Source organism: Pseudomonas sp. NPDC087336, assembly GCF_044744285.1.
GTDB lineage: Bacteria > Pseudomonadota > Gammaproteobacteria > Pseudomonadales > Pseudomonadaceae > Aquipseudomonas.
In genome coordinates this window covers 1-115,343 of sequence record NZ_JBIUYA010000015.1, presented here as the reverse complement: position 1 = coordinate 115,343, position 115,343 = coordinate 1, and the positions used below count along the sequence as shown (strand labels likewise).

The 115,343-nt window shown below is 56.7% G+C and carries 95 protein-coding genes and 2 pseudogenes (1 of these 97 running past the window's edge); 43 read left to right on the top strand and 54 right to left on the bottom strand.

Features of this window, described 5'->3' with window-relative positions; translation table 11 throughout:
• Together smc and ACIO0C_RS16985 are read right to left on the bottom strand one after the other, a co-directional pair.
• Positions 1 to 944: the beginning of a chromosome segregation protein SMC gene (gene smc / locus ACIO0C_RS16990; protein ID WP_401313917.1), read on the bottom strand. Its footprint begins 2,545 nt before the window's first position; 944 of the gene's 3,489 nt are visible here — the first part of the coding sequence; the start codon lies at positions 942 to 944; the stop codon falls past the left edge of the window.
• Between the two features lie 2 nt (positions 945 to 946).
• On the bottom strand, positions 947 to 1,606 hold the full coding sequence (locus ACIO0C_RS16985) for a GntR family transcriptional regulator (RefSeq protein WP_401313915.1): 660 nt from the start codon (positions 1,604 to 1,606) through the stop codon (positions 947 to 949).
• Positions 1,607 to 1,872: 266 nt separating this feature from the next.
• On the opposite strand from ACIO0C_RS16985, the gene xdhA reads away from it, so the two are divergent.
• The 4 genes from xdhA to guaD all read left to right on the top strand — a co-directional run bounded on the left by xdhA (position 1,873) and on the right by guaD (position 8,032).
• Positions 1,873 to 3,327 carry a xanthine dehydrogenase small subunit gene (gene xdhA, locus ACIO0C_RS16980; protein ID WP_401313913.1) on the top strand — a complete coding sequence of 485 codons (1,455 nt, stop codon included), beginning with the start codon at positions 1,873 to 1,875 and terminating at the stop codon, positions 3,325 to 3,327.
• Positions 3,320 to 5,719 carry a xanthine dehydrogenase molybdopterin binding subunit gene (xdhB, locus tag ACIO0C_RS16975; protein ID WP_401313912.1) on the top strand — a complete coding sequence of 800 codons (2,400 nt, stop codon included), beginning with the start codon at positions 3,320 to 3,322 and terminating at the stop codon, positions 5,717 to 5,719. The genes xdhA and xdhB overlap by 8 nt, the downstream gene beginning before the upstream one ends.
• Positions 5,720 to 5,861: 142 nt before the next feature.
• The gene (xdhC, locus tag ACIO0C_RS16970) at positions 5,862 to 6,719 is read left to right on the top strand and encodes a xanthine dehydrogenase accessory protein XdhC (protein ID WP_401313910.1); all 858 of its coding nucleotides are present in this window, start codon (positions 5,862 to 5,864) and stop codon (positions 6,717 to 6,719) included.
• A gap of 8 nt (positions 6,720 to 6,727) precedes the next feature.
• Positions 6,728 to 8,032: a guanine deaminase gene (gene guaD / locus ACIO0C_RS16965; RefSeq protein WP_401313908.1), complete on the top strand. Its 1,305-nt coding sequence runs from the start codon at positions 6,728 to 6,730 to the stop codon at positions 8,030 to 8,032.
• A gap of 206 nt (positions 8,033 to 8,238) precedes the next feature.
• On the opposite strand, the gene ACIO0C_RS16960 is transcribed toward guaD, so the two are convergent.
• Entirely contained in the window at positions 8,239 to 9,003 is a 765-nt protein-coding gene (locus ACIO0C_RS16960) for a GntR family transcriptional regulator (protein WP_008056414.1), read from the bottom strand.
• Positions 9,004 to 9,226: 223 nt separating this feature from the next.
• Here ACIO0C_RS16960 and ACIO0C_RS16955 point away from each other — a divergent pair, with 223 nt between their 5' ends.
• Positions 9,227 to 10,420: a benzoate/H(+) symporter BenE family transporter gene (locus tag ACIO0C_RS16955; RefSeq protein WP_401313906.1), complete on the top strand. Its 1,194-nt coding sequence runs from the start codon at positions 9,227 to 9,229 to the stop codon at positions 10,418 to 10,420.
• Between the two features lie 134 nt (positions 10,421 to 10,554).
• On the opposite strand, the gene ACIO0C_RS16950 is transcribed toward ACIO0C_RS16955, so the two are convergent.
• Complete coding sequence (locus tag ACIO0C_RS16950; protein ID WP_008056407.1) at positions 10,555 to 10,899, bottom strand: YggL family protein; 345 nt, start codon at positions 10,897 to 10,899, stop codon at positions 10,555 to 10,557.
• A 232-nt stretch (positions 10,900 to 11,131) separates the two neighbouring features.
• On the opposite strand from ACIO0C_RS16950, the gene dacB reads away from it, so the two are divergent.
• The gene (dacB, locus tag ACIO0C_RS16945) at positions 11,132 to 12,592 is read left to right on the top strand and encodes a D-alanyl-D-alanine carboxypeptidase/D-alanyl-D-alanine-endopeptidase (protein WP_401313903.1); all 1,461 of its coding nucleotides are present in this window, start codon (positions 11,132 to 11,134) and stop codon (positions 12,590 to 12,592) included.
• 124 nt (positions 12,593 to 12,716) lie between these two features.
• Here the strand turns inward: dacB and ACIO0C_RS16940 are convergent, their stop codons facing one another.
• Entirely contained in the window at positions 12,717 to 15,095 is a 2,379-nt protein-coding gene (locus ACIO0C_RS16940; protein WP_401313901.1) for a diguanylate cyclase, read from the bottom strand.
• Between the two features lie 216 nt (positions 15,096 to 15,311).
• Positions 15,312 to 17,582, bottom strand: coding sequence for a bifunctional 23S rRNA (guanine(2069)-N(7))-methyltransferase RlmK/23S rRNA (guanine(2445)-N(2))-methyltransferase RlmL (gene rlmKL, locus ACIO0C_RS16935; RefSeq protein ID WP_401313899.1), 2,271 nt, complete (start codon positions 17,580 to 17,582; stop codon positions 15,312 to 15,314).
• 528 nt (positions 17,583 to 18,110) lie between these two features.
• Here rlmKL and rmf point away from each other — a divergent pair.
• Positions 18,111 to 18,326: a ribosome modulation factor gene (gene rmf, locus ACIO0C_RS16930; protein WP_003223300.1), complete on the top strand. Its 216-nt coding sequence runs from the start codon at positions 18,111 to 18,113 to the stop codon at positions 18,324 to 18,326.
• 239 nt (positions 18,327 to 18,565) lie between these two features.
• On the opposite strand, the gene ACIO0C_RS16925 is transcribed toward rmf, so the two are convergent.
• A complete protein-coding gene (locus ACIO0C_RS16925) occupies positions 18,566 to 19,585 on the bottom strand; it encodes a quinone-dependent dihydroorotate dehydrogenase (RefSeq protein WP_401313897.1) in 1,020 nt (339 codons plus the stop codon).
• Positions 19,586 to 19,814: 229 nt separating this feature from the next.
• Between ACIO0C_RS16925 and ACIO0C_RS16920 the strand changes: the two genes are divergently transcribed.
• The 5 genes from ACIO0C_RS16920 to cobA all read left to right on the top strand — a co-directional run bounded on the left by ACIO0C_RS16920 (position 19,815) and on the right by cobA (position 25,539).
• Positions 19,815 to 21,026 (top strand): CmpA/NrtA family ABC transporter substrate-binding protein, encoded by a 1,212-nt coding sequence (locus ACIO0C_RS16920; RefSeq protein ID WP_401313895.1) that lies wholly within the window; start codon positions 19,815 to 19,817, stop codon positions 21,024 to 21,026.
• Positions 21,027 to 21,041: 15 nt separating this feature from the next.
• Positions 21,042 to 21,617, top strand: coding sequence for an ANTAR domain-containing response regulator (locus tag ACIO0C_RS16915; protein WP_008056396.1), 576 nt, complete (start codon positions 21,042 to 21,044; stop codon positions 21,615 to 21,617).
• Between the two features lie 222 nt (positions 21,618 to 21,839).
• Positions 21,840 to 23,051: a nitrate/nitrite transporter gene (locus tag ACIO0C_RS16910; RefSeq protein ID WP_401313892.1), complete on the top strand. Its 1,212-nt coding sequence runs from the start codon at positions 21,840 to 21,842 to the stop codon at positions 23,049 to 23,051.
• Between the two features lie 7 nt (positions 23,052 to 23,058).
• The gene (locus tag ACIO0C_RS16905) at positions 23,059 to 24,729 is read left to right on the top strand and encodes a protein kinase (protein WP_401313890.1); all 1,671 of its coding nucleotides are present in this window, start codon (positions 23,059 to 23,061) and stop codon (positions 24,727 to 24,729) included.
• 51 nt (positions 24,730 to 24,780) lie between these two features.
• Positions 24,781 to 25,539, top strand: a complete 759-nt coding sequence (cobA, locus tag ACIO0C_RS16900) for a uroporphyrinogen-III C-methyltransferase (protein WP_401313888.1) — start codon at positions 24,781 to 24,783, stop codon at positions 25,537 to 25,539.
• 97 nt (positions 25,540 to 25,636) lie between these two features.
• On the opposite strand, the gene ACIO0C_RS16895 is transcribed toward cobA, so the two are convergent.
• The 8 genes from ACIO0C_RS16895 to ppsA all read right to left on the bottom strand — a co-directional run bounded on the left by ACIO0C_RS16895 (position 25,637) and on the right by ppsA (position 33,783).
• Positions 25,637 to 26,668 carry an OmpA family protein gene (locus tag ACIO0C_RS16895; protein WP_008061708.1) on the bottom strand — a complete coding sequence of 344 codons (1,032 nt, stop codon included), beginning with the start codon at positions 26,666 to 26,668 and terminating at the stop codon, positions 25,637 to 25,639.
• 107 nt (positions 26,669 to 26,775) lie between these two features.
• Positions 26,776 to 27,366: an RNA polymerase sigma factor SigX gene (sigX, locus tag ACIO0C_RS16890; protein WP_075949123.1), complete on the bottom strand. Its 591-nt coding sequence runs from the start codon at positions 27,364 to 27,366 to the stop codon at positions 26,776 to 26,778.
• A gap of 90 nt (positions 27,367 to 27,456) precedes the next feature.
• A complete protein-coding gene (locus ACIO0C_RS16885; protein ID WP_008048604.1) occupies positions 27,457 to 28,281 on the bottom strand; it encodes a mechanosensitive ion channel family protein in 825 nt (274 codons plus the stop codon).
• Positions 28,282 to 28,283: 2 nt separating this feature from the next.
• Positions 28,284 to 28,532: a hypothetical protein gene (locus ACIO0C_RS16880; RefSeq protein ID WP_020801096.1), complete on the bottom strand. Its 249-nt coding sequence runs from the start codon at positions 28,530 to 28,532 to the stop codon at positions 28,284 to 28,286.
• A gap of 63 nt (positions 28,533 to 28,595) precedes the next feature.
• Positions 28,596 to 29,591: a zinc transporter ZntB gene (locus ACIO0C_RS16875; protein ID WP_401313885.1), complete on the bottom strand. Its 996-nt coding sequence runs from the start codon at positions 29,589 to 29,591 to the stop codon at positions 28,596 to 28,598.
• A 34-nt stretch (positions 29,592 to 29,625) separates the two neighbouring features.
• The gene (rraA, locus tag ACIO0C_RS16870) at positions 29,626 to 30,117 is read right to left on the bottom strand and encodes a ribonuclease E activity regulator RraA (protein WP_008061717.1); all 492 of its coding nucleotides are present in this window, start codon (positions 30,115 to 30,117) and stop codon (positions 29,626 to 29,628) included.
• A 137-nt stretch (positions 30,118 to 30,254) separates the two neighbouring features.
• A complete protein-coding gene (locus ACIO0C_RS16865; protein ID WP_401313883.1) occupies positions 30,255 to 31,244 on the bottom strand; it encodes an alpha/beta fold hydrolase in 990 nt (329 codons plus the stop codon).
• A 163-nt stretch (positions 31,245 to 31,407) separates the two neighbouring features.
• Positions 31,408 to 33,783, bottom strand: a complete 2,376-nt coding sequence (ppsA, locus tag ACIO0C_RS16860) for a phosphoenolpyruvate synthase (protein ID WP_401313882.1) — start codon at positions 33,781 to 33,783, stop codon at positions 31,408 to 31,410.
• A 174-nt stretch (positions 33,784 to 33,957) separates the two neighbouring features.
• On the opposite strand from ppsA, the gene ACIO0C_RS16855 reads away from it, so the two are divergent.
• Positions 33,958 to 34,776, top strand: a complete 819-nt coding sequence (locus tag ACIO0C_RS16855) for a pyruvate, water dikinase regulatory protein (RefSeq protein ID WP_007996714.1) — start codon at positions 33,958 to 33,960, stop codon at positions 34,774 to 34,776.
• A 135-nt stretch (positions 34,777 to 34,911) separates the two neighbouring features.
• Here the strand turns inward: ACIO0C_RS16855 and prpD are convergent, their stop codons facing one another.
• The 6 genes from prpD to ACIO0C_RS16825 all read right to left on the bottom strand — a co-directional run bounded on the left by prpD (position 34,912) and on the right by ACIO0C_RS16825 (position 43,435).
• Positions 34,912 to 36,396, bottom strand: coding sequence for a 2-methylcitrate dehydratase (gene prpD, locus ACIO0C_RS16850; RefSeq protein ID WP_401313880.1), 1,485 nt, complete (start codon positions 36,394 to 36,396; stop codon positions 34,912 to 34,914).
• 115 nt (positions 36,397 to 36,511) lie between these two features.
• Positions 36,512 to 37,702, bottom strand: coding sequence for a 2-methylaconitate cis-trans isomerase PrpF (gene prpF, locus ACIO0C_RS16845; RefSeq protein WP_401313878.1), 1,191 nt, complete (start codon positions 37,700 to 37,702; stop codon positions 36,512 to 36,514).
• 67 nt (positions 37,703 to 37,769) lie between these two features.
• Positions 37,770 to 40,364 carry a Fe/S-dependent 2-methylisocitrate dehydratase AcnD gene (gene acnD / locus ACIO0C_RS16840; protein ID WP_401313876.1) on the bottom strand — a complete coding sequence of 865 codons (2,595 nt, stop codon included), beginning with the start codon at positions 40,362 to 40,364 and terminating at the stop codon, positions 37,770 to 37,772.
• Positions 40,365 to 40,568: 204 nt separating this feature from the next.
• The gene (prpC, locus tag ACIO0C_RS16835) at positions 40,569 to 41,696 is read right to left on the bottom strand and encodes a 2-methylcitrate synthase (protein WP_401313875.1); all 1,128 of its coding nucleotides are present in this window, start codon (positions 41,694 to 41,696) and stop codon (positions 40,569 to 40,571) included.
• A 135-nt stretch (positions 41,697 to 41,831) separates the two neighbouring features.
• A complete protein-coding gene (prpB, locus tag ACIO0C_RS16830; protein WP_007988902.1) occupies positions 41,832 to 42,722 on the bottom strand; it encodes a methylisocitrate lyase in 891 nt (296 codons plus the stop codon).
• Positions 42,719 to 43,435, bottom strand: a complete 717-nt coding sequence (locus ACIO0C_RS16825) for a GntR family transcriptional regulator (RefSeq protein ID WP_401313991.1) — start codon at positions 43,433 to 43,435, stop codon at positions 42,719 to 42,721. Before ACIO0C_RS16825 ends, prpB begins: the two co-directional genes overlap by 4 nt.
• 302 nt (positions 43,436 to 43,737) lie before the next feature.
• Here ACIO0C_RS16825 and ACIO0C_RS16820 point away from each other — a divergent pair, with 302 nt between their 5' ends.
• From ACIO0C_RS16820 to pabB, 4 genes are all read left to right on the top strand, one after another.
• The gene (locus tag ACIO0C_RS16820; protein WP_008061741.1) at positions 43,738 to 44,274 is read left to right on the top strand and encodes an ATP-dependent zinc protease; all 537 of its coding nucleotides are present in this window, start codon (positions 43,738 to 43,740) and stop codon (positions 44,272 to 44,274) included.
• Positions 44,275 to 44,279: 5 nt separating this feature from the next.
• Entirely contained in the window at positions 44,280 to 45,815 is a 1,536-nt protein-coding gene (locus ACIO0C_RS16815) for an inactive transglutaminase family protein (protein WP_401313873.1), read from the top strand.
• Positions 45,815 to 46,801 carry an alpha-L-glutamate ligase-like protein gene (locus tag ACIO0C_RS16810; protein WP_401313871.1) on the top strand — a complete coding sequence of 329 codons (987 nt, stop codon included), beginning with the start codon at positions 45,815 to 45,817 and terminating at the stop codon, positions 46,799 to 46,801. Before ACIO0C_RS16815 ends, ACIO0C_RS16810 begins: the two co-directional genes overlap by 1 nt.
• 208 nt (positions 46,802 to 47,009) lie before the next feature.
• Positions 47,010 to 48,353: an aminodeoxychorismate synthase component I gene (gene pabB / locus ACIO0C_RS16805; RefSeq protein WP_401313869.1), complete on the top strand. Its 1,344-nt coding sequence runs from the start codon at positions 47,010 to 47,012 to the stop codon at positions 48,351 to 48,353.
• A gap of 75 nt (positions 48,354 to 48,428) precedes the next feature.
• On the opposite strand, the gene thrH is transcribed toward pabB, so the two are convergent.
• On the bottom strand, positions 48,429 to 49,046 hold the full coding sequence (thrH, locus tag ACIO0C_RS16800; RefSeq protein ID WP_401313867.1) for a bifunctional phosphoserine phosphatase/homoserine phosphotransferase ThrH: 618 nt from the start codon (positions 49,044 to 49,046) through the stop codon (positions 48,429 to 48,431).
• A 163-nt stretch (positions 49,047 to 49,209) separates the two neighbouring features.
• On the opposite strand from thrH, the gene ACIO0C_RS16795 reads away from it, so the two are divergent.
• Both ACIO0C_RS16795 and ACIO0C_RS16790 read left to right on the top strand, forming a co-directional pair.
• Positions 49,210 to 49,950, top strand: a complete 741-nt coding sequence (locus tag ACIO0C_RS16795) for a phosphoadenylyl-sulfate reductase (protein WP_007971943.1) — start codon at positions 49,210 to 49,212, stop codon at positions 49,948 to 49,950.
• A 343-nt stretch (positions 49,951 to 50,293) separates the two neighbouring features.
• Positions 50,294 to 51,022: an aspartate/glutamate racemase family protein gene (locus ACIO0C_RS16790; RefSeq protein WP_401313865.1), complete on the top strand. Its 729-nt coding sequence runs from the start codon at positions 50,294 to 50,296 to the stop codon at positions 51,020 to 51,022.
• 132 nt (positions 51,023 to 51,154) lie between these two features.
• On the opposite strand, the gene ACIO0C_RS16785 is transcribed toward ACIO0C_RS16790, so the two are convergent.
• From ACIO0C_RS16785 to ACIO0C_RS16775, 3 genes and pseudogenes are all read right to left on the bottom strand, one after another.
• Positions 51,155 to 52,078, bottom strand: coding sequence for a LysR substrate-binding domain-containing protein (locus ACIO0C_RS16785; RefSeq protein ID WP_401313989.1), 924 nt, complete (start codon positions 52,076 to 52,078; stop codon positions 51,155 to 51,157).
• Positions 52,079 to 52,227: 149 nt separating this feature from the next.
• A pseudogene (locus ACIO0C_RS16780) lies at positions 52,228 to 52,925 on the bottom strand (transposase); the annotation flags it as partial.
• Between the two features lie 587 nt (positions 52,926 to 53,512).
• Positions 53,513 to 53,965, bottom strand: coding sequence for an Lrp/AsnC family transcriptional regulator (locus ACIO0C_RS16775; RefSeq protein ID WP_008004522.1), 453 nt, complete (start codon positions 53,963 to 53,965; stop codon positions 53,513 to 53,515).
• Positions 53,966 to 54,112: 147 nt separating this feature from the next.
• On the opposite strand from ACIO0C_RS16775, the gene ACIO0C_RS16770 reads away from it, so the two are divergent.
• Genes ACIO0C_RS16770 through ACIO0C_RS16760 form a run of 3 tightly spaced genes read left to right on the top strand, consistent with a single transcriptional unit; the run spans position 54,113 to position 56,104 of the window.
• Entirely contained in the window at positions 54,113 to 54,730 is a 618-nt protein-coding gene (locus ACIO0C_RS16770; RefSeq protein ID WP_056854685.1) for a LysE family translocator, read from the top strand.
• Positions 54,731 to 54,755: 25 nt separating this feature from the next.
• Complete coding sequence (gene panB / locus ACIO0C_RS16765; RefSeq protein WP_401313864.1) at positions 54,756 to 55,619, top strand: 3-methyl-2-oxobutanoate hydroxymethyltransferase; 864 nt, start codon at positions 54,756 to 54,758, stop codon at positions 55,617 to 55,619.
• Positions 55,619 to 56,104 (top strand): MaoC family dehydratase, encoded by a 486-nt coding sequence (locus tag ACIO0C_RS16760; RefSeq protein ID WP_401313862.1) that lies wholly within the window; start codon positions 55,619 to 55,621, stop codon positions 56,102 to 56,104. The genes panB and ACIO0C_RS16760 overlap by 1 nt, the downstream gene beginning before the upstream one ends.
• A gap of 104 nt (positions 56,105 to 56,208) precedes the next feature.
• Here ACIO0C_RS16760 and ACIO0C_RS16755 read toward each other — a convergent pair whose 3' ends face one another.
• Genes ACIO0C_RS16755 through galB form a run of 3 tightly spaced genes read right to left on the bottom strand, consistent with a single transcriptional unit; the run spans position 56,209 to position 58,753 of the window.
• Positions 56,209 to 57,303: a 4-oxalomesaconate tautomerase gene (locus tag ACIO0C_RS16755; RefSeq protein WP_401313860.1), complete on the bottom strand. Its 1,095-nt coding sequence runs from the start codon at positions 57,301 to 57,303 to the stop codon at positions 56,209 to 56,211.
• A gap of 2 nt (positions 57,304 to 57,305) precedes the next feature.
• On the bottom strand, positions 57,306 to 58,022 hold the full coding sequence (locus ACIO0C_RS16750) for a 4-carboxy-4-hydroxy-2-oxoadipate aldolase/oxaloacetate decarboxylase (protein WP_056854689.1): 717 nt from the start codon (positions 58,020 to 58,022) through the stop codon (positions 57,306 to 57,308).
• The gene (gene galB / locus ACIO0C_RS16745) at positions 58,019 to 58,753 is read right to left on the bottom strand and encodes a 4-oxalmesaconate hydratase (protein WP_253397357.1); all 735 of its coding nucleotides are present in this window, start codon (positions 58,751 to 58,753) and stop codon (positions 58,019 to 58,021) included. The genes ACIO0C_RS16750 and galB overlap by 4 nt, the downstream gene beginning before the upstream one ends.
• Positions 58,754 to 58,910: 157 nt before the next feature.
• On the opposite strand from galB, the gene ACIO0C_RS16740 reads away from it, so the two are divergent.
• Positions 58,911 to 60,137 (top strand): LysR family transcriptional regulator, encoded by a 1,227-nt coding sequence (locus ACIO0C_RS16740; RefSeq protein ID WP_401313858.1) that lies wholly within the window; start codon positions 58,911 to 58,913, stop codon positions 60,135 to 60,137.
• An 80-nt stretch (positions 60,138 to 60,217) separates the two neighbouring features.
• On the opposite strand, the gene ACIO0C_RS16735 is transcribed toward ACIO0C_RS16740, so the two are convergent.
• From ACIO0C_RS16735 to ACIO0C_RS16720, 4 genes are all read right to left on the bottom strand, one after another.
• Positions 60,218 to 61,843 carry a methyl-accepting chemotaxis protein gene (locus ACIO0C_RS16735; protein WP_401313856.1) on the bottom strand — a complete coding sequence of 542 codons (1,626 nt, stop codon included), beginning with the start codon at positions 61,841 to 61,843 and terminating at the stop codon, positions 60,218 to 60,220.
• 119 nt (positions 61,844 to 61,962) lie between these two features.
• Positions 61,963 to 63,210, bottom strand: a complete 1,248-nt coding sequence (locus tag ACIO0C_RS16730) for an OprD family porin (protein WP_401313854.1) — start codon at positions 63,208 to 63,210, stop codon at positions 61,963 to 61,965.
• A gap of 137 nt (positions 63,211 to 63,347) precedes the next feature.
• Entirely contained in the window at positions 63,348 to 64,610 is a 1,263-nt protein-coding gene (locus ACIO0C_RS16725) for a gallate dioxygenase (protein ID WP_056854694.1), read from the bottom strand.
• Between the two features lie 25 nt (positions 64,611 to 64,635).
• Positions 64,636 to 65,973, bottom strand: a complete 1,338-nt coding sequence (locus tag ACIO0C_RS16720) for an MFS transporter (protein ID WP_401313851.1) — start codon at positions 65,971 to 65,973, stop codon at positions 64,636 to 64,638.
• A 798-nt stretch (positions 65,974 to 66,771) separates the two neighbouring features.
• Between ACIO0C_RS16720 and ACIO0C_RS16715 the strand changes: the two genes are divergently transcribed.
• Positions 66,772 to 67,320, top strand: coding sequence for a hypothetical protein (locus ACIO0C_RS16715; RefSeq protein WP_401313849.1), 549 nt, complete (start codon positions 66,772 to 66,774; stop codon positions 67,318 to 67,320).
• 364 nt (positions 67,321 to 67,684) lie between these two features.
• Here ACIO0C_RS16715 and ACIO0C_RS16710 read toward each other — a convergent pair whose 3' ends face one another.
• From ACIO0C_RS16710 to ACIO0C_RS16640, 15 genes are all read right to left on the bottom strand, one after another.
• Positions 67,685 to 68,560, bottom strand: a complete 876-nt coding sequence (locus ACIO0C_RS16710; protein ID WP_156386272.1) for an ABC transporter ATP-binding protein — start codon at positions 68,558 to 68,560, stop codon at positions 67,685 to 67,687.
• Positions 68,557 to 69,510, bottom strand: a complete 954-nt coding sequence (locus tag ACIO0C_RS16705) for a FecCD family ABC transporter permease (RefSeq protein WP_401313847.1) — start codon at positions 69,508 to 69,510, stop codon at positions 68,557 to 68,559. Before ACIO0C_RS16705 ends, ACIO0C_RS16710 begins: the two co-directional genes overlap by 4 nt.
• A gap of 116 nt (positions 69,511 to 69,626) precedes the next feature.
• On the bottom strand, positions 69,627 to 70,598 hold the full coding sequence (locus ACIO0C_RS16700) for a FecCD family ABC transporter permease (RefSeq protein WP_401313845.1): 972 nt from the start codon (positions 70,596 to 70,598) through the stop codon (positions 69,627 to 69,629).
• Between the two features lie 29 nt (positions 70,599 to 70,627).
• Positions 70,628 to 71,560: an ABC transporter substrate-binding protein gene (locus ACIO0C_RS16695; protein ID WP_401313843.1), complete on the bottom strand. Its 933-nt coding sequence runs from the start codon at positions 71,558 to 71,560 to the stop codon at positions 70,628 to 70,630.
• Positions 71,561 to 71,775: 215 nt separating this feature from the next.
• A complete protein-coding gene (locus tag ACIO0C_RS16690) occupies positions 71,776 to 73,071 on the bottom strand; it encodes an MFS transporter (protein ID WP_401313841.1) in 1,296 nt (431 codons plus the stop codon).
• 151 nt (positions 73,072 to 73,222) lie between these two features.
• Positions 73,223 to 74,506, bottom strand: coding sequence for an ABC transporter substrate-binding protein (locus ACIO0C_RS16685; RefSeq protein ID WP_401313839.1), 1,284 nt, complete (start codon positions 74,504 to 74,506; stop codon positions 73,223 to 73,225).
• Positions 74,507 to 74,609: 103 nt separating this feature from the next.
• Entirely contained in the window at positions 74,610 to 75,878 is a 1,269-nt protein-coding gene (locus ACIO0C_RS16680; protein WP_401313837.1) for a DUF1479 domain-containing protein, read from the bottom strand.
• 322 nt (positions 75,879 to 76,200) lie between these two features.
• A complete protein-coding gene (locus ACIO0C_RS16675; protein ID WP_401313835.1) occupies positions 76,201 to 77,427 on the bottom strand; it encodes a sugar MFS transporter in 1,227 nt (408 codons plus the stop codon).
• A 40-nt stretch (positions 77,428 to 77,467) separates the two neighbouring features.
• The gene (locus ACIO0C_RS16670; RefSeq protein WP_056854701.1) at positions 77,468 to 78,790 is read right to left on the bottom strand and encodes an MFS transporter; all 1,323 of its coding nucleotides are present in this window, start codon (positions 78,788 to 78,790) and stop codon (positions 77,468 to 77,470) included.
• 78 nt (positions 78,791 to 78,868) lie between these two features.
• Entirely contained in the window at positions 78,869 to 80,041 is a 1,173-nt protein-coding gene (locus ACIO0C_RS16665; RefSeq protein ID WP_401313834.1) for a dihydrodipicolinate synthase family protein, read from the bottom strand.
• A complete protein-coding gene (locus tag ACIO0C_RS16660; RefSeq protein ID WP_401313832.1) occupies positions 80,016 to 81,653 on the bottom strand; it encodes a GMC family oxidoreductase in 1,638 nt (545 codons plus the stop codon). Before ACIO0C_RS16660 ends, ACIO0C_RS16665 begins: the two co-directional genes overlap by 26 nt.
• A gap of 8 nt (positions 81,654 to 81,661) precedes the next feature.
• Positions 81,662 to 82,447, bottom strand: a complete 786-nt coding sequence (locus tag ACIO0C_RS16655; RefSeq protein WP_401313830.1) for a 3-ketoacyl-ACP reductase — start codon at positions 82,445 to 82,447, stop codon at positions 81,662 to 81,664.
• Positions 82,448 to 82,502: 55 nt separating this feature from the next.
• Positions 82,503 to 84,005: an aldehyde dehydrogenase family protein gene (locus ACIO0C_RS16650; protein WP_401313828.1), complete on the bottom strand. Its 1,503-nt coding sequence runs from the start codon at positions 84,003 to 84,005 to the stop codon at positions 82,503 to 82,505.
• Positions 84,006 to 84,015: 10 nt separating this feature from the next.
• A complete protein-coding gene (locus tag ACIO0C_RS16645) occupies positions 84,016 to 84,801 on the bottom strand; it encodes an enoyl-CoA hydratase/isomerase family protein (protein WP_056854706.1) in 786 nt (261 codons plus the stop codon).
• Positions 84,798 to 86,384, bottom strand: coding sequence for an acyl CoA:acetate/3-ketoacid CoA transferase (locus tag ACIO0C_RS16640; RefSeq protein WP_401313827.1), 1,587 nt, complete (start codon positions 86,382 to 86,384; stop codon positions 84,798 to 84,800). The genes ACIO0C_RS16645 and ACIO0C_RS16640 overlap by 4 nt, the downstream gene beginning before the upstream one ends.
• Before the next feature lie 483 nt (positions 86,385 to 86,867).
• Between ACIO0C_RS16640 and ACIO0C_RS16635 the strand changes: the two genes are divergently transcribed.
• Together ACIO0C_RS16635 and ACIO0C_RS16630 are read left to right on the top strand one after the other, a co-directional pair.
• A complete protein-coding gene (locus tag ACIO0C_RS16635) occupies positions 86,868 to 87,908 on the top strand; it encodes a LacI family DNA-binding transcriptional regulator (protein WP_401313825.1) in 1,041 nt (346 codons plus the stop codon).
• Positions 87,909 to 87,941: 33 nt separating this feature from the next.
• Positions 87,942 to 88,580 (top strand): HAD family phosphatase, encoded by a 639-nt coding sequence (locus ACIO0C_RS16630; protein WP_082557601.1) that lies wholly within the window; start codon positions 87,942 to 87,944, stop codon positions 88,578 to 88,580.
• Here ACIO0C_RS16630 and ACIO0C_RS16625 read toward each other — a convergent pair.
• Positions 88,568 to 89,440, bottom strand: a complete 873-nt coding sequence (locus ACIO0C_RS16625; RefSeq protein WP_401313824.1) for a helix-turn-helix domain-containing protein — start codon at positions 89,438 to 89,440, stop codon at positions 88,568 to 88,570. The genes ACIO0C_RS16630 and ACIO0C_RS16625 overlap by 13 nt on opposite strands.
• Before the next feature lie 350 nt (positions 89,441 to 89,790).
• Here ACIO0C_RS16625 and ACIO0C_RS16620 point away from each other — a divergent pair, with 350 nt between their 5' ends.
• The 4 genes from ACIO0C_RS16620 to ACIO0C_RS16605 all read left to right on the top strand — a co-directional run bounded on the left by ACIO0C_RS16620 (position 89,791) and on the right by ACIO0C_RS16605 (position 94,457).
• The gene (locus ACIO0C_RS16620) at positions 89,791 to 91,068 is read left to right on the top strand and encodes a sugar MFS transporter (protein WP_401313822.1); all 1,278 of its coding nucleotides are present in this window, start codon (positions 89,791 to 89,793) and stop codon (positions 91,066 to 91,068) included.
• Between the two features lie 42 nt (positions 91,069 to 91,110).
• Positions 91,111 to 92,106: a Gfo/Idh/MocA family protein gene (locus tag ACIO0C_RS16615; protein WP_401313820.1), complete on the top strand. Its 996-nt coding sequence runs from the start codon at positions 91,111 to 91,113 to the stop codon at positions 92,104 to 92,106.
• A 15-nt stretch (positions 92,107 to 92,121) separates the two neighbouring features.
• Positions 92,122 to 93,663: a GMC oxidoreductase gene (locus ACIO0C_RS16610; RefSeq protein ID WP_056854711.1), complete on the top strand. Its 1,542-nt coding sequence runs from the start codon at positions 92,122 to 92,124 to the stop codon at positions 93,661 to 93,663.
• A 287-nt stretch (positions 93,664 to 93,950) separates the two neighbouring features.
• Positions 93,951 to 94,457 (top strand): heme-degrading domain-containing protein, encoded by a 507-nt coding sequence (locus tag ACIO0C_RS16605; protein WP_056854712.1) that lies wholly within the window; start codon positions 93,951 to 93,953, stop codon positions 94,455 to 94,457.
• A 128-nt stretch (positions 94,458 to 94,585) separates the two neighbouring features.
• Here the strand turns inward: ACIO0C_RS16605 and ACIO0C_RS16600 are convergent, their stop codons facing one another.
• The 4 genes from ACIO0C_RS16600 to ACIO0C_RS16585 form a co-directional block, all read right to left on the bottom strand.
• Positions 94,586 to 94,840, bottom strand: coding sequence for a twin-arginine translocase TatA/TatE family subunit (locus tag ACIO0C_RS16600; RefSeq protein WP_401313818.1), 255 nt, complete (start codon positions 94,838 to 94,840; stop codon positions 94,586 to 94,588).
• 351 nt (positions 94,841 to 95,191) lie between these two features.
• A complete protein-coding gene (locus tag ACIO0C_RS16595) occupies positions 95,192 to 95,950 on the bottom strand; it encodes a hypothetical protein (protein ID WP_401313817.1) in 759 nt (252 codons plus the stop codon).
• Positions 95,951 to 96,353: 403 nt separating this feature from the next.
• On the bottom strand, positions 96,354 to 97,811 hold the full coding sequence (locus ACIO0C_RS16590) for a flavin monoamine oxidase family protein (protein ID WP_401313816.1): 1,458 nt from the start codon (positions 97,809 to 97,811) through the stop codon (positions 96,354 to 96,356).
• A 382-nt stretch (positions 97,812 to 98,193) separates the two neighbouring features.
• Entirely contained in the window at positions 98,194 to 99,204 is a 1,011-nt protein-coding gene (locus ACIO0C_RS16585; protein ID WP_401313814.1) for an AraC family transcriptional regulator, read from the bottom strand.
• Positions 99,205 to 99,644: 440 nt separating this feature from the next.
• On the opposite strand from ACIO0C_RS16585, the gene antA reads away from it, so the two are divergent.
• From antA to ACIO0C_RS16520, 13 genes and pseudogenes are all read left to right on the top strand, one after another.
• A complete protein-coding gene (gene antA / locus ACIO0C_RS16580; RefSeq protein ID WP_401313812.1) occupies positions 99,645 to 101,048 on the top strand; it encodes an anthranilate 1,2-dioxygenase large subunit in 1,404 nt (467 codons plus the stop codon).
• Positions 101,049 to 101,052: 4 nt separating this feature from the next.
• The gene (gene antB / locus ACIO0C_RS16575; RefSeq protein ID WP_401313810.1) at positions 101,053 to 101,544 is read left to right on the top strand and encodes an anthranilate 1,2-dioxygenase small subunit; all 492 of its coding nucleotides are present in this window, start codon (positions 101,053 to 101,055) and stop codon (positions 101,542 to 101,544) included.
• Positions 101,545 to 101,563: 19 nt separating this feature from the next.
• Positions 101,564 to 102,583, top strand: a complete 1,020-nt coding sequence (gene antC, locus ACIO0C_RS16570) for an anthranilate 1,2-dioxygenase electron transfer component AntC (RefSeq protein ID WP_401313808.1) — start codon at positions 101,564 to 101,566, stop codon at positions 102,581 to 102,583.
• A 124-nt stretch (positions 102,584 to 102,707) separates the two neighbouring features.
• Positions 102,708 to 103,652, top strand: coding sequence for a PDR/VanB family oxidoreductase (locus ACIO0C_RS16565; protein WP_401313807.1), 945 nt, complete (start codon positions 102,708 to 102,710; stop codon positions 103,650 to 103,652).
• A gap of 18 nt (positions 103,653 to 103,670) precedes the next feature.
• On the top strand, positions 103,671 to 105,002 hold the full coding sequence (locus tag ACIO0C_RS16560; RefSeq protein WP_056854720.1) for an aromatic ring-hydroxylating dioxygenase subunit alpha: 1,332 nt from the start codon (positions 103,671 to 103,673) through the stop codon (positions 105,000 to 105,002).
• Positions 104,992 to 105,525, top strand: coding sequence for an aromatic-ring-hydroxylating dioxygenase subunit beta (locus ACIO0C_RS16555; RefSeq protein ID WP_056854721.1), 534 nt, complete (start codon positions 104,992 to 104,994; stop codon positions 105,523 to 105,525). Before ACIO0C_RS16560 ends, ACIO0C_RS16555 begins: the two co-directional genes overlap by 11 nt.
• Complete coding sequence (locus ACIO0C_RS16550) at positions 105,525 to 106,115, top strand: cysteine hydrolase family protein (RefSeq protein ID WP_401313805.1); 591 nt, start codon at positions 105,525 to 105,527, stop codon at positions 106,113 to 106,115. Before ACIO0C_RS16555 ends, ACIO0C_RS16550 begins: the two co-directional genes overlap by 1 nt.
• Positions 106,115 to 106,909, top strand: a complete 795-nt coding sequence (locus ACIO0C_RS16545) for an SDR family oxidoreductase (protein ID WP_056854723.1) — start codon at positions 106,115 to 106,117, stop codon at positions 106,907 to 106,909. The genes ACIO0C_RS16550 and ACIO0C_RS16545 overlap by 1 nt, the downstream gene beginning before the upstream one ends.
• Positions 106,910 to 106,932: 23 nt before the next feature.
• On the top strand, positions 106,933 to 108,168 hold the full coding sequence (locus ACIO0C_RS16540) for a dienelactone hydrolase family protein (protein ID WP_056854724.1): 1,236 nt from the start codon (positions 106,933 to 106,935) through the stop codon (positions 108,166 to 108,168).
• 110 nt (positions 108,169 to 108,278) lie between these two features.
• Positions 108,279 to 109,745: an aldehyde dehydrogenase family protein gene (locus ACIO0C_RS16535; protein WP_401313803.1), complete on the top strand. Its 1,467-nt coding sequence runs from the start codon at positions 108,279 to 108,281 to the stop codon at positions 109,743 to 109,745.
• Positions 109,746 to 109,987: 242 nt separating this feature from the next.
• Positions 109,988 to 111,298, top strand: a complete 1,311-nt coding sequence (locus tag ACIO0C_RS16530; RefSeq protein ID WP_056854725.1) for a hypothetical protein — start codon at positions 109,988 to 109,990, stop codon at positions 111,296 to 111,298.
• 125 nt (positions 111,299 to 111,423) lie between these two features.
• A pseudogene (locus ACIO0C_RS16525) lies at positions 111,424 to 112,704 on the top strand (HAMP domain-containing protein); the annotation flags it as partial.
• A gap of 102 nt (positions 112,705 to 112,806) precedes the next feature.
• Positions 112,807 to 113,562, top strand: a complete 756-nt coding sequence (locus tag ACIO0C_RS16520) for a methyl-accepting chemotaxis protein (RefSeq protein ID WP_401313987.1) — start codon at positions 112,807 to 112,809, stop codon at positions 113,560 to 113,562.
• A 422-nt stretch (positions 113,563 to 113,984) separates the two neighbouring features.
• On the opposite strand, the gene ACIO0C_RS16515 is transcribed toward ACIO0C_RS16520, so the two are convergent.
• Both ACIO0C_RS16515 and ACIO0C_RS16510 read right to left on the bottom strand, forming a co-directional pair.
• Positions 113,985 to 114,569, bottom strand: coding sequence for a diguanylate cyclase domain-containing protein (locus ACIO0C_RS16515; RefSeq protein WP_401313801.1), 585 nt, complete (start codon positions 114,567 to 114,569; stop codon positions 113,985 to 113,987).
• A 250-nt stretch (positions 114,570 to 114,819) separates the two neighbouring features.
• Entirely contained in the window at positions 114,820 to 115,038 is a 219-nt protein-coding gene (locus ACIO0C_RS16510) for a BPSL0761 family protein (RefSeq protein WP_401313800.1), read from the bottom strand.
• Positions 115,039 to 115,343 lie beyond the last annotated feature (305 nt).

Genomic DNA, 115,343 nt, shown 5'->3' with positions numbered 1-115,343 from the left:
CGCAAGCGCTGCTGGCCGTGCTGGATGCTCTGCTCGACCCGGGCGATGTCGCCGCCGACCGAATAGAAGCGCCCCTGCACCAGATTGAAGCGCTCGGAGAGGTCGTGATGGCCGTCGCGCAAGCGTTCGATGCTGGCGTCTGCATTGCGTTGTTCGGCCACCAGGGCTTCGAAACTGATTTCCTGGGTGCCGATGATCGCTTCGCGCTGGCCGACCTGATCGTTCAGGTCCTGCCAGCGCAGGGCCGACAGTTGCGCCTTGAGCTGGCGCTCCTCGCCTTTGAATTCCTGGTACTTCTTGGCCGCTTCGGCCTGGCGGTGCAAGCGTTCGAGCTGACGTTCGAGCTCTTCGCGCAGGTCGGTCAGGCGCTCCAGGTTTTCGTGGGTGCGGCGGATGCGGTTTTCGGTTTCGCGCCGACGCTCCTTGTACTTGGAGATCCCCGCCGCCTCTTCGATGAAGTTGCGCAAGTCTTCGGGCTTGGACTCGATCAGCTTGGAGATCATCCCCTGCTCGATAATCGAGTAGCTGCGCGGGCCCAGGCCGGTACCGAGGAAGATATCGGTGATGTCGCGGCGACGGCATTTGGTGCCGTTGAGGTAATAAGTAGTCTGGCTGTCGCGGGTCACTTTGCGGCGAATGGAAATTTCCGCATAGGCGGCGTATTCACCGAGCAGTGTGCCGTCGGAGTTATCGAACACCAGCTCGATGCTCGCCTGGCTCACAGGCTTGCGGCTGGTGGAGCCGTTGAAGATGACGTCGGTCATCGACTCGCCGCGCAGGTTCTTCGCCGAACTCTCGCCCATCACCCAGCGTACGGCGTCGATGATGTTCGACTTGCCACAACCATTGGGCCCCACCACCGCCGCCATGTTACTGGGGAAGTTCACTGTGGTCGGGTCGACGAAGGACTTGAACCCCGCCAGCTTGATGCACTTTAGCCGCACGCTTATGCGTCCGTCAGGGCAGAGATCACCAGATCGCAACTGCGCTGGCCATAAGCGGTCAGCACTTCGCGGATCAGTGGAAAATCACGGGCGATCACGGCGGCGAGCAAGCGTTCGAACAGCTCCAGGTATTCGCTCATCGAGGCCTTGCGTTGCTCCAGAGCGAGGAAATACGCACGGCTCATGGCCGGCTGCAGGTTCTCGACGGTTTCCTGCAGGTACGGATTGTTGGCGAACGGATACGTGGCGCGCATCACGTTGAAACTGTCGTCGACGAAGGCATGGATGTCCTGGCGCGCATAGCTAGCCGTCAGGCGCTGCTGGATCTGCACGAACGGCGCCAGGTCGGCCTGGACTTTCCAGCCAGTGGCCACGGCATTGGCGAGCAGGATGTACATCTCGCTCATCAGCGTGCACAGGCTCTTGACCTTGTGCGCGGTGAGTTCGGTGACGTGGGCGCCACGTCGCGGCAGGATGGCGATCAGGTGCCGGCGCTCGAGAATCAGCAATGCCTCGCGGACCGAGCCGCGGCTGACGTCAAGTGCCTGCGTGACCTTCTGTTCCTGGATGCGCTCCCCGGGCTTCATTTCGCCGCGAATGATGCGTTCGGCGAGGTGATGCGCGATTTGCTCGGCGAGGCTGTCCGGCGCCTTGAACGTCATGGTTGTCCTTCAAACTCTTCGATTTGCACAAGCGGCGCAGTGTAGCGCAATTGATACGTCATGGCGCAGGGCCCACCGGGTGGTTTTTGGCACGATTCAAGCAAAAAGCAGGCTGTTGATCGAGGGTCAATAATGAAGAAAAGCCAGGTTAGTCGACAAAATGCATTTTCCTGACCTTTAAGTCAGAAAATCATTGACCGAAAAGTCAGACCTGCTAAATTCGGTTCATATCGGTTAACAACAATAATGAGTCTGCGAGGCCTTCCGTGATCCAGTTTTTACTCAACCAGGAACTCCGTAGCGAGCACGCCCTGGACCCGAACCTGACCGTGCTCAATTATCTGCGCGACCATGTGGGCAAACCCGGTACCAAAGAAGGCTGCGCCAGCGGCGACTGTGGCGCGTGCACCGTGGTCGTCGGCGAATTGCAGACCGATGACGAAGGCCGCGAACACATTCGCTACCGCAGCCTCAACTCGTGCCTGACCTTCGTGTCGTCTTTGCACGGCAAGCAACTGATCAGCGTTGAAGACCTCAAGCACAAGGGCGAGTTGCACAGCGTGCAGAAGGCCATGGTCGAGTGCCACGGCTCGCAATGCGGGTTCTGCACCCCAGGTTTCGTGATGTCGTTGTTTGCCCTGCAAAAGAACAGCGATGCACCGGATCAACACAAAGCCCACGAAGCCCTGGCCGGCAACCTCTGCCGCTGCACCGGCTATCGGCCGATCCTGGAAGCTGCCGAGCAGTCCTGCTGCGCTAAACAGCCGGATCAGTTCGATGCCAACGAAGCCCAGACCATCGCCCGGCTCAAGGCCATCGCGCCGAGCGATATCGGCGAACTCAACAGCGGTGACAAGCGTTGCCTGGTGCCATTGACCGTGGCCGACCTGGCCGACCTCTACGACGCTTATCCACAGGCCCGCCTGCTGGCCGGCGGCACCGACCTGGCGCTGGAAGTGACCCAGTTCCACCGCACCCTGCCGGTAATGATCTACGTCGGCAACGTCGCCGAAATGAAGCGCATCGAACGCTTCGACGACCGCCTGGAAATCGGCGCCGCCACCGCCCTCTCCGACTGCTACGAGGCCCTGAAGACCGAGTACCCGGACTTCGGCGAACTGCTGCAGCGCTTCGCCTCATTGCAGATTCGCAACCAGGGCACCCTGGGCGGCAACATCGGCAACGCCTCGCCCATCGGTGACTCGCCTCCCCTGCTGATTGCCCTGGGTGCGCAGATTGTCCTGTGCAAGGGTGAAACCCGCCGTACCCTGGCCCTGGAAGATTACTTCATCGATTACCGCGTCACTGCGCGCCAGGAAAGCGAGTTCATCGAGAAGATCATCGTGCCGCGCGCCAGCGTCGAACAGTTGTTCCGCGCCTACAAGGTGTCCAAGCGCCTGGACGATGACATTTCTGCCGTGTGCGCGGCATTCAACCTGCGCCTGGAAAACGGTGTGATCGCCGATGCCCGCGTGGCCTTCGGTGGCATGGCGGCCATTCCAAAACGCGCCAACAGTTGCGAAACCGCGTTGATCGGTTCGCCCTTCAACAGCGCCACCGTTGAACGCGCCTGCGCGGCCCTGGCCGAAGATTTCACACCGCTGTCGGACTTCCGCGCCAGTAAGGAATATCGCCTGCTCAGCGCGCAGAACCTGCTGCGCAAATACTTCATCGAACTGCAAACGCCGCACATCGAGACTCGGGTGACCGCTTATGTCTAACCATCACGCCGTAGAGAAGACCCAGGCCGAACTGGCTGAACTGTTCGCCAAGGACCTGACCACCGGTGTCGGCCGCAGCGTCAAGCACGACAGCGCCGCCAAGCATGTGTCCGGTGAAGCGCAATACATCGACGATCGCCTGGAGTTTCCGAACCAGCTGCACGTGTACGCCCGCATGTCGGACCGTGCCCACGCCCGGATCATCAGCATCGACACCTCGCCCTGCTATGCCTTCGAAGGTGTACGCATCGCCATTACCCACGAGGACGTGCCGGGCCTGAAGGACATTGGCCCGTTGCTGCCGGGCGATCCGCTGCTGGCGATCGACACCGTGCAGTTCGTCGGTCAACCGGTGGTGGCCGTCGCCGCCAAGGACCTGGAAACCGCACGCAAGGCGGCGATGGCCGCGATCATCGAATACGAAGACCTGGAGCCAGTGCTGGACGTGGTCGAAGCCCTGCGCAAGCGCCACTTCGTGCTCGACAGTCACACGCACCAGCGTGGCGATTCAGCCACGGCGCTGGCCACCGCCGAGCATCGCATTCAAGGCACCCTGCACATCGGCGGCCAGGAACACTTCTACCTGGAAACCCAGATTTCCTCGGTGATGCCCACCGAAGACGGCGGCATGATCGTCTATTGCTCGACCCAGAACCCCACCGAAGTGCAGAAGCTGGTGGCCGAAGTGCTGGACGTGTCGATGAACAAGATCGTCGTCGACATGCGCCGCATGGGTGGCGGTTTTGGCGGCAAGGAAACCCAGGCGGCCAGCCCGGCGTGCCTGTGTGCGGTCATTGCGCACCTCACCGGCCAGCCAACCAAGATGCGCCTGCCGCGTGTCGAAGACATGCTGATGACCGGCAAGCGTCACCCGTTCTATGTCGAATACGACGTGGGCTTCGACAGCACCGGCCGCCTGCACGGCATCAACCTGGAACTGGCCGGCAACTGCGGCTGTTCGCCGGACCTGTCGGCGTCGATCGTCGACCGCGCGATGTTCCACTCGGACAACTCGTATTACCTGGGCGACGCGACCGTCAACGGTCATCGCTGCAAGACCAACACCGCGTCGAACACCGCCTACCGTGGTTTCGGCGGCCCGCAAGGCATGGTCGCCATCGAGGAAGTGATGGACGCTATCGCCCGTCACCTGGGCCTGGATCCACTGGCGGTTCGCAAGGCCAACTACTACGGCAAGACCGAGCGCAACGTCACCCATTACTACCAGACCGTCGAGCACAACATGCTCGAGGAAATGACCGCCGAACTGGAAGCAAGCAGCCAGTACGCCGAGCGCCGCGAAGCGATCCGTCGCTACAACGCCAACAGCCCGATCCTGAAAAAAGGCCTGGCGCTGACCCCGGTGAAATTCGGGATCTCCTTCACCGCCAGCTTCCTCAACCAGTCCGGTGCCTTGGTGCACGTGTACACCGACGGCAGCATCCACCTCAACCATGGTGGCACCGAGATGGGCCAGGGCCTGAACACCAAGGTCGCGCAAGTGGTGGCCGAGGTATTCCAGGTGGAAATGGACCGCGTGCAGATCACCGCGACCAACACCGACAAAGTACCGAACACCTCGCCGACGGCAGCGTCCAGCGGTGCGGACTTGAACGGTAAAGCGGCTCAGAACGCCGCTGAAACCATCAAGAAACGCCTGATCGAATTCGCTGCAAGGCACTACAAGGTCAGCGAAGAAGACGTGGAGTTCCACAACGGTCACGTGCGGGTTCGCGATCACATCCTGACCTTCGAGGCACTGATCCAGCAGGCCTACTTCGCCCAGGTATCGCTGTCGAGCACCGGGTTCTACAAGACCCCGAAAATCTACTACGACCGCAGCCAGGCCCGGGGACGTCCGTTCTACTACTTCGCCTTCGGTGCCGCCTGCTGCGAGGTGATCATCGACACCCTGACCGGCGAGTACAAAATGCTGCGCACCGACATCCTCCACGACGTCGGCGCCTCGCTGAATCCGGCCATCGACATCGGCCAGGTCGAGGGTGGGTTCATCCAGGGCATGGGTTGGCTGACCATGGAAGAGCTGGTGTGGAACAACAAGGGCAAGCTGATGACCAACGGCCCGGCCAGCTACAAGATCCCGGCCGTGGCGGACATGCCGCTGGACCTGCGGGTCAAGCTGGTGGAAAACCGCAAGAACCCGGAAGACACGGTGTTCCATTCCAAGGCCGTGGGCGAGCCGCCGTTCATGCTCGGCATCGCCGCCTGGTGCGCGATCAAGGACGCGGTGGCCAGCCTGGGCGACTACAAGCATCAACCGAAAATCGACGCACCGGCGACCCCGGAGCGGGTGTTGTGGGGCTGTGAGCAAATGCGCCAGTTGAAGGTGGCGAAGGCTGTTGAGACCGAAAGCGAGCTGGCTTCGCTCTAAGACCGAGGCGCGGCCATCGCTGGCAAGCCAGCTCCCACAGTGTTTTGTGGTGTCCATAGAATTTGGATTCACACAAATCCTGTGGGACCTGGCTTGCCAGCGATGAGGCCGGAACAGACCAACAGAGATGTTGAGGTGAAACATGTACAACTGGATCGACGCCCTCGCCGACCTGCAGAACCAGGGTGAACCCTGCGTGCTGGTGACTATCATCGAAGAGCTCGGCTCGACGCCGCGCAATGCTGGATCGAAGATGGTCATCAGCGCCAACCAGGCCTTCGACACCATCGGTGGAGGGCACCTGGAATACAAAGCCATGCAGATCGCCCGCGAGATGCTCGCCAGCGGCAAGCAGGACACCCATCTTGAACGCTTCAGCCTCGGTGCCAGCCTGGGCCAGTGCTGCGGTGGGGCGACCGTGCTGCTGTTCGAACCGATGGGCCAGGTCCAGGCGCAGATCGCCGTGTTTGGCGCCGGCCACGTCGGCCGCGCGCTGGTGCCGCTGCTGGCCAGCCTGCCCTGCCGAGTGCGCTGGATCGACTCACGGGAAGACGAATTCCCGGAACAGATTCCCCACGGTGTACGCAAGATCGTCAGCGAAGAGCCGGTGGATGAAATCGACGACCTGCCCGCCGGCAGCTACTGCATCGTCATGACCCACAACCATCAGCTCGACCTCGAACTCACCGCCGCGATTCTCAAGCGCAACGACTTCGCCTATTTCGGCCTGATCGGTTCGAAGACCAAACGGGTGAAGTTCGAACACCGCCTGCGCGACCGCGGCTTCGACAGCAGCGTCGTGCAACGCATGCGTTGCCCGATGGGCATCGGCGAAGTCAAAGGCAAGTTGCCTGTGGAAATCGCCATCTCCATCGCCGGCGAGATCATCGCCACTTATAACGCCAATTTCGGCCAGCAAACGTCCCGCGCCGAACCGATTGCCAAACTGCTGCCCACTTCACGCCGCAGTCAGGCCGCAAACCTGAAAGCCTCAAATTGAGAACTGACATGCCTCTGACTCGCAAAGCTTACCGCGCCGCCATCCTGCACAGCATCGCCGACCCTGCCGAAGTGGGTATCGAAGCCTCCTACGAGTACTTCGAAGACGGTCTGCTGGTGGTCGACAACGGCAAAATCAGCGCCCTCGGCCACGCCAGTGAGTTGCTGCCGACCCTGCCGGCCGATATCGAGATCACCCATTATCAGGATGCGCTGATCACCCCCGGTTTCATCGACACCCACATCCACTTGCCGCAAACGGGCATGGTCGGCGCCTATGGCGAGCAGCTGCTGGACTGGCTCAACACCTACACCTTCCCCTGTGAAAGCCAGTTCGCCGACAAGGCCCACGCTGACCAGGTGGCGGACATTTTCATCAAGGAACTGCTGCGCAACGGCACCACCACCGCGCTGGTGTTCGGCAGCGTGCATCCGCAATCAGTGAACTCGTTCTTCGAAGCCGCCGAGCAGCTGGATCTGCGCATGATCGCCGGCAAGGTGATGATGGACCGCAACGCCCCGGACTACCTGACCGACACCGCCGAATCCAGCTACCTCGAGAGCAAGGCGTTGATCGAGCGCTGGCACGGCAAGGGTCGCCTGCACTATGCCGTCACCCCGCGTTTTGCACCGACCAGCACCCCGGAGCAGCTGACCCTGGCCGGCCAGTTGCTGACCGAATACCCGGATCTGTACATGCAGACCCACATCAGCGAAAACCTCAAGGAAATCGAGTGGGTCAAAGAACTGTTCCCGGAGCGCAAGGGCTACCTGGACGTCTATGACCACTACCAGTTGCTCGGCGAGCGCTCGGTCTTCGCCCACGGTGTGCACCTGTGCGATGACGAATGCGCGCGACTGGCAGAAACCGGCTCGGCCATCTCGTTCTGCCCGACGTCGAACTTCTTCCTCGGCAGCGGCCTGTTCAACCTGCCGATGGCCGAGAAGCACAAACTCAATGTCGGCATCGGCACCGATGTGGGCGGCGGCACCAGTTTCTCGCTGCTGCAAACGTTGAACGAAGCGTACAAGGTCATGCAGCTGCAAGGCGCGCGCCTGAGCCCGTTCAAGTCGCTTTACCTGGCCACCCTCGGCGGTGCCCGTGCGCTGCGCCTGGAAGACAAGATCGGCAACCTGCAGCCGGGCACCGACGCCGACTTCCTGGTGCTGGACTACAACGCCACGCCATTGCTGGGCTATCGCCTGCAGCAGGCCAATAACATTGCCGAGACGTTGTTTGTGTTGATGACGCTGGGGGATGACCGGACGGTGTTGCAGACTTATGCGGCGGGGAATCTGGTGCATCAGCGCTAACCCACCCGACACTGATCGTTCCCATGCTCAGCGTGGGAACGATCCATCCCCCGGTGGTATTCCGCCCCGGGGGATTTTTTATTGCCTGTTCTGCCGCCATCGCTGGCAAGCCAGCTCCCACAGTGGTTTGCGCAGTTCACACAATTTGCGCTCCACCGCATAACCTGTGGGAGCTGGCTTGCCAGCGATAGGCGCGATGCGGTTTATCAGATTTTCGCTGGCGAACGCCCAGGCTTCTTGGTCTGCAGCAAATGCGAGAACACCGCGTGCAAATCATCCGACGCACTTTCTTCATCGAGATTGAGTTTGCTGTCGATGTGATCCATGTGGTGCATCATCAGGTTCACCGCCAGTTCAGCGTCGCGCTTTTCAATGGCGTCGATCAACTGGGTGTGCTCGTCGTAGGAGCAGTGGGAACGGTTACCGCTTTCGTACTGGGCGATGATCAGCGAAGTCTGGGACACCAGGCTGCGCTGGAAGCTGATCAGCGGGGCGTTTTTCGCCGCTTCGGCCAGTTTCAGGTGGAATTCGCCCGACAGGCGGATACCGGCACCCCGGTCGCCACGGGAAAAGCTGTCGCGCTCGTCGTTGACCATCTGCCGCAGCTCGGCAATCTGTTCGGCGGTGGCGTGCTGCACCGCCAATTCAGTGATCGCACGTTCCACCAGACGCCGGGCCATGAACACCTGGCGCGCCTCTTCGACGCTCGGGCTGGCAACGACGGCGCCGCGATTCGGACGCAGCAATACCACGCTTTCATGGGCCAGGCGCGACAGCGCGCGGCGAATGATGGTGCGGCTGACCCCGAAAATTTCCCCCAGCGCTTCTTCGCTCAACTTGGTGCCGGGCGCCAGGCGCTGTTCGAGGATGGCCTCGAAGATATGCGCGTAGACAATATCGTCCTGGGTTCCGCTGCGGCCGGCTTTGCCTGCTCGCGGCTGTTTCTTTAGGGGTTGCAACTGTTCGTTCATGGGCACTCGAGTCGGGAGAACTGCGGCGAATTGACGGTGACTGTAATACGGCACAGTGGGTCGCTGGCAAGTATCGCGTAAAAAACACTGCGATTGTACACAATGGTTAGTGCCAACACGACTGTACGGCTGTTTGTCACTTCCGCTGTATCGCAACGATCCATTACGTTTGAGTTTAGGCTTTAAAGCAGAATCCGCCGCCTGAACAAGGAACACCGCTGTCATGACAGACGCCACGCACACGCAACTGCGCCCCCTGGCAGACACTTCGCCGTCGGCCATCGTCGCCGGATTCATCGCCATGATGACCGGCTACACCAGTTCCCTGGTGCTGATGTTCCAGGCCGGGCAAGCGGCCGGGCTGACCAGCGGGCAGATTTCGTCGTGGATCTGGGCGATTTCCATCGGCATGGCGGTGTGTTCGATCGGCCTGTCGTTGCGCTATCGCACCCCCATCACCATCGCCTGGTCCACCCCGGGCGCAGCCTTGCTGATCACAAGCCTGGGTGGCGTGACCTACGGCGAAGCCATCGGTGCCTATATTACCTGCGCGGTGCTGGTGACCATCTGCGGATTGACCGGCAGTTTCGAACGCCTGGTGAAAAAGATTCCCGCGTCCCTGGCGGCAGCGTTGCTGGCGGGGATTCTGTTCAAGATCGGCAGCGAGATTTTCGTCGCGGCCCAGCATCGCACCGCGCTGGTGCTGGGCATGTTTTTTACCTACCTGGTGGTCAAGCGCCTGTCGCCGCGCTACGCCGTACTGGGCGCTTTGCTGATCGGCACGGCCTTGTCCGGCGTCATGGGGCTGCTGGACTTCAGCGCGTTCCACCTGGAAGTGGCCACGCCTGTGTGGACCACACCGCATTTCTCCCTCGCCGCGACCATCAGTATCGGCATCCCGTTGTTCGTGGTGGCGATGACTTCGCAAAACATGCCGGGCATTGCCGTGCTGCGCGCCGACGGCTACAACGTGCCGGCCTCGCCGCTGATCACCACCACGGGCATTGCCTCGTTGTTGCTGGCACCATTCGGTTCCCACGGGATCAACCTGGCCGCCATCAGCGCGGCGATCTGCACCGGGCCACATGCCCATGAGGATCGCAACAAACGCTACACGGCGGCGGTCTGGTGTGGGGTTTTCTATGGCATCGCCGGTGTGTTCGGCGCGACGCTGGCAGCGTTGTTTGCCGCACTGCCCAAGGAGCTGGTGCTGTCGATTGCCGCACTGGCGCTGTTCGGCTCGATCATCAACGGCTTGAGCATCGCCATGAGCGAAGCGAAGGAGCGTGAAGCGGCGCTGATCACCTTCATGGTCACGGCATCGGGGCTGACGCTGTTTTCCATCGGTTCGGCGTTCTGGGGGATTGTGGCGGGGGTGGTGACGCTAATGATTCTGAATTGGCGCAGGCCCCTGTAGGAGCGAGCTTGCTCGCGATGAACCTGAGAGCGCCACGGGGTGTCAGGTTTCACGCGTAATCGTTGACGACCATCGCGAGCAAGCTCGCTCCTACAAAAAAAACGGCGACTCAATGGTCGCCGTTTTTCAGAACATCATGCTACCGGATTGATTGGCTTTTCCGGGTACCAGACGTCCAGCAGCGGGCTGACTTCAACGCTGGTCAGCTCGGTGCGGCCTTTGAGCCAGGCTTCAACGGCAGCGCGTTGTTCAGCGCTGACCGAGCCACGCTTGATCAGGCAAACCAGACCGTAGTCATCACCGCCGACATAGCCCAGACCGTTGGCTTCCATGGCTTCTTTGAGGAACGCCTCGAGGAAGGCATCAATGGCTTCTTCGGACAGATCTTCCTTGAAATCCAGGTTCAGTTCGAAACCCAGCTCTTGAAATTCATCGACGCACAGTTTTTTGCGCAGACGCTGGGAACGGTTAGTCGCCATTGGAACAATCCTCTTAAGTAATAACGGGCCGCACTTTAGCAGTTTAAGCCGCCAATTGCCCGACTCTCTGGGCCGCCACGCCTACCGTCGGTAAAAAATAGCCCATTGGAAGGCCCACGCACGGCACACGCCGTAGCACCTTGGGGCATAATGCCGACACTTTCATGACCACTGAGGGAAATTATCTTCATGCCCTCGTCTTTTTCCCCCTCGGCTGTAGGGTTTTATCTACATGATCAAATCGTTGCGTCCATTGCTCCTGGCCGGCCTGCTATTGCCCCTGGCCCTCCCCGTTTCCGCTGACCCGATCAATACCCGCCTGTCGCCCAATGTCGAAAAAGCCCTCAAGGCCAGCAAACTGCAGGACAACGCCCTGTCGCTGGTGATGATTCCGCTGAACGGCCCCGGCACCCCGACCATTTTCAACGCCGACGTCTCGGTCAACCCGGCATCGACCATGAAGCTGGTCACCACTTACGCGGCCCTGGAAATGCTCGGCCCCAATCACCAGTGGAAAACCGAGTTCTATACCGATGGCACCCTCAGCGGCGGCATCCTCAACGGCAACCTCTACCTCAAGGGCGGCGGCGATCCGAAGCTGAACATGGAAAAACTCTGGCTGTTGATGCGCGACCTGCGCGCCAATGGCGTGACCCAGGTGACCGGCGACCTCGTCCTGGACAAGAACTTCTTCGTGCAACCGCAACTGCCCGAGTTCAACGACGACGGCAACGACGAGAACAAGCCCTTTCTGGTCAAGCCCGATGCATTGCTGGTCAACCTCAAGGCCCTGCGCTTTGTGGCGCGTAACGATGGCGGGCGTGTGCTGATCTCCGTGGAACCGCCTATTGCGAGTATCCGCATCGAAAACCAGGTCAAGGCGATCAACGCCAAGCAATGCACCGGTGGTGTGCGTTACAACCCGGTGCCCCAGGCCGATGGCAGCGTGACCGTGACGGTCGGCGGGCAGTTGGGTGAAGGTTGCAGCTCGCAGACTTACCTGTCGTTGCTCGACCACGCCACCTACACCGCCGGCGCCGTGCGCGCGATCTGGAAAGAACTGGGCGGCAGCATCCAGGGCCGGGATGTGCTGGCGCCAACGCCCAAGGACGCCAAGGTACTGGCGCGGGCGTTCTCGCCGGATCTGGCGGAAATCATCCGCGACATCAACAAATACAGTAACAACACCATGGCCCAGCAGCTGTTCCTGAGCCTGGGCCAGAAATTCCGCACCGATGCCGACGCCGACGACGCCAAGGCCGCCCAGCGCGTGGTCCGTCAGTGGCTGGCGAAGAAAGGCATCACCGCGCCGCACCTGGTGATGGAGAATGGCTCCGGCCTGTCCCGCTCCGAACGCGTCAGTGCCCGGGAAATGGCGTCGATGCTACAGGCCGCCTGGCGCAGCCCTTACTCCGCCGAGTACATCAGCTCGATGCCGATTGCCGGCACCGACGGCACCATGCGTAAACGCCTGAAGACCACCGCGATGCGCGGTGAAGCCCACGTCAAGACCGGCACCTTGAACACCGTGCGGGCGATCGCCGGCTTCAGCCGCGACGTCAACGGCAATACCTGGGCGGTGGTGGCGATCCTCAACGACAAGGCACCGTTTGGCGCGTCGTCGGTGCTCGACCAGGTGCTGCTGGACCTGTATCGCCAGCCGAAACTGGCGCAGACGGCTTCGGTGCTCTAAAAACCCACAGCCCCCTGTAGGAGCCGAGCTTGCTCGCGATGGCGCAGTGTCAGTCACATCCATGTTGGATGGGACGCCGTCATCGCGAGCAAGCTCAGCGCCTACAGGTTTGCGTACAGCGAAGCTAGTTCATCTCCCCCTGCACCCGATCCCTGCCCTCCTGCTTCGCCACATAAACCCCCGAATCAGCCCGCAACAACAGCGCATCCGCACCCTCGCCGACCCGCCAGCTGGCAATGCCGAAACTCGCCGTGACGACGCCTACTTCATCGATCGGCGCGCTGCGCAGGCTTTGCCACAACTCCAATGCCAGCAGATGGGCCTGCTCGCCTCCGATGTCCGGGCAAAGGACCATGAACTCCTCGCCGCCCAGGCGGCAGAACACATCCGTGCGCCGCAACCGCTGGCCAATGCGCTCGCACACGGCCTGCAACACCCGGTCGCCCACGGCATGGCCGTACTGGTCATTGATGCGCTTGAAGTGGTCGATGTCGAGCATGATCACCGACAGATCGCCTCCACCGCGCTCCACCCGGGCCATTTCGATGGTCAGGCGCTCCTGGAAATAGCGGCGGTTATGGATACCGGTGAGGGAATCGGTGACCGACAGCGCCCGCAATTCTTCTTCCACCCGCTTGGTGTCGGTAATGTCCGAGATGTAGCCATGCCAGAGCACGCCACCGCCGGGCAGTTCTTCCGGGGTCGCCTCGCCGCGCACCCAGCGCAGGCCGCGCTGGGGCAATTGCACGCGGTATTCCTCGCGCCAGTGGCTGAGGGTGTTGGCCGAGGCCCGGATCGAGGCGCGCACGCGGGTGGTGTCCTGCGGATGAATCCGCGTGAAAATCGCTTCGGCGTTGAGCAGCAGCACGTCCGGCTCCAGCTCATAGATCTCGCGAATACCGTCGCTGGCGTAGATCACGCTGAAGCGCCCGTCGAACTCCATCTTGAACTGGTAGATGCCGCCGGGCACATGGGCACTGAGTTTCTTCAGCAACAGGTCCCGTGCGGCCAGGGCCTCATGCACGCGCTTGCGTTCGGTGATGTCGATGCAGATCGCCAGGTGCCCGACCCACAGCCCCTGTTCGTCGAGGACCGGGGTCGCCAGCATGTTGACGATCAGGTGGCTGCCATCGCTGCGCACCAGCGTCCACTCCCGCGCCTCATCGCCACCCTCGACCAACATCGCATGACAGGCCGGTACCGGCTTGCCGTAACGCGCACTCAATTCTGCCGAGCGTGCCGCGAGCTCCCGGGGCAAGTGCAGATTTTCCAGGGTCATGTGCCCGACCACTTCGGCGACGGTATAACCGAGCATCTGCTCGGCGCCGGCATTGAAGGTGCTGATCACCCCGCGCAGGTCCGTGGCAATGATCGCCACCTGGGTCGCGGCATCCAGCACCCCGCGCAACTGGCCATGGGTGCCGCGCAGCTCCTGTTCACGGGCGCGCAGTTCCCCGGTCCTTTGCTCGACCATTTTCAGCGCCCGCTGCCGCTGACTGGCCAGTACATAGAGCAAGGCGCTGAGCAACACACTGAGCAAGCCACCAAGCACCACCATTGTGGTCACTGAAGAGTGATTGGCCTGGAGGAAAGCCGCGCTGGGCTGGATGTCGACCTGATACTCATGATCGGCCAGATGCAACAGGCGAGTCGCAGACAAGTCGCTGACCGCTGGCGCATTGGGCGATTGAAACAGCACCTCATGCTGGTCATCGACGGACAGGTCGAGAATGCGCACCGAGAGATAATCCCGGCCCGCCTCCGGTAACCCGTCCGCCAACAGCTGGCGCATGCTGATCACCGCCATGACATAACCGAACGGTTTGCCCGCTGCGTCGCTGCGCTGCATCACCGGCGCGACCAACAGTACGCCCCGCGCATAGGCCGGCTCGATATTGACCAGGTGCAACGGTTGCGACACGGCCATGCCCTGGCGCTGATCGGCCCGTTCCAGCGTGGCGCGGCGCAACGGCTGGGCCAGCAAGTCATAACCCAGTGGCGCGCCGAGCCTGCTTTGCGTCTGGCTATAGAGCACCGCCACGTATTCGTCCCGCTCGGCGGCCGATTGCAACTGGCCGTCGGCAGTGAGTTCGCGCAGAGTGAAGTCGCCCAAGCCCTCCTCCCGCGCCCGGCGCTCGAAGGCTGGCCGCTGGTCGCGGCTGACCCGTTTGGCGAACGAATACGCCTGGGTCCGGTGCAACAGGGGTTGGGTGTAGCCGTCGAATTCCGCGCGCGAGACCGTATCGGAGTTGGCAAAGAACCGGCGCAGGCCATCGAGGCGCTGCTCCTGATCCTGGAAACGTTCTTCGATTCGGCTGTAGCGTTCGCTGGCCAGCAACTGGAAGCGCTGGCGCAATTGATGTTGAAACAGGTCCAGCGTCGACCAGGCGAGCAATGCCGTGAGAATCCCGCCGACGAGCAAGACCATGAGCGCAACCAGCCCGGCCGGGACATCTTCGCTGATAAAACCCAGGATCTTGGGGCGCACGGCGTGCAACGACATAGACGCAACTCAAAACGCCATGTGCGGGAAAGCCCATTGGCCGTGGGTTGAGTTATAGCTATTAGCCACTAATTTGACCAGTGATGCGGGACCAACATCATCTGGTGCGCCTCCCCCCTGTAGGAGCGAGGCTTGCCGGCGAAGAACGATGACGCGGTATGGCAGGTACACCGCAGCGCCTGGTTCGCCGGCAAGCCTGGCTCCTACAGAGATCTATCAGCGAGCTGTTATTTTCCACGCGCGATGGATCTTCGCGTTACGGGAAAAATCCGCATCGATGGTCTGGGCGGTGATCTCCTCGATCGCGTAGCGTTCGCTGAGGTTGGGCTCGAGCTCGAACTTGCGGAAGTTGTTGGAGAAGTACAACACTCCGCCCGGTGCCAGCCGCGCCATGGCCAGGTCGATCAGTTGCACCTGGTCACGTTGCACGTCGAAGACGCCTTCCATGCGCTTGGAGTTGGAGAACGTCGGCGGGTCGATGAAGATCAGGTCGTACTCTTCACGGCAGGCGTCCAGCCAGACCATCACATCGCTCTGCTCCAGGCGGTTCTTGTCGGAGAAACCGTTCAGCGACAAGTTGCGGCGCGCCCAGTCCAGGTAGGTTTTCGACAGGTCGACACTGGTGGTACTGCGCGCGCCGCCCTTGGCCGCGTGGACACTGGCGGTGGCGGTGTAGCAATACAGGTTGAGGAAGCGCTTGCCGGCGGCCTCTTTCTGGATGCGCATGCGCATCGGCCGGTGGTCGAGGAACAACCCGGTGTCGAGGTAATCGGTGAGGTTGACCAGCAGTTTCACGCCGCCTTCGTTGACCTCGACGAACTTGCCCTGGGCCGCCTGGCGCTCGTACTGCTTGGTACCGCTCTGACGCTCGCGACGCTTGACCACCACCCGGTTCTTGTCGATGTTCAGGGCCTGCGGGATCGCCGCCAGGGCATCGAACATACGCGCCGAAGCCTTCTGCGGATCGATGGATTTCGGTGCGGCGTATTCCTGGACGTGGACCCAATCCTGGTACAGGTCGATGGCCATGGAGTATTCCGGCATGTCGGCATCGTAGACACGATAGCAATCGATGCCTTCGCGCTTGACCCACTTGCCCAGCGCCTTGAGGTTTTTCTGCAGGCGGTTGGCAAACATCTGCCCGCCTTCACTCAGACGCGGCTGCTCGATCACCGGTGCCGGTGCTGGCGTCGGTTTGATCGGGTTGCCGTTCTTGTTGTACTGGCGCTCTTGCGGCTCGTTCGGCGCCTGTTCGTAGGCCGCCTCTTCACGCTCGGCCTGACGCTGCTCCGGGGTACGACGCTCGCCGGTGACGAATTGATCCGGCAACACCTTGATCAGCAACAGCTTGCACGGCAAGGCGCCGTTCCAGAACGAATACTGCTTGTGGCTGCGGATACCCATGCGCTTGCCCAGGTCCGGGGCGCCGGTAAACACCGCGGCTTCCCAGTTGAGGCAAGCCTGACGCAGACGTTCGCCAAGGTTCTGGTAGAGGTAGAGCAGGCTCGCCTCGTCGCCCAGACGCTCGCCGTACGGTGGGTTGCAGATCACCAGGCCTTTCTGGTTCTGGTCCGGACGCGGCTCGAAGGTCGCGACTTCGCCCTGGTAGATCTTGATCCACTCGCTCAGGCCGGCACGTTCGACGTTGTTGCGGCCCGGTTGAATCAGCCGTGGATCAGCTTCGTAACCGCGAATCCACAAGGGTGGCTTGGCCAGGCCGGCCGCTGCACGCTCACTGGCCTCTTCATGCAATTTTTTCCACAGCACCGGTACGTGACCGAGCCAGGCGGTGAAACCCCATTGCTCGCGGCGCAGGTTCGGCGCGATATCGGCAGCGATCATCGCCGCTTCGACCAGGAAGGTGCCGACACCGCACATCGGGTCAGCCAGGGCGCCGCCTTCAGCCGCGATACGTGGCCAGCCAGAGCGGATCAGGATCGCCGCCGCCAGGTTTTCCTTCAGCGGCGCCGCGCCTTGCTGCAGGCGATAGCCGCGCTGGTGCAGGCTATGGCCGGACAGGTCGAGGGAGAGGATCGCTTCACCGCGATCCAGGCGCAGGTGGATGCGCAGGTCCGGGTTGAGCTTGTCGATGGACGGACGGTCGCCCTGCGGGGTGCGCAGTTTGTCGACGATGGCGTCCTTGACCTTCAAGGCGCCGAAGTGGGTGTTGTCGATGCCCGAGCCGTGACCGCTGAATTCAACGGCCAGGGTGCCGTCATTGAGCATGTGGTCTTGCCACTCGATGTCCAGCACACCGTGGTAGAGGTCTTCGGCGTCTTTCATCGGGAAACGCTTGAGTACCAGCAGCACCCGGTTGGCCAGGCGCGACCACAGGCACAGGCGATAAGCGGTTTCCATGGTGGCCATGCCACGCACGGCAGAAGTGTGCTCACGCGCTTCCTCAAGGCCAAGCCCGACGGCTTCCTCGATGAGCAGGCCTTCAAGGCCTTTAGGGCAAGTGAGGAAGAGTTCGAAACGATCGGACATGAGAATTCGGTGCCTTTGCTGAGTGGACCGGCAACGCATTGCCGACCCCGTTTTCAATCAGGCGCTTTTCTCGAAGAGCGCCCGCGTGGCACGAAGGTGTGCCGTTCCACCCTTGCTGCCCGGGTTAAATGAGCTTAGATGCAAGGACAGATAAAAAAGTTGATGCAACAAAATGACATAAGTCGACCCTTCGTCGAATAGTCCGTCCCGGCAACAGGAGGCATTCTCAGCAAAGGATTAACCTGATCATCCAACGCAGGGCCGATCATACCGGGGTTTGATCAATAAATACGCCACAAACATCATGTTACTTAGTGCCATAGCACATTAATAGTTACGTCCTTATGACAAAACGATCATTCCCTCGATGTGACGCATTGGTTAGAACTCAATACAGGTTGGCGCCGCAATGACGCCAACACCTTGGCTCGTCACGCCGGCAACGAGCCCCCAACGGCAGAGTTTTTCTGCCAGACCTCGATTGAGGTCGACGCGATACCTACAGTCAACAAGTGAGGGCAACACCCTATGAGAAGACTTAAGCGTGATCCGTTGGAAAGAGCATTTTTGCGCGGATATCAATATGGCGTTGGTGGCAAATCCCGTGAGCTTTGCCCATTTACTCTACCGTCGGTACGCCAAGCCTGGATTAACGGCTGGCGCGAAGGACGCGGCGACAACTGGGACGGTATGACCGGCACTGCGGGAATCCACAGACTCAACGAACTTCACGCCGTCGGCTAACAACACAGGGCACACACTCCGACACACAATCTGATTTTGTAGCGAATTAACCACGCACGTCCCATCCGGACGGCGGGCTGCGGCCCAAGGGCTCCTTTGAAAGGGGCCCTTTTTTATGCCTGCTCGCAATGCCCTTGTAGGAGCGAGCTTGCTCGCGATGGACGTGAACGATAACGCGTTAAACCAATGCCGAGTGGCGCCTATGGTTTTTTCGCGAGCAAGCTCGCTCCTGCAAGGGATCAGCGCAGGGCCGCGATGGCGTCTACCGACTCGCGAATCAGCGCCGGGCCCTTGTAGATGAAGCCCGAATAGATCTGCACCAGGCTCGCGCCCGCGCTGATTTTCTCCGCCGCGTGCCGGCCCTCGGTGATGCCGCCGGCTGCGATGATTGGCAAGCGACCGCCCAGCTCCGAGGCCAGCACCTTCACGGTGTGGGTGCTCTTGTCACGTACCGGTGCGCCGGACAGACCGCCCGCCTCGTCACCATGCTCCATGCCTTCCACACCCACGCGGCTCAGGGTGGTGTTGGTGGCGATGACCGCATCCATTCCGGTTTCGATCAGCGCTTGTGCAACCTGTGCGGTTTCTTCGTCGCTCATGTCCGGCGCGATCTTGATCGCCAGCGGCACGTGCCTGCCGTGACGCAGCGCCAGTTCGGCGCGACGCGTGGCGAGGTCAGCCAGCAGCTGCTTGAGCGAGTCACCGAATTGCAGGCTGCGCAGGCCCGGAGTATTGGGCGAGCTGACGTTGACCGTCACATAGCTGGCGTGGGCGTAGACCTTGTCCAGGCAGATCAGGTAGTCGTCGACCGCACGCTCGACCGGAGTATCGAAGTTCTTGCCGATATTGATGCCCAGCACGCCCTTGTACTTGGCGGCCGCCACGCGGGCCAGCAGGTGATCGACCCCGAGGTTGTTGAAGCCCATGCGGTTGATGATCGCCTCGGCCTCCGGCAAGCGGAACAACCGGGGTTTCGGATTGCCCGGTTGCGCACGCGGGGTGATGGTGCCGATTTCGACAAAACCAAAACCCAGTTGCGCAAAGCCGTCGATGGCCGCGCCATTCTTGTCCAGGCCGGCCGCCAGGCCCACCGGGTTCGGGAAGTCCAGGCCCATGACATTAACCGGCAGTTTTGCCGGGGCCTTGCACAGCAAACCGTTGAGCCCCAGACGCCCGCCCGCGCCGATCAGGTCCAGGGACAGATCGTGGGAGGTTTCCGGGGAAAGTTTGAACAACAGTTGACGGGCCAGGGTGTACATGGGCGGGTTTGACTCGATTGGCGGCGAAATGAGGCGGCGATTATACCCGCGCATCGGGGTCGCAAGCGAGGCGCGCGACAAAAACAGCGGGCGATGGCATATGCCTTGCACCGGCACAGGTATCAGCACGCAGGCCAACGACGGAATGCGTGCCAGGACAATGGCGTCGTCAGCCGCCCCTGCTCACACGGGGTCCGGGACGACGTTTTTTTTGGAAGGTGCGAAATCGATGAACGAACCCTCAACCAATCCCCTGGCCTGGGTCAATGGCAGCGATGCCCCGGAAAAGACCGAAATCAACCTCGGCTTCATGGCCCTGAGCGACTGTGCTTCGGTGGTGGTCGCCGCCACCCAGGGCTTCGCCCAGCCCTACGGACTGACCTTGAACCTCAAGCGCCAGTCGTCCTGGGCCAACCTGCGGGACAAACTGGTGAGCGGCGAACTCGACGCCGCCCATAGCCTCTACGGCTTGATCTACGCCGTGCACCTGGGCATCGGCGGCGTGGCCCCCACCGACATGGCGGTGCTCATGGGCCTGAACCAGAACGGCCAGAGCATCAACCTCTCCCACGGTTTGCAGGCCATCGGCGTGACCAGTCCTGAAGCACTGGACCGTCACGTGCACCAAACTCGCCCAAAACTGACCTTTGCCCAGACCTTTCCCACCGGCACCCATGCCATGTGGTTGTACTACTGGTTGGCGAGCCAGGGCATTCATCCGTTGCACGACGTCGACAGCGTCGTGGTGCCGCCGCCGCAAATGGTGGCGCACCTGCAAGCCGGGCGTATCGACGGCTTCTGCGTAGGCGAGCCCTGGGCCGACAGCGCGGTGAAGCAGGACCTCGGTTTTACCCTGGCCACCTCCCAGGCCATCTGGCCAGACCACCCGGAAAAAATCCTCGGCTGTACGCGCGCCTTCGTCGAGCAATACCCCAACACCGCCCGAGCTTTGGTGATGGCGATCCTCGAAGCCAGCCGTTTCATCGATGAAAGCGTCGAGAATCGCCGCAGTACCGCGCAATTGCTCAGTGCACCGCAGTACCTCGATGCGCCGTTGTCGTGTATCGAACCACGGCTGCTGGGCGACTATGCCGACGGCCTGGGCAACGAATGGCAAGATCCGCACGCGCTGCGCTTCCATGGGCAAGGGACGGTCAACTTGCCCTACCTGTCCGACGGCATGTGGTTCATGACTCAGTTTCGTCGCTGGGGCCTGTTACGCGACGACCCCGATTACCTCGCCGTAGCTCGTCAGGTGCAGCAACTAGACTTATACCGTGAGGCCGCCAGCGCCGTCGGTGTCGCCGCCCCGGGCAATGAAATGCGCAGCAGCCAGCTGATCGACGGCAAGGTCTGGGATGGTGCGGACCCGTCCGGTTATGCCCGCAGCTTCAAGCTGCACGCCATGAGCGACAGCTCGCCACTTCTCGCCAGCCGCTGACAGGAGACTGCAAACATGCTGCGTATCCTGCTGATCAACGACACTGCGAAAAAAGTCGGACGCCTGAAAGCCGCCCTGACCGAGGCCGGCTTCGAGGTCATCGACGAATCCGGGCTGACCATTGACTTGCCCGAACGCGTCGAAACGGTGCGCCCGGATGTGATCCTGATCGATACCGAGTCACCGAGCCGCGATGTCATGGAGCAAGTGGTGCTGGTCAGCCGCGACCAGCCACGGCCGATTGTGATGTTTACCGACGAACACGACCCCGATGTGATGCGCCAGGCGATCAAGTCCGGGGTCAGTGCCTACATCGTCGAGGGCATTCACGCACAGCGCCTGCAACCGATTCTCGACGTGGCCATGGCGCGCTTCGAAAGCGACCAGGCCCTGCGCGCCCAGCTGCACGCCCGTGACCAGCAACTGGCCGAGCGCAAGCGCATCGAGCTGGCCAAGGGGCTGCTGATGAAGATGAAGGACTGCAACGAAGAAGAGGCCTACACCCTGATGCGTCGCCAGGCGATGAGCCGCCAGCAGAAGCTGATCCAGGTGGCGGAACAGATCATTGCCATGAGTGAGTTGCTTGGCTGAAGGACGCCTTCGCGGGCAAGCCTCGCTCCTACAGGCGAATGGCGCAACTCGGGTCCCGACTGTTGGCACAGATCTGGCTATGTAATCCCTACAGGTAACCAACGGCGGTTGCCCCACCTACGACAAAGACGTCGCTAACCTCATTTGCCCCATGGCGAATCAGGTGGCGGCGTTTTTTTTGTTTTGGCTCCCGTTCGAGACTCCTATCAGCTGAGGTGCGCGATGAATTCAAGCTTCTGGAAATCCGGCCATACCCCGACACTGTTCGCAGCTTTCCTCTATTTCGACCTGAGTTTCATGGTGTGGTACCTGCTCGGCCCGCTGGCCGTACAGATCGCTGGCGACCTGCACCTGACCACGCAACAACGCGGACTGGTGGTGGCCACGCCGATTCTGGCCGGGGCGGTACTGCGCTTCGTGATGGGGATGCTGGCTGATCGCCTGTCACCCAAGACTGCCGGCCTGATTGGCCAGGTGATCGTGATCTGTGCATTGTTCGGCGCCTGGAAACTCGGCATCCATACCTACGAGCAAGCCTTGCTGCTGGGGCTGTTCCTCGGCATGGCCGGCGCCTCCTTCGCCGTTGCCCTGCCCCTGGCATCGCAGTGGTATCCGCCACAGCACCAAGGCAAGGCAATGGGCATCGCCGGGGCCGGAAACTCCGGCACCGTACTCGCGGCGCTGATTGCACCGGTTCTGGCGGCTGCCGTTGGCTGGAGCAATGTGTTCGGCTTCGCGCTGATCCCGCTAATCCTGACGCTGATCGTCTTCGCCTGGCTGGCCAAGAACGCGCCTGAGCGGCCGAAAGCCAAGTCGATGGCCGACTACTTCAAGGCCCTGGGCGACCGCGATAGCTGGTGGTTCATGTTTTTCTACAGCGTGACCTTCGGTGGCTTCATCGGCCTTGCCAGCGCCCTGCCTGGTTACTTCAACGACCAGTACGGCCTGAGCCCGGTGACCGCCGGTTACTACACGGCAGCCTGTGTGTTCGGCGGCAGCCTGATGCGTCCGCTGGGCGGCGCCCTGGCCGATCGTTTCGGCGGCATTCGCACCCTGCTCGCGATGTACACCGTGGCGGCCATCTGTATTGCTGCCGTCGGTTTCAACTTGCCCAGTTCCTATGCCGCGCTGGCCCTGTTCGTGTGCACCATGCTCGGTTTGGGTGCAGGCAACGGTGCGGTGTTCCAGTTGGTGCCCCAGCGTTTCCGTCGCGAGATCGGCGTCATGACCGGCCTGATCGGCATGGCCGGCGGCATCGGTGGCTTTGCCCTGGCGGCAGGCATGGGTGCGATCAAGCAGAGCACCGGCAGCTACCAGATGGCATTGTGGTTGTTCGCCAGCCTGGGGGTGCTCGCCTGGTTCGGCCTGCACGGCGTAAAACGCCGCTGGAGGACCACCTGGGGTTCGGCCGCCGTGACGGCTGCACGGGTCTGACGCCGCCATGAGCCTGCAATTGAGTTTTGCGCAAGCCAGCGCCATCGGCCCGCGCGATGAGAATCAGGACGCCTTGCGCCTCGTCACGCCGGCCCCGGCGCTGGCAGCCAGCAAAGGCTACCTGTTCGCCATCGCCGATGGCGTCAGCCAGTGCGCCGACGGTGGCCTGGCGGCTCGCTCGACCTTGCAGGCCCTGGCGCTCGATTACTACGCCACGCCGGAAACCTGGGGCGTTGCCCAGGCGCTGGATCGCCTGCTGCTGGCGCAAAATCGCTGGCTGCAGGCCAACGGCGCAGGCCAACCACTGCTGACCACCGTCAGCGCCCTGGTCCTGCGCGGCCGGCGTTTTACCTTGGCCCATGTCGGCGATTGCCGGGTGTATCGCTGGCACGCCGAGCAGTTGCAACGGGTCAGCGAAGATCATGTCTGGGACCAACCGGGCATGCAGCATGTACTCAAGCGTGCACTGGGTCTGGATCAGCACCTGGTGCTGGACTTTCTCGATGGCGAATTGCGCATCGACGAAAGCTTCGTACTGCTCAGCGACGGAGTCTGGGCGGTCCTGGGCGACACCGCGATTGCAGCGATCCTGCGGGACCAACCGGACCTGGACAGCGCCGCGCAAACCCTGGTCAACGCCGCGCACCTTGCGGGTAGCCAGGATAACGCCAGCGCACTGCTGGTACGGGTCGATGCCCTGGGCGAAGCGAACATCGGCGATGCATTGATCCATCTGCAGCAATGGCCGCTGCCACCGGCACTGAAACCGGGCCAGGTTTTCGAGGGCTGGCAGATTGAAGGGATTCTCGGCCAGAGCCAGCAGTCGTTGCTCTATCGGGTACGCGACAGCCAGCAGCAACCCTGGCTGCTGAAAACCCTGCCCCCGCGCCTGCATGACGATCATCAGGCCGGGCAAGCGTTGCTGTCCGAAGAATGGTTCCTCAAGCGCGTGGCCGGGCGGCACTTTCCTGAAGTGCATGCGGCCAGCCAGCGCCAGCATCTGTACTACGTGATGCGTGAGTATTCGGGCTCGACACTGGCGCAAGTGCACGAACAGACCGGCCCTATGCCCCTGGCCCAATGGCAGGACGTGGCTGAACGCCTGCTGCGAGCGGTCGGCATGCTGCATCGACGGCAGATCCTGCATCGCGATATCAAGCCGCAGAACCTGCTGGCAGGGGACGACAGCGAGTTGCGCCTGCTGGATTTCGGCCTCGCCTACTGCCCAGGCCTGTCTGAGGACCAACCCAGCACCCTGCCTGGAACTCCCAGCTATATCGCCCCGGAAGCCTTCCGCGGCGATGCACCGACGCCGCAACAGGACCTGTATGCGGTGGGGGTGACTTTGTATTTTCTGCTCACCGGGCAATTTCCCTACGGTGAAATCGAAGCCTTTCAACGCCCTCGGTTCGGCGTTCCGGTCAGCGCCAGTCGCTACCGCCCCGACCTGCCGGAATGGATTGCGCAAAGCCTGGAACGCGCGGTTGCCGCAGACCCGGCGCAACGCTTTGAAACTGCCGAAGAGTGGTTGCGGCTGCTGGAACAGGGGGAGCGACGCAGTTTAAGCGTACGCCCCAGGCCTTTGCTGGAGCGCGAACCGCTGAAGGTATGGCGCACATTGGCCCTGCTGTCGCTTGTGGCGAACCTGGCAATGCTGTTCCTGGTGTTCCATGGCTGAGCCTGCATTGCCTTTAAAACCGATCATCGTCATTTCGTGAGGAACAACACTATGAACGCAAAAGTCTGGCTGGTGGGTGCAGGTCCCGGCGATCCTGAATTGCTGACCCTCAAGGCGGTGCGCGCACTGAAGGAAGCGGACGTGGTGCTGATCGATGACCTGGTCAATGGCGCGATACTCGCACACTGCCCTGAGGCGCGGGTCATTGCGGTGGGCAAACGCGGTGGTTGCCGTTCCACGCCGCAAGCGTTCATCCATCGCCTGATGCTGCGTTACGCCCGGCAGGGCAAATGCGTGGTGCGGCTCAAAGGGGGCGACCCGTGCATTTTCGGGCGCGGTGGCGAAGAGGCCCAGTGGTTGCGCGAGCGCGGGGTGGAGGCCGAGCTGGTCAATGGCATCACTGCCGGGCTCGCGGGCGCCACCCAATGCGATATACCGCTGACCCTGCGCGGTGTGGCGCGCGGCGTGACACTGGTCACCGCCCACACCCAGGACGGCAGCAGCCTGAACTGGCAGGCACTGGCCCAGGGCGGTACGACCTTGGTGATCTACATGGGTGTAGCCAAGCTCAGCGAAATCCGCGAGCAGCTGTTGGCCGCAGGGATGGCGAAGGATACGCCGGTGGCGATGATTGAAAACGCTTCACTGCCCCATCAGCGCGAATGCAGGAGCGATCTGACGGCCATGGAGGAAGATGCCTACGCCTTTGAGCTTAAAAGCCCAGCCATATTGGTGATCGGTGCGGTTGCGGCTGGCGAACAGATCAAACGATCGGAGCTTTTGCAGAATTCTGCGGAAACTGCGGCTTAGACACACGGGCAAGCCTCGCTCCTACAGTTAAAAAGCCCAAATCGCAGGCAAAGAAAAGCCCGGCCTGAGCCGGGCTTTTCTCAAAGCTGCGGGCTAATTACTTAGCTTGAGCTTCAACCTGCGCTTCTACGCGACGGTTCACAGCACGGCCAGCGTCAGTAGCGTTGTCAGCAACTGGGCGGGATTCGCCGTAGCCAACAGACTGAACGCGGGACGATTCAACACCGTACTGGTTGGTCAGAACTTGCTTAACGGCGTTTGCACGACGCTCGGACAGTTTCTGGTTGTAAGCGTCAGGACCGACGGAGTCAGTGTGACCTTCAACAGTGGTGCTGGTGGATGGGTACTGCTTCATGAAGTCAGCCAGGTTCTTGATGTCGCCGTAGCTGTTAGGCTTGACTACCGACTTGTCGAAGTCGAATTTCACGTCCAGCTCAACACGAACAACTTCAGCAACTGCTGGGCAGCCATCAGCGTCAACAGTTACGTTGGCTGGGGTGTCCGGGCACTTGTCAACGTTGTCGCAAACGCCATCGTTGTCGCTGTCGGAGCAGACTTCTGGTGCTGGAACTGGAGCAGGAGCTGGCTTGGAGCCGCCACCGAAGTTCACACCGATACCGACGCTAGGAGCCCACTCGGTGTTGCCCTGGTCGATGTTGTACTGAGCTTCAACGCCGGCACGGGCGTAGAAGTTGTCGGTGAAGTACAGCTTGGCGCCGCCACCAACGTTGGCGAAGGTGGAACGGTTACGACCGTTCGAACCGTTCTGGTCGATGCTCTGGTCGGAGAAACCGGCCGAGACGTACGGGCGCAGCATGTCGCCTGGGTTGTTGAAGTGGTACAGAGCATCCAGGGCGGTGTCCGCGCCTTTGATGTTCTGGCCAGAGTCGGAACGTACGTTGTGCACTTCGTCGTAAGCCAGACGCAGTTCAACGTCGTCGGTCAGGAAGTAACCAACAGAACCACCGAACAGATTGCCGTCGTTTTTGAAGTTACGGTCGCTGTCATAGTACTCTTTCTTTGCGAAGCCTTCGATTTCAACTGCGCCTTGGCCCTGTGCCAGAGCGCCGATTGAAGTGGCGGCAATAAGAGAACCAATGGCCAAGCCCAAGGTGTTTTTCAGTTTCATCCGTTAAATCCCCATCTGGTGATTGTGAAGCAGTCCCGCAAACCGGGGGACAACTCGGCGGCAAGTCTATCAGAACTTGCCTACACGTAAGAGATATTTGCGCCGAACTAAGTTTCAGCAATGCCTGCAAATTTCTCACGCAATTTATCTAGAGCGCGTTTGTACCGCATTTTTGTGGCGCTCAAGCCCATGTGCATGATGTCTGCGATCTCCTGAAACTCCAGCTCTGCGACAAATCGTAGCACCAGAATTTCGCGGTCAATCGGGTTCACATACACTAACCAGCGATCAAGTCCACCCTTCTCCTCGGGTTTCGGCGCCTTTTCTTCAGACGCTTCCTCGAGGGGGTCAAGACTCAAGGCGTCCATCAAGCGACGCTTTCGCCGCTCCTTCCGATACTGCGTAATGCACTCGTTGTACGTGATGCTATATAGCCATGTCTTGAACTTCGATTTGCCCTCGAAGTTCTTCAGGCCATACAGCACCTTCAACATGACCTCCTGACAGACATCATCAGCGTCGCGATCGTTCCCGAGATACCGTGCACAGACGTTAAATAATGTTCGTTGGTAACGCCGCATCAGTTCTTCATAGGCGCGCGTTACGTGAAACAGCTCGGTATGCGAGCGCGCGACCAACTCCTCATCAGAGAGCTCGCGGGGGTCGTAGCGCATGGATAACGATTGGGCTTTATTCAAAACAAGTCGTGCCGACAGTCAGGTCAATGTCCGCCGCAGCCAGCATCAGGCGGCATTTTGCGGGGGCATACATTAGCAGGGTTTGCCGGGTTAGCGGCTACTCACATGCTGCTCGAGGAGGATCCGATTGGAAAGAGAGACTAGCTCACCCTCATCGGTCAGCAATGTAGTTTTAACCGTGCCGATCTCTTCGATCTGCCCTTCGACCTCTCCAACTCGCACTTGTTGCCCAACCTGGTACAACTCACGCACATAGATTCCCGCAAGAATCTGACCGGCAATTTCCCGGCTTCCCAACCCCATGGCCAGCGCAACCGCCAGACCAACGGTAATCAATACGATCACGATCACGTGGTTGAGCAGGTCAGTTTTGACCTCCAACTGACTGATCGCGACCGAGATGCTGATGATGATCACCAGGCCCTGGGCAATTCTCCCAAGCCCCGAAGCGTAGTCCAGGCCTACGCCTTCTGCCGCACCGCGCACCAGCCCATTGGCCAATTGTGCGAGCAAGACACCCACCAGCAGCACCAACGCCGCGCCGAACACTTTCGGCAAATACAACGCAAGCATATCCAGCGTAGCTGAAACTCGCTCAAGTCCAAGGGATTCTGCGGCAGAAACCAGAAAAATCAGCAGAACGAACCAATAGACGATTTTGCCGATCAGCGTCGAGATAGGTACCTGAAGTCCCGCACGGGACAACAATTTGGTCAAGCCGGTACCGCCCATCAGGCGATCCAGTCCCAGTTTGGCGAGCAATTTCGACAGCAGGGTGTCCAGCAGCTTGGCCACGACAAAGCCGAGCAGGAGCACGACCAGTGCGCCAAACAGGTTCGGAATGAAGTTCGCAACCTTGGTCCATAACGCAGTCATTGCAGTGACGAGGCTCTGTGTCCAGAGATCAAGTTCCATATTCAATCAGCCTTATCAGCGGTGCGAGCGGTAGGTTTACGAAGACGGGAGACCGGCGCGACATGGGCCGAGCCGTTATTGAGCGCGATCATCAGGGCGGGCAACCAGCGGCCCAGCAGGCTGAACAAATCACCGGCGCCAACCTGGCGATTGGCGGTTTTCAGGACACGTCCCAGGCATGCATCGTCGTCCCGGGTGGACGGTGATGCCTTGAGCATGTCGCGCAAAGACTGTTCAAACGGATCGTGCATACGCACCTCTCGTGATGTCTGTGAAAGACGCGGTCAAATTTACCCGGGTCACATGGCGCACATTCAAACCCAGCGCAAACGTCGGAATAACCACCACTGCCCGAGCGCCACCGAGATCATCAGCAGGCAGGCGACGAGGAAGCCATAGGGGCTTGCTGAAAATGGAATGCCCCCGACGTTGATCCCCAAAAGACCGGTCAGAAAACTCATCGGCAAAAAAATCCCGGTGATGATGCCAAAGCGATACATCGTGCGGTTCATGCGCACGCTCAATCGTCGGTCTTCGGTCTCCAGGACCAGTCCCACGCGCTCGCGCGTTAACTCAAGCTCCTCGAGATAGCGGGTCAGGCTGTTGTTCAATTCGTTCCAGTAATCCCCGTCGTCCTCGACGAACCAAGGCAATTTGATGCGTGTCAATTGACCAAAAATGTCCCGTTGCGGAGCGAGGAACCGCTTCAACGCAGCAGCCCGGCGACGGATCTGCAAAACAGCACCGTGCTCCGGAGTATACCGTTCGTCGGAATCCAGCTTTTCCTCTTCCTCATCGACCACTTCCGAGAGGCAACTGACCAGGTCCTGCACCTTGTTGGTGAGGTACTGAGCCATGTAGAGAATGAGTTCGGAGGCGGTTTTCGGCCCCTTCCCGGCCTCCAGTTGCACCAGCAGGTCCTCGGTGGCGCGCAACGGACGCAAACGCAGGGAAATCACCCGCTGGGCGGAGCCGAAGATGCGCACCGACACCATGTCTTCAGGTTCGGCCCCCGGATTGAGGTTTACCCCGCGCAAAAATAGCAGCAGTTCGCTGTCGGAAAGCTGTAGAAGACGCGGACGGGTGTTTTCTTCCAGCAGGAGGTCGCAGCTGAACTCGCTCAGTCCGCTGGATTTGCGCAGCCAGGTCTGGGTTTGCGGGTGACTGCGATCCCAGTGCAGCCACAGGCTTTCGTGGGCCTGCAGCTGCAATTCGTCGAGCTCTGTCCGGGCTATCGAACGCGCACCGCCTTTACCGTCCAGCACCAGGGCATGTACCAGCCCCCATTGCGCGTTTTCTTCCTCGAACATCCGCATTCCATTCTTCAAAAAAATCGGCTGAATCTTACTCAGGCATCTTCAGTGGGCTCGGCGAGACGATCACGCCGTTGTTGTCCGCATAAATGTAATGGCCGGGATGAAAGGTCACGCCGGCGAAGGTCACGGCAACGTTCAGGTCGCCGATACCGCGCTTGTCGGTTTTCATCGGGTGGCTAGCCAATGCCTGGACCCCCAGGTCGGTTTGCGCGATGACGTCGACGTCACGGATGCAACCGTAGATCACCAGTCCTTCCCAGCCGTTTTTCGCGGCTTTCTCGGCGATCATATCGCCCAGCAACGCCCGGCGCAGGGAGCCTCCACCATCGACCACCAGCACTTTGCCATTACCCTTGAGCTCGGCTTGCTCCTTGACCAGCGAGTTGTCTTCGAAGCACTTGATGGTCACGATCTCGCCGCCGAAGGAATCCCGGCCACCGAAATTGCTGAACATCGGTTCCAGCACCTGCACCAGTTCCGGGTAGGCGTCGCACAGGTCAGGGGTGAGGTAATGGTTCATCGAGAAACTCCTGTAAAGAGGAAGAAAGCACGAACATCACTACTGAATCAGTCACGGAAAATGACCAGAACAGCTCAATGCGTCATATCTTAGCCGCAACCCGACCAGAGCGAAATGCCCTTGATAGAGCGTCCAGCTTAGATCGCCGCGGCCAAATCCGCTTGATCACCGAGCAACGGCGTCTGCTGATCCACCAGCCAGCGAGCGACCAACGGCCAGACTTCAGCCTGGGCGGCTTTGCTGACCAACATTTCCACATGACCGAAATTCTCGGTAAAACCCTGCTCGCGTCCCAGGTTGATGAATTGCTTGTGCTCGGAACCCAGCTGGTCGAACAACTTGCGACAAGCCCAGGCAGGGTCCTGATGATCGCCTGCGGCGCTCACCGCCAGCGCTGGCATCCCGACCTCGGCCAGGCCCGCCCACCAGTCCTTGTCGGCATCGCCAAAGCGCCCGAACAGACCGTACCAGCGCATGCTTTCCAGGGCCAGGCCAATCGGCTCGTCCTCCGGGCCACGCTTGAGCCGTGAACCGGACAGCTGGGCAAAGCGCTTGAGGATGAAACGACCGCTCCACTCCACCGGAGGAATCTTCAGCGGCCAGTAGGTGCGGCTGACTTGCGTGCCAAAGAACGCCGCGGACGCGACCACGGGCTCGCCAATGTATTGGCCGCCCAACGCCGCCGCCAGGGTGATACCGCCCAGCGAATGGCCGATCCAGTGCGGGACCTGGCCGCTTTGCTCGCGCACGAACGCGCCAATGGCCGGCAGATCGTAACGCGCGTAGTCGGCAACACGGTTCTTGCGATAGTTCTGGTTGCGCCGGGACAGACCATGACCGCGCATTTCCGCAATCCAGACATCGAATCCCAGGCGCGTCAGATAGGCCCCCAGGCCCAGCCCTTTGGGGGAGAACCAGAAACGCCGATTGGAAAAACTGCCGTGCAACAGGATTACCGGCACGCCACGGGAGGCCGATTCATCAGCCATGCCGAGGCGCGTCACCGCCAGTTCTACGGTGCCGTCGGGGCTGTTACCGGGTTTCAACCGGTAGACATCTTCGCTCAGATCACCGCGCCGCTCGGCGCTGATCAGGGCGACAGGAAACAGGTTGCTGCTGCTTTGCATGATCTCTTGCACAAAAAAGGGCGGCATCCGAAGGAGCCCGCCCTGCTTGAATCTCCAAGAACAGCCTCCCCCCCTGTAGGAGCACAGCTTGCTGGCGATGGCGATTTTGAAGACGCCATCGCGGGCAAGCCTCGCTCCTACAGGGAGTGAGCCGCTCACACTATCAAGCTTGCGCTTGACCTTCCGCCAGGAAGAACCAGGTTTCCAGTACGGAATCGGGGTTCAACGAAACGCTTTCGATGCCCTGCTCCATCAGCCACTTGGCCAGGTCCGGGTGGTCCGAAGGGCCCTGACCGCAAATGCCGATGTACTTGCCAGCCTTGTTACAGGCGGCAATGGCGTTGGCCAGCAGCTTCTTGACCGCCGGGTTACGCTCGTCGAACAGGTGCGCGATGATCCCGGAGTCACGGTCCAGGCCCAGGGTCAGCTGGGTCAGGTCGTTGGAACCGATGGAGAAACCGTCGAAGAATTCGAGGAATTCTTCCGCCAGGATCGCGTTGGACGGCAGTTCGCACATCATGATGACGCGCAGACCGTTGTCGCCACGGGCCAGGCCGTTTTCGGCCAGCAGGTCCACCACCTGGCTCGCTTCACCCAGGGTACGGACGAACGGCACCATGATTTCAACGTTGGTCAGGCCCATCTCGTTGCGCACGCGTTTGAGGGCACGGCACTCGAGCTCGAAGCAGTCGCGGAACGACTCGCTGATGTAACGCGAGGCACCACGGAAGCCCAGCATCGGGTTCTCTTCTTCCGGCTCGTAGAGCTTGCCGCCGATCAGGTTGGCGTATTCGTTGGACTTGAAGTCCGACAGACGCACGATGACCTTTTTCGGATAAAACGCAGCCGCCAGGGTGCTGATGCCTTCGACCAGTTTCTCGACGTAGAAGCCGACCGGGTCGTTGTAGCCGGCAATGCGCTTGTCGACGCTTTCCTTGATGTCCTGCGACAGGCCGTCGTAGTTCAGCAGCGCTTTAGGGTGCACGCCGATCATGCGGTTGATGATGAACTCCAGGCGGGCCAGGCCCACACCGGCGTTCGGCAGCTGTGCGAAGTCAAAGGCGCGGTCCGGGTTGCCGACGTTCATCATGATCTTGAACGGCAGCTCCGGCATGGCGTCCACGGAGTTCTTCTTGATGTCGAAGCCCAGTTCGCCTTCGAAGATGAAACCGGTGTCGCCTTCAGCGCAGGAAACGGTCACGCCCTGGCCGTCTTTCAACAGCTGGGTGGCGTTGCCGCAACCGACCACGGCCGGGATGCCCAGCTCACGGGCGATGATCGCCGCGTGGCAGGTACGGCCGCCACGGTTGGTGACGATGGCGCTGGCGCGCTTCATGACCGGTTCCCAGTCCGGGTCGGTCATGTCGGAGACCAGTACGTCGCCTGGCTGGACCTTGTCCATCTCGGACACGTCCTTGATGATGCGCACCTTGCCCGCGCCGATGCGCTGGCCAATGGCACGGCCTTCGACCAGCACGGTGCCGGTTTCCTTCAACAGGTAACGCTCCATGACGTTGGCCTGGGTGCGGCTCTTCACGGTTTCCGGACGGGCCTGCACGATGTACAGCTTGCCGTCGTCACCGTCCTTGGCCCACTCGATGTCCATCGGGCACTGGTAGTGCTTCTCGATGATCATCGCCTGCTTGGCCAACTCGCTGACTTCGGCGTCGGTCAGGCAGAAACGCGCGCGTTCGGCCTTGTCGACATCGACGGTCTTGACCGAACGACCGGCCTTGGCCTCGTCGCCGTAGATCATCTTGATGGCCTTGCTGCCCAGGTTGCGGCGCAGGATCGCCGGGCGACCGGCGGCCAGCGTGCCTTTGTGGACGTAGAATTCATCCGGGTTCACCGCGCCTTGTACGACGGTTTCACCCAGGCCGTAGGCGCCGGTGATGAACACCACGTCACGGAAGCCCGATTCGGTATCGAGGGTGAACATAACGCCAGCGGTGCCGGTTTCGGAGCGGACCATGCGCTGTACGCCGGCCGACAGGGCTACCAACTTGTGGTCGAAGCCCTGGTGCACGCGATAGGAAATCGCGCGATCGTTGAAAAGGGAGGCGAACACTTCCTTGGCGGCGCGAATGACGTTTTCGACACCACGGATGTTCAGGAAGGTTTCCTGCTGACCGGCGAAGGACGCATCGGGCAAGTCTTCGGCGGTAGCGGAAGAGCGCACGGCCACGGCCACGTCAGGGTTACCGGCGGACAGCGCGGCGAACGCGGTGCGGATTTCGGTATTCAGTTTTTCCGGGAACTCGGCTTCCATGATCCATTGGCGGATCTGGGCGCCGGTCTTGGCCAGGGCATTCACGTCGTCGACGTCCAGGGCATCCAGGGCGTCATGAATCTGCTGGTTCAGGCCGCTCAGTTCCAGGAAATCACGATATGCCTGAGCGGTCGTGGCGAAGCCACCGGGTACCGATACACCGGCACCCGCAAGATTGCTGATCATCTCGCCCAGGGATGCGTTCTTGCCCCCCACATGCTCAACATCGTGTTTGCCGAGCTTATCGAGGGAAACTACGTACTCTACCAAGGTGATCTCTCCACTAACTGTGTTGGAAAAGCTCAGAAGCCGGCTGCTCGGGGGAGCGTTTGCCAGCTGTATGGCCTGGACCTGGAAAATAAGTGAGAATGCGGGCCATTGGCGGCCGGCAAATCGCGCCTATCATATCCAAGAATCGTCACTAGCTTAAGGCCCAAGGTGCAAATGAAACGATCTGCTTTCTTTATCTCCGATGGCACCGGCATTACCGCCGAAACCCTGGGTCAAAGCCTTCTGGCGCAGTTCGAGAACATTACCTTCAGCAAAGTCACGCGGCCGTACATCGACAACGTGGACAAAGCGCGGGCCATGGTACAACAAATCAACAAAGCCGCCGAAACCGACGGCTTCCGTCCGATTATCTTCGATACCATCGTCAATCAGGACATTCGTGAGATCCTCGCGACTTCCAATGGTTTCATGATCGACATTTTCTCGACCTTCCTGGCGCCACTTGAACAGGAACTGACCGAGCATTCTTCCTATACCGTGGGCAAATCCCACTCCATCGGTGCCAACACCAATTACATGGAGCGCATCGAGGCGGTGAACTTCGCCCTCGACAACGACGACGGCGCCCGCACGCACTATTACGACAAGGCCGACCTGATCCTGGTGGGTGTATCGCGCTGCGGCAAGACACCGACCTGCCTGTACATGGCCATGCAATTCGGCATCCGCGCGGCCAACTACCCGCTGACCGAAGACGACATGGAGCGCCTGCAACTGCCCAACGCCCTGCGCGCCCACCAGCACAAGTTGTTCGGCCTGACCATCGACCCGGACCGCCTCACCGCGATCCGCAACGAGCGCAAGCCCAACAGTCGTTATTCGAGCTACGCCCAGTGCGAATTCGAAGTGCGCGAGGTGGAAAACCTGTTTCGGCGCGAGAACATTCCGAACATCAATTCCACGCATTTTTCGGTGGAAGAAATCTCCGCGAAGATTCTGGTGGAGAAAGGCGTCGAGCGGCGCTTCAAATAGTTCTCCATTGCCTGTTACGGTCTCATCGCGGGCAAGCCCGCTCCCACAGGGTTTCGTGCTGTAGGCAAAATTTGCATTAACAACACAACCCCTGTGGGAGCGTGGCTTGCCCGCGATGAACGATAACGCGGTCTCCTAGATAACAAACATGTCTACAAACCGGTTCACCGGTGTTGCCTCAAGCTTTTGCTGATCCTTGCACAGCTCGAAAATCTCCTCGCTACGCTGCCCGGTAAATCGTGTCAGCAGGTTTGCCCTGAACTTCTCCTCTAACAACGCAATGCCCTCGGCACGGCGCCGAAGATGACCAATCGGGTACTCCACCCCTACATTTTCGGTACTCGATCCGTCCTTGAAAAACACCTGGATGGCATTGGCGATCGAGCGTTTGTCGGCTTCCAGGTATTCACGGGTGTAATCCGGGTTTTCGACGATGACCATCTTGTCGCGCAGCACATCGATGATCGGATGCGCCTTGTGAAAATCATCTTCGTAGTGCTCGGCAACCAGATTGCCGAAGGCCAGTGACACCGCCGTCATGTACTGGATGCAGTGATCGCGGTCGGCGGCATTGGCCAGCGGGCCGGCCTTGGAAATGATGCGGATCGCCGATTGATGGGTGGTGATGACGATCTTGTCGATTTCGTGCAGGCGATTGCGTACTTGCGGGTGCAGGGTCACCGCGGCTTCACAGGCGGTTTGCGCGTGGAATTCGGCGGGAAAACTGATCTTGAACAGCACGTTTTCCATCACATAACTGCCGTATGGCCGCGAGAAGCTGAATTGGCGCTTGTCTTGCGGCTTGAGCGCCAGGTCGTTGTTGGTGTGGCTGAACAGCACGTCGTAAAACCCCCACTGTTTGGCACTCAACACCCCGGGAATGCCCATCTCGCCACGCATGGCGATGTCCGCCAGGCGCACACCCCGACTGGAGGCGTCGCCTGCCGCCCAGGATTTGCGCGAGCCGGCATTCGGCGCATGGCGGTAGGTGCGCAATGCCTGACCATCGGCAAAAGCGTGGGACAACGCCGAGAGCATCTGCTCACGATTGGCACCCATGAGCTTGGCGGTGACCGCGGTCGAGGCGACTTTCACCAGGATGACGTGATCGAGGCCGACGCGGTTGAACGAGTTTTCCAATGCGATCACGCCCTGAATCTCATGGGCCATGATCATCGCTTCGAGCACCGTACGAACGGTCAGCGGTGCCTCACCATTGGCCAGGCGCTTTTGCGACAGATGGTCCGCCACCGCAAGGATGCCGCCGAGATTATCCGACGGATGACCCCATTCGGCCGCAAGCCAGGTGTCGTTGTAGTCGAGCCAGCGCACGATGCAACCGATGTCCCACGCGGCCTTGACCGGATCGAGTCGATAACTGGTGCCGGGTACCCGGGCGCCGAATGGCACGACGGTGCCTTCGACCAGAGGCCCCAGGTGCTTTGTGCATTCGGGAAAACGCAGGGCCAGCAAGCCGCAGCCCAAGGTATCGATCAGGCAGTTGCGCGCGGTATCCAGCGCCTCTGCGGATTCGATCCTGTAGTTGAGGACGTAATCGGCAATGTCCTGCAGGACCTGGTCGTAGTCGGGGCGGTTGTTGAGGTCGACGTTGGCGCTCATGTTCGATTCACCTGTGGGAGCTGGCTTGCCAGCGAAAGCGGTGTCACACATAACAATGATGTTGAATTTGACGGCCTCTTCGCTGGCAAGCCAGTTCCTACAGGGGCGGTGTCGCTTAGAACGAATCGCCCGGCACGCGGACGAAACCTTCCATCAACACCCGCGCACTGCGGCTCATGATGGCCTTGTTCACGGTCCATTCGCCGTTCACCTGGCTGGCTTCAGCGCCAACGCGCAAGGTGCCGGACGGGTGACCAAAGCGCACCGCGTTACGTTCTACACCGCCTGCCGCAAGGTTCACCAGCGTCCCGGAAATAGCTGCCGCGGTGCCGATGGCGACTGCCGCCGTGCCCATCATCGCGTGGTGCAGCTTGCCCATGGACAGCGCGCGCACCAGCAGGTCGACATCGCCCGCCGCAACCGCTTTACCGCTGGACGACACGTAGTCCGCCGGCTTGGCGACGAACGCCACCTTCGGCGTGTGCTGCCGCTTGGCCGCTTCGTCGATGTTGGAAATCAGGCCCATGCGCAGTGCGCCGTAGGCACGGATGGTTTCGAACATCAGCAGTGCTTTCGGATCGCCGTTGATCGCGCCTTGCAGCTCGGTGCCCTTGTAGCCGATGTCTTCGGCATTGACGAAGATGGTCGGGATGCCGGCGTTGATCATGGTGGCCTTGAAGGTCCCGACGCCAGGCACTTCCAAGTCATCCACCAGGTTGCCGGTAGGGAACATCGAACCGCCACCGCCCTCTTCTTCCGCTGCCGGATCGAGGAATTCGACCTGCACTTCCGCGGCCGGGAAGGTCACGCCGTCGAGTTCGAAATCTCCGGTTTCCTGTACTTCGCCGTTGGTGATCGGCACGTGGGCGATGATGGTCTTGCCGATGTTGGCCTGCCATACGCGCACCACGGCGATGCCGTTGTTCGGGATGCGGCTGGCGTCCACCAGGCCGTTGCTGATGGCGAAAGAGCCGACCGCCGCAGTCAGGTTGCCGCAGTTGCCGCTCCAGTCGACGAAGGGCTTGTCGATCGACACCTGACCGAACAGGTAATCGACGTCGTGATCGGCCTTGGTGCTTTTCGACAGGATCACGGTTTTGCTGGTACTGGACGTCGCGCCGCCCATGCCGTCGATTTGCTTGTCGTAGGGGTCGGGGCTGCCGATCACGCGCAGCAACAGGGCATCGCGGGCCGGGCCTGGAACCTGCGCGACTTCAGGCAGGTCATTCAGGCTGAAGAACACGCCTTTGCTGGTGCCGCCGCGCATGTAAGTAGCGGGAATCTTGATTTGCGGTGCATGGGCCATGGTGTTGCTTACTCCTTAGCTTGAAAACAGACACGGGACTCAAGGTCCCGTGTCGGTACAGCCTGTGTTAAACGGCAACCGCCGACTCTTCGAGGAAGTCCTGGGCGAAACGTTGCAGCACGCCACCGGCCTCGTAGATCGACACTTCTTCAGCGGTGTCGAGGCGGCAGGTTACCGGCACATCGACGCGCTCGCCGTTCTTGCGATGGATCACCAGCGTCAGCTCGGCACGCGGCGTGCGATCGCCGATCACGTCGTAGGTTTCGCTGCCGTCGATGGCCAGGGTGTGACGGTTGGTGCCCGGTTTGAACTCCAGCGGCAACACGCCCATGCCCACCAGGTTGGTGCGGTGAATGCGCTCGAAACCTTCGGCGGCGATCGCTTCCACACCCGCCAGGCGCACGCCCTTCGCTGCCCAGTCACGGGACGAACCCTGACCGTAGTCAGCGCCGGCGATGATGATCAGCGGCTGCTTGCGATCCATGTAGGTCTCGATCGCTTCCCACATGCGCATCACTTTACCTTCAGGCTCGACACGGGCCAGGGAGCCCTGCTTGACCTTGCCGTTTTCCACAACCATTTCGTTGAACAGTTTCGGGTTGGCGAAGGTTGCACGCTGCGCGGTCAGGTGGTCACCACGGTGCGTCGCGTAAGAGTTGAAGTCCTCTTCCGGCAAGCCCATTTTCGCCAGGTATTCGCCGGCGGCGCTGTCGAGCATGATCGCGTTGGATGGCGACAGGTGGTCGGTGGTGATGTTGTCCGGCAGTACTGCCAGCGGGCGCATGCCCTTGAGCGGACGCGCGCCGGCCAGTGCGCCTTCCCAGTACGGCGGACGGCGGATGTAGGTGCTCATTTCGCGCCAGTCGTACAGCGGCGCGACTTTGGGACCTGTGTCTTCGTGGATGGCGAACATCGGGATGTAGACCTGGCGGAACTGCTCCGGCTTCACCGAGGCTTTCACCACGGCGTCGATTTCTTCGTCGCTCGGCCAGATGTCCTTCAGGCGGATTTCCTTGCCATCGACCACGCCCAATACATCCTTCTCGATATCGAAACGGATGGTACCGGCGATCGCGTAAGCGACCACCAGTGGCGGCGAAGCGAGGAACGCCTGCTTGGCGTACGGGTGAATGCGCCCGTCGAAGTTACGGTTGCCGGACAGTACCGCCGTGGCGTACAGGTCGCGATCGATGATCTCTTGCTGGATCACCGGGTCCAGCGCGCCGGACATGCCGTTGCAGGTAGTGCAGGCAAAGGCCACGACGCCGAAACCGAGCTGCTCCAGCTCATCGGTCAGGCCGGCTTCGTCGAGGTACAGGGCGACGGTTTTCGAGCCCGGTGCCAGGGACGACTTGACCCACGGTTTGCGGGTCAGGCCGAGCTTGTTGGCGTTGCGCGCCAGCAGGCCGGCGGCAATCACGTTGCGCGGGTTGCTGGTGTTGGTGCAGCTGGTGATGGCGGCGATGATCACCGCGCCGTCCGGCATTTGGCCGGGCACATCTTCCCACTGGCCGGAGATGCCTTTGGCGGCCAGATCCGACACCGCCACACGGGCGTGCGGGTTGCTCGGGCCGGCCATGTTGCGCACCACCGAAGACAGATCGAAAGTCAGGCCGCGCTCGTATTGCGCGCCTTTGAGGCTGTCGGCCCACAGGCCCGTGGTCTTGGCGTAGTTCTCGACCAACTGCACCTGCTCGTCTTCACGGCCGGTGAGCTTGAGGTAGTCGATGGTCTGCTGGTCGATGTAGAACATCGCCGCGGTGGCGCCGTACTCCGGGGCCATGTTGGAGATGGTCGCGCGGTCGCCCAGGGTCAGGGCCGCGGCACCTTCGCCGAAGAACTCCAGCCAGGCACCGACGACTTTTTGCTTGCGCAGGAACTCGGTCAGCGCCAGCACCATGTCGGTGGCGGTGATGCCCGGTTGCAACTTGCCGGTGAGCTCGACGCCAACGCTTTCCGGCAGACGCATCCAGGATGCGCGGCCGAGCATCACGCTTTCGGCTTCCAGGCCACCGACACCGATGGCGATCACGCCCAGCGCATCGACGTGCGGGGTGTGGCTGTCGGTGCCGACGCAGGTATCAGGGAACGCCACGCCGTCGCGCACCTGGATCACCGGAGACATTTTCTCCAGGTTGATCTGGTGCATGATGCCGTTGCCCGGCGGGATCACGTCGACGTTCTTGAACGCCTTCTTGGTCCAGTTGATGAAGTGGAAACGGTCTTCGTTGCGACGGTCTTCGATGGCGCGGTTCTTCTCGAATGCCTCCGGATCGAAGCCACCGCGCTCGACTGCCAGGGAGTGGTCGACGATCAATTGCGTCGGCACCACCGGGTTGACTTGCGCAGGGTCGCCGCCTTGCAGGGCGATGGCGTCACGCAGGCCGGCGAGGTCCACCAGCGCGGTCTGGCCAAGAATGTCGTGGCACACCACACGGGCCGGGAACCAGGGGAAGTCGAGGTCGCGCTTGCGCTCGATGAATTGCTTCAGGGATTCGGTGAGCGTGGCCGGGTCGCAGCGACGCACCAGGTTTTCCGCCAGCACGCGGGAGGTGTACGGCAGGGTGTCGTAGGCGCCGGGAGCAATGGCATCGACTGCCGCGCGGACGTCGAAGTAATCCAGTTTGCTGCCGGGCAGCGATTTGCGGAATTTCGTGTTCATCGTCAGGACTCGGTCACGGTAGTTTCAAAGGGTGGGGCCTGGCACAGCTGCTGAATCGAACACGGACCTCTGTAGGAGCCGGCTTGCCGGCGAATGCGGTGGGTCAGGCAACAACAATGTTGAATGACAAACCGCCTTCGCTGGCAAGCCAGCTCCTGCAGGGTCACCGGTTCATTCAGTGACCTGTGCAGGAGCTCCCACCATTCAGCGTTGTTCGATTGGCACGAACTTGCGCTGTTCGACGCCTGTGTACTCGGCGCTTGGGCGGATGATGCGGTTGTTGGCACGCTGTTCGTACACGTGGGCTGCCCAACCGGTCAGGCGCGAGCAGACGAAGATCGGCGTGAACAACTTGGTCGGGATGCCCATGAAGTGGTACGCCGATGCATGGTAGAAGTCGGCGTTCGGGAACAGTTTCTTCTGTTCCCACATGGTGGCGTCGATGGCTTCGGAGACCTTGAACAACACCGTGTCACCCACTTCGTCGGCGAGTTTTTTCGACCAGCCCTTGATCACCTCGTTGCGCGGATCGTTGTCCTTGTAGATCGCATGGCCGAAGCCCATGATCTTGTCCTTGCGCGCCAGCATGCCGAGGGTGCCTTCAACCGCCTCTTCAGGCGACGAGAAACGCTCGATCATTTCCATCGCCGCTTCGTTGGCGCCGCCGTGCAGCGGACCGCGCAGCGAGCCAATGGCCGCGGTGATGCAGGAGAACAGGTCGGACAGGGTCGAGGCACACACACGCGCGGTGAAGGTCGAGGCGTTGAATTCGTGCTCCGCGTAGAGGATCAGCGAAACGTTCATCACTTTTACGTGCAGCTCGCTCGGCTTCTTGCCGTGCAGCAGGTGCAGGAAGTGACCACCGATGGACGGCTCGTCGCTCACGCAATCGATGCGCTTGCCTTCGTGGCTGAAGCGGTACCAGTAGGTCATGATCGCCGGGAAAGCGGCCAGCAGGCGATCGGTCTTGTCATGCTGCTCGGAGAAGTCGTTCTCCGGTTCCAGGTTGCCCAGGAACGAGCAGCCGGTGCGCATCACGTCCATCGGGTGGGCGTCGACGGGGATGCGTTCCAGCACTTCCTTGAGCGCGTGCGGCAGGTCACGCAGCTTGCTCAGTTTGCTGATGTAGGCCGCCAGTTGTGCTTTGGTCGGCAGTTCGCCGTACAGCAGCAGGTAAGCGACTTCTTCGAATTGTGCGTCAGCCGCCAGTTCGCGAACGTCGTAGCCGCGATAGGTCAGGCCTGCACCCGACTGGCCCACGGTGGACAGTGCGGTTTGCCCGGCTACCTGGCCACGGAGCCCGGCGCCACTGAGTACTTTTGCTTCGGCCATTTCTGTCTCCAATCTTGAATTTATTTGGGAAACTTGTGGGAGCGAGCCTGCTCGCGATGGTGGACGCCATACCTCGGTGCATCAGGGACACCGCGTTATCGTTAACGTCCTTCGTGAACAAGCTCGCTCCTACAATTATTTCTTCGAGGCGAACAACGCATCGAGCTTCTGCTCGAAGGTGTGGTAGTCGATGCGATCGTAAAGTTCCATGCGGGTCTGCATGGTGTCGATGACGTTCTGTTGCGTGCCGTCGCGGCGGATCGCGGTGTAGACATTTTCCGCGGCCTTGTTCATGGCGCGGAAGGCCGACAGCGGGTACAGCACCAGCGACACGTCGGCAGCGGCGAGTTGCTCGGTGGTGTACAGCGGTGTTGCGCCGAATTCGGTGATGTTGGCCAGGATCGGCGCTTTCACACGGCTGGCGAACAGCTTGTACATCTCGAGTTCGGTGATGGCTTCCGGGAACACCATATCGGCGCCAGCCTCGATGCACGCGGCGGCGCGATCCAGTGCCGATTCCAGGCCTTCCACCGCCAGGGCGTCGGTACGGGCCATGATCACGAAGCTGTCATCGGTACGGGCATCGACCGCGGCCTTGATGCGATCGACCATTTCCTGCTGGGTCACGATTTCCTTGTTAGGACGGTGACCGCAACGCTTGGCGCCAACCTGGTCTTCGATGTGAATCGCCGCCGCGCCGAACTTGATCATCGACTTGACGGTACGGGCGACGTTGAACGCCGAGGAGCCGAAACCGGTGTCCACGTCCACCAGCAGCGGCAGGTCGCAGACGTCGGTGATGCGGCGCACGTCGGTCAGCACGTCATCCAGGCCGGTGATGCCCAGGTCCGGTACGCCGAGGGAGCCAGCAGCCACCCCGCCACCGGACAGGTAGATCGCCTTGAAACCGGCGCGCTTGGCCAGCAGTGCGTGGTTGGCATTGATCGCGCCGACCACTTGCAATGGATGCTCGCTGGCGACCGCATCGCGGAAACGCTGGCCTGGTGTGCTCTTGTTCAAACTCATGACTCACCTCGTTTGGCTGTCGGGTTAGCGCCGTCCTGGTAATGACGGGCGATATTGCGTTTGGAGGCGCCGATGTGACGGCGCATCAACAACTCGGCCAGTTCACCGTCACGGTCGGCGATGGCATCGAGAATTCGGTGGTGTTCGGCAAAGGCCTGGTGCGGGCGATTGGGCGTGGTGGAAAACTGGATGCGGTACATGCGCACCAATTGATAGAGCTCGCCGCAGAGCATTTGCGTCAGGGTGCGGTTACCGCTGCCCTGGATAATCCGGTAGTGGAAGTCGAAATCGCCTTCCTGCTGGTAGTAGCCGCGACCGGCCTGGAAGGCTTCGTCGCGCTCGTGGGTTTCAAGGACCCGGCGCAGTTCGTCGATTTCCTCGACGCTCATGCGCTCGGCGGCCAGGCGACAGGCCATGCCTTCCAGGGACTCGCGAATTTCGTAGAGCTCCAGCAGCTCGGCATGGTTGAGCGAAACCACCCGCGCCCCGACGTGCGGCACGCGCACCAGCAGGCGCTGGCCTTCCAGGCGGTGGATGGCTTCGCGCAACGGGCCACGGCTGATGCCGTAGGTACGGGCCAGCTCCGGCTCGGAGATTTTGCTGCCCGGGGCGATCTCACCCTTGACGATAGCCGCCTGAATTCGCCGGAAGACGTTTTCGGAAAGCGTTTCCGAGTCATCCTGAACGGTAAGCGGGGGAGCCAGTTGATCCAGCATATTGTCGACACCTTGAAAGCCAGTGCGGCAAAAACTAACCAAAACTGCCGCCGCAGTCAAAGGATAATTAGATATTGTCGACAATCGTCTAATAACCGCCCGCACCATAACAAAGCAGAGCCCTCTGCCCATAGGCACCCGCCAGCGCTGGCGCCATCAACCTGCCGTGCTAGAATGCCGCCCGCATTTGTTTGTCACATCTGCACGGCTTGTCATAAATAGCTGATAGGCATACGAGGAGCTTGCGCAGCGATGCCAGGGTCTTGAACCAAAGAACAGACCGCTGCGCACCAGGATTTATGAGACTCAAGCCCTTCCCGATCTTCCTTTTTCTTCTTTGCCTGCCCGGCTTTGCCGCCGCAGGGGAAAAGACCGTGTACGGCCTCAATGAATACGCATCACTGGGCGGCATCGACCTCGAAGTGGCCGCCAAACTTGATACCGGGGCGAAAACCGCTTCGCTGAGTGCCCGCGACATCAAGCGTTTCAAACGCAATGGCGAGTCCTGGGTGCGGTTCTACCTGGCCATCGACGCCGCCCATTCGCACCCGATAGAACGACCGCTGGCCCGCGTCAGCAAGATCAAGCGCCGGGCCGGTGACTACGATCCGGAAGAGGGCAAGAAGTACACCGCCCGTCCGGTGATCGAGTTGGATATCTGCATGGGCTCAGCTTTACGCAGCATCGAAGTGAACCTGACCGACCGTAGTGCGTTCCAATACCCGCTCCTGATCGGCTCCGAAGCGCTCAAACGCTTCGATGCGCTGGTCGACCCCAGTCTTAAATACGCTGCCGGCAAACCCGCCTGCGCCGCCGACGCTCATACCGCCGAGTAATTTAAATGCGCTCTCTTACCCTTCATCTGAAAATGCTGATCGCCATCCTGGTGGTGTTGGGCATTTCAGTCACGGCCTACCAGATCTTCGTACTCGGCATTCCCGTGACGGAAGACGCCACCGACGACTTGTGGAACATCGACGCCAAGGTCGAGTTCGTCGCCAGTGCCAAGGACCCGGTCAAGATCCAGATGTTCGTGCCACCATTGAGCCGCGATTACGTAAGTCTCAACGAAAGCTTCATCTCCAATAACTACGGCGTGGCCGTGAACCGTGTCGACGGCAACCGCAAGGTCACCTGGTCGGCGCGCCGGGCCAAAGGCAACCAGACACTTTATTACCGCCTGGTGCTGACCAAGCGCTACACCGCCGAAAAAGCCAAGATCAAGGGCCCGACCTTCCGCGACAGCATTGCCTTGGAAGGCCCTGAGAAACTCGCCGCCGAAGCGCTGCTGGCACCGATTCGCCAGCACTCGGCCGACGTCGAGACCTTCATCAGCGAAGCGATCAAGCGGGTCAACAACAGCAACGACGACAACGCCAAGATGCTCCTGGCCGGCGACCCGACACCGGCCCACAAGGCGAAGATCGTCGAACTGTTGCTGTCCATCGCCCACGTGCCGGTGGAAAAGGTCCATACCATTCGCCTGGTGGCCGACCAGCCGCAAACCCCGGAACTCTGGCTGCGCAGCTTCAATGGCACCGACTGGCTGTACTTCAACCCGGAAACCGGCGAACAGGGCCTGCCGACCGACCGCTTGCTGTGGTGGACGGGCGATGAAAACCTGATCACCGTCGATGGCGGCAAGAAGGCCACTGTGACCTTCAGCATGAACAACAGCGAAATGAACGCCATTCGCCTGGCCAAGCTGACCGACGAAAACACCGACGCCAACTTCCTCGAATACTCGCTGTACGGCCTGCCGCTGCAAACCCAGCAGACCTTCATGATCATGGTGATGATCCCGATCGGCGTGCTGGTGATCCTGGTCCTGCGCAACCTGATCGGCCTGCAGACCCTCGGCACCTTTACCCCGGTGCTGATCGCCCTGGCCTTCCGCGAGACTCAACTGGGTTTCGGTATCGTGCTGTTTACCATCATCACGGCGCTGGGGCTGTCGTTGCGTTCCTACCTTGAACACCTGAAACTGCAAATGCTGCCAAGACTCTCGGTGGTGCTGACGTTCGTGGTGGTGTTGATCGCGGCCATCAGCCTGTTCAGCCACAAGCTCGGCCTGGAGCGCGGCCTGTCGGTGGCATTGTTCCCGATGGTGATCCTGACCATGACCATCGAACGCCTGTCGATCACCTGGGAAGAGCGCGGCGCCAGCCATGCCATGAAAGTGGCGATCGGCACCTTGTTCGCGGCGACGCTGGCACACCTGATCATGACCATTCCGGAGCTGGTGTACTTCGTGTTCACCTTCCCGGCGATCCTGCTGATCATGGTGGGCTTCATGCTGGCCATGGGTCGCTACCGCGGCTACCGCCTGACCGAGCTGGTGCGCTTCAAGGCTTTCCTGAAGAAGGCTGACGCCTGATGTTCGGTTTCTGGAAGACCTGGAAAGCCCTGGAGGCCCGGGGCATCATGGGCATTAACCGGCGTAACGCGGACTACGTGCTCAAGTACAACAAGCGTAGCCTGTACCCGATCGTCGATGACAAGATCATCACCAAGGAACGCGCGATCAGCGCTGGCATCCATGTGCCGCAGCTGTATGGGGTGATCTCCACCGAAAAGGAAATCGACAAGCTCGGCGAGATCATCGACGGGCACAACGACTTCGTGATCAAGCCGGCCCAGGGCGCTGGCGGCGACGGCATCATTGTCATCGCCGACCGCTTCGAGGGCCGCTATCGCACGGTGTCCGGCAAGATCATCGGCCACGAAGAGCTCGAACACCACATCTCCAGCATCCTGACCGGCCTGTACTCCCTGGGCGGGCATCGCGACCGCGCACTGATCGAATACCGGGTGATCCCGGACCAGATCTTCAAGAGCATCAGCTACGAAGGTGTGCCGGACATTCGCATCATCGTGTTGATGGGCTATCCGGTCATGGCCATGCTGCGCTTGCCCACCCGTCAGTCCGGCGGCAAGGCCAACCTGCACCAGGGCGCCATCGGTGTCGGTGTCGACCTGGCCACCGGCCTGACCCTGCGCGGCACCTGGCTGAACAACATCATCACCAAGCACCCGGACACCACCAACGCGGTGGATGGCGTGCAGCTGCCCTACTGGGACGGCTTCATGAAACTCGCGGCGGGGTGCTACGAGCTGTGCGGGCTGGGCTACATCGGTGTCGACATGGTGCTGGACCAGGAAAAAGGCCCCCTGATCCTCGAGCTCAACGCAAGGCCCGGCCTGAATATCCAGATTGCCAATGATTGCGGCCTGACGTTGCGCACCCATGCGGTCGAGGCGCGGCTGGAAGACTTGAAGGCACGTGGCGTGACTGAATCCGTCGAAGAACGCATGGCGTTTGTGCAGGAGATGTTCGGGCATATTCCGCCGGTCGAGGGCTGACCCCCTCTTGCTGATCGTTCCCACGCTCTGCGTGGGAATGCAGCCCGGGACGCTGCGCGTCCCAAAGCGGACGCAGAGCGTCCATTGAGGCATTCCTTTGCTGCGCGTAGGAAGAATCGAAGTCATCAACTCGCCAATCCCCTCTAGGAGCAATTCTTCGAGGGGACTACAATCGCCACCCCGCCTCGATGGCTGATCCAACCCGCCCATGCTGACCTGTTCCGTACACCCGCTGCCCTATCGCGCCAACCCTGCCGACTACTTCGCGGCCATTCGTCATGCCCCCGGTGCCGTTCTGCTCGACAGCGGCCGCCCCAGTGCCGAGCGCGGGCGCTTTGACCTGCTCAGCGCCTGGCCGCTGGAACAACTGGCGGTAGCGCCTGATGAACGTGGCAACGATTTCCTGCAACGCCTTCGGGACAATCTGACGCGACTGGGCGAAGCATCGCTGCCCGCACCCTATGAGTTGCCGTTCGCGGGCGGCTTGATCGGCTACCTGAGCTACGACTTCGGCCGCCACCTGGAAAACCTGCCGAGCCAGGCCCTGGATGACCTGCAGTTGCCGGATGCGCGTTTCGGCCTGTACGACTGGGCACTGATCAGCGATCACCACCAGGCCACCAGCCAATTGGTGTTTCACCCAACGCTGGCCGACAGCGAACGGCAGCGCCTGATCCAGCTGTTCAGCCAGCCCGCCGCTGACGCGCTCGAACCGTTCAAGCTGCAAGCGCCGATGAATGCCGATCTGAACGCTGATCAGTATCGCGAGGCGATCGAGCGCATCCAGCAATACATCCAGGCCGGTGACTGCTATCAGGTCAATTTCGCCCAACGCTTCCGTGCGCCCTGCCAGGGTGATCCATGGACGGCGTACTGCGCGTTGCGGCTGGCGTGCCCGACGCCTTTTTCCGGCTTCCAAAGCCTGCCCGACGGCGGCGCGGTGCTGAGCCTGTCACCGGAGCGCTTCGTCAAAGTCAGCGAGCGCTTCGTCGAGACCCGTCCGATAAAAGGCACGCGCCCACGGGGCCTTAACGCTGCCGAAGACGCGGCAAACGCCGCCGAACTGCTGGCCAGCCCCAAGGACCGCGCGGAAAACCTGATGATCGTCGACCTGTTGCGCAACGACCTCGGTCGCACCTGCCGCACCGGTTCGGTTCGTGTGCCTGAGTTGTTCAGCCTGGAAAGCTACCCGAATGTGCATCACCTGGTGAGCAGCGTGACCGGCGAACTGGCGGATGATCGGGATGCGCTGGACCTGATCGCCGGCAGCTTCCCGGGTGGTTCGATTACCGGTGCGCCGAAAATTCGCTCGATGCAGATCATCGACGAACTGGAACCCACCCGACGCGGCCTGTATTGCGGCTCACTGTTATACCTGGATGTGCGCGGCGAGATGGACAGCTCCATCGCCATCCGCAGCCTGCTGGTCAAGGATGGGCAGGTGTGTTGCTGGGGCGGTGGCGGAATCGTCGCCGATTCGCAGTGGCAGGCCGAGTATCAGGAATCGATCACCAAGGTGAAGGTGCTGCTCGATACCCTGCAAAACCTGTAATCCCCACCGATCGTGGGACGCGGAGCGTCCCGGGCTGCATTCCCACGCAGAGCGTGGGAACGATCATTGCGCAGCCTAGAGGCTCAAGGCACGGTTGGAAGCCTTGATGAATTCCTGCTTCAGCTCTTCAAACGTATGCACCGCCGGAAATTGCGGGAACTCGGCTATCACGTTGTCCGGTGCATGGAACAGAATCCCCGCATCCGCCTCGCCCAGCATGGTGGTGTCGTTGTAGGAATCCCCTGCGGCGATCACCCGGTAGTACAGACTCTTGAAGGCCAGCACCGACTGACGCTTGGGATCTTTCTGACGCAGCTGATAGCCCGTCACCCGGCCGGTATCATCAGTAATCAGACGATGGCAAAGCAGGGTCGGAAAGCCCAACTGACGCATCAGCGGCTGGGAAAACTCGTAGAAGGTGTCCGACAGGATCACCACCTGGAAGCGCTCGCGCAGCCAATCGACGAACTCGACAGCACCGTCCAGCGGCTTGAGCGTGGCGATCACTTCCTGGATGTCGGCGAGCTTCAGGCCGTGTTCATCCAGAATCCGCAAACGTTGCTTCATCAGCACGTCATAGTCGGGAATGTCCCGGGTGGTGGCCCTGAGGGATTCGATCCCGGTTTTTTCGGCGAAGGCGATCCAGATTTCCGGGACCAGCACACCTTCAAGATCCAGACAGGCAATTTCCACAAGACACTCCCATTGGTATTGTTTATTGAGTCGAGCGAGCCCGAACTCTAGCGACAACTCCACCACCACGCAACGCAGAGGACGCCCCGGCCAGCGCAGCTTTTTGTTACCATCAGCCCCATATAGAGCGCCCAGCGCCACCGACCTGTAGGAAGCCGCCCTGATGAGCCCAACGTTCGACGTCGTGGAACTCGCCACGACCTATGCCAACAAATCCGCCCAGGACATCTTGAAACTCGCTTTTGCCGAGTTCGGTGATGATCTGTGGATATCTTTCAGCGGCGCCGAAGACGTGGTGCTGGTAGACATGGCCTGGAAGCTGAACAAGAACGTCAAAGTGTTCAGCCTCGACACCGGCCGCTTGCATCCCGAAACCTACCGCTTCATCGATCAAGTGCGCGAGCACTACAAGATCGACATCGAATTGGTGTCGCCGGACTACACCAAACTCGAACCGTTCGTGAAAGAAAAAGGCCTGTTCAGTTTCTACAAGGACGGTCATGGCGAATGCTGCGGCATCCGCAAGATCGAGCCGCTGCGTCGCAAGCTGTCTGGCGTGAAGGCCTGGGCCACCGGCCAGCGCCGCGACCAGAGCCCGGGCACGCGCAGCGCCGTGGCGGTGATGGAAATCGATACCGCGTTCTCTACCCCGGAACGCACCCTGTACAAGTTCAACCCGCTGGCGCAGATGACCAGCGAAGAGATCTGGGGTTACATCCGCATGCTGGAGCTGCCGTACAACAGCTTGCACGAACGCGGCTTCATCAGTATCGGCTGTGAGCCGTGCACCCGCCCGGTATTGCCAAACCAGCACGAGCGTGAAGGTCGCTGGTGGTGGGAAGAAGCGACGCAGAAAGAATGCGGGCTGCATGCAGGGAACATCATCAGCAAATCCAAAGCCTGATCCCACCTGGCTCCTACAATGTGTACACACGAATGTCACCATAGGTGCCATTTGTGTGTGCACTTTTAATTTTAACGCCCCAAAAAGTTACACGCTACTTTCCAGACTTCCCCAGTCAACCGACCTCAAAAATCCCGTTGAAAAATAGATACCTGTTCAAACGGTCAATTTATATCGCCGTTTTTTCAGTCACTTAAAACAAATCATTAACAAAACGATTTCAGAAAAGGCTTTTATAGAATCTCAACTGGCACAGATCTGGCTTAAGTGCATACAAGTTTTGTATACAACAATCTCAAAACATACACACACTCAGATCCGCAAGCCTGAAGCGGGACTTCCCATGCGTATTCTCGTGGTCAACGTCAACACTACCGAATCCATCACCCAGGCCATCGCCCGCTCGGCCCAGGCCGTGGCCGCGCCCGGCACGGAAATCGTTGGCCTGACGCCCTACTTCGGCGCCGACTCGATCGAAGGCAACTTCGAAAGCTACCTGGCCGCCATTGCGGTGATGGATCGGGTCATGGCCTACGACCAGCCGTTCGATGCCGTGATTCAAGCCGGCTACGGCGAACACGGCCGCGAAGGCCTGCAGGAATTGCTCAACGTACCGGTGGTGGACATCACCGATGCGGCAGCGAGCACCGCGATGTTTCTCGGCCATGCCTACTCGGTCGTGACCACCCTCGACCGCACCGTTCCACTGATCGAAGATCGCCTGAAACTGTCCGGACTCTGGGACCGCTGTGCCTCGGTGCGGGCCAGCGGCCTGGCGGTGCTGGAACTGGAACACGAACCTCAACGCGCGCTCGAGGCCATCGTGCATCAGGCTGAACTGGCGGTGACCCAGGACAAGGCCGAGGTGATTTGCCTGGGTTGCGGTGGCATGGCGGGGCTGGATGAGCAGATTCGCCAACGCACCGGTGTGCCTGTCATCGATGGTGTGACGGCGGCGGTGACTATCGCCGAATCGTTGGTTCGGTTGGGGTTGTCGACGTCCAAGGTGCGGACTTATGCGACACCGCGGCCGAAAAACATCATTGGCTGGCCGGGGCGGTTTGCGCGATAGACCGCGTTATCGTTCATCGCGGGCAAGCCCGCTCCCACAGGGTTTCGCGTCGTTTACTCATTGTGGTAAGCCGCAAAACCCTGTGGGAGCGTGGCTTGCCCGCGATGGCAACACCTCGGTCTCAAGCCTGACTCAAATAGCACTAAAACGCTGACTCAACCCCCGCTCGGCAAACTGCTCGATGATGAAATCCACAAACGCCCGAGTCTTGCCCGGCAGCAGCTTGTGCTCGGCGTAATAGATGGAAATATTGCCATCATCGACATACCAGTCCGGCAGCACCCTCTCCAACGTCCCCGCCTCCAGATAACCCACCGCAAACGGCATGCTCACCAGTGCAATGCCCAAACCCTGGACGGCCGTGGCACAGGCCGCCTCCGAATCGCTCATGGTCATCCGCGCCTTGAGCGTCAGCGGGCTGTGTTGTCGAGTGCGACTGGTCAACTGCCAGGAACGCACTCGGCCGGTCTGCGGCGAGCGGATGAGAATGCCGCCGTGACGCTTGAGATCATCAGGTTCAAGGATCGCTTCGTGCGCCGCCAGGTAAGCGGCTGAAGCCACCAACACGCGATGGGCCGGGGTCAGCTTGCGCGCCACCACCCCTTGGGGCAATTCGAATCCGCCACCAATCGCGGCGTCGAAACCCTGGGCGATCAGGTCGACCTGCCGATTATCGAAATGCCAGTCCGGGTTGATCGCCGGAAAGCGCCGCAAAAACTCCCCGAGCAGCGGCACGATGTATAACCGCCCGAACACGGTGCCCATGCTGACCTTCAACGTACCCGCCGGACGCCCCTCGGCGCTGGCGAGATTGGCCACGGCATTCTGGATCGTGTGCAGGCTGGCACTGACTTCGCTTAAAAACAGCTGCCCGGCCTCGGTCAACTTCAGGCTGCGGGTGCTGCGCTGAAACAAACGTACCCCAAGCCGCGCTTCCAACTTGGCCACGCTCTTGCCCACGGCTGCCGGTGTCAGGCTCAAGCGTCGCGCGGCCTCGGCAAAGCTGCCGACCTCGGCGCTGCGTACGAAGCATTCGATACTGCTGAAGGTTTCCATAGACGCCATTATAAACCGTTGGTTTACACAGACTATCGCAATTGCCGTCTACTCAGCCTTCAGTGGTCATTAGAAAATAAAACGAGGTCATTTGTTTTTAAATCGGGCAAGCAAATCCGCTCTGTTTGCGACAGGCAGTAATCGGCCCAGGCCGTTAGCGCCTTCATCAAGTGGCGGGGGCCGATGATTTTCATGACCCGTTTCAAGTTGTAGGCGAGCACATCCAAGCTCATCTCCGCGCTTACCGCGGCCAGCTTTCGCGTCAGGAGGTGCGTTGCACCCACCCATTATTTGAGCGTCCCGAAGGGATGCTCAAACGTCCGATTTCGGACTCGCTTCATCTCTGGCGCTTTGCTCAGCCGAAGCTGCATCTCCTCCAATACTTCTTCATGCCCCCAGCGTCGAACTCGGCGTTCCGTGCTCGGTGTGCACTGAAATTCAACGTGCAGCCATGGCATTTCGAACTCCAATAACGATGCAACTTCAGGCCTTTTTCAACGTAGGAATAGTGCCAGATCAGCGACTCTCCAGCCGGACAAATGTATTCGTTTTTTACCAAGTCATAGATGAAGGCATCGTTATTGAAACGCCCGTCACCCTTGGCTCCAGAGGTCATCGGCTTGGGCACATAGGCGATGATACTTGCATCGTGACAAGCCAGAATTTGTTCGCTTTTGAAATAAACTCGGTCCGTCACCACCGAAAACGTTTCTGACGCTATCGGCTCGCGAGCCTGCTTGGCCATCGAGCTGAGTTGATCACGGTCGGAACCGACGTTGGTCACCTCGTACGCAACGATCAAATGGTGCTGAATATCGACCGCTGTCTGCACGTTGTAGGCCACTATTTCCGCTGTACCTTTCTTGCGTTACTTGCCGGAGTACCGACACGTTACACCTCGTGCAATCAACACGAAAAATCTGGTGGGAGGGTTTCTTATTCATTTCAAAAATTCAGCATTGCGTCTGCTCCAGGGCCCATTCTTTCTCAGCCAGCAGACAGTCAACCTGTTGTCTTTTGTATAGCTCGGCCAAAATTGGCTCTTTGGCAGACCGAGTCGGTCGACCAAAAGTGTTCTGGAAGATCATTCTCCTGACATTGATTGGCGTGGTGCTCACCCTAGTGAACAACCTCTACTCCTTCGTCATTGGCACAACTGACTTTCACCTTCGGTTTTTTTGGCTCTTATGCCATTGCCAGCAGTTGGATTGGGCGATGTGCGAAGACTGCAAAAGGACAAGCAACTTCCCTTTATCAAATTTTCTTCTATGCAGGTGCCAGTGCGGTGGGTACTTGGGGAGGAGCTTTTGGCAGCATGCTCACTGGCTGGGTGTGGGGCTGTTCATCGCTGGCCTGCTGACTGTTTTCCTTCTGTTCTCACTGAAACTCGCTCAAGAGGCGGCCCGCCAAACCTGACGCTCAACCCACCCACAATCACAAAGGAAGAGGCCTGTCCTGAACGACCCGTTTCATAACCAGCGTCGAGGTCAGACGTTGCACGTTGGGAAGCGTCGAAAGACTCTCATCGTAGAGCCTTTGAAACGCAGGCAGATCCTGAGTGATGACGTGCAACAGGTAATCGGGTTCGCCAAATAGTCGTTGAGCGTCGACCACTTGAGGGATATCAACAAGTGCTCTCTCGAATGCCTCGACCGCTTGCCTGTCACCTTCACGCAACGTGGCAAATACCATGGCGGAAAAGTTAAGGCCTAATGCGCCTGGATCAAGCTGTGCTCGATAGCCGAGCAGCACACCCGACTCTTCCAGTGCGCGTACCCGTCGATGGCAAGGGGAAAGGCTCAGCCCAACGCGCTCGGCGAGTTCGGTGACTGAAAGGCGACCGTCCTTTTGCAGTTCAGAAAGAATCTTGCGATCAATCCTGTCCATTTAGAAAAATCTCCCCACTAATAGCGACTAGCTGATTACCTTTGGAAGTAAATTCTAACAAGAATTCATTATTCTTCCTTGCACCAATAATTACCGGAGCGGGACGATGCAGTACGCGGGATGTCAGCAGCAGGGGTGGATAGCACCATGACCTTGAGCGTTTTCGTTGCCTTTTGGGCAGTGTCGATTTTATTCGTCATAACCCCGGGCGCAGATTGGGCCTATGCAATTTCGGCAGGCCTAAAGGGCCGAGTGGTCATACCCGCCGTGGGTGGGCTGTTGTCCGGCCATTTGATCGCAACCATGATTGTTGCCGGCGGTGTCGGCACGCTGGTGGCCAACCACCCCACTACCTTGACCGTACTGACCGTTGCCGGGGCGGGCTATCTACTTTGGCTGGGCCTGAATATGCTTGCGCACCCCGCTACACCACACTCTGATGAAGTTCAGACATCGGGATCCTGGACGCGCTGGGCGATCAAGGGGCTTTGCGTGAGCGGGCTGAATCCGAAGGTGTTCCTGCTGTTCCTGGCGCTTTTACCGCAATTCACCGACGCCACCGCTGCCTGGCCTGTGCCGATGCAAATGATTGCGCTGGGGCTCATCCACACCTTCAGTTGCGGCGTGATCTATCTGCTGGTCGGATTTGGCTCGCAGGTGGTACTGCGGGCACGTCCAGCTGCAGCTCAATTCGTCAGTCGTTTTTCCGGCGCGGCCATGATCATCATCGCAGTCATTCTGCTCAGCGAGCAGATGTTCAGTTAATCCAATTTTTCCGCGAGACCACATCATGAGCGATCAGCCTTCGCCGTATGGCAACGCCCAACCGGCGACCCGAGTGCGAATTCCGCACCTGAAACAAATGAAAATGGAGGGCCAGAAATGGGCGATGCTCACTGCGTATGACATGTACACCGCAGCCATTTTCGAGGAAGCGGGAATACCCGTCCTGTTAGTCGGCGACTCTGCATCCAACAATGTCTACGGTAATGAATCCACGCTATCGATCACCGTTGACGAAATGATCCCTCTGATTCGTGCGGTCAGCCGTTCGACCCGACGGGCACTGGTGATCGCCGATCTTCCATTCGGCTCCTATCAGGCATCTGCGGAACAGTGCTTCCATACAGCGGTGCGCTTCATGAAAGAAGGCGGTGCGCATGCGGTCAAACTCGAGGGCGGGATCGAAATGCTGCCGCAGGTCGAGAAGCTCGTGAACTCAGGCATACCGGTCATGGCGCACATTGGCTTTACCCCTCAGATGGAACATCAGCTGGGCGGTTACCGCGTCCAGGGCCGAGGCGAAGATGCGCAGCGCCTGATTGATAGTGCCAAAGCGCTTGAGGCCGCTGGTGCCTTTGCTGTTCTGATTGAGATGGTGCCTGGTGACGTCGGTCGAGCGATCACGGAAGCCATTTCAATTCCGACTGTCGGGATTGGCGCGGGTAAGCATTGCGATGCCCAGGTGCTGGTCTGGCAGGACATGGCCGGACTGCGCGGCGGCCGTCTGCCGCGATTCGTCAAACAATACGCAGATCTTCGATCAGTACTTCACTCGGCAGCGAGGGACTTTGCGCTTGAGGTGAATGCTGGAACATTTCCAGGCCCTGAACATACTTTTCAGGCCCAGCCCTCACCGTCCAGGGAGTTGTGATGAAAAGTCCAAGAGAGCGTGCAGCCGAAGGTCTTGAGGTCGGAGACCGATTCACGGTAGTCCGCTGTTTTACAGAGGACGATATTTGCCGATTCGCGCAAATCTCTCGCGATTACAATCCGGTTCACTGCGACACACGCTACGCAGAGTTGCGTGGGTTCAAGGCCCCCATTGCCCATGGCTTGCTGACGGCCAGCCTCGTCACCGAAGTGGGTGGGCAAATTGGTTGGCTCGCTACAGGAATGAGTTTCGAGTTTAAACGTCCCGTGTATGCGGGAGACGAGATCACCTGCCACTGGCTCATCGTTGATATCGATGAGCGCGGTCGCGCAAAAGCAGAAGTCAGAATACTGAACGCAGAGGGCATTACCGTGCTGGAGGCGAAGACGACTGGCGTACTGCCTGGGACTGAGGAACGTCAGCGCTTGAAGCAGATGCTCGCTGATGGAGATCCAACCAATGGAGTCAAACACTTTGTCGGGTGATTGCTTGCCATCGATGGGTGGGTGTCCGACTTTAGCTGCTGGGTACCGACTGCGGCTGCACAGGGCGCAGCCCGTCGGCACCATGTCTTTCATTTCGCTAAGTGTTATCGCCGAGATGGGCCCCGGCCCTCCCACAAATTCGCCGGAACACATACGGCTCCATCCAACAACAACCTTGCCGTTCGCATCAGCCCGCAACTGACCAACTGGCCATTGTGCAGACGCAGTTCCACGGTGAACTCGCCCATCGAGTGTTCCACCGAAACTTGCTTAACGTCTCCATCCTTCACCCTGGCCAGACGTGAAGCCACACTGCCCTCGATCAAGCAGGCAGCGGCAACACTGACCGCACCGAACACTCCAATGCTGGTATGGCAACGATGAGGGATGAATGTACGGGTGCTAAGCGCCCCACCGGCTTGTGCCGGTGCAATCAGGCACATTTTGGGCACGTTGCGCTGACTAACATCGCCGAGGTTCATGCGCGGGCCGGCCTGCACGCGGATCGATTCAAGGCGGGCTTTCAACTCAGTATTGGCATCCAGTTGTGCCGGACTCTCATAGCCGCTCAAAGCGAGGTCTTCGGCTCGGATCAGCACCACTGGCATGCCATTGTCCACGCAAGTGACTTCAACGCCGTCGAACAGATCCACTGCATTGCCAGTCGGCAACAAAGCACCGCAACTGGAGCCGGCGACATCCTCGAACTCCACGATCAACGGCGCACCACCGCCGGGAACTCCGTCGATTCGCGCATCACCGGTATAGCAAACGGCACCATTGGGGGTAGGCACATGCGCAATCGCAATCTGCCCGGTGTTCTCCATGAAGATACGCACCGGAGTCACATCACCCGTCACATCCACCAGTCCGCGTTCGATGGCGAACGGGCCGACACCGGTGAGGATGTTGCCGCAGTTCTGGCCATAATCGACTCGCGGCTCCTCCACCAACACTTGGGCAAACAGGTAATCAACATCAGCTTCGACACGCTTGGACGGCTTGATGATTGCCACCTTACTGGTCAGCGAGTCGCCGCCACCGATGCCATCGATCTGGCGCGCATCTGGCGAGCCCATGACGGCCAGCAAGACGCGGTCTCGCAGTGCCGACTCATCTGGCAAGTCCTGAGCAAGGAAATAAGCCCCTTTCGACGTCCCACCGCGCATCAACAGGCAAGGAATGCGTGTCTGGCTCATGCTCAATCTCCGAGATCGTCAAGACTGTCGACGTACCGCAACCCTTTTTCAGCGAGGCGTGCACGCATGTTGTAGATGTCCAGCCCCAATTCGCCCTTCGCCAAGCGCAAGGCCTTTTGCTCTTCCAGATCGGCACGCGCTCGACTGGCTTCGACAACCTGGGGCACTTCGCCGCGACGCACGATAACCACACCATCGTCATCGGCTACCACCACGTCACCTGGGTTGACCAACTGACCGCCGCATACCAGTGGCAGATTGACCGAACCAAGGGTCTCCTTGATCGTGCCCTGAGCACTGATGGCGCGAGACCAAACCGGGAACCCCATCTCGCGCAGCGTGTGGGTATCACGCACGCCGGCATCGATCACCAGGGCACGCACGCCGTGAGCCTTGAGCGAAGTGGCGAGCAGGTCGCCGAAGTAGCCGTCGGTGCATGGCGAACTGGGGGCGACCACCAGGATATCGCCGGGGCGGCACTGCTCCACCGCCACATGGAACATCCAGTTGTCGCCCGGTGCCACCAGCACCGTGACCGCCGAGCCACTGATCACTGTGCCTCGTTGTATTGGTGTGATCGAAGACGTCAGCAGGCCTTTTCGCCCCTGAGATTCGTGGACGGTCGCGACACCGAAGCGCCGCAATTCATCGACCAACACCTGGTCGGCCCTGGCGATATTGCGCACGACAACACCGGTTTTTCCGATCAACTCGCTCATCCCAGATTCTCCGTCACGCGCGGGAAGATGCTTTGGTAGCCCTCGCCATAAATGATGTCGCGGCTGGAGGTGATCCCTACGTTGCGCTTGGCTTGCACACCACGCTGCAGGGCAACGCGCGTGTAGTACTCCCAGAGGTGTTCCTGACCGGCCATGCACTGGATGGCGGCGTACTTTTTGTCCCAGACCGAAGTGATGTCCAGCAACACGTCAGGGCGCCATTCGCATTGCTCGGGCTGGTGAGGTTCGAAGCTGTAGACCGGTGGTGCGCCGACGATTTTCTCACCCGGTTTGTAGCCTTCGGCCTGGGCGATGATACGCGCCTCTTGGGTCAGGTTCATGGCAAGCGGGTGATCGTAGTTGTAAGGATCTTTCAGCGAATGGCTCAACACGAATTCGGGCTGAACCCGGCGGAACACATCGGCCAGGCGAAACAGCGTTTCCTTGTCGGCACGCATCGGGTAGTCGCCGATATCGAAAAACTCGACACTGGCACCCAGGATATCGGCGGCGGCCTGGGCCTCTTCGCGGCGAGCGCTTTTGACTTTGCCTTCGCTCATCTCGCCCTTGCGCCACAGCTTGGCGGACTCACCGCGTTCGCCGAAGGACAAGCAGACGATGTGCACGTTGTAACCCTGCTGTGCATGCAGCGCGATGGCACCACCGGCACGCCAGACGAAATCGGCAGAGTGTGCGCTGACGACCAGCGCGTTTTTTGGTGATTCGTTCATTGCGGATTCTCCTCCTGCGTTTCGAAAGAGCATCGCACCGCGAACCACTGAGGTAGAAATGCGTTAGAGTTTTCGAGGTATGCTTTTTTTTTATTGCCTACAGCCAATGGGCGATGCATAGTCAGACTTAAACATCGATATGTAGAGCACGCTTCCCATGGAGACCAATGAACTTCCCAGCCTGATGCAGGTGCGAGCCTTCGTCAGAGTCGCCGACCATGGCAGCGTTTCGAAGGCTTCTGTGGCCCTGTTCCGGGCGCAGTCGGTGGTCACCCGGTCTATTTCCGAATTGGAAGCCCGGCTGGATGTACCGTTGTTTGAACGTCATGCCAACGGTATGCGTTTGACCGATTACGGTGCGCGGCTATTGCCTCGGGCGCGTCGGGTACTGGCCGAGCTCGAAAGCGTGCCACGCTTACTAGGTAGTGGGGAGAAGCGTGCTGTCGAACCGCTTTACCTGTTCCAGAACAGGCGCCTGCAAGTTTTTGTCAAACTTTGTGAAACCCACCATATGCAGACCGTTGCCAGCTTGCTTGGTCTGAGCCAGCCGGCGATCAGCTCGACCATCAAGGTCATGGAAAATGGCTGTGCCCAATCATTGTTCGAGCGTACACCTCGCGGACTGCAGCCGACGCGTGTCAGCCATGAAATCCTCTTTCCGATCCGTCGGGCGCTGAACGAGTTGCGCCATATCGAGACCGATATCACCGCAATGCGCGGTGACCTGCAAGGCGTGGTACATGTCGGTGCCCTACCCTTGGGTCGTACGCGTATTTTGCCCGAGGCCATCGTGCGCTTGATGGCCGAACACCCTGCGACCCAAGTTATCACCAACGAAAGCCCATTCGATCTGCTGGCGACCGAGTTGCGAGCCGGCGATGTGGACTTCATTTTTGGCGCCCTACGGCCGCAGGCCTACGCCAGCGACCTGAGCGGTGAAGTGTTGCTCACGGAGGAAATGGTAGTGGTGGCGCGGCGTGATCACCCGCTCTATCTAAAAACGGCTTTGCAAGATGAGCTCAGCGCCGCCCAGTGGGTACTGCCTCGCGCCGGATCGCCCGCCCGGCAGATGCTCGACGAGTGCTTCACCCGGTTCGGGATTGCGCCGCCCCGACCGATGGTGGAAAGCGGCGACATGTCTATCATTCGTGGACTGTTATTGCGTTCGGACATGCTCGCCGCAGTGTCCACTCACCAGCTGGAACATGAGATTGCCTCGGGCGAATTGTGCATCCTGCCGCTGGAGCTGAGGCAAACTACCCGGGCCATCGGCCTGACTTATCGTAGCGGCTGCCTGCACTCTCCGGTGGCTCAAGCCCTGATGGATACGATTCGCCGGGTGATCCTTGAGGCAGGCAGTGGTTCAGGCCCGTCACCAACCTAATATGTGCCTGGAGCACTGCTTCGCGAGGAAGCTCAATGAAATAGTTTGAGTTTGCCCATTTACGGGGAAACTACCAATAGTCACGTGCGAAAGCGTCCTACCAGCCCGCTTAACTCCTCCGCAAGCTGTGTCAGCTGCTTGCTGGCAGTGTTCGTTTGTTGCGCACCTTCCGAAGATTTCGCCGACAGGTCGCGGATTGTGAGGAGATTGCTGTCCACTTCACGCGCCACCTGCGCCTGTTCTTCCGCTGCGCTCGCGATCACCAGGTTGCGCTCATTGATCTGGCCGATGGCAGCGAATACTTCTTCCAGCACTACACCGCTCGCTTGAGTCATGTTTAGCGCCACCTGTGCTTTAGACGAACTAGCATGCATAGCTCCAACCGCCTGTTCGGCTGTGCTCTGCACGCTAGCAATGATCTGTTCGATTTCACGAGTCGACTCCTGCGCCCGGTATGCCAGCGTCCGTACCTCGTCGGCCACCACCGCAAAACCACGTCCGGCTTCACCGGCGCGTGCTGCTTCAATGGCAGCATTGAGCGCCAGTAGGTTGGTCTGTTCGGAAACCGACCGTATTACGTCCAGTACTTTGCTAATGTTTCGCACTTCATGAGCCAGATTTTGAATGCATTCGGCGCTGCCCTGGATATCGGCTGTCATCGATTGGGTTCCCTCGATATTCTCGTGGACTTGCTGACGGCTCTTTTTCGATAGGTTGTCGGAGGCAGCGGCCGTTTGCGAAGTCGACACGGCGTTACGAGCCACCTCTTCGATGGCGCTCGTCATTTCGTTGACTGCCGTGACGGCCTGTTCCAATTGCTGGTTCTGCTGCTGAAGCCCACGATTGCTTTCTCCTGTTATAGCATTCAGTTCTTGTGCAGCTGACGCCAGTTGGGTCGCGGAACCGGTGATCAGATCCAGGGTGACGCGCTGGCTGGTTTGCATGCGCTGAAGCTCGACGAAGAGTTCGCCAATTTCGTTACGGCCAGGAACGGTCACAGGCTGAGTGAGATCGCCACCTGCGATACGTCGAAAATGTTGACCTGCATCGCGCAAGGGCCGCAATACACGGGTAGCGATAAAGACCCAGCACAGGATGGCCATGGCCAATGTAATAACGCCCAGTGTAGCTGCCACGGTCTGCGCCATTTTCAGCCGATCAACTGATTGCACAATGATCTGCTTGCTTCGTGTTTCCAGCTCGCCAACCAGCTTTAGGCGTACCGCCTGCAGCTTGGCCATGCCATCAACGGCCGCTTTATTTGACTCAATGTAATCTGCGGCCGACAAAGCACGCACCGCTGCGCGCTGGCCGACAACGGCAGCCCCGAACTTGTCGAAGCAGACCTTGAGTTCGTCGGCCATACCCTTGAGCAACGGATCTTTAATGGCGTCGGCGGCAGCGTTGAGCTTGGCGATACTTTCCGCCCAGATACCCTCGCTACGCAACAGACGCGCTTGTGCATCCTCAACGTGGCCGCCCATACTTTCTATGAACGCCGAAGAGACGTTAGCACTGGTTCGGGTAGCCAATAGCAGCGAATTGTTTACGCCGTCGATGACAATAGTGGCGCTGTTCAACTCGATGATCTCGTCGTGACTGGTGACTGCCGCCCGCCAACTGCTCTGGGTCAAGAAGAGCAATGCCGCGATGAAGAGTACGAGCACCGTGATCATACCGGTGCGGATTTTAAGATCAGGGAACATTTGACGAGCTCCAAGTAGTGACTGCGGCTGAGCAGGCTCGCACCCGCAGGGGATTGATGTCGTACACGACTTCGTGAACGACAATGGTCACCTGTGGGGCGAATCTGCTTGCCAAGGCGTTAGAGCAGGCTCAATGGATAGCTGATGATCAGACGGTTCTCATCAAACTCATTGCTGCTGTAGTCCCGACGAATGCTGGAATTACGTAGGCGCAAGTTGAGGTTCTTGAAGGTGCCGCTCTGCACGGTATAGGCCAGCTCGGACTCACGTCCCCACTCCTTGCCATCGGTGATGCTGCCTGTGTGCACGTTTTCCCCGCTGATGTAGCGGTTCATCAAAGTCAGGCCGGGGATGCCAAGGACAACGAAATTGTAGTCGTGGCGCAGTTGCCAGGATTTCTCTCGGGCGTTGTCATAACTGTTGTTGAAGCTATCGTTGGCCAGGGTACCGCCGCTGGTGCCGTTGACCCGCATCCATGCGTTGTCACCGGTGAGCTTTTGCAGGCCGACGTAGAAGGTGTTGCCACCGTACTTGGCCGAGAGCAGCGCTGAGGCGGTGCGGTTGTCTAGGTCGCCGGCGCGGGCACTGCCGTCCTCGCGTCCCCAGAAGTAACCCAGGTTTGCCCCCAGCGTCCAGGCGCCGAGCGGTTGACTGTGTACCAGTTGCAGATACTGTTGCTGATAGATGTCCTTGAGCTCGGCATTCCACAGGCCAATCATGGTGCGCTTGTCGTTAAAGCTGTATTCACCGCCGACGAAGTTGAAGCGATCGGACGTGAACGCGGTTTTCCCCTGCATGAACATGTCGTCCATGCTTGAATCGTTGCGTGGGCTGTTCTGCCGGAACTGACCGCCGTACAGGGTCAGGCCATCGATATCCTGCGAGGTGATCTGGCCGCCACGGAAGGTTTGCGGCAGCGAACGGCCATCGTCGGAACGCAGGATCGGCAATACCGGCATCCACTCACCGACCTTCAGTTCGGTTTTGCCCACTTTCATTTTCCCGGCGACCGCCAAGCGGCCGAAATCATCGGCAGGACGCCCATCGCTATCGAGTGGCAATAGCTGCGTACCACCGGTGCCCTGCCCACCATCAAGCTTGACCGAATAGAGTCCCAACACATCTACGCCAAATCCCACCGTGCCCTGGGTGAAACCCGAACGAGCATCGAGGATAAAGCTCTGCGTCCACTCTTCGGCCTTGCCTTGCGGGTAAGCCGGATTGGTAAAGTTGCGGTTGATGTAGAAGTTGCGCAGGTTCAGGTTCGCGCTGGCGTCATCGATGAAACCTGCGGCCTGAACTTCCAGAGGTGCCGTACAAGCAACAGCCAGCGAGCAAGCGATTCGGCGATTAACGGTGATTTTCATTGTTATTGTTTTCCGATTTTTGGGTAAAGAAATGCCCTGCGCCCTTATTTGCCGGGCACACTGGGATCAAGCGAAAAATGGGTGATGGCGACCCGGAAAAGGTCGCCGAGAACTAACGGAGCGATCGCCCCTGAGGATCAGCGAGAGGTTTTGCCCGCCACCGAGTACAGCACCTGCTGGTTGCGGGTCTTCATAAACTCCTCAAGGGTCTGCCCACGCATTGCTGCGTAGACCTGCAGATTTGGAATGCCGAGCACAGCAGCGAGTTTTTCCAGCACAAAGAAAATCGCCCCGTACTGGATCAGACCGCGCCAGTCACGACGTCGCAGCAGATCGCATTCCTCTTCGCTCAAGCCACCCTCCTCGTACAGCGCCTCCGGTGCCTCAAGAAATCGTTGGCGCCATTGCGGCTCGATCATCCGGTGCAGGAATTTGTTCAGGCGATAGCCCTTGGCGCTGCGCTCCAAGGTGAACGGGTAGGTGCCTTCCAGTTTTTCGATACCCGCCAACTGATGCTGCATATGCTGCAAGTGACGCGTCGTGACTTCGACGGGCACCTCCCTGTCCTGATTCTCCAACAACAGCGTGGCGATACCCGTCATGGACGGCAGGTAGTAGTCCTGATGCAGGTTCTTCACCGTGGCCGACAGCGCACCGCGCATGATCAGCCAGGTGATGACTTCAGAGCCTTCCATTCCGCCGAGGGTGGCGTACTCGGCATGGGTGATTTCGGTCAGGCGCACCGGGTCGTTGACCAGCAGATCAACAAATTGCTCATCCCATTGCGGGTTATTGAAGCCGCAACGCTCGCCATGCACCTGATGGGACACCCCACCGGTCGCGACAATGGCCACCTTTAGATCTTCGGGATAGCTTTCAATGGCACGGCGCAAGGCCTGGCCCAGCTTGTAGCAGCGCAGGGCACTGGGGATCGGGAACTGCAACACGCCGACCTGTAGCGGCACGATTTCTACCGGCCACTCAGGTTCGCACGGCAAAAGTGCAGACATCGGCGAAAAAAAGCCATGATCCAGTGGCTTGTCACGGAAGAAACTCATGTCGAACTCATCGGCCATCAGACTTTGACCAATGTGCCGCGACAGCGCCGCATGTCCGCCAACCGCGGGCAGCAAGCGCGGATTACCGCCCTCATCCGCCACCTCGTAATGCTCATCGACTCCCAAGGAGAACCCGCCATAGTGGTCGAAGAAGAACGAGGTCACATGGTCGTTGAAGATGTAGAACAACACATCCGGTTGTTGCTCCTTCAGCCAGACTTTGATCGGTTCGAAGCCTTCGAAGATCGGCGCCCAGGCCGCCTCATTCTGTTTTTCGTGATCGACGGCAAAGCCGATGGTTGGTGTGTGCGATACAGCGAGGCCACCGATGATGCGTGCCATGATGAGTTCCTTTGTTCGAAGTAAATTATTGCGTCAGCAAAGCCTTATGTACCCGTCGCCGAGCATGACCGTTGGCCAGGATTGCCAGTGCAGCGATGAAAGCCGGCACGCTCAGCAGGGTAAACAGCAACGGCAGACCTAACCCGAGGCTGAGCACTGCACCACCGATGAGAGAACCAAAGATAGCCCCGAAGCGACCGATCCCCAGCATCCAGCTCACACCCGTAGCGCGAAAATCAGTTGGGTAGTAGCCGGGAGCAAAAGCATTGAGTCCGGTCTGCGCACCGCTCATACAGAATCCAGCCGCCACTACGCCGAATGCCAACAGACTTGACTCGAGACTGAATGCTCCCAGTAGCAGGATGAACGCACCGCCCATCGCGTAGGCCGTTGCAATCACACGGTTTGGATTACGCCGATCCATAGCCCAGCCGACCACAATTGCGCCGACCGTGCCGCCGATCTGGAACAGGCCAGTAATAGTCGCCGCGCGCTCGATGGACAGACCACCTTCGCGCAAAAGCGTCGGCATCCAGCCCATGGTCAGGTAGATCACCAACAGGCCCATGAAATAAGTCATCCATAGCGCGACGGTGCCAAACCGGAAGCCCTCGCTGAAGAGCATGCGCACGGGCGCCTTATGCTGAGCCTGAGGCTCGGTCATGGTGAATTTTGTGGTGGCCGAAAAGGTGCCACCCAGTTTGTTCAGCACTCGGGCGATCTGGCTGGCGGGGGCATTACGCGTTGCCAGGAAACGTGCGGATTCGGGCAACAGCAGCCAGAGGAACGGCAACAACACCAGCGGCAGGATTCCACCAGCCAGGAGCACCGATTGCCAGCCGTGGTGCGGAATTAGCCAGGCCGCCAAAAAACCGCCCAACCCCGACCCCATGTTGAAACCGGTAAACATGATGGTAATGAACAACGACCGGTTGCGCTCTGGCAGGTACTCTGAAAGCAGTGTTGTGGTATTGGGCAGCGCTGCGCCCAAAGCCACACCCGTCAACAAACGCAAGGCCGCCAGTTCGTAAGGATTGCTGGCAAATGCACAAGCAAGACTCAACAAACTGAAACCAGTAACGGCGAACAGCAGTATTTTTTTGCGCCCTAGGCGATCAGCATAGGGGCCAGCCGTCAGGGCGCCAATGGCCAACCCGACCATGCCGGCACTCATGACTGGGCCAAAGGCCGCTTTGGACAGGCCCCAATCTTGAATCAGCGAAGGCGCGATAAAACCCATGACCGCGACGTCAAAGCCATCGAACAGCACAATGAAGAAACACAGGCTCATGATGAGCCACTGATAGCCGGCAACCGGGCGGTTGTCGATCCACGCTTTGATATCGACCGTTTCGTGACGCATGCTTTTCACCTTCTTATTTTTGTAGACCATCCGACAGGCTCGGGAATGAAAAGACCTTTTCACTCAGTCGGATACTAGGCATGACTGTAAAGCCGCAAGTGCTCGCCCCGCCTCTAGGAAATCCTTAAGCAGGTATCGGTTTTTCTTATCGGGCACGCAAGGACGGCGTAATCAACGCAATGGTTCGCGAACAGCTAATCAGTGCCAGCATGATCACAGGCACCAGCGTATTGTTTCCCGCGCTGCCTGCTTCGGAGAGCGTTTTGGATGTCTTCGTGGCAACCGACTCTTCCGGCAACTTCAGCATCGCAACTCAACAGGCAATCTATGAGCGCATGACATAAACAGGCGCTCTAATGCTGCTTGGTTATCGCTGCCCCATGAGCAATTGCGCGAATGGCGCCACGACACCACAGCCCTGGAGTGCCGAAACCGCATTTGCGCAGATGGTCGCAGGTGCTGCGTGCTCGCACTGTGTTTATCCCTTTGCCAACCGTCGCGCCAATCGCGAGAAGTTGCAGGCGCAGGATAAGCCAAGTTTCTGGCTGGCAGCCCGCCGCCAGCATTAGGCCAAGTTCTTCTTGCCCGATTCTCGGCACGGGTCGCAGATTCAATCACCCACGTTGTTTGCTAGAGAAGCTGACACAAAGCTCAAAATCACCCGATAAAGAAAAACGATACCTGCTTAAGCATTTCCCAGAGGTGTAGCAGAGACCTGCGGCCTACAGTCAGCCCCAGCGCTAGGCTATTAGGCAGTCCAGCTCTGTAGTTTTTTTACAACAATAAGAAGGTGAAAGCATGAGTCACGAAACAGGTTTCAGCATGAGCGACAACGATGTCAACACGGGGTCGACGTTGAACTCAGATAAGCAGAATCTGAGAACTTTAATTCGCGCCGGTGTGATTGGCGGCCTGACTGGCGCGGTAATCATCTGGATTTACGAGGCCCTGATTTGGGTTGGGGTACAACATCTGATGCCGCTCGCCGGCATTCCGCGTAACGCGACAGGTCTCGTGTTCGGCAAGGAAGTTCAAGAGGCGCTCGGCCCATGGGCCTATCTTCTCGGCACTGCGATTCATTTTTTCTTCGCAATCGGATGGGGCGTCCTGTTTGCTCTCATCTGGCCGTATTTCCGCCGCCGTGGATATGAAGCGACTTTCATCGCGTTGTTCTACGCCATCATCGCGTGGATCGTGATGCACGTGGCTATCGCCATTGCTTCGGACAATCATCCAAATTACTACGACCCTGTCGTCATCATTGGCGGCTTCATGTCGCACTTCTTCTTCACGGTATCACTCGCACTAACCGTGAAGAGGTTGATGGCGTCGTGCCCGGGCGCGTAGTTCGGAGCACCCGTTAAGACTGATCTATCGGTAGCTTGAAAGCGTTCGACCTTCAGGCGGCGGAGAACCGGGTTTTCGCCTTGCGCCGGTTCACCGCCCCTGAAGGAAATGTCCTTAAGTAACAGCTTGATCTGTTTGGGCCGTTGATACGACGCCAGGTTCTCTCGGTTTACTCTTCCGGGCCCGATCACCTTGAGTCCGGCAGCAAACATCCCATAAGGTCATTAGTTACAGAAAGAAGTCGACCGTTGTCGCTTCCCTACCCACTTGATCATTCCGCTCCCCATTACATCTAGAGAAAACATTAATCTCTGCGCAACAGAGCCTTGTGGTACTTGCTTGAGGCTCTTACTGGCAGTCTCGATCAGCTCTGAAACTCTTCAGCCAAGAACTCTGTCTGACCTTGCTGCTTCTGCTGCTTATGCGGTAGCGGTTGAATCGCGGTGATAACAGGCGTGCCTGTCTGGGGGCACTTCAACAGTACACAACTCACTCCGTAAAGCTCTTCAATGAGAGCAGAAGTCACGACTGTGTCTGGAGCGCCCTCAATCACAATACGCCCCGCCTTCATTGCCACCAGATGGTCTGCATATCGGCACGCGCTGGAAAGATCATGCAGAACCATGACCACCGTCTTGCCGGCATTGGTCAGTTGGCGAACGAGCTCAAAGACTTCTATCTGGTGACCCAAATCCAGCGCTGAAGTTGGCTCGTCCAACAACAGCAAAGGCGTGTCCTGGGCGATTGCCATCGCAATCCAGGCGCGTTGTCGCTGTCCACCGGACATGGATTCGAGCGCACAGTCTGCCAACTCGACAAGGTCTGCGGCGTGCAATGCATTTTCTACGATCAGTTGATCCTTGGAGCTCCACTGGCGCATCAAGCCCTGATGCGGTTGCCGGCCAAACCGGATGAGCTCATTCACGGTTATCCCCTCTGGCGCACTTGCGTCCTGAGGTAGCAGGGCCAATAACCGGGCTACGTCGCGGGTTGGCAATGAACCAATTGGCAGACCGTTGAGCAAGACGGCGCCACTGCGTGGTTTATTGAGCCGCGCGAGGCCAGCGAGCAAAGTGGATTTGCCACAGCCATTGGGGCCGACGATGACCGTCACCTGTCCTTGCGGAATGTGCAAATTCAGGCCATTGACCACCATGCGTCGTCCGTACCCGAGATACAGATCGCGCGTTTCCAGAGTGGCCATGGCGTCGCCGATGCACGGTAACTCGAATCGCTTCATTGGACTCTCCGATCAGGTTGGCGCAAAACAATCCATATCAGATAAGGGCCGCCAATGATGGCCATCACGATACCGACAGGCACCTCTATGGGGGACAGGATATTGCGACCTGCACAGTCGGCGACCACCATCAGCAGCGCCCCGCTCCAGGCCGAGTTCAAAACCGGGACACCACGCTGCCTGGCAAGATAACGCGCTATTTCCGGTGCGATCAGCGCCACCAGTCCTACCGGGCCGGCCACCGCTACGCCCAACGCTGTAAGCCAAACTGTCGCCGCCAACGTCGTCATGCGCAAAGCGCCCAGGCGCACGCCGAGGCTGATAGACACCCGTTCAGAAAAACCCATCGCAGCCAACTGGCGCCCCAGCAGACAGGCCCAGGGCAAGCCAAAGAACAATCCTGCCGCGAGCGCCCTAATGGCAACGGCCGACGTCCCATTCAGGCTGCCTACCGTCCACGGGTAGGCGCGATTGGCAGCGTCTATAGGGGCTTGGGAGAGCATGAGATTTGTTAGTGCGCTGAACATCGCGCCGACGCCGATACCCGTAACGATGAAACGATAGCCCCGTGAACCCGAGCCAGACGCCAGAGCGAACGTCAAAACAGCTGCAGTGGCCGCTCCGGAAAGAGCCAGAATCGAGGGCAACAGGCTAGTGGACGTTGCCACGATGGAAGCCACCGCAAAAGCCGTGGCGCCATTGTCCAATCCGACAATTCCAGGAGTAGCCAGTCGATTGCGCGCCAAGGTTTGCATCAGGCAGCCGGCGGCGCCCAAGGCGGCGCCGGTCAACACAGCCGCGAGTATCCGCGGCATTCGAAGCGTATTGATCAGTAACCGGCTGACGGCATCTCCCTGGCCTGCCAGGACGAGCAGCGCGTCCTTGACAGGTATTGGCCGACTGCCACCGAAGGTCAGTGAGACCAGACAGGCGCATGCCAATAGCAGCAAAAGAAGTGCTCCCGCGACAAACGAACGGCGCGATACCAACTGAGTCCAAGGGCCTAGGCGCAACAGCCAAAAACCGGCGGGAGCCCTATGTGAGGGACGACGTACGACCATTGATTTCATAGGATCGGCAGACGCTGCGCGCGCACCGTTGCTATGAGTACAGGTGCGCCAATGAAAGCGGTGACGACCCCGATGGGCAATTCATAAGGGCGTACCAACAGGCGTGACACGATATCGGCCCCCAGAAGCACCGAAGGGCCGAGCAACAGGCTTAACCAAAGTGTCTGGCGAATGTCGCTGCCCACCATTCGGCGAGCCATGAAGGGCACGATAAGCCCCAGAAATCCAATCGGGCCAGCTGCGGCATTGGCCGTTCCGACCAGCATCGCGACCACGATCAACACCCCCAGACGCACTCGCTGTGGATGATGGCCAAGGCTGCTGGCCAACGCCTCTCCCAAGGCCAGCGCCGCCAATGGGCGAACCAAAGGTAGCATCAATATCAGTCCGCAAGTCAAGCCCGGTAGCGCTGCGTAGAGTGTTTCGACAGGCCGACCAGCCAGAGAGCCAATCACCCAAAAACGCATTTCGTCGGCGGTACGCTGATCCCGGAGCAGCAACAGACCACTCAGGGCGCTGAGAAACCCGGAAAACGCCGCACCAGCCAAAATCAGTCGAACGGGATCACTGCCTACGCCACGAAGCCGGCAGACAGCCATGACCAGCAAACAGCCGATTAATGCGCCGACCACGGCAACACTGAAAGCGAGAGATGAGGCCGAAGTACCTAGGCTAATCGCCACGACCACTGCAAAGGATGAACCGGCGCTGACACCTAGAAGTCCAGGCTCGGCCAAGGTGTTTCGGGTGACGGACTGCAATAGCACGCCTGCTGCGCCCAACGCGATTCCCACCACGACGGCAAGTTCGGTACGCGGCCAACGCAGGCCATAAATGACAAACCTGGATTGCTCATCCCCCTGCCCGAATAGGGTTTCCAAACTTCGCCAGGCGCCGACATCACCCGCACCGATCAGTAGGCTGATCAGGCACAGCAGCACCAACCCGACGCCAGCTACCGACAACATGGGTGCGAGGTGTCGCGAACGCTCCGGCATCAGAGGGCCAATGCCTTCGCGATATCCGCAAGAATACGCTCGGCCGCCATATAACCCGCGCTACTACTCCATACTTGCCCGTCGACGCTGACTACGTGCCCGTCCTTTACCGCTTTCAGTTGTGCGAAAACCGGTTGCCCGCTGACTTCATCCAGCGCTTTATCGCCATCGGCGTTCAGGGTTGCTAGGAAGATCCAATCGGCATCGGCCTTAGTAAGGTTTTCGAGACTCAAGATGTCACTGTGCGGGCGATGCTTGAGCGAGACAGCCAGCTCATTTGGTAAAAAGCCGAGGCTTGCGAGTATTTGACCGGCGAAGACTTGGGCCGACATCAAGATCGGCCCTTGAGGATTCAAGCGCAACACCGTTGCGCTTTGCCCGGTTGCGATGCTCTGGCGCAAGCTCTCAACCTGATGATCGAAATCCTTCAGACGTTCTTCGGCCATGGCTTGCTTGTCCAGCGCAAGCGCATAAAGGCGGAACGAGGCTCGCCAGTCATCCATGCTGCCCACTTTCGGAATCACGGTTGGTGCAATAAGGCTGAGCTGGTCAAAGAGTTGCTTGGATAAGTCATTGGTAGCCAGGATTAGATCTGGCTCCAATGCCAACACCGCTTCAAGGTTAGGTTCGCGTACGCTGCCGACCAATTCGATGTGCCCTGCCTTTTCCTGAAGATACTCCGGCACTTGACTACCGCCTCGAGCCGCCAGCGCCCCCAAGGGATGAGCATCAAGAGTCAAACTGGCGTCGAGCGCAGTTTCCCCCAGTGTTACGACTCTTTTAGGCACTCCGTTGATTCTGACCAGCCCGTAGGCGGTATCCAGAGTCCGCTCTGCCGCTGTCACGACATCGCACCACAAGCTAATAGAAACGACTGCGGCCATGAAACACCGAGCAAACGCGAAGCGTGAAGAGACCAGCAAGAAGTTCAATGAAAAGTCCGAAGCAGCGCATGTAGAAGATGAGCGCAATTCTAAGACGACAGGTGTTCAACCGCCGTTGGGAAACCTTTATGCAGCTATCGATTTTTGTTATTGATAACCATCTGCAAATGGTGTTCAAGGCTGCCACCTGTCCCGGACAAGCATTACTAGAGATCGGGGCGGCAGCATACTTTCAATGCATAACGGTGATTAGTGATGACGAGTCAGGATCGTTGCCCCTGATCAACGACTGGACTTTCGGATGAGTCGCCGTGCATCGGTGTTTGGGAGACTTCAGTGTTCATATCGACCCCGGTCGCGTTGGGCAGGCACATTGCCGCGAGAAATGCGATCAGATATGAACTGATAGCGAATACTCCCATTGCAGTGGAAAGACCCATGCTCGTTGAAGCAAACCCGACAGCGGCTGGCATGATCGAACCGAAGCCGCGGCCAAAACTGGTGCAGAACCCAGCGCCATTGGCACGGATACGCGTGGGATACAGCTCAGCGAAGGCAACAGGTAACCCAGATGCCAGTCCACCCTGGAAGGCTCCCAGCAATAAACCCAAACCCAGTGTTACAGCCATATTGATCGGCGCAAAGGTATACACCGAAACCACGCACGCCTGGCAGATCAAAAACAGCATGAAGGCCTTACCGCGACTGATGTTGTCGCTGATACGGCCATAGATGAAAGGCCCCAATAGCGAACCGATGATGTTCACCGCCAAGTATCCTGAAGTCGACGCCACCGGTAGATTGAGCACCATGCGCATGTAGGTGGGGAGCCATGTGATCATGATGTAGGCACCGCCGAAGATGCCGCTGGCCAGAACCGTACTGATCAAAGTCACACGACGGTGCTCACTGCCGAAAATCTCACGTAGGTTCATCTTCTTCGGTGTGCGGCTGGCTTGAGTAAATGCCTCGGATTCTGGCACCAGGCGCCGGATGAACCAGATCAGAAACGCTGGCAACAGCCCAATGGCGAAGAAGGCGCGCCAGGCAATATCTTCGGGCAGCCAGGCAAATACCACCGGCATCAAGGTCAGCGAAATCGCGTAGCCGACGGCATAGCCACTTTGCACTGAGGCGGCAACTCGGCCACGCAAGGCCGGCGAAATGGCTTCACTGATCAGCACTGCACCAACCACCGCTTCCCCACCGTAACCGATTCCTTGTAGAAACCGCACGGGCAGAAACTGCCAGAAGCTGCTGCATAAGCCAGCCAAACAGGTGAAGAGTGCGACCCACAACACCGTGACTTGCATGACCCTCACGCGACCAAAACGGTCAGCCAACAGACCCGCCCCCCAACCTCCAAGTGCGCTGCCAATCAGCGAAACCGAACCAAGCATGCCAGCGTCAGAGCTACTCAATGCGAGCACTGTCATCAAGACTGGCATCATCAGTGCGTAGATGGTGGAGTCCATCGAATCCAATGTGAATCCACCGAAGCAGGCCCAATAGGTACGTTTTTCTTTTGGCGAAAGCGCCGAATACCAACCGAGTCGCATAGCGCAAACCTCTTTTTTATGATCTGCGGGTATGCTAACGAGGTGGGTGGCGTGGGGACGTGCGAAAAACTGATGGGGTAAACGTTATTTCTTATACGGGCTCATTCAAAGACCTGCCGTATTGCTCGCAGGTCTCGAATGCAACTGAACGCTACTGAGCAGCAGCTTTGATGGCCGAATACATCTGCTTGCCAGCTTTGCTTGGGTCAGCATTCTTGTCACTCATGAAATTGCTGACCACATCGAAGATTGCCCCCTGCACTGCCTGGGAAGTGGACATGTTGAACGCCATACTTGGTTCCAACGTGCCAGCCTTCTCGGCTTCGGCGAAATCTGTAGCGGAAGCTTGAGCACAGCTATCGAATTTGCTCATGTCCAAGCCCTTGATAACCGGTATTGAGCCTTTGTTCTGATTGAAAACGTACTGGAATTCGGGCTCCAGAGCGACCTTGGCCAAGTCGTCGCGCGCCGCATTGTTGCCGGGCGTATCATTCCTCTTGGACAATTTGAACATGACCAGTGAATCGATCGTGTAGGTATAGATCCCTTGCGAGCCAGGGAAAGGTACACACTCGTAATCCGTACCGGCGTTCTTGCCGGCCGCCGTCCACTCACTCTTGACCCAGTCCCCCATGATTTGCATGCCAGCCTTGCCACTGATGACCTTGGCCGCCTCTAGATTCCAGTCTTGGCCGGTGCCATCAGGATCCATGTAAGACTGCAGCTTACGAAGAGCCGCAAACACCTCGGCCATTTTTGAACCGGTGAATGTTTGTTCATCGTTATCAATGAAGGCTTTCTTGTAACCGTCTGCTCCCATAACGCTCAGAACCAGATCTTCAAAAACAGTAGTGTCTTGCCATGGTTGACCACCGTGAGCAATTGCAACAAAGCCTGCAGCTTTCAGCTTGTCGCCAGCAGCATAGAGCTCTTCCAAAGTTGTCGGGGCTTTGGCGACCCCGGCCTTCTTGAGCACCTCAGGGTTGACCCACAACCAATTGATGCGGTGGATATTCACAGGTACCGCTACATAGTGACCATCGTATTTCATGATGTCCGCAACGGTCTGAGGCAAAAGACTGTCCCATTTGTTTGCCTTGGCCACGTCATCGACGCTGGTTAGTAAGTCCAACTTGCCCCACTCCTGGATATCCGGCCCCTTGATCTGTGCGGCAGAAGGAGGGTTACCGGAGATGGCGCGGGTTTTGAGCACGGTCATGGCAGCAGCACCTCCGCCACCCGCCACAGCGCTGTCTTGCCAAGTGAAGCCATCCTTTTCAACAATCTGTTTAAGCACGTTCACAGACTTGGCTTCCCCTCCTGATGTCCACCAGTGGACGACTTCAACAGTGCCCTTGCTGTCAGCAGCATGCACAACGAGAGGAAAAAGAGTGGCCAAGGAAATGACAGTGGCAAGACGATTAATCGCGTTCATCTTTGTACCTTTTTTTGTTGTTATATCAGGCAAGCGTCGCGCCTGCAGTGTGAAGAGTTCATCCAGCGATTGAGCGCACTACATTGAAGAAAGCTACGTGTAATCAGAAGATTCCTAGCCCCTTACGACCGATAGGATTCAACTGCTCCAACGTAAATCGGTCTTTCCATGAGGTTTCGTAATGTTCTGGTGGGAAATCGTCCGGCGACTCGCCTGCCTCAAAAGCCCTGCAAACATCCTTTGCGTATTTGAGGTTTTTTGGGCACATCGGTGCCGCCGGCACGTACATTACGTTGCCCCAGCCCTCTTGGTTCTCGACAGGGGCGACACTATGGATAACGTCGCAGTGCCACCAAACTGAGTCTCCTGCCTGCACATCGGGAATGGGTGTCATCCCTTGAACCAAAAGCGGATGCCATTTTTGCGAAACCGGAAGCACCTTGCCTGGGGCAACACCACACAACTCATCTTCTGGAACGTCATTAAGCAGCGGACGCAGAAGCATGTAGGCCATAGCCTTGGGGATAGGCAATGTATGCAGCACTCCTTGATCAGCTTTCATGTCGGACAATGCAGTCCATCCTTGAAAGGTTCTAAACGCTGAGCACTTCACTGTGTCCTTATAAGCGTACTCATCGACCTCCGTGCGATGCGCCGCATCCCATGGGTCGTAAGACTTGAAATCATTGCTATAGATTTTGTCGAACACCTTCAAATAGGCAGGATGTAGCCATCGCTCCAACGCACCGGAGTCTGTGTGTGGCCCGAGCCCTTTAGAAGTAGTGCCTGGTGGACGGCGACGCACGCGGTCAGGGTAAAGGGCGTTGACATCTGGATCGAACCAGTCCTGACCATGAGAATGAATTTTCCATAGTCGATTCAGAAATGATTGCGCCGCCCCCATACGCTCATCCTGGCGCAGTTGCATCTGTGAGCTAGACCAATAAATTGGGAAAATCTCCGGCCGCGAAGCGTCAAGGTTTCCAAAAAACTGATCGACAGGCCCTCGATAAATCCTGTCAAAATCGTTCCTATCGAGATACTCCAATAGGTTCTTGTCCCACGCTAAGACCTGCTCTTTTGGGAAGTGATTTTTAATGACTAGGCAGCCGCGACGTTTGATTTCCGCTAATTGCCCTGGCGTCACTTTTCCTGTGGCTATAGCGTCGAATTCGAGAACAGGCCACCCCGAGCCGGTCAGGGCCTCCTGTTCTTTGATCGACGCAATCTCGGCCGCTATGAATTCGCTGACCTCGGCAAAAAGGGATTCCACATCGCCAATCTGCGCGCGCAACGTCTTTTTCATTTTGACGATGCTGTCTCTGTAATTCTCGGGAAGGGCAGCACTTTCGAAAGCTTGATACTTGCTCATGACACACCTGAATTCTTGTTTTTTCATACGCGAATGAAAACACTGCAATAGGGTTTACGGCAGTCTCTTTACTAGCGTTGAACAATACGATTCTGGCGTTTTTATCTGTGTTTCCAGAACGATCGAGCCAGTGCTGGTGCTCGACCAACGGCTTGCTCACTCAGAACGATCCACGTGCTGTCGAAAAAAACACCGCATTGCCAGAATCAATTTGCGTGGAAAAGATTCAGGCAATGACGGTGAAAAGTAACCGCGGGGAGCTAACGCCCCATCCAAAATCGTCAACACGTGGGCTGCGACATGGATAATCATCTGCAATTTTTTAGGCTCGGCCTCGCTGTTTGATGCCATAGACCGCTACAACAAGAAAGCACAACAGAGGAACAAGAAATGCCAAAGACGTGCCGTATGAATCGGCGATTGTTCCCATGCAGTAAGGAGCAATGGCACCACCAACGAGGGTCATCACCAAAAATGACCCCGCTTTCTTGGTGTGCCCACCCAAGTTTTTCACGCCCATTGCAAAAATGCTGGGGTACATGATGGACATGAAAAAAAACACTCCAATCAACGCGTAGACGGAGAGTTCCTCAATGCCAGCGACGGCAACAGCGCACAAAACAGCATTGAGGCATCCATACCCGATCAACATCGCCGCTGCGGGCAGATAGCGCATCAACCAGGTGCTGATGAATCGACCGACCATGAAGCTGAGCATTGCTATGGAAAGCAGGTAGGACGCTTTTTGCGTCGTCATACCGTTCCAGTGCTCCATGGCGTAGTTGATGAAGAACGCTCCAACGCCGACCTGTGCTGCGATGTAGAAAAACTGCGCAACCAGTGCCCCCGTAAAGTTTGGATACGACCAAAGAGAACGAGTAATACCAGCCTTATCGGAGTCAGAGCGTTGCACTTGTATTTCAGGCAGTGGAGAAACGACGAATACCCCCATCATCAGAATGACGACGAAACCGAGACAGGCATACGTCAGCATTACCGGATCGAATGAGAAGCCAACAAGAGCAACTGGTGGGGCAAAGAACAGCGACCCACCAATCAGCGGCCCTACAAAAACACCAAGACCGTTGAATGATTGGGCAAAGTTGAGCCGTCGCTCTGCAGTTTCAGGGGCACCTAACACCGAAGCGTATAGGTTCGCAGCCGTTTCCAGACAACCCAGTCCACAGGCCAGAATGAACAGTGCACCCACGAATGCAGCAAAAGTACCCATCTGGGTTGCCGGGATGAATAGCAATGCGCCCAAGGCGAAAAGTGCCAGGCCAACCAGAATCCCCGCTTTGTAACCGCATCGATTCATGAACGAACCGACGGGTAACGCCACAATGAAGTAAGCGCCGAAGTAAGCAGCCTGGATGAGACCTGACTGTGCCTTGCTGACATGCAGAGAATCCTGGAAATGCTTATTCAGCACATCCAACAAACCGTGTGAAAGGCCCCACATAAAAAACAGGCTGGTCACTAAAATGAAGGCGATTTTGGTCGCCGACGGTGCAGTTGCCTGCACCGACATTTCAAGTTGAACGTTCATACGCGCCTCGTGGTACTGGATGGTGTTGCCTACCCAAAGATCAAACGTTTATGTCTGAACCGCGTGTTTCGGGTGCGAAGAACGTTGCTACAAAAGAGATACCGGCCAGCACCACGACGTAGGTCGCTACGGGCCAATAATGGTTGCCAGACCAACTCAAGAGCGCAGCCGCAACGAACGGAGCGATACCGCCAGATGCGAGCGCTGCGAACTCCTTGCTGACCGCGATACCGGTATAGCGATATCGGGCATCAAACAGTTCCGGGAAATAAGCGGCCTGCACGGAATACATGCCGAAGGCGCCCAAACTGATGGCTACAACCATGCTCAACACAATCAGCGTTGAGTCCATGGAGTTGAACAGCCAGAACGCTGGAAATGCCCAGAGCGCGGCGATCAAAGAAGTGACGCGATACATGATCCGACGGCCCAGACGGTCGGACAAATATCCAATGAACGGAATGGTAAACACCGACAATGCTGCGGCTGTAATCAGCCCAACCGTGCCGACAGACTTATCCACCATTAGTACTTTTGCGAGGTAGCTGAGGGCGAACACCTGGTACAAGTAAGACGTGCCGTTTTCCCCAATACGCAGGCAGCACGCTACGACCAGATTCTTGCGGGAGTAGCGCAGGAGGTCTTTGACCGGCTGTTTGCTTGCGAGCTTTTTGCGTTTGATTTCCTCAAACACAGGACTTTCCTTCACCTGAAGCCTGATCACGATGCCGACTGCGATCACGACCACACTGAATAGAAAAGGAATGCGCCAACCCCAGGACATGAAATCTTCCTGCGGCAGTTGCTGAACGGCCCAGAACATTCCCGCCGCCATAAGGATCCCGATGATGATCCCGGCAAATGGAAGAGACGCATAAAAACCTCGCGTTTCTTTGGGTGCGAACTCCGCAACGATCAAAGAGGCGCCAGCTTGCTCTGCACCAGAACCAAATCCTTGAAGCAGTCGTAATAGCACCAAGAGGCCAGTTGCCCAGACGCCTATGTCCGCATAGGTCGGCAGCAAGCCGATGAGCAGTGTCGAAATACCCATCAACAGGACAGTGGATACCAATACAAACTTTCGACCTTTTCGGTCGCCAACCCTACCAAAGAACAGACCACCAAAGGGCCTTGCGACGAATCCAACAGCATAGGTTGCGAAGATCGCTAAAAGTGCGGATGCCTTATCCATCCCTGGAAAAAACAACTCGGAAAAAACCAGGGCGGATGCTGTCCCGTAGATGGAGAAGTCGTACCACTCCATCGCACTACCAGCGACGCTTGCCATAATGACCCGATGAAGGTCTTTCTTCTCAACCACCGCAGTGGATGTCGTTGGAACACTGCTAGCTATGGTGCTCATGGTGAACCTCTTATTTTTGTTGTGGTGCTCAGCGAGACTCACGTAGGTGAGCCTCACCTTCAACAGCAGTCGCTATCCCTAGCCGGTTATCCCGCCACAGACAGAAGCCAGTCCCTTCATGCGCTCCACGGCAAGCTCAGGCTGAATCAGCACGCCTGCTTGATCCGCAAGACGGAAGACTTCGCTGTAGTGCGACAGGGAGCGTGCAGACTGCATACCGCCCAGCATGCTGAAGTGATCCTGGTGGCCGTTCAGCCAAGCCAGCAACACCACACCTGCCTTGTAGTAACGGGTTGGGGCTTTAAAGATCTCGCGAGAGAGCGCCACGGTCGGGTTCATTAGTGCGTGGTAGCGCGCTACATCGCCGTCGGTGAGTGCCGCCAATGCATGAGCCGCGACTGGAGCGATAGGGTCGAAAATCCCCAGAAGCGCGTGGGAATGGTGGGTCGCATCGCCAGCAATCAATTCACCAAAGTTAAAGTCATCGCCGGTATACAACTTCACGCCGTCAGGCAGACGACGGCGTAATTCAACTTCCCACTTGGCTTCCAGCAGCGAAATCTTGATGCCGTCGACTTTGTCGACATTGGATTCAATGATCGACAGCACGGTGTTCATGGCAGTGGGTACATCGGTACTGCCCCAATAACCGCGCAGGTTGGCGTCAAACATCTCGCCCAGCCAATGAAGGACAACCTTTTGGCGTGCCTCGCCCAGCAGGGTTGAATAGACCTTTTCATAGTCTTCCCCACTCTTGGCTACTGCACAGAGTGCGCGGCTGGCCATCAGAATTGCGCTTCCGCCGACACTATCGACGACCTCAAACTGCTCCCGATAAGCGCCCAGAACGTCATCCAGGGTTGTCGACGGCGTAAGGACCAACTGATCTGTGCCCACGCCACAGCTCAAATCAGCGCCTTCGATTTGACGGGCGTGAGTCACGCTACGACGAATCAGCTCGGCAGAATCTTTCCATCCCAAGCCCATGCCGCGCTGGGCAGTGTCCATAGCCTCAGCAACCTTGAAGCCAAGGCTCCATAGATACTCTCGAAAGCCCATGGTTTTGTCCCAGTCAATCGCGACTGTTTCGTCCCATGGATTGGCTGGACGGGCTGGATCCACCACAACATGCGCAGCGGCGTAAGCAATGCGGCACAACGGGCGCTTTTGAAAGGTTGCGTAAGGTGCATCCGCATTTTGCAGCGAGTAGCGTTCAACACGGCCATCAAGCGTGGGCAGCAGAATATTCATGAGACTTTTCCTCTGATTGGGGGACTTTGCCAAGAATTAGATCTGCCGCTTTCTCGGCGATCATGATGGTCGGAGCATTGGTGTTGCTGCTGTTGAGACGCGGCATGATCGACGCATCAACCACGCGCAACCTGTCGATGCCATGCACCTTCAGCTCGGTGGAAACTACGGCGTCTTCACCGTTACCCATGCGGCAAGTACCAGCTGGGTGGTGGTCGGTCTTCGCGTTGGCACAGGCGTATTCAAAAAGCTGCTCGTCACTGAGCATATCCAGGCCTGGCAAGCGCTCTGCCAGCACAAAGCGCTGGAGTGCCGGCTGCGCCAGAATCTGACGTGCCAGACGCAACCCTTTGATGGACATCTCACGGTCGTAAGGGTCGGAGAAGTAGTTAGGGTCGATCAACGGTGCATCGGCTGGGTTGGCACTCGCCAAACGCACCGTGCCGCGAGAGCGAGGCCGCAGGAAGGCCGAGTTCAACGTTACACCTGGGTTTCTCATCTGGGCGACGCCGGCCTCAATGCCGGAACCAAGCCCGAGATGAAACTGGATATCCGGCGACCGCGCTTGCGAGTCGGCGTACCAGAAGCCACCTGTCTCGAACAGACTGGACGCAACCGGCCCCTTCTTCAGCAACAGGTATTGGAGCCCCGCCCATGCCGCCATGTGTGGTTTGCCGTAGGGGTCGTAGGTGTGATTACCAGTGCATTCCGCGATAGCAAAAAGATCGAGGTGATCCTGCAGGTTGGAGCCGACACCTGGGAGTGCGTGTTCAAGCGTAATGCCGACTTCGCTCAAATGATCTGCCGGGCCAATACCTGATTGCATCAGCAGCTTGGGAGAGCCGATTGCACCGCTGCTGACGATGACTTCGCGGTCTGCATAGTAAGGCGTCGATTCGCTCGCGCCTTTGGGCACCACTTCGACGCCAATGGCACGCTTGTCCTTGATAATCACGCGCCGAGTAAATGCGCCCAGCATGACCGTCAGGTTGGATCGCCCCATCGCTGGACGCAGATACGCTGCCGAAGTAGATGAGCGCTTGGCATTCAACTGGGTGAGTTGGTAGTAGCCCAACCCGTCCTGAGCAGCCCCGTTAAAGTCCGGGTTGTAAGGAATCCCCATCTCTTGTCCGGCCTGGAAAAAAGCTTCACAGATCGGCAGAGGGCTGATTGGGTTTGAGACTCCCAATGGCCCTTGATACCCATGATACTGATTGGCATAGCGCTGGTTATTTTCAGCACGTTTGAAGTAAGGCAAAACGTCCTTGTACGCCCAGCCTTCAGCGCCACATTCGCTCGCCCACTCGTCGTAGTCCGCCGCCGCTCCCCGGGTGTAGATCTGCGCATTGATAGAAGACCCACCACCAATAACCTTGGCTTGGGTGTATCGCAATACGCGGTTCTTCAGGTGTTTCTGCGGCACGGTCGACCAGCCCCAGGAGCCTCTGCCCTTGGTCATCTTCGCGAAGCCTGCCGGCATGCTGAACAGAGGGTGGCGATCGCCGCCACCGGCCTCCAGGAGCAGCACCTTGTTGCTAGGATTTGCGCTGAGTCGATTGGCGAGTACACACCCCGCCGAACCGCCACCAATGATGATGAAGTCGTATCTCATGACAGCACTCACAGGCGTGGGATGGCGAGCCCGCCATCGGCATGAATGACAGAGCCAGTCGCGAAACCGAATTGCCCGCAAGCCAAAGCGCTGACTATCGAAGCGATGTCACTGGTCTCACCCCAACGGCCCATCGGCACCAAACCATCCTTGAAGCGCTGCTCGTACTTGTCGGCGACGCCGGCTGTCATGTCGGTACGAATGACCCCGGGACGGACTTCAAACACGCCAATGTTTTCTGGTGCCAGGCGTAAAGCGAAAAGCTTTGTCGCCATGCCGAGACCCGCTTTCGACATGCAGTATTCGCCACGCTCAGGTGACGCCATTTCCACACTGACACTGGAAACGTTGATGATGCTGCGCGGCTGCTCGGAAGACGCCTGGATCATCTGTTTTGCGACCTGTTGCGTCAGGAAAAATGTCCCACGCAAGTTGGTATCCATTACCTGGTCAAAGGCTGCGGGTTTCATGTCCAGCAGATCGCCGCGAACCGGTGAACCGATTCCGGCATTGTTCACCAGGCAGTCAACTACACCGCCCCATGCCTGCACACGTTCAATTAACTCTGCATGTGCCTCAAGGCTTTGTAGCTCGCTCGCAACCGCCAGGCCACGCCCACCTAAGGTTTCAATTTCCGCACACAACTGCTGTGCGACTTCATCTTCATTACGACAGGTAAAGGCAACGTCAAAACCGTCACGAGCCAACCGCAGGACGATTGCGGCACCAATACCGCGACGTCCTCCAGTGACCAATGCAACTGGGCGTTTTGTAATCTTGTTGTTATTTGTCATGGCTTCACTCTCAACGTTTGGAACGTTCCAATTTCTCTGCAAATGAGCGCGAAAATTACTTCGGCAACCACCAGTTCGTACGCTCGCCAATGTGCAATTGGACAGTTTTCTGCTCGGTGTAGTCTTCGACTGCGTGACGGCCCAATTCCCGACCCAATCCGGAGTCACGGAAGCCACCGAAAGGTAATTCGGCGAAACCATCGAGGAAGGTGTTTACCCATACGGTGCCAGCGTCAATTTTCCGAGCAGCCTTCAGGCAGACATCGATGTCTTTGCTCCACACTGCAGCCGAGAGGCCGTAGCAGGTGTCGTTGGCCAGCGCGATGGCTTCATCTACCGATTCGAAAGTCAGTACCGACAGAACAGGCCCAAAGACCTCTTCCCGGGCGATGGTCATGTCAGGGGTGACACCGGTGACGATGGTTGGTTGGATGTAGAGCCCAGGTTCCGTGCCGTGACGTTCGCCACCCAAGCTGATCGTTGCGCCGGCCTCTCTGGCCTCATCAATGGCAGCCTGGATACCGCCCATTTGCGTTTCGCTGATGATTGCGCCGACCTTCACGTCTGGATGCAATGGGTCACCCACAGGAACCTGGCGGGTACGCTCGATAACGGCTTGGGTAAAGCGTTCAGCGATATCTTTGTGCACCAGGATGCGACTGCCGCTGTTGCAGCATTCGCCAGCGTTGAAATAGACGCCAAATACAACGGCATCTACGGCAGCGTCCCAATCACAATCCGGGAAAATGATCTGCGGGTTTTTGCCGCCCAGTTCCAGGGAAACTTTTTTCAGTGCGGCGCCGGCTTCGGCTGCAATCAGGCGCCCTACTCGCGTGGAGCCAGTGAACGAAACCATGTCGACTTTCGGGTGGCCGACCAACGGCTGACCCACGGCAGGGCCAAGGCCAGTCACAATGTTTACGACGCCTTTTGGCAAGCCTGCCTCAAGGAGGATTTCGCCCAGCATCAGGGTAGTGCCATTCGTGAGTTCACTTGGTTTGATCACAGCGGTGCAACCCGCAGCCAGAGCAAAGGGCAGTTTCTGACTCAGAATCCAGATTGGAAAATTCCACGGGGTGATCATCGATACCACGCCGACCGGTTGACGCAAGACAACCCCAAGGTGCGACTCGCCCAAAGTGTTGTAGCTCTCACCGTGAAGGTTGCGTGCAAGAGACGCCGCATATTTCCAAAGGTCAACACAGCCACTGACTTCGCCACGAGCCTGGGTCAACGGTTTGCCGGTTTCCAGACATTCGATGAGTGCCATCTCTTCCACTCGGGCAGAAATACCGTCGGCCACTTTGAGCAACACATCGGCCCGCTCACGTGCGGACATGTTTGGCCAAGTTCCTTCATCAAAGGCTGCTCGGGCAGCATCAATGGCCCGCTCGGCATCAGCACGCGCAGCGTTAGGGTAGAGACCAACCACTACGTCATGAGCCGGACTACGGCGTTCCGCCTGATCCCCACTCTGCGCATCGCACAGTTCGCCATTGATCAGCATGCGGCCCTTGTATGGAGCCCCGATAATCTCGGCGCTGTTATCGACGGTCAAAAACTTCATTTCAAACTCCTTGGTAATCGGCTGGTCGACGTTCGTTGAAGCTGATTAAGCCTTCTTGTGCGTCGTTGGTGGTGGCGGCCAGAGCTCCAGCCATCCCCTCAAGCACGGCAGCTACATTGGTGCCAGTGCCTGCGTCGATGAGTTGTTTCGTGAGTTGCACCGAGATCGGCGCCTGCTTACTGATTTGATGTGCCAACTCCAGGGCATGGGCCACGACATTGCCAGGCTCGGTGATGTCTTGAACCAATCCAACGCGTTGAGCTTCAGCTGCATCGATACGTCGACCCGTTAAAGCCATCAGCTTCACCTGACTGGGGCCAATCAACTTGACCAAGCGCTGCGTCCCCGACCAACCTGGGCAAGTCGCGATACCCGCCTCAGGCAATGCAAAAGTCGCGTTCGGTGCTGACACACGAATATCGGCGGTTGCCAGCAACTCAAGCCCACCACCAAATGCATGGCCGTTGATCGCTGCAATGACAGGCAGGCGCAGATTTGCCCAAGCATCGAATACGCGATGCCCGTCTCGCACCCACTGACGCCACATATCCAGAGGCTGCAGACCTGACCACACTCGAATATCGGCGCCCACACAGAAGGCGCGGTCACCGGTGGCGGTCAGTACCACTGCCCGTAGATCTGTGCGTTTATCCAAATCAAGCGCAATCTGACCTAACTGCGTAATCATTTCTGGAGTTAGTGCATGGAGCTTGCCTGGGCGCTCAAGACGAACGACCGCGACCGTTTTTTGAATTTCTACTGATACAAAACCCTCTACTGAGCTCATGCCTGGTGCTCCTTCATTTGCAGCCCCATCAGGGCGTCAGTGAAAAGACAAGGGCTCATTACTCGTACTTCGTCTGCTACAAGCAGCGGGAACTCTGCCTGGGCGAGCACATCTTTTTCCAAGTCCAGGCCGGGTGCGATTTCAGTCACCATCAGGCCATTGGCGGTGAGTTTCATCACGCAACGCTCAGTGACATAGGTGACGTCCTGCCCGCGTTCCAATGCCATGCGACCACTGAAGGTCACGTGATCCACATCCTCGACCAACTTGCGGGATTTACCGTCCTGCAAGATATTCAGACGCCCGTCATCCACAGACAGTTTGGCGCCGGCAGTGAAGAAGCCGGAGAACACAATGCGCTTGGCGTGGGTAGTGATGTCGACAAAGCCGCCGCAGCCAGCAGTGAGGTAAGGCTTTCCTGGCAGCTTCGATACGTTGACGTTGCCGAACCGGTCAATCTGCAGGAAAGACAGCAAAGTCAGATCGAAACCACCGCCCTGGAAATAGGTGAACTGAGCCGAAGACGGCATGATTGCGTCGGCGTTTGCGGCGCAACCGAATGCGAAGCCCAGCAACGGCATACCGCCGACAGCACCTTGCTCGATGACCCAGGTAGCGGCGCCGTGGTAACCCTCTTCCAACAGGATCCTAGGCACGTTTGCCGAGATGCCAAAACCCAAATTCACAGCCATACCCTTCTCGACTTGCATGGCGGCGCGACGAGCGATGACTTTTTCAGCGCCCCAGGGTGCAAACTCAAATGCTGATTCCGGCTGTTGGATTTCACCGCTGATGGCAGGGTCGTAAACAACTTGAGTTGTTTGCATTTGATCAGGCGCCACGACGATATGGTCAACCAGGTTGCAGGGGACATGTACATCGTGAGGCTTCAACGAACCGGCACGCACGACTCGTTTCACCTGAGCTATGACGATGCCGCCGTTGTTGCGAACGGCCAAGGCCTGATCAAGAGCACCGAGCAAACCGCCTTCGTGTTCATAAGAAAGGTTGCCGCGCTCGTCAGCGGTGGTCGCACGAATGATCGCGACCTTTGGAATGACGGTGGGAAAAAATAGCCACTGCTCGCCCGCAAACAACACCTTCTCAACGATAGGCATTTCGGCAGCCAAAGCATTCATCGCACAGCCCTGACGAGCTGGGTCAGCGAAGGTATCCAGCCCCACTTTGGTCAACACACCAGGACGCTTGGCCGCAGCGTCCTTATGCAGATCAAACAAGATGCCGCTTGGCACGTTGTACGCGGCGATCTCGTTATCAGTGATCATCCGCCAGATCTCCGGCATCGGCATCGAGGAAGGGCCACTTGGATATGAGCCAGCCATCACTTTACTGATCAGACCTGGTTGTGCCAGATGTTCAATGCCTTTGATGCCGTACATATCACCAGCGGCAATGGGATGCAGCATTGTCAGACCTGCAGGGTGCGCAGAATTGCGATAACGCTCCCCCACTGCAGCTAACACTGCGTCGGGGCATGCAAGGCCACTGGATGAGCTGACGGTAACGGTAACTCCGTCGTGGATCAGGCTCGCAGCCTGCTCAGCAGTAATGAGCTTTTTCATGAATATTTTCGCCATGTTGAAAACGTAATGGCAGCGCTGATGAAGCGACTGTCGTATCAGTGCCTAGGACTAAAACCAGCGAGGTTTGCGCTTACGGCCACCCCCAAGGCACCAGCGAAGGCATCCAAGCTTTCTTGACGGGATGCGATCGTTTCGGATTGGGAATAGGAAAAAGGGGAAAAGAAGGAATCGATCCGAGTACGTAAGCGCGAGCAGAGCACTGGAAGCACAGAGACAACGTTCATCATGAGTCACCAATTTTTGTTATTAAATCGTTCCAATGTATTTTTGGAACGTTCCAAAAATGTAAATTGAGTATAGAATCCTGTCAACACCATTTGTCGTCGAGAGCACGCAAGCGAACGAAATGCTTTGGCGTAACGATAGGTTCAGTATGTTCTGGCTAGCCGACCGACCGCAAAAAAGGGTAATTTGGAATGTTCCGGCTTCGGTCGACTTCCGCCTCCAACCGAGATTTTTACGTTGACCGATCATCATTTGCCTGAAGAGAAGGCCACCATAAACGACATCGCCAGGGTGAGCGGAGTATCCAAATCCACGGTGTCACTTGTGCTGAATAACAGCCCCTTGATACGTCCTGCGACTGCAGAAAAAGTGCGAGCTGCCGCCGAACAATTGGGGTACGTCTACAATCGCAGCGCTGCAAACCTTCGACAGGGTGTCAGCAACGTTATCGGTATGGTGGTCAACGACCTGAGCAACTCATTTTTCGTTGAGTTACTGATTGGCGCTGAGCGCAAAATGCTGGAATCGAACTACATCACCCTCCTCGCCCACACAGCCGAGGATCAGAATGTTCAGCGCCAAGTGCTTGCATCAATGCGCGAACACAAAGCTGCCGGATTGATCATTTGCCCAACGTTCGAGACACCTATCGAGCTGGTGACCTCACTTAGGCAATGGGGCTTGCCTTTTGTGACCGTCATGCGTGCGCTAGGCGGTGACGAAACTGACTTTGTAGGTTGCGATAACTACCTCGGCATACAGATTGCGACACAGCACCTGATCGACCTCGGGCATACAGACATCGCCTTTATCGGACGAAACAGCACCTATTCGGTGAGCATGGAAAGATTGAAGGGCTACAGCGATTGCCTGGAGAAGAACGGGATTACCCCAAACACCGACTGGATGATCGAAACACCCATCAGTTTGGCCGGGGGCAAGGACGGAATGAGCCGCTTGCTGGATCAACAGCGACGTCCAACCGGAGTGATTTGTTACAACGACCTCATTGCCACAGGCGCGCTGAGCGAGCTGAACAATCGGGGGCTTCGTGCAGGTCGGGACATCGCGATAATCGGCAGTGATGGTGTAGCCGCATCAGCCTATTGCAGCCCTCCCCTTACGACGCTGGCGCTGGAGCCTGAACACCTTGGCGAGGTGGCGAGTGAGATGCTTTTAGCCAGATTGAAGAACCCCGATGCGCCTCCTATGAGATTTTTACTCAAGCCAAAGCTAATTGTACGAGACACGTGCGGAGCCAAGCTCCCTAAACGCTGAGTTGATGTTGCAATGCACACGGAAATTATCTCGATGACGGCCTTGGAAGAAATGCTTGCAGGGGCTGACGCCCTGATTTTTGATTGTGACGGAACATTGGTAAACAGTTGTCCCGTTTACTCAGTGGCCTGGACTGCCGGGTTTGCGCTGTCTGGAGTAATCATGGACGTGGGCTGGTACGAAGCCCGTAATGGTCTTTCTGAACACGTCCTGATGGATCAATTCGAACATGAACATCGTGTCGTTCTTGATCGCGTAAATGTTGTCGGAACCATGAGACGCTACTACCTGGATCACCTGACAGCCAACCTCCAGGAGATAGCAGCAGTAACCGAGATTGTCAGGCGATTCGCTGGCAAGCTGCCTATGGCCGTGGCTTCGGGTGGATCACGTGAAATCGTTACCAGTTCTCTAGATGCGCTCAACCTCACGAAACACTTCGATAAACTCATCACCATCGACGATGTGGGCGTTCCTAAACCCGAACCGGATCTATTTCTTGCCGCGGCTAAATTTCTTGGAGTAGCCCCTGAACGATGTTTAGTATTCGAAGACAGCCCCCAAGGTATAGAAGCAGCTAGACGCGCCTCTATGTCAGTCATAGATGTGGCACATCTTCTTATAAACCCCTCACGCGAGTTTACGTCAAGATGTGGGGTTCACTTGAAATGATGGCCGTGCTGACGCCGAAATTCAGTCGGCGTCATACCCTTTAGAGCCTTGAACTGTCGATTGAACAAAGCGACCGAGGGATATCCAACTTCCTCGGAGATCAAGGAAATCACAGTCCCACTTTCCATCAACAGCGCGCAGGCTCGGCCGATTCTTAATTTGGCGATATAGTCAAAAGCAGTGCTGCGCGTATGACGCTTGAACATACGGTGAAAAGCAGAAACGCTAACGCAAGCCATCTCAGCAAGATCTGGGATCATCAACGCGGAGGCAAAATTCGCGTGTATATAGTCTAAAACGCGGTGAATGCGTGCGTCCTCGTAAATAATTTCAGGCACGAACGCGGGCTCTGGTGGAATGATGCGTTGAGCCGCAGTGTCCTGAGTCAGTTTAATGAGGATATCCAACAGAGAAACCAGGCGTTGCGGTTCGTCCTGATAGACCATGTCTTCAATTTTAGTACGTAGCTGACGAGCTATTTCACTACTGAATGACACCGCGCACTGGGCAGCCGAAAGCAAGGTGCGAATCTGACCCATCTCCGGAAACAGGGTAACCAGCGACGTTGCCCACGCCTCCGAAAACCAGATAACCAATGCAACATGGGGCTTCCCGGTATCGATAAGCTCGCGAGAACACCAGCTGTGTGGCACGTTTGGGCCAACGAGGGTCAGATCACAATCGTCGTATAGCTGCACATCACTTCCGATGTAGCGATGCCCTCGGCTGTTAAGGGTCAGGGTCAACTCGTACTCGGGATGATGATGCCACTCAAACGGAATCTCGTCAGGCAAGCGCCTGTTCAGCATCGTCCATGAGGCGTTGGCCTCACTGGGAACCTTCTCAAAATTCGGCTTCATGACGATCCTATCCCACCTATTCAATCGGTACAGACGCCACAATCGTATCACTCAACGCCCGTTACGACACTCCTCAATTCATCGGATTCGAGGCATCCTGAACCTCACCAGTTTGTAAAAATAATAACTATCAATAGGTAATCAAATGGTTAATCCGCCGCGATGCAAAGAGTTCAATCTGTCCCACCAGTCGGACAAATTGTCAGATCCTACATAAGCAGAATCTGCGTCCGATCGTTACAAAAAATTCACATTGGAAGTGCTCCACGGTCTCTGAACGTTCAGAGCTCGAGACTACGCACAACCGAAATTTCCTTTCCTACTACAAGAAAATATAGGGAGTGGATATTATGCAAGGCGTATATGTAGCAAAGAAAGAGTCTCAAACTTTTGCCAATAGCAATGTACAAAGACTTAGCTTTTTCGTTTTTTGTCTATTTTTCATATTTGGAAGCATCACCAGCTTAAATGATGTGTTGATCCCAAAACTGAAAAGCCTTTTTAGCCTAAGTTATGCAGAGGCGATGCTCGTACAGTCGTCCTTCTTTCTTGCCTATTTTATTGCGTCAATCCCTGCCGGACTGCTGATAGCCAAGATTGGTTACATGCGGGCTGCTTTTGTCGGGTTGCTCACGATGGCAGCAGGTTGCTTGCTATTTATCCCTGCGACCCAGGCTGGCATCTTCGGCGCCTTTCTGGGTGCGTTGTTTATTCTGGCAATTGGCGTGACTGTGGTACAGGTTGTCTCCAACCCGCTTATTAGCCTGCTCGGGCCTGCGAAGACTGCGCACAGTAGAGTCACGTTTGCTCACGCATTCAACTCGCTGGGTACCACAGTCGCTCCATATTTGGGCGCTATCTTGATCCTGGGCACTCTCAACGAAGTGGACGCTTCCGCATTATCTCCAGCGGCGCTTTCTGAGTTCTTGGCCAAAGAAGCAGAAGTAATCAGCAGCACTTACGCTGGCATTGCTATTGCCCTTTTCATCGTAGCGATGATTGTCTGGCATCAACGCAAGCAGATTCCGGCGAGCACAAGCCCTCAACATTCCAACCCGCTTGCAGCCTTGAACCTTCTCAAGCAACCTCGTTTCGCATTCGGAGCTGCCTGCCTTTTCTTTTATGTGGGGGCGGAAGTTGCAATCGGAAGTCTGCTCACTAACTTCCTGATGCAAGAATCGACCTTCGGTTTCGATGCAGAACTAGCAGGTAAACACGTTGCTTATTACTGGGGCGGCGCCATGGTTGGTCGCTTCATTGGTGCCGCGCTTCTTCGTCACTTTGCCCCTGGCAAGATCCTCGCAGCCGCCGCAGCTGTGGTAATTGCCCTGATCACTGTCGCCGCTAACTCCAATGGCTCTACCGCAGGATGGGCGATCCTTGCCATCGGCCTTTTCAACTCCGTCATGTTTCCCACGATTTTCGCTCTTGCATCCGAGGGCCTGGGCTCACGCGCCGCTGAAGGTTCAGGACTGATCTGCTGCGCCATTGTTGGAGGTGCCATCGTGCCGCCGCTAACAGGCTTGACTGCCGACATGACCAGTCTCTCCTTCTCACTGGTTGTTCCTGCCATCTGCTACACCGCCATTGCCTTGTACGGCTGTTACACCCGCCGAGCTGTACGCTGAATCTCTCAAGATCACATTTAACAACTACAAGAGGAATAAACGATGAAATGGGGACTAATCGGTGCAAGCACCATCGCCAAGGAATGGGTGATTTCGGCTATCCGCGCTGTCGGAGATGATGTGATTGCAGTCGTCAGCGCTGACGATCAGCGAGCGAAGGAATTTGCACAAAGCAACGAAATCGTTCAATACAGCAGTGACATCAATGCACTGCTTGAGAATCCCGATGTGGACTCGGTATATATCTCCACAAAAAATCACCTCCATAAAGAGCAAGCGTTGCTCGCAATACGTGCAGGCAAGCACGTGATGTGCGAGAAACCTTTGGCGCTAAGCCTTGAAGACGCACATGAGATGGTTAAAGCGGCGCAAGATGCTGGATTGGTTTTTGCTACCAATCACCACCTGCGCAATGCAGCTAGTCATACCGCAATGCGGCAAGCCGTCCAAAGTGGCCTGATCGGTAAACCGCTGGCAGCACGAGTGTTTCACGCAGTATCTCTTCCACCTCACTTGCAAGGCTGGCGGATCGCCGAAGGAGCCGAAGGTGGTGGGGTCATCCTGGACATCACTGTTCATGATGCGGATACCTTACGCTACATCCTGAATGATGATCCTGTAGAGGTCACGGCCTTTACTCAAACGGGCGTCCTGAGCAAAACAGGGTTAGCCGATTCTGTCATGGGTGTCATGCGCTTCAAGTCTGGCTTGATCGCTCAATTTCATGACTCATTCACCGCTAAGCACGCAGACACCGGGTTGGAAATTATTGGCACCGAAGGAACATTGGTAGCGCGTAATGTGATGACTCAAAAACCAGTGGGTGAAGTGTCTTTGGTTAACGCCCAAGGAACACGCAAGATGATTCTGGAGCACGTCAATCTTTATGAGTCCGGGTTCCGCCAATTCGGTGAGGCTGTAGCCGGGCGCGCGCAACCTGCAGCGACAGGGCACGACGGCATTTGGTCATTGGCCACCGGCATAGCCGTCGTTCAGGCCGCACAATCTGGCCGAGCCACTCCAGTAGCTCACGGCTGAACCGTCGGAGGCAGCATGAAAGAGTGCCCTGATATCATCATCATCGGATCTGGCATAGGAGGGGCGACAGTAGCAGCCGGGCTTGCCCCCTCCGGTGCCCGCATCACAATCCTCGAGGCTGGCGAACACCTGAATAACTGTCCTGAGCACATAGACCAACGAGCTATTTTCCAGAAGCAATTCTTCCGTCCAAAAGAGGTTTGGTACGAGGAGAACGGCAAAGCATTCAGTCCTGGCAACTACTACAACGTGGGTGGTAACTCGAAGTTCTACGGCGCCGTGTTAGCAAGGTACCGAAAAGAAGACTTTGAGGAAATGGAACATCAGGAGGGGGTATCTCCTGCGTGGCCGTTCAGTTATGAGGAGTTGGAGCCCTGGTATAGCCGCGCAGAATCACTCTACAAAGTTCGGGGAGCGCTTCACCAGAATCCAACCGAGCCGTTCCACTCGCGCCCATATGATTATCCGGCTGTACCAGATGAGCCATCTATCTCTGAAGTTCGGAGCCGGCTGTCAGCCAAGGGGCTTCACCCCTATTCGTTGCCCCTCGGCGTAGACATTGATCGCTGGATAGCAAATCGGGCCACCCCATGGGACGCCCACCCTCATAGCAACGAGGGGAAAATGGATGCTGAAACTGCTGCACTCAATACTGCGCTCGGGTACGAAAACGTCAGCCTTATAACGGGGGCAGCTGTCGTTGCACTGAAGACATGTACAAAAAATGGCCCTATCACTGCCGTTGAATTTCGAAAGGATGGCGCTGTTCATCAGATGAAAGCCAAACTGGTCATCCTTAGCGCCGGAGCAGTTCAGTCGGCTGCTTTGCTCCTGAGGTCAGCGGATGGCAATCACCCTGCAGGTCTTGCAAATAGCTCTGACCAAGTCGGCCGAAATTTTATGAATCATAATGCTTCAGCTGTGATCGGTTTTAGCCCGAGCTTCGTGAACAGCTCGATCTATCAGAAATCATTTGGAATTGACGATTTCTACCTTTCCGACAGCAATGGTGGATATCCCTTGGGGAATATTCAGCTCTTAGGCAGGATTTCCGGTGCGATTCTGAAAGGAAGCATGCCGCTTGTCCCGGAATGGATACTGAATAAATTCAGCCGTCACTGCGTGGACTTTTACGCAATGAGTGAGGATCTCCCCTCGCCCACCAACCGGGTGACCGTTGAAGGCGATCGCACTGTTCTTACCTGGGAGCGTACCAACTGGAATGCCCACCTAACCCTCGTCAACACGTTCAAAAAAGTTCTCAAAGAGGCGGGATTCCCTATTGTTCTCACGCGCCCGTTTGATAAACGCACGCCTTCGCATCAGTGCGGAACCATCCGAATGGGCAATGATTCTGCCAGCGCGCCGCTGGATATCTACTGCCGCTCATACGACCACCAGAACCTGTTTGTCGTCGACGCCAGCTTCATGCCGACTTCTGCCGCAGTGAACCCCTCGCTAACGATTGCAGCTCAGGCTCTAAGAGTGGCGGAACACATATCACTTGTAGACTTAAAGGCTGTTACTGACCTCAAATCACAAGCATTAATGTCCTAAAAAAGCGCCAGATAGCCTTTGAATGTCAATGGCTATCGGCGTGTCCTGCGAGGCCCTCCGCCAAAGAGCTTCTCTGCCTCCCATGGTAAGCCGGCAGCTGTCGCTGATTTTCCAATCGATGAAATGGCAGAACCTGAAGAAGTCGCTTAGCTCGTAGCATTGGTTTTGCGTAAATGGCGGGCCTCGCTGAAAGGCGCGACATAGGACGTTAATGGAGGGAGTTACATCCGCTGAAACCAAAGGCGATCCAACTCATTGAGCGCCCTTGTACCGATGGAGGTACTGCAATGAATTTGAAGGAAGAACTCGCATTATTGGTTCGACAGGAAGAAGCGCTCCAGTTCAGCGGTTTCGATGAAAACACGGCGTGGCAGCTAGGCTCGCTACTGCACGAACGGGCAGTAAATGAGGAATTGCCAATTGTAATCGACGTAAGACGATTCGACCGTGCATTATTTTTTGCGGCCAGGCCCGGGGCGACTTCGGATAATCACGACTGGGTACGGCGAAAAACGAACACCGTGCAACGCTTCCTCTGCAGCACTTATCGAGTCGCCCACCAGCTCGCTATTGAGGAGCAGGACATTCTGCAGCGCTACCATATTTCCCCTACTGATTTCGCCAGTTGTGGTGGGGGCTTTCCAATCATTGTTCAAGGAGCTGGGGTTATCGGCAGCGTGACTGTTTCGGGCCTGCCTGACCGTCAAGATCATCAAATCATCGTTGAAGTACTTTGCAATCTGCTCGGATATGATCAAGCAGAGTTTGCTTTATCAGATAAAGACGTCGCCTAGAAAGAGTTACCGTAGAGGAAACCTGCCTCTTGTAGGGAGTTAATGGTTAGGCATGAGCATTTGTCCGCTGCAATCCTTGTTAGTGCGACAGCAGTGTTCTAATCTCACGCGTAAAAATCAACTACCAATCACTCAGTAGCGGCGCGGATAGAAGTCTCAGCATTCTGATAGCTCGAAGTACTAGCTGTCTGATGTGACTGAGCTCTGATTGATGGTTGAGCCTGGGTTTTATCAGGGGCAGTGTCATCATCATTCATCGCCTTTCGAAAACCCTTAATCGTCTCACCAACATCGGCACCCAACCCTTTAAGTTTCTTCGTGCCGAAGACCAAAACCACAACTATCAATATTACGATCCAATGCTTCCAATCCATGATACCCATCTCATCCACCTTTAACCTGAACTGTTATTTAATAAGTTTAGACGAGAACAAAGCCTCATCCAATTAAGGGAAATAACTCAGAACAATCAACAATTAGTTTCGAAAGTAGAGCCGCTCTTGGAGAAGAAACGACAATTAAGTTCATATTTTTACATAGTAATGACTCGCACCAAAAAAAGTGCCTTCGATAGCTGAAGGCACTACCACCAAAGGAGTAAGATGAAACCCATTTAGCAAGAGTCGCTACAACGCGACTCTTGCATTCCAAAAAAACATTTGTTATGGCGCCCTGCTGGAACTAGGCTCCCTGATCTCCACTCACGAACTTTGATGCAAACTTTTGACTACACATCAAGAGCCATGTGCAACGCCATTCGAACTTACTGTTTCCGATTTCTTCGCTACATTTGCGACGGGCCCACGCCAGGCTATAACACCAAGCCAAATGTAGAACAGCGGCGTGACATAAGTTACGCCTGTTAGTGCTAAACCAGCTAACTCGCCCATATCAAGCACTTTTCCGAAGCTCGAAACCAAGGCGCAAACAGCATTGAGGAACACCACGACTGCAAAAGCTTTTTTGTGCCGCCACAAAATTATCGAAAGACCGAGATACCATACGCCCGACAAGAAAAACTCCAATCGACCCCACATACCGTCCTGAACAGCCATTGTCAGTATCCGGAAAATTTCCTGGGTAACCAGTTGAGCAGCGGGATCGTTGGACGTCGCGTGCAAAACGGTCAGGACTGGCCAGACAACAGAAAGGATCGCCGCGCCGATGGCACCTACCAATCCGAAAAGGATACCTGCGACCGTGGAGACTGATAGCAAATACGGTCGATCTTCTCTGAGCGCAAACCAGAGATACAATCCTGAGGGTATGCTGAAAAGATAGAAGCCAAACATGTCGCTGAGCATCATCCACTTGAGGTTCGGTGAACCGGCGACACCAACATCGAGTTGACCAACAATGTTACCCGTGGCTTCGTACTCAAAACTGCCTGCTTGGATGGCTAGGTAGACAGTGTTGAAACAAAGGAATACTGCCAAAATGTTTAGCAGCAATAAAAAACGATTTCGCGTGAAATGAGTGAGAGCTGGATTCATTTTTTAATCCCTTCTGCAGCCAGAGGCTAATTATTAGAATTCGCGAGTTTGCAAATTATTGCAGCACGCGTACCGGGGTCCGATATCGGACCGTAGGGCATACCATTGCCAGGAACCAAGGACTGTGGATCAGTCAAAAACAAGTCAATCGTGCTAGGTGCCCATTTTAGGCGGCTTTGTGTCATTGCTGTAGAAAAAACATATCCCGGAAAGGCTCCCGAAATCCGCCCCAAAACTCCATGGAGGTTCGGACCGAACTTGGTGTCATCTCCCTTAACTACCGAATGACATACAGAGCACTGACTCCAGCTCCGCTCGACTTGCACGGGGTCACACTCCATCTGACTAGCAACCGCGCTGCAAGGAAGTAGCGCGATCACGACTGTCATAAAACTGAATCTAATCACGCCTTGCTAGTAAGTAGCTCGGAAGTGACTCGACCAGCACGGAGCCCTGTCTCGATGGCTCCGTCGATGAAACCACGCCATCCATCCGCAACATCTGAACCTGCAAAAACGATCCGACCCTCGGTCTTCCGCATGTCAGCTCCGTATTTGCTCCACATCCCTACCTTATAGTCACACCAGCTACCTTTGGAGTAAGGGTCATTGTTCCAGTCATAAGCGAACGTATCCAGAACTTCAGCGTCAGGCAGCAGCTTCTCGACCTCCTTGAGCACGAGATCTTTGTTGTTGTAGTCAAAGCCAGGAGTCGGGTATCCCATGCAGAAAAGCGTAGTGTGATCGTCATAGAAATGATCGGTGTACACCATGTTTACCGGGTGCCCTACCCCGGCCAGACTCTGGTAGGCGCCCTTGTTTCCTTTGACTTTGATCTTCAGCTTAAAGCCGGCACCTACATGGCGTTCTTTGCTCGCGGCAACTTTGCCTGGCAGCAATGCAGGAGACCATTCGATGTCATTCCAACAATTCATCGGCATAGCGACCACGCAAGCACTGGCCTTGAAAACCTCTCCGCTTTGAGTAGTTACCGTGACACCGCTTGCATTCTGCTCGACTTTACGGACAGGCATGCTTTTACGTACGTCCGCTTTGCTCTCATTCAGCATACTATTGATAAGCGAAGATGTACCCGACTTAATGTAGTACTGGGTGCAAGCCCGCAGAAGCCTGCCCATGTCATTGTCTGCGCGGGCGTACCAGTGAATCTGATCCAACATGCCCGCAGTTTCCAGGCTGCCACTTACTGCCGTGGCGAAGAAGGATTCAAGGATCGTATGGGTAGTGATATCCAGATCGATCTGCTTCAGACGTTGAGCGATGGAGATATCGTCATGTTTCAAGAAGCTCGGATCAAAATTCGGATCATAGGGCCTTGGGAACGCATTGATCAGATCGCCGCAGAAAACCTTCATGCCTTTATCCAACATTGCAAAGGATTCGGCGGGGTCGATGTTTTTCAGCTCATTGTTGATGAGTACCGTACCATAGGTAGGGTTCGCACCCGGGGTCTCATCAATCTCAAGCCCATACCGCTTCATTTCTGCCCAAACGTGAGGCTGATACCAATGGACCCATTGGCCTCCAACTTCAGACTGCTGACCAAAAATATCAGCCGTCCAGGTACGACCACCTAGGCGATTGCGAGCTTCCAATACCAAACACTTTTTACCTTGAGCCCCCAATTCGCGAGCTGCGGTTGAGCCCGCCATACCTGCACCAATGATGATCACATCATAATTACCTGTATGTTGACTGGTTTTATTACTGTCGGATGCGGCTGCACGCACCAGAGAAGAGGCCGCTAACGTTGTTGCACCCAGAGCCATACCCAACAAAGTGCTACGCCGGCTCAGTTGCAAAGGTGTTTTTTGTTCTGGATCTTTATCGTTAGTTGACATTATTAATCTCGCACCCATAGATAAACACGCGCCTAGCTTCGGCTACCAATGAAAGAAGCGTCGGCCTTTTTATACTTTAATGCCTCACGGGCGTATCGAACATTGGAAACCGCATGGAAGCCCTCCTTCATCTCATACGACCGCGCAGATCTATTCCACATTATACGAACAATCAGTACAATCCAAAAACTCAGCAAAATAATCCGAAAAATTTGCATAACCCCAAAATATACGGATCACATGTAAAATATCTTCATATCAATTAAGACAATATAAGTGACGAGCACAAATAATGGTCGAAAAAATAGCCTGGAATCTTTAATCAGCCAGGCTACTCTAAAAAACAAAAAAGCCAATAGCGCACAGTCAAACTACGAACCCATCACATGTGGGATCGGCTATTATCGTTTCGATGCATTGTCTCACTTGGCATCTCGTTGAAAAGTTTTTTATACTCACTTGCGAACCGCCCCAAATGATTGAAACCCCATTCAGTTGCCACGGTTGAAATATTGATTCCCCGCCCTCCTTTTAGTAACTTCTTGCGTACCTCAGAGAGACGTAGCTTTTTAAGATAGGCCATAGGGGACATACCCATATGCTTTTTAAACCCATCGAAAAGTTTAAACCTCGACACCCCTGCTGCGATCTCAATATCCTCGAGCCAGATATCTTCACGCGCATTGGCGTGAATAAAATCTTTAGCCTTCAACAAATAACTTGGCAGCCTCCCGATCAAACACTCCTGAATTTCATCGGTGTAGTTATTTTTTTGGGCCAATATAAGGCCTCGGACGAGTGACGCTTCAATATCTCTGGAAAACAGCGTTTGATCGAATGCAGCGCCTCCAACCTCCTGCTCCGAGACGAAGTGCCCTATCAAACGCCACCAAGAAGCGCTGGCACCGATCTGCCCGTCCATCACGGGGTCAAAATTAATAGGGATTTCAACAGGGCGTTTGAGAATGTCCTCTAAAGCCAGCCTCATTGTTACGCGAGGGATAACAACAGAGAGTTTTTTGCAATCACCTGCCATGGATAGCTCCTGGCTGTGAAATGGCGAGACGATGACACCAATGTTCCGATTCGAGTGAATACGATTTCCAAGATAGAGCAACTCCTGCTCTCCACCTAGAGGCAAACTTAAACTGTAGCTAGCCAAATGTTCGGATCCTTCGACTCCAATTCGGACATCAGCCCCATACTCCATGGTGCCCAGCGTTGTGGCGTACGACCTAAAGACTCTCGCACTATGCCGGAAAGACACCCGATCAGGTTGGGCGCTCTGCAGACTATGGGGGCCGCATACCTCCTCCATCCATGCTCGGGCTCCTGCCATGTCATAGCTATTGATTCGGATATCACTATGGGTAACGACTTGAGAATCAGTCATTAGCAAGGCTCCACGATTACGGACGACGTCCACCTTTCGGCGCGTCTCTGTTGGGGAGCAAGACGTATGCCACAGAGCTAGGCAAACGGAGAATTCTGCCAATATGGACAGCATCATCCGACTAAACGGATAGCTACCATTTTTGGAGTCAATTAAGCCACGGGCAGTAACAATCATTGCACCAAGTTAGAGCACAAACAACCGTTTACCGCACCACTTGTTACCAAGAAACGTCCGGAAGATCACCATTCTACACACTAGAAAGTAACACTGGAACCTCCAATGATTATCATTATCATCGTCGACATATAGATGTGTAAATCTGCCTAACTTATCGATCACAAATAGCGGACTTAAGTCATATACAAATCGGATAGACCAATCGCGGCTGGCCCCCTCTAATGGGAACCCTGCATAGCCGCACGATTGAGGATCTACTTATGAGCCGTATGCGTGATACTAGCCAATGGCAAGAATATATCGAAAGTTGCCTGGACTTCCGAAGTGAAGAAGGCATCTACCGCGTTGCTCGCGACATGTTTACAGAGCCAGAACTTTTCGACCTAGAAATGGAATTAATCTTCGAAAAGAATTGGATTTACGCATGCCATGAAAGCGAAATCGCGAACAAACATGACTTCGTAACAATGCGTGCAGGACGCCAGCCGCTAATTATTACGCGCGACGGCGAAGGCAAGTTGAACGCGTTGATAAATGCCTGCCAACATCGCGGCACCACTCTGACTCGCGTAGGGAAAGGGAACCAATCGACATTTACCTGCCCTTTCCACGCCTGGTGCTACAAAAGCGATGGTCGACTCGTCAAGGTAAAAGCTCCGACTGAATACGGCGAAGACTTTGACAAGGCTACTCGCGGCTTAAAGAAAGCTCGCATTGAAAGTTACAAGGGCTTCGTATTCGTCAGCCTAAACGTACAGGGCACGGACTCCCTTGAAGACTACTTGGGTGATGCAAAAGTGTTCTTCGACATGATGGTCGCCCAATCTCCTACAGGTGAACTGGAGGTTCTTCCTGGGAAATCGGCGTACACCTACGATGGTAACTGGAAGTTGCAAAATGAGAATGGTCTCGATGGCTATCACGTAAGCACCGTCCACTACAACTATGTGTCGACCGTACAACATCGGCAGCAAGTTAACGCGTCTAAAGGCGTTGACTCCGGCGATACCCTCGATTACAGCAAATTGGGGGCTGGCGATAGCGAAACTGATGATGGTTGGTTCGCATTCAACAACGGGCATAGCGTCCTGTTTAGCGATATGCCAAATCCAGAGGTTCGCCCAGGCTACGCCACCATCATGCCCCGGTTGGTCGAGGAGCATGGCCAAGACAAAGCTGAATGGATGATGCATCGCCTGAGGAATCTGAACGTTTACCCAAGCATGTTTTTCCTGGATCAGATCAGCTCGCAGCTGCGGATCATCCGTCCAATCGCTTGGGACAAGACGGAAATCAACAGTTTTTGCCTAGGCGTGGTGGGAGAGTCCGATGCCGACCGCGAAAATCGTATCCGCCAATTTGAAGACTTCTTCAACGTTTCCGGAATGGGCACGCCGGACGACCTTGTAGAGTTTCGTGAAGCCCAGCGCGGCTTCCAAGCCCGTCTTGAGCGCTGGAGTGACATTTCCCGAGGTCGCGACAAGTGGACAACTGGTCCGACTAAAAACACTGAGACCATCGGGATTTCACCCGCGATGATCGGTGCCGAGTTCACCCATGAAGGTTTGTATGTCAACCAACATGGAAACTGGCAGAAATTTCTGCTTGATGGCCTCGCGCGTAAAGCGGCCGACGCCGAAGCGCTGAAACTGAAAGAGGTGTAAGCAGATGAACTTCGAACTTCAGTACCAGATTGAACAGTTTTTGTTCAAAAAAGCAGAGCTTTGCGACGCCCAAGATTGGGATGGATACTTGGCGCTGTTCAGTGAAGATAGCGTATTCCACCTGCCGCAGTGGGACTCTGAACACGTTTACACCACAGACCCAAAACGCGGAATGTCATTGATCTACTATCCGAATCGCGGGGGCCTGGAAGACCGTGTTTTTCGTATTCGCACGGGTAAAGCCGCATCTGCGACGCCAATGCCAAGAACTTTGCATCAGATTAGTAACGTCCGGATATACCCACTGGAAGGTGGGGAACTCGAAGTACGTGTGAATTGGCAGACTCTATATTACCGACAGTCGACGTCTGAACAGTTTTACGGGCGAGCGACTTACACACTCAGGCCCCATGGTGATAGTTGGTTGATTTCAAAGAAACATACAGTGCTACTGAATGACATGATCAATTCGGTGCTGGATTTCTACCACATTTGAGTCGCAGAAAGGTTAAGTCATGTACAAGGTTGCGTTGAACTTCGCTGACGGCAAGACCCTGTTTTGCCCCGTCCAGCCTAACGAAATTTTGTTAGATGCTGCACTCAAGAGTGGAATCAAGATCCCCTTGGATTGCCGCGAAGGGGTTTGCGCGACCTGCCAAGGCCGTTGCGAATCGGGTAGTTACACTCAAGACTATGTGGATGAGGAGGCTCTTTCGGAGCAGGATCTGGCAGAGCGTAAGGTCCTGTCTTGCCAGACGAGAGTGCAGTCTGACGCGTCATTCTACTTTGATTTCGACTCGACCCTCTGTGGAAGCCAAGGAACAGCTGAAGTAACAACTACCGTCACTGAAGTAATTCAGGTATCTGAGAGCACTGCGATACTGAAGGTCGAAATAGGGTCCGATGCAGCTCCTTTGAATTATCTCCCGGGCCAGTATGCGCGGATTCAAGTTCCGCATACCGAGCACAGCCGCTCCTATTCATTCGCCTGTGCACCTGGAAGTCGGACTCTTGAGTTTTTGGTACGCCTCTTGTCCAGTGGCGTGATGACAGACTATATGCGAGATCGTTGCAAAGTTGGCGATACGATCAAGATGGAGGCGCCATTGGGAGCCTTTTATCTGAGGCATATTGACCGTCCGCTGATAATGGCCGCAGGCGGAACAGGCCTTTCCGCTTTTCTGGGCATGCTCGATCAGTTGGCGCAGAAAGGCGGCTCAGGTTTCCCAATCCACCTCTTCTATGGCGTTCGGACCGAACAAGATTTGTGCGAAATACCTCGCATCGAGGCATACAAGAAAAAAATTAGACACTTCGATTTCACGCCGGTTCTTAGCGATGCGGATGAGAAGTGGCCGGGGAAAAAGGGGTTTATTCCTGAGCATCTCCTGCCGTACGAAACGTCTGACACACCATTTGACATGTACATGTGCGGCCCTCCCCCAATGGTGGAGTCCATAAAGAAATGGCACCAGGATAAAAAACTAACGTCAGTCCGGATGTATTTTGAAAAGTTCACCGAAAGCAATACCTAATCTATTTTAGGCCTTGGCTTATTTGCTGATTCTTCCACTGATTGAGAAACATCGTTAAAAATAATCACTGGGACCGGACTACCAGTTAAATTTAATGATCGCTTGTTATATGCGCAGGTTTCCTATGTCCAAATTATCATTAAAAGTAGAAAAAATTGAAGCTCTTACTCCCCGCATTCGGCGACTTGTGCTTACAGCCAATGATGGGGAAAAGCTGCCTGAATTCACCCCAGGCGCGCATCTAGAGCTGCATATTCCTGGTGAGCGGAAGCAGAAACGCGCATATTCAATCGTGAATTTGTCGGCGCATAACCACTATGAAATTGCGGTACAACTCGATGACAAGAGTACTGGTGGTTCAAAGTGGGTGCACAGCCTCACAGAGGGCCAAGTTATTGAGGTCGACCCACCTCGTAACCACTTCCCTCTAATAGAGGACGCTGAGCACTACCTGCTCATTGCAGGAGGTATTGGCATCACACCAATGTTGAGCATGGGTCGTGCGTTGACGGAGTCCGGAAAAGACTTCACCCTGCATTACGCAGGCCGTGATGCAGTGGACATGGCTTACTTAGACGAAGTTAAGTGTTTCGACAAAAGTCGGTGTTGGATCAGCGGCGGAGATGCAACTAAACGTTTTCCCGCATCAACGGTTTTAGCCAACCCCGGTGCACGAACTCACCTATACATATGCGGCCCAACAGAGATGATCACCTCTGTGATCCAAATAGCTCGGGAGCTCGGCTGGCTCGAAGAACACGTCCACTACGAACTTTTCGCCGGATCCCTTGAAGAGGAAGGTGATCAAGCATTTGAAGTGGAACTTCGCGCAAGTGGCGTGACACTGGCAGTTAATGCGGGCCAAAACCTGCTGGATGTGATGATTGAAGCAGGTTTAGATCCGATGTTTGACTGCCGACGCGGCGACTGTGGTGTATGTGTGAGTCAAATCATTGATGGTGAAGCCGATCACCGTGACATATGCCTATCTGATCGCGAGCGATCCAGCGGCGCCTTCTGTACATGTGTTTCTCGTGCCAAAACTTCCAAGTTGGTACTTGACCTCTAATAAGCAACGGAGAGAACAATGATTCCTACGAATGAACAAATCTCGGATTTGATTCGAGAAGATAGTGTGCATAAGAGTGTCTATACCGACCCTGTTCTTTTTCAACTTGAAATGGAGCGAATTTATGGCCACGCATGGATTTATGTGGGCCACGAAAGCCAAGTCAAAAACCCAGGTGATTACCACACCACTCGTATTGGCGATCAAGATGTTGTAATGGTCCGTGCACCGAATGGACAGGTGAACGTTCACTACAACCGCTGCCCGCACAAAGGGGCAAAATTAGTCGCGGACGGTGACGGCAACGTCGGCAAATTCTTCCGCTGCCCCTACCATGCTTGGACATTCAAGCTGGATGGCTCGCACTTGTCGGCCCCGTTGAAGAGCGGATTCGAAGGAACTTGCTATGACCCTAAACACCCTGATTTCTCTATGGTCAGCGTGGCTCGAGTTGATAGCTATCGCGGCTTTGTATTCGCGAGCCAGGCTTCGTACGGCGAAGATCTTAAGACTTTCCTCGGCGGTGTCGTGACGTCAATTGACAACATGTGCGACCGCTCCCCTGTCGGTGAGCTTGAAGTTGCCGGTGGGATTTTTCGAGTACAGCAACGCTCCAACTGGAAAGTTTTCTACGAAAACCTCCATGACACCATGCATGCTCGTGTAACCCATGAGTCATCCGTTGATGCTGCGCGTGAGGAAGCCGAGGCGATTGGCGAAATGCCGTTCGAACTCCTGATCATGGACGGCAATGGCGAGCCCTACGACTTCTGGGAAAAATTGGAGCTTCGCGCTTACCACAACGGCCACGGCTACATGGAAGCGATTTTCGATCCGGGCGCCGCTGAGCGGGACGAAGTATCGCGTGCGCATTTCGAATGCCTGAGTGAAGCATACGGGGCAGATCGGGCTCGTGACATCATGGGTATGAATCGTCATAACACCGTGATTTACGGGAGTGGTTCGCCTCATACCGTATTCATGCAATTCCGGGTTATTCGTCCCGTCTCGGTCGATAAGACCATGGTCGAAATACAGACCTTCCGCTGCAAAGGTGCACCCGATGTAGTGTTCGACCGTGCACTTACTTACGCGAATGTCATCAACTCCCCTTCTTCCAACGTGATGCCAGACGACGTTGAAGTTTATGCACGCTGCCAAGAAGGCAACATGACCAGAGGGGGTAGCTGGATCAGCATGCACCGTTATGTCGGCACAGATAAAGTTCTCGAAGATGGTGCGGTATCAACCAATGGAACAAGTGAGCTTCCAATGCGTAATCAGTTTGCTGCCTGGAAGAAGTTTATGACTGGAACCATCATCGCCAAGGAGAGCAATAATGTTGCTTGACCGCTCTTTCAACGTAAAAACCGACGACCTGACAGCTACAATTGTTGATGAAGAAACCCTGCGTTCGATCGAGCGGTTTATCTTTAAGGAAGCTCGACTTCTAGACAGTTGGAAGTTTTGGGAGTGGGATAAACTATTCACCGATGACGGAATGTACTGGGTACCTCAAAAGCACAATCAGGTGAACCCGTTTGATCACATCTCCCTCTTTTGGGAGAACCGCATGCTGCGTGAAACTCGCATACGTCGGGTGGAAAATGCTCGCAACTGGTCACAGCAGCCACAGACTCAAACGGCTCACCTGGTAGGTAACGTGTGCATCGAAGGCTTGGATGCAGACGACTTCCTTGTCGTAAGTGCCTCTTTTCAAGCCACCGAATGGCGTCTCGACCAGCGTCAACTCGCCGGACGTTATACCTACAAACTTATCGGCAACAAGGTTGACGGCTGGAAGATCAAGCTTAAGCGAGTTGACCTCGTCAATTGCAACGACGTATTCGCTAATCTGGAGGTATTCGTTTAATGGATCGGCCAGTCGTAATTGCTCTCCATTACCAGAATGACGTCCTCCATGCGGATGGGCGGATCAAGGTAGGTCTAGACTCTGATGGAGAGGGGCGCGCGAATCTGATTTCAGCTGCGACCGAATTGCTACGCGTTGCTCGTAACAACGGCTGGCCTATCATCCACGCGCGTGTTGCATATCGTGGTAATTATTCCGACTTGATTGCCAACGCCCCGATTTTGGAAAACGTAAAAAAGATAGGTGCAGTAATAGATGGATCATGGGGTGCCGAGTTCTTGGATTGTCTAAGCCCGCACGAAAATGGGAAGGAGTTTGTAATTACTCACAAGCGTATCAATGCTTTTTATGGTACGCATGCGGAGGCACTCTTGCACATGCTTGGCGCTCGAACGCTGATTATTGCAGGTGTAGCAACTCACTCAGTTGTAGAGAGTACGGTAAGGCACGCTGTGGATTGTGGATACAACGTAGTGGTTCCCTCTGACGCATGTTCGGCTGCTGATCCCGCAACCCATGAAGCATCACTTAAAAGCATGAGTTTGATCGCCAAAATTTCCAGCGTCCGCCAATTAATTGAGGTGCAATAATGAGCCTTTCAGGAAAAGTTGCAATCATAACTGGGAGCACTCAAGGACTTGGTCTAGATATTGCTAAGGTCATGCTGGCACAAGGTGCCGAAGTAATGCTTGTGGGTCGGAATGCGGTCGTTGGACGTGAACTTTGCGAACAACTCGGGCCATGCGCTTCTTACACCGAGTGCGATGTCGAAAACGATGAAGACATTGACACGTGCATCGATAACACGATCAATGAATTCGGGAAAATTGACATTCTTGTCAACAACGCTTGTATTTATATCGATCACGGTATCGAGTCCTCTCGCGAAGACTGGCACAAAAGCTTAAATGTGAATGTGATTTCCGCGGCAATGTTTGTGCAGAAAGTGTCTCCCCTTTTAAGACCTGGAAGCACCATTGTGAACATCACGAGCACCGGAGGGAAATTCGGTGCAGCAGGCCGAGCACTCTACCCCGCCTCGAAAGCGGCAATGCTTCAGCTAACAAAAAATTTCGCAGTGAGTTTGGCCGATAAAGGCACCCGTGTTCTCAGCGTATCCCCAGCCTGGACTTGGTCCCCCGCCGTCGCAGGCCTGACAAATAACGACGTCGAGCTTGCGGACCGCGTGGGTGCTGATTTCCACCCACTCGGTCGGATAGGGCGCGGTGAAGAGGTCGGTAACGTTGTTGCGTTTCTATGCACCGCTGGAGCTTCTTGGATGACTGGTGTGGACGTGCCAGTCGATGGGGGATTTTCAATCCTTGGCCCGGACAGAGGGCTATCGCCCCGCGTCTGGTTTCAGCGTCATTCCGATTCCGAATAGTTAAATTCAGAGGAGCACAAATAATGGGCGAATTCATCGACATCCAAACCCTGGATAAAGAACAATCGTTTCGCGGTTATCTCGCTGTACCCGCCAGCGGAAAGGGGCCTGGGGTTGTTCTTGGCCAAGAAATTTTCGGTGTCAACGCTAACATGCGTGCAGTCGCTGACCTCTACGCCGAAGAGGGCTATGTCGCGCTAGTGCCAGATCTTTTTTGGAGATTGGAGCGAGATGTGGACCTGGGTTACACGGAAGAAGATTTCACTAAAGCAATCGACCTCTTCCAGCGTATGGATGTAGATCTGGCTGTTCGTGATATTGCTGCAAGCCTTGCCAAATTAGAATCCTTGGATCAAGTCGAAGGCGACGGCCTCGGCTATGTGGGATTCTGTATGGGCGGTAAGCTAGCCTACCTGACAGCTACACGTACCCGTGCAGCTTGCTCGGTCGGGTATTACGGCATGGGAATCGAAGAGTATCTCGACGAAGTGGGCGAAGTTACCGGTCGACTGGTTCTGCACTTTGCCGAAAACGATGCATATTGTGGCACAGAGGCGCGCTCGAAAATTAATGCGGCGCTAAAGGGTAACAAATGTGCAGAAATCTACACCTATCCAAATGTCGATCACGCATTTGCTCGCGCTGGCAGTGTCCACTTTGACAAACCTGCTGCACTCATGGCGCACGAGAGAACTATCGCCGCATTGAAGCGTGAGATAGGCCCTTACTTCAACCTTTCTGATTTGTGGGACGAGCACGTTAAGCACGAGTTCGACACGCGAGACGTTCCGGCGACTATGGCGACTATGGTGGCTGAGCCATACGTCAACCACATCCCAACGATGACCGGTGGGGTCGGAAGCAAAGAGCTAAGCCGCTTCTACCAGCACCACTTTGTTCACGGAAACCCACCGGATATGAAACTCATTCCTCTGTCGCGAACAGTGGGCGCACTTCAGATTGTCGATGAGTTTATCATGTGCTTTACCCACACCACGGAGATCGATTGGTTGATCCCTAATGTGGCCCCTACAGGCAAATATGTCGAAATTCCCATGCTGGGAGTAGTTAGATTCCGAGGTGACAAGCTGTACCACGAGCACATCTACTGGGACCAAGCGAGCGTGCTGGTCCAGATTGGCCTATTGAACCCTGAGGGGTTGCCGATTGCGGGGGTGATCACCGCACAGAAGCTCCTGGACGAGTCGCTCCCCTCAAACACGTTGATGGATAACTGGAAGAACAGCGAACCCGTCTGACGCAAAGGTCTCGGGGGCCCCGTAACCGGATGACCACCAGGCTCCAGTAATTTGGCGCGACGTTTCGCAACATTTTCTCCGTGTAAAACTTGAATCATAGGTGGGCTGCAATGAGCGACTTAGCCATAAAAGACCTGAAAATTTACCACCCTTATATCAATGGTAAATCCTGGCAGAGCGACGACCAACCAGAGCAGATCGTGATCAACCCCTACAACCAACAAGCGATTGCTCGCGTCAAGCTTGCGACAGCGGCTGACATCGACAGCGCTATTGAGGCTGCATTCGAGGCGCAAAAGGCCTGGGGGAAAACGCTTGCAAAAGAGCGAGAGGCCATTCTCTGCCGTGCTGCGGACATCATCGAGCGCCGTCGCGGTGACATCGCGAAGATCCTCATCGAGGAAGGCGGCAATGTGTTCGGCAAAGCGATGTTCGAATGCGACTACATGGTCAGCGCATTCCGCATCGCAGCAGGACAAGCACGAGACATACGCGGAGAGACCATGCCAGCTGACGGTGCTGGGCGTATCTCAATGTCCATTCGCCAGCCACTTGGCGTCATTGCAGGGGTCGGCCCGTTCAACGCGCCGCTGCTGTTAAACGGGAAAAAACTCGCCCCCGCCTTGGCCGCTGGCAACGCATTCCTGCTGAAACCGGCACCGCAAACGCCACTGATTGGGTTGCTGTTTGCTGAAATTCTCGAAGAAGCAGGCGTTCCACCTGGTGTCTTCAACGTGCTGCCGACCACCAATGAAGCACTGGGTGATAAGTTCTTCTCAGACAAACGCGTCAAGATGGTGACTTTCACGGGATCAGCGAAAGTTGGCCAGTACCTGTCTGAGCTTGCTGGGAAATTCCAGAAGCGAATCGTTCTGGAGCTTGGTGGTAAGAGCCCTATCGTAATCCTGAATGACGCCAAGCTTGATTACGCAGTGAGTGCCGCTGCTTTCGGCATTTTCTTCAACCAAGGCCAGGTTTGCATGGCTAACTCTCGGATTATCGTTGAAGAAGCGATCTACGAAAAATTCTGTGCTGCATTCGTTGAGAAAGTCCGCTCCATTCGTTGCGGTGATCCAAAAGATCCTTCAACGATAGTCGGTCCGTTGATCAACTCCAAACAGTGCGAATTCATCCGTGCTCAGATCGATGATGCCCTGTCCAAAGGTGCGACGTTGCTAACCGGTGGAGAGTATCAAGGAAATCTGTTCCAGCCTGCCGTCCTGACCGATGTTGAACCATCAATGGCTGTATACAACGAGGAAAGCTTTGGACCCTTGGTTTCCATTTATATGGCCAAAGACTTCGAGCACGCAGTCGAGCTTGCGAACGACACATCCTACGGACTTTCTTCCGGCATTGTGACCAATGACCTTCAGAAAGCATTTGATTTTGCACTTCGGATTGAAGCAGGCTCAGTTCACATCAACGACAACTCTTTTGACGACGATCCGAACGCACCTTTCGGAGGATTTAAGGAGAGCGGACACGGCAAAGAAAATGGTCGTTATTCGATCCACGACATGACCGAATTGAAATGGGTCACATTACAACTCGGCGAGCGTGCCTTCCCTATCTAAAGTGGAACAATAAATAGCCCCACCGCCATCGGCTGGGGCTTTCTATAAAACTCCTACGCCCGCATCGCCGGGTGCTGCTTCAAAATAATAAAATCAGAAGGCAGCAAGTACATCAGCTTTGTCTCGGACTTTCTAAAATTCCAGGGATCCCAATCCTGCCGTTCTGCTTTAACTCCATTTACCGCTCTACATTGCGTAGAAACTTACCCGGAGTACAAACTGTGGTCAGAAATAATAAAAAAATGGGAACTCTGATAATGCTCGCCGCACTTCAGACCTCCTTAAAAGCTGAAGCCTATGAGTTATATTCGTCAGATAAAGGTGCTGTGAACGCGGATTTCGAATTGGCCTTAGGGGCATTTCATAGCCGTAAAAGTTATGCCCAATCCAGTGACATCAAAACAGGATCAAAAGACTGGCAAGAATCTTATGCAAAATATGGATTCAGCGGCTGGTTTGCAACAGGTGATGCAGAGCAGAGTACTTATGGGGCGCTAAACTGGTTGTCTAGTGCCACATACGGACAAGGCGATGCGGCAGGCTGGACGGATGGAACCGAACGGACCACCAAGATTGAAGACGCTTACCTTGGCTGGAAATCAGGAAATGCTTTTTCGCTGCTTGGTAAGGATGGCCTAGATCTTTCAGTTGGCCGCCAAAATGTCATCGTTGGTGACGGTTTCCTTATTGCTGGAGATGCGCTAAACCTTGGTAAGTCTTTTGGAGATGGGAAATTCAACCGAGGGGGGGCCTATTATCTTACGGGTCGAAAAGCTTTTGATGAGACAGCCGTCATAAAAATAGGTGGCAAAGAAGGCCTCCGCAGCGATTTGATGTGGCTCAAATCAGATAACCCAGCTCAGGGTAAAGCAGAAATAGTTGCGGGAACGCTTGAAAATGTAAATGCCCTAGGGACCGTGGGGCTGACATATTTGAAAGTAACAGATACGGACGAAGCCTTTGACTTCATTGATCGTAAAGGCACCCGAACGGTATCTGTGCGAGCGCAGGGCAATCTAGGACATCCAAATTTGTTTCTAAGCGGCGAGTATGCGCGACAACATAGAAACTCAACTGGCGACGAGAATGCCTGGTACACGGAAGCAGGATGGACTTTTTCTGATATAGCATGGCGCCCCTATGTAAGCTATCGTTTCAGCCGTTTTTCCGAGGGGTACGACACTTTATTCTATGGTAACTTCAGGGCATTAGGAACCTGGTTCCAAGGAGAGGTTGCTAGCAACTACTCAGGCCCCTTCAGTACCAATACACGTATACAGCAAGTCGGCTTGACGCTGACCCCTACGGACAAACTCACATTAGGCGCATTGGCTTATCGATTTGATACCTTAAGCTCCACAGCTGGTGCATTCTCAAATCTCGACGGCAAAGAGCTAGATGTGTATGCCATGTGGCAGGTTACGGACCATATTTCAGCAATCCCCCTAGTTGGCTTCTATAAACCTGACAAGGATATTGAAAGCGGCGGCTCTCAATTGGGTGACAACCGAACCAACGTATACTCACAATTCATTCTCCAAGTGAAATTCTAGTGAGGTGACGGGTTCTAACCGACCCGTCATTTTTTAAAAAAACTTGCCCCGCGCTTTGAAAGTTTTATTCTCATCAGTGGGCATACCGAAGCAACGTGTTCCAATACTTAAATGCGAGCATTAGTATGTCCAACTCTCTATCCATTCGGCTTAGAATTACTCTCCTGGCTGGCCTCTCACTCGCAGCCGTAGTTATTACCCTTGTTTGCATGAATATTTACCAGAGCAGTTCGAACAATGTTCTGGTCAGTCATGAAAGCGAACGCGCTCTAACACAAAGCACTGAACAACTCCTGCTCGCCCAAGCAGCTGAGAAAGCCGCTCTCCTGCAAAAGCTTTATTCTTCGGACGTCATGCTCGCGCACGACATGGCTGAACAGCTTTCCAATCTAGGCAGCGCTGCGAAACGGCTCGGCATATCCGACGCTGCCATCCGCGAAGAAGCCACTAGGGCTATAGAAAGGGCATTCAAACGCAACAAATCTGTCTTAGGGGTATGGGGTGTTTTTGAACCTAATGCTCTTGATGGAAACGACCAAGCTTTTGTGAATGACACGGGCCGCGGATCGAATGAACAAGGCCGGTTTGGTTCTTATTGGAGCCGTTTCGGTGGGGCCGACATCCACAGTGCTATCACAGAAGCCGACTTGAATAAGGAGGATGCGAACGCAGCTGGTGCACCAGCTAATACGTGGTACAGATGCGCATTAGCCTCGGGCAAGCAGTGCCTATTAGAGCCCTACGCTGGAATGGTCGGCACCGAAACCGTACTCATGACGACTGTTGCCATCCCCATCAATATAAACGGGACGATCGTAGGTGTTGCAGGTGTAGACCTTGCCTTAAGTTCGCTCCAAGTAAACGCTGAGCAGGCTGGAGCTGAGCTGTTTAATGGTGCAGGTCATGTTCTGATTGTATCGAGCCAAGGTATCCTTGCAGCTAACAGTGATAACCCTAAAAGTATTGGAGATTTGATTCAAACGCGCCTTGGCGAGTATGGGCAGGAAATACTCCAACTGACTCAAGCGGGTACGGCCACGGTCGTTGCACGGGGAAGCCTAATCAGAGCAATTTATCCGGTGAGGCCGGTCGAGGGGGTGCCAGCCTGGGGAGTTTTAGTGGACGTTCCCAGAGACGTGTTGCTTGCAGACGCATTGAAAATGCAATCAATGCTCAACGACTCACAACGTAGTGGTACCTGGATGACCTTACTTGTTTCAATTGGCGCTGGACTCTTAGGGATGGGCGTTTTGTGGTTAACCGCGTCGGGCGTGTCTAAGCCTATCAATCGTGTCGCTCAGATGCTGGAAGACATCGCTAGCGGTGACGGGGATCTAACACGGCGCCTTGATTACAGCCGTAAAGACGAACTGGGCGCTCTGACGAGCAACTTCAATAAATTTCTAGATAAGCTTCAGCCTACCATCGCCCTCATCAAAACCAGTATCACCGACGCTCGCACGACTGCTGATAAATCGTCCCAAATAGCGCATCTGAATAGTGAAGGAATGCAGCAGCAGTATCGTGAGATCGAGCAGGTAGCTACAGCGTCACACGAAATGAGCGCTACCGCTCAAAACGTTGCTGCCAGCGCCGCCAATGCGGCCACAGCAGCTACCGGCGCTGACGAATCCGCCCGAGAAGGTATGAAAATAGTCGAAACTACAGCTCGGGACATTAAAGCCTTGGCTGAGGATGTCAGCAGAGCGGTCGGTGAAATCGAAACTCTGGCGGTTCACAGCGTAGAAATCGGGACTGTGCTGGAAGTCATTCGCAGCATTGCAGAACAGACCAACCTCCTCGCCCTCAATGCAGCAATTGAAGCTGCACGAGCGGGCGAGAGCGGACGTGGTTTTGCGGTCGTGGCGGACGAAGTTCGCAACCTCGCCAGACGTACTCAAAACTCGGTGGAGGAGATTCGAATCGTCATTGATCGTATCCAAGGAAGCACCCAGGATGTTGTGTCTGCCATGCATTCGAGTCGTGAAAGGGCAAATGTGAATGCTACTCAAATTATCCGAGCGTCCAACGCCCTTACACAAATCAGCGACGCAGTTGGTGTCATCACAGAGATGAACTTGCAGATAGCAAGCGCTGCTGAGGAGCAAAGCTCCGTAGCTGAAGAAGTAAGCCGAAACGTGTCAGCGATACGTAGCGTGACTGAGACACTGACAGGACAAGCCGCTGAATCAGCTAAAGTGAGTGCGCGTCTCAACTCGTTGGCCAGTCACCAGATAAGTTTAGTGAGTCAGTTTAAGGTCTAGTCATTTCAAGCGTTGGTAGATGCAGATACCAAGTACAGTCCGAAAATAAACGTCCGCAAAAGACAGCGATCGGTTCTGTGTTGGCGCTGATGCGAATTTGACCCAAGCCGCCGGAAGTCATTTCCCCATTCGAATACTCAGCAATCGATGACCTTGCGTGGGATTTCAGAGGATGCCCATGGGTCATCAAAAATCAGTAACCTGGGTCAAAATCGCATCAGCGCCAACACATCAAGGCCATCGGAGCCCTCTAGGATATTCACATGCGCTGGTTTCCTTAGCTTCATTGGCCTTGATCATACGACTGGGGTGTTCGGTAGCTACATAGTATGGGTAACCATCTCAAGCTTCAGGGGACTCAGTGATCGCAATGCCTTTTCGCCCCAGTTGTTTAACACCGTACATTGCCTGATCAGCCGCTTTCAGCAACGAACCCAGACTTTGGCCATGATGGGGCACAGAGAGACTCCGATACTGCACGATAGTGATAGCTCTCCTGCGCTTGTCGCTATTGTCTGCGCAATGGCTTCCAGCACCCTCTCAGCGTACTGCTCAGCACTCTCTGGGTTGATAAGATCGGTGATCAGAATCACGAATTCATCTCCACCGTAGCGTGCGACGGTGTCACAAGAACGAGTGAACTTAAGCATGCGATTCGCGACAGCTACGAGAACCTGATCACCGACCTCATGGCCATGCTTATCGTTAATTTCCTTGAAATGATCCAGATCGAGCAACAAAACGGCAAACGCAGTCCCGCTCGATGTCCAGTTTGAGAGGGCCTGATCAAAACGATCGGCGAAGAGGTAGCGATTTGGCAGTTGGGTTAGAACATCATGGATTGCGAGATAAGCCGAGCGTTCGAGTTCAACCTCTGCTCTTTCGATCGCTTTGAAATGCCGAGTCAACACTACCGGCATCAGTACAAATGCCCCCGCGAGAACTGCGAGGATTATCAACGTTTCTGCAGTGAGAATATCCCCTAATCGCAACTGACGCTCAAACAAAAAATCATCGGTTGTGAAATACTCGTGATCTCGACTCGGTCAGACAGCGCCGGCAATAGGAGGCGATCCAGGATACCTGCTTTCTCGGACTCCGTTGAAAAGACATTGCTTTCAGATCCTGCTGCGGTTCTCAGGATGGCACTAACGTGAACCAGCGGATCTACGTTTGCATAATTCACAGGCCGCCTCCTCTCGCTGTCCACTTGGCCCGGATCAGCGACTTTGGGCCGACGATGCGTGGCCAACACGGTTAATCGATACTGGAACTCAGGAAGGGCTCAGTCAGTCGGTCGACCCTGTGCTCTTCGAGCTGTCCTGCCCGCAGGATTTCGTTTGCCTTGGGATAATGCCGTAACAGCTGGCTCGCCTGCCGACGAATGGACGCTGACAGCGCGGCATCTTCTGCAAGCGCCACCAGAAAGTCTCGAGTCTGGATGAACGCGCGTGTGCGCTCGCTCGGCATTGTCATGGTGTCCTCCTATTACGCACTGTGCACGGTCCAGCCGCTCTAAGCTTGATGGCTGCCGACGCAGTTTTTGCCCGGCAGATCGCCTACAGCCTACACCCAAAACAAGCCTGCCCATGGACTCTATCGCAGGGATCAACCCGTTCTGTTTGTGAATCGTCCCCTTCTCCGCCTCGGCGTACCACCATTCAAGTTACCGGGCGCTAAAAAGTCATGAGGTTTGAGAATCTTATATTCTCAAACCTGTTGATTTGCAGTTGTCCACCTGTCAATAAGCCTGCTGTACAGCTGTAATCACGTAGGCCGTA

Coding starts and splice junctions, on each gene's coding strand:
- ACIO0C_RS16985 (WP_401313915.1), bottom strand. CDS start 1,606: ATGACGTTCAAGGCGCCGGACAGCCTCGCCGAGCAAATCGCGCATCAC.
- xdhB (WP_401313912.1), top strand. CDS start 3,320: ATGTCTAACCATCACGCCGTAGAGAAGACCCAGGCCGAACTGGCTGAA.
- xdhC (WP_401313910.1), top strand. CDS start 5,862: ATGTACAACTGGATCGACGCCCTCGCCGACCTGCAGAACCAGGGTGAA.
- guaD (WP_401313908.1), top strand. CDS start 6,728: ATGCCTCTGACTCGCAAAGCTTACCGCGCCGCCATCCTGCACAGCATC.
- ACIO0C_RS16960 (WP_008056414.1), bottom strand. CDS start 9,003: ATGAACGAACAGTTGCAACCCCTAAAGAAACAGCCGCGAGCAGGCAAA.
- ACIO0C_RS16955 (WP_401313906.1), top strand. CDS start 9,227: ATGACAGACGCCACGCACACGCAACTGCGCCCCCTGGCAGACACTTCG.
- ACIO0C_RS16950 (WP_008056407.1), bottom strand. CDS start 10,899: ATGGCGACTAACCGTTCCCAGCGTCTGCGCAAAAAACTGTGCGTCGAT.
- dacB (WP_401313903.1), top strand. CDS start 11,132: ATGATCAAATCGTTGCGTCCATTGCTCCTGGCCGGCCTGCTATTGCCC.
- ACIO0C_RS16940 (WP_401313901.1), bottom strand. CDS start 15,095: ATGTCGTTGCACGCCGTGCGCCCCAAGATCCTGGGTTTTATCAGCGAA.
- rlmKL (WP_401313899.1), bottom strand. CDS start 17,582: ATGTCCGATCGTTTCGAACTCTTCCTCACTTGCCCTAAAGGCCTTGAA.
- rmf (WP_003223300.1), top strand. CDS start 18,111: ATGAGAAGACTTAAGCGTGATCCGTTGGAAAGAGCATTTTTGCGCGGA.
- ACIO0C_RS16925 (WP_401313897.1), bottom strand. CDS start 19,585: ATGTACACCCTGGCCCGTCAACTGTTGTTCAAACTTTCCCCGGAAACC.
- ACIO0C_RS16920 (WP_401313895.1), top strand. CDS start 19,815: ATGAACGAACCCTCAACCAATCCCCTGGCCTGGGTCAATGGCAGCGAT.
- ACIO0C_RS16915 (WP_008056396.1), top strand. CDS start 21,042: ATGCTGCGTATCCTGCTGATCAACGACACTGCGAAAAAAGTCGGACGC.
- ACIO0C_RS16910 (WP_401313892.1), top strand. CDS start 21,840: ATGAATTCAAGCTTCTGGAAATCCGGCCATACCCCGACACTGTTCGCA.
- ACIO0C_RS16905 (WP_401313890.1), top strand. CDS start 23,059: ATGAGCCTGCAATTGAGTTTTGCGCAAGCCAGCGCCATCGGCCCGCGC.
- cobA (WP_401313888.1), top strand. CDS start 24,781: ATGAACGCAAAAGTCTGGCTGGTGGGTGCAGGTCCCGGCGATCCTGAA.
- ACIO0C_RS16895 (WP_008061708.1), bottom strand. CDS start 26,668: ATGAAACTGAAAAACACCTTGGGCTTGGCCATTGGTTCTCTTATTGCC.
- ACIO0C_RS16885 (WP_008048604.1), bottom strand. CDS start 28,281: ATGGAACTTGATCTCTGGACACAGAGCCTCGTCACTGCAATGACTGCG.
- ACIO0C_RS16880 (WP_020801096.1), bottom strand. CDS start 28,532: ATGCACGATCCGTTTGAACAGTCTTTGCGCGACATGCTCAAGGCATCA.
- ACIO0C_RS16875 (WP_401313885.1), bottom strand. CDS start 29,591: ATGTTCGAGGAAGAAAACGCGCAATGGGGGCTGGTACATGCCCTGGTG.
- rraA (WP_008061717.1), bottom strand. CDS start 30,117: ATGAACCATTACCTCACCCCTGACCTGTGCGACGCCTACCCGGAACTG.
- ACIO0C_RS16865 (WP_401313883.1), bottom strand. CDS start 31,244: ATGCAAAGCAGCAGCAACCTGTTTCCTGTCGCCCTGATCAGCGCCGAG.
- ACIO0C_RS16855 (WP_007996714.1), top strand. CDS start 33,958: ATGAAACGATCTGCTTTCTTTATCTCCGATGGCACCGGCATTACCGCC.
- prpD (WP_401313880.1), bottom strand. CDS start 36,396: ATGAGCGCCAACGTCGACCTCAACAACCGCCCCGACTACGACCAGGTC.
- prpF (WP_401313878.1), bottom strand. CDS start 37,702: ATGGCCCATGCACCGCAAATCAAGATTCCCGCTACTTACATGCGCGGC.
- acnD (WP_401313876.1), bottom strand. CDS start 40,364: ATGAACACGAAATTCCGCAAATCGCTGCCCGGCAGCAAACTGGATTAC.
- prpC (WP_401313875.1), bottom strand. CDS start 41,696: ATGGCCGAAGCAAAAGTACTCAGTGGCGCCGGGCTCCGTGGCCAGGTA.
- prpB (WP_007988902.1), bottom strand. CDS start 42,722: ATGAGTTTGAACAAGAGCACACCAGGCCAGCGTTTCCGCGATGCGGTC.
- ACIO0C_RS16820 (WP_008061741.1), top strand. CDS start 43,738: ATGAGACTCAAGCCCTTCCCGATCTTCCTTTTTCTTCTTTGCCTGCCC.
- ACIO0C_RS16815 (WP_401313873.1), top strand. CDS start 44,280: ATGCGCTCTCTTACCCTTCATCTGAAAATGCTGATCGCCATCCTGGTG.
- ACIO0C_RS16810 (WP_401313871.1), top strand. CDS start 45,815: ATGTTCGGTTTCTGGAAGACCTGGAAAGCCCTGGAGGCCCGGGGCATC.
- pabB (WP_401313869.1), top strand. CDS start 47,010: ATGCTGACCTGTTCCGTACACCCGCTGCCCTATCGCGCCAACCCTGCC.
- ACIO0C_RS16795 (WP_007971943.1), top strand. CDS start 49,210: ATGAGCCCAACGTTCGACGTCGTGGAACTCGCCACGACCTATGCCAAC.
- ACIO0C_RS16790 (WP_401313865.1), top strand. CDS start 50,294: ATGCGTATTCTCGTGGTCAACGTCAACACTACCGAATCCATCACCCAG.
- ACIO0C_RS16785 (WP_401313989.1), bottom strand. CDS start 52,078: ATGGAAACCTTCAGCAGTATCGAATGCTTCGTACGCAGCGCCGAGGTC.
- ACIO0C_RS16775 (WP_008004522.1), bottom strand. CDS start 53,965: ATGGACAGGATTGATCGCAAGATTCTTTCTGAACTGCAAAAGGACGGT.
- ACIO0C_RS16770 (WP_056854685.1), top strand. CDS start 54,113: ATGACCTTGAGCGTTTTCGTTGCCTTTTGGGCAGTGTCGATTTTATTC.
- panB (WP_401313864.1), top strand. CDS start 54,756: ATGAGCGATCAGCCTTCGCCGTATGGCAACGCCCAACCGGCGACCCGA.
- ACIO0C_RS16760 (WP_401313862.1), top strand. CDS start 55,619: ATGAAAAGTCCAAGAGAGCGTGCAGCCGAAGGTCTTGAGGTCGGAGAC.
- ACIO0C_RS16755 (WP_401313860.1), bottom strand. CDS start 57,303: ATGAGCCAGACACGCATTCCTTGCCTGTTGATGCGCGGTGGGACGTCG.
- ACIO0C_RS16750 (WP_056854689.1), bottom strand. CDS start 58,022: ATGAGCGAGTTGATCGGAAAAACCGGTGTTGTCGTGCGCAATATCGCC.
- galB (WP_253397357.1), bottom strand. CDS start 58,753: ATGAACGAATCACCAAAAAACGCGCTGGTCGTCAGCGCACACTCTGCC.
- ACIO0C_RS16740 (WP_401313858.1), top strand. CDS start 58,911: ATGGAGACCAATGAACTTCCCAGCCTGATGCAGGTGCGAGCCTTCGTC.
- ACIO0C_RS16735 (WP_401313856.1), bottom strand. CDS start 61,843: ATGTTCCCTGATCTTAAAATCCGCACCGGTATGATCACGGTGCTCGTA.
- ACIO0C_RS16730 (WP_401313854.1), bottom strand. CDS start 63,210: ATGAAAATCACCGTTAATCGCCGAATCGCTTGCTCGCTGGCTGTTGCT.
- ACIO0C_RS16725 (WP_056854694.1), bottom strand. CDS start 64,610: ATGGCACGCATCATCGGTGGCCTCGCTGTATCGCACACACCAACCATC.
- ACIO0C_RS16720 (WP_401313851.1), bottom strand. CDS start 65,973: ATGCGTCACGAAACGGTCGATATCAAAGCGTGGATCGACAACCGCCCG.
- ACIO0C_RS16715 (WP_401313849.1), top strand. CDS start 66,772: ATGAGTCACGAAACAGGTTTCAGCATGAGCGACAACGATGTCAACACG.
- ACIO0C_RS16710 (WP_156386272.1), bottom strand. CDS start 68,560: ATGAAGCGATTCGAGTTACCGTGCATCGGCGACGCCATGGCCACTCTG.
- ACIO0C_RS16700 (WP_401313845.1), bottom strand. CDS start 70,598: ATGTTGTCGGTAGCTGGCGTCGGGTTGGTGCTGCTGTGCCTGATCAGC.
- ACIO0C_RS16690 (WP_401313841.1), bottom strand. CDS start 73,071: ATGCGACTCGGTTGGTATTCGGCGCTTTCGCCAAAAGAAAAACGTACC.
- ACIO0C_RS16685 (WP_401313839.1), bottom strand. CDS start 74,506: ATGAACGCGATTAATCGTCTTGCCACTGTCATTTCCTTGGCCACTCTT.
- ACIO0C_RS16680 (WP_401313837.1), bottom strand. CDS start 75,878: ATGAGCAAGTATCAAGCTTTCGAAAGTGCTGCCCTTCCCGAGAATTAC.
- ACIO0C_RS16675 (WP_401313835.1), bottom strand. CDS start 77,427: ATGAACGTTCAACTTGAAATGTCGGTGCAGGCAACTGCACCGTCGGCG.
- ACIO0C_RS16670 (WP_056854701.1), bottom strand. CDS start 78,790: ATGAGCACCATAGCTAGCAGTGTTCCAACGACATCCACTGCGGTGGTT.
- ACIO0C_RS16665 (WP_401313834.1), bottom strand. CDS start 80,041: ATGAATATTCTGCTGCCCACGCTTGATGGCCGTGTTGAACGCTACTCG.
- ACIO0C_RS16660 (WP_401313832.1), bottom strand. CDS start 81,653: ATGAGATACGACTTCATCATCATTGGTGGCGGTTCGGCGGGGTGTGTA.
- ACIO0C_RS16655 (WP_401313830.1), bottom strand. CDS start 82,447: ATGACAAATAACAACAAGATTACAAAACGCCCAGTTGCATTGGTCACT.
- ACIO0C_RS16645 (WP_056854706.1), bottom strand. CDS start 84,801: ATGAGCTCAGTAGAGGGTTTTGTATCAGTAGAAATTCAAAAAACGGTC.
- ACIO0C_RS16640 (WP_401313827.1), bottom strand. CDS start 86,384: ATGAAAAAGCTCATTACTGCTGAGCAGGCTGCGAGCCTGATCCACGAC.
- ACIO0C_RS16630 (WP_082557601.1), top strand. CDS start 87,942: ATGACGGCCTTGGAAGAAATGCTTGCAGGGGCTGACGCCCTGATTTTT.
- ACIO0C_RS16625 (WP_401313824.1), bottom strand. CDS start 89,440: ATGAAGCCGAATTTTGAGAAGGTTCCCAGTGAGGCCAACGCCTCATGG.
- ACIO0C_RS16620 (WP_401313822.1), top strand. CDS start 89,791: ATGCAAGGCGTATATGTAGCAAAGAAAGAGTCTCAAACTTTTGCCAAT.
- ACIO0C_RS16615 (WP_401313820.1), top strand. CDS start 91,111: ATGAAATGGGGACTAATCGGTGCAAGCACCATCGCCAAGGAATGGGTG.
- ACIO0C_RS16610 (WP_056854711.1), top strand. CDS start 92,122: ATGAAAGAGTGCCCTGATATCATCATCATCGGATCTGGCATAGGAGGG.
- ACIO0C_RS16605 (WP_056854712.1), top strand. CDS start 93,951: ATGAATTTGAAGGAAGAACTCGCATTATTGGTTCGACAGGAAGAAGCG.
- ACIO0C_RS16600 (WP_401313818.1), bottom strand. CDS start 94,840: ATGGGTATCATGGATTGGAAGCATTGGATCGTAATATTGATAGTTGTG.
- ACIO0C_RS16595 (WP_401313817.1), bottom strand. CDS start 95,950: ATGAATCCAGCTCTCACTCATTTCACGCGAAATCGTTTTTTATTGCTG.
- ACIO0C_RS16590 (WP_401313816.1), bottom strand. CDS start 97,811: ATGTCAACTAACGATAAAGATCCAGAACAAAAAACACCTTTGCAACTG.
- ACIO0C_RS16585 (WP_401313814.1), bottom strand. CDS start 99,204: ATGACTGATTCTCAAGTCGTTACCCATAGTGATATCCGAATCAATAGC.
- antA (WP_401313812.1), top strand. CDS start 99,645: ATGAGCCGTATGCGTGATACTAGCCAATGGCAAGAATATATCGAAAGT.
- antB (WP_401313810.1), top strand. CDS start 101,053: ATGAACTTCGAACTTCAGTACCAGATTGAACAGTTTTTGTTCAAAAAA.
- antC (WP_401313808.1), top strand. CDS start 101,564: ATGTACAAGGTTGCGTTGAACTTCGCTGACGGCAAGACCCTGTTTTGC.
- ACIO0C_RS16565 (WP_401313807.1), top strand. CDS start 102,708: ATGTCCAAATTATCATTAAAAGTAGAAAAAATTGAAGCTCTTACTCCC.
- ACIO0C_RS16560 (WP_056854720.1), top strand. CDS start 103,671: ATGATTCCTACGAATGAACAAATCTCGGATTTGATTCGAGAAGATAGT.
- ACIO0C_RS16555 (WP_056854721.1), top strand. CDS start 104,992: ATGTTGCTTGACCGCTCTTTCAACGTAAAAACCGACGACCTGACAGCT.
- ACIO0C_RS16550 (WP_401313805.1), top strand. CDS start 105,525: ATGGATCGGCCAGTCGTAATTGCTCTCCATTACCAGAATGACGTCCTC.
- ACIO0C_RS16545 (WP_056854723.1), top strand. CDS start 106,115: ATGAGCCTTTCAGGAAAAGTTGCAATCATAACTGGGAGCACTCAAGGA.
- ACIO0C_RS16540 (WP_056854724.1), top strand. CDS start 106,933: ATGGGCGAATTCATCGACATCCAAACCCTGGATAAAGAACAATCGTTT.
- ACIO0C_RS16535 (WP_401313803.1), top strand. CDS start 108,279: ATGAGCGACTTAGCCATAAAAGACCTGAAAATTTACCACCCTTATATC.
- ACIO0C_RS16530 (WP_056854725.1), top strand. CDS start 109,988: ATGGGAACTCTGATAATGCTCGCCGCACTTCAGACCTCCTTAAAAGCT.
- ACIO0C_RS16520 (WP_401313987.1), top strand. CDS start 112,807: ATGCAGCAGCAGTATCGTGAGATCGAGCAGGTAGCTACAGCGTCACAC.
- ACIO0C_RS16510 (WP_401313800.1), bottom strand. CDS start 115,038: ATGACAATGCCGAGCGAGCGCACACGCGCGTTCATCCAGACTCGAGAC.